Consider the following 111,522-nt stretch of genomic DNA (forward strand, 5'->3'; position numbering starts at 1 on the left):
AGCCGAGGCGGGTGGTCGTGCTACGGCGTTCCGGCAGGCGCACGACGTCGCCCTCGAGTACGCGGCGGCGCTCTCGCACGGCGCTGTGCCGATGGGCCTTCGCACCCGCTTCACACTGGCCGACACCCTCGTGCTCCGCGGGCTTCGGCGGTCGGTCGGCGGGCAGGTGTCGCACGCCGTGAGCATCGCGGGCACCACGACGCTGCCCGAGCGGCTGCGCCTCCTCATGCGGGCGCTCGACGTGCGACCCGTCGAGGGGTTCGGGACGGCCGCGACCGGCGGTCTGGCCACGATCGAGCGGGTCGACGATCCGTTCGAGCGTCAGCCCGGCACGGTCGGCGCTCCACTGCCCGGCATCGAGGTCGACATCGACGACGACGGGCTCGCGGCCTTCCGCGGCCCCGGCATCGCTGCGGGTGCAGGAGCAAGCGAAGACGCCTGGCTGAGCACAGGCCTCCCGGCCTCGATCGTCGACGGGCGCCTCGTGCTGGAGCACCGCGACTTCGACGAGGTCGGGCCCGGCACCGCCAGCGTCCGCGTGCCGGATCACACCGGTGCCGACGCCTCCGCCGACTTCTAGAGCGTGAGGGCGGCTCGCTAGCTCAGCTTGAACCAGTCGGACTCGCGAATTTGACGCATGGCGTCGCGCTTCGTCTCGGGCTCGAGCCCCATCACGTACAGGGTGCCGTCGAGGTGGTCGGTCTCGTGCTGCAGCGCCTGCGCCATGAGGCCCTCGCCGGAGAGCTCGAGCCGGTCGCCGTTCAGGTCGACGCCGACGACGCGCGCGAACGGGTGGCGCCGGCGCGGGAAGAAGAAGCCGGGCACCGACAGGCACCCCTCGTCCACGAGCTCCGCCTCGCCGCCGAGCTCGACGATCTCGGGGTTCAGCACGTAGCCAATCTCGCCGTCGACGTTGTAGCTGAACGCGCGGAGGCCGACGCCGATCTGGCAGGCGGCGACGCCCGCGCGGCCGGGGACGGTGACCGTGTCGATGAGGTCGTCCACGAGGCCCGCGAGCCCGGGGTCGCCGAGCCGGACAGGATCGGACTTCGACCGGAGAACGGGATCTCCGAAGAGGCGGATGGCGCGTTCTGACACTTCTCGTTCTGCTCCTGGTGCTCGTGAGGGCTCACGAAGAGCCTACGAGACGGACGACGCGGGCTCGGACCCGTCGGCTCGACGAGCCCGCGCTACGACACCACGACGAGCAGATCGCCGGCGTCGACCTGTTGCGTCGACGGGATCGCCAGACGCCCGACGGTGCCCGCGACCGGGGTCGTGATCGCCGCCTCCATCTTCATCGCCTCGATCGTCGCCACCGCGTCGCCCGCCGCGACCCGATCTCCGACGGCGACCTTGACCGTCACGACACCCGAGAACGGCGCGGCGATCTCGCCGGGCACGGTGCGGTCGGCCTTCTCGGCGGACTTCTGCGCGACGTCGATCGACCGGTCGCGCACGAACACCGGGCGCAGCTGCCCGTTGATCGTCGTCATGACGGTGCGCACGCCCTTCTCGTCGGCCTCGCCGATCGCCTCGAGCGCGATGTAGAGCGTCACGCCGCGCGCCACAGGCACCGCGTGCTCGACCCCGGGCACGAGCCCGTAGAGGTAGTCGGGTGTCGACACGACCGAGAGGTCGCCGTAGGTGTCGAGCACCTGCTGGTACTGCTGCGTCGGCCCCGCGAAGAGCAGGCGGTTCAGCAGCTCTTGGCGCTCCCGACCCGGCACGGTGAGGCCGTCCTGGTCGGCAGGATCCAGGGGCTCGACGCCGATCTTGACCGTCCGGCCCTCGAGCACCTTCGACCGGAACGGCTCGGGCCAGCCACCCGGCAGGTCGCCCAACTCGCCGGCCATGAAGCCGATGACGCTGTCGGGGATGTCGAATCGGCCGGGATCCTGCTCGAACTCGGCCGGGTCGGCGTCCGTCGCCGCGAGCTGCAGGGCGAGGTCGCCCACCACCTTCGACGACGGGGTGACCTTCGGCGGGCGGCCGAGGATCCGGTTCGCGGCCGCGTACCAGTCCTCCACCTTCTCGAACTGGTCTCCGAGCCCCAGCGCGATGGCCTGCTGGCGGAGATTCGACAGCTGGCCGCCGGGGATCTCGTGCTTGTAGACGCGCCCGGTCGGCCCCGGGAGGCCCGATTCGAACGGCTTGTAGACGCGGCGTACGGCCTCCCAGTACGGCTCGAGGTCGCTCACCGCCTGCAGCGACAGGCCGGTGTCGCGCTCGGTGTGCGCGAGGGCGGCGACGAGGGCCGATGCCGAGGGCTGCGACGTCGTGCCGGCCATCGGGGCGCTGGCGACGTCGACCGCGTCGGCTCCTGCCCGGCTCGCCGCGAGCAGCGTGGCGAGTTGGCCGCCGGCGGTGTCGTGCGTGTGCACGTGCACCGGCAGGTCGAAGCGGTCGCGCAGGGCCGTGACGAGCTTCTCGGCGGCCCCGGCGCGCAGGAGCCCGGCCATGTCCTTGATGCCGATGACGTGCGCGCCCGCCTCGACGATCTGCTCCGCAAGCTTCAGGTAGTAGTCGAGGGTGTAGAGGTCTTCGGCCGGGTCGAGCAGGTCGGCGGTGTAGCAGAGCGCCACCTCGGCGACGGTCGTGCCGGTCGCGAGGACCGCGTCGATGGCCGGGCGCATCTGCGAGACGTCGTTGAGCGCGTCGAAGATGCGGAAGATGTCGACGCCGGTCGCCGCGGCCTCCTGCACGAAGGCCTCGGTCACCTCGGTCGGGTACGGCGTGTAGCCGACGGTGTTGCGACCGCGCAGCAGCATCTGGATCGCCACGTTCGGCATGGCCTCGCGCAGGCTCGCGAGGCGGTGCCACGGGTCTTCGCCGAGGAATCGCAGGGCCACGTCGTAGGTGGCGCCGCCCCAGGCCTCCATGCTGAGCAGCTCGGGCGTCATCCTGCTCACGTAGGGGGCAACGGCGAGCAGGTCTTTCGAGCGCACGCGCGTGGCCAGGAGAGACTGGTGCGCGTCGCGCATCGTGGTCTCGGTGACGGCGAGGGCCGTCTGCGCCCTCAGAGCCTCGGCGAAGCCCTTCGGGCCCAGTTCGAGCAGGCGCTGGCGCGATCCGGGCGCAGGAGCAGCCGACAGGTCGATCGCGGGCAGTTTCGACGCGGGGTCGATCGCGCCCTCCCCCGCCCCGTGAGGCTTGTTCACCGTGACATCGGCGAGCCAGCGGAGGATCTTCGTGCCGCGGTCGCGCGACGCGTGGCTCTCGAAGAGCTGCGGGCGCTCCTCGATGAACGACGTCGAGAGGTCGCCGGCGGCGAACGACGGGTCGTCGAGCACGGCCTGGAGGAACGGGATGTTCGTCGAGACGCCGCGGATGCGGAACTCGGCGAGCCCGCGCTTGGCCCGGGTCACGGCCGCCGGGAAGTCGCGGCCGCGCGCCGTCATCTTCGCCAGCATCGAGTCGAAGTGCGGGCTGATCTGCGCGCCCGGCTCGATGGTGCCGCCGTCGAGGCGGATGCCCGCGCCGCCCGGAGAGCGGTAGGTCGTGATGCGGCCGGTGTCGGGACGGAAGCCGGCGTTCGGGTCCTCCGTGGTGATGCGGCACTGCAGCGCCGCGCCGCGGAGGCGGATCTCGGGCTGCGTGAGGCCCAGTTCGGCGAGGGTCGCGCCCGCGGCGATGCGCATCTGCGAGAGGACGAGGTCGACGTCGGTCACCTCCTCGGTGACCGTGTGCTCGACCTGGATGCGCGGGTTCATCTCGATGAAGACGTGCTCGCCGCGCCGCTCGCCCGCGGTGTCGAGGAGGAACTCGACGGTGCCGGCGTTGACGTAGCCGATCGAGCGGGCGAACGCGATGGCGTCGCGGTACATCGCCTGGCGGGTGGCGTCGTCGAGGTTGGGCGCCGGAGCGATCTCGACGACCTTCTGGTGCCGGCGCTGCACCGAGCAGTCGCGCTCGAACAGGTGCACGGTCTCGCCGGTCGCATCGGCGAGCACCTGCACCTCGATGTGCCGGGGGCGGACCACCGCCTGCTCGATGAACATCGTCGGGTCGCCGAAGGCGCTGTCGGCCTCGCGCATCGCGGCCTCGAGCGCCGGGCGGAGCTCCGCCGCGGTCTCGACGCGACGCATGCCGCGGCCACCGCCGCCTGCGACGGCTTTCGCGAAGACGGGGAAGCCGATCTCCGCGGCTCCTGCGATGAGGGCCTCGATGTCGCGGCTGGCGGGCGTCGAGCGAAGCACCGGCACACCGGCGGCGATCGCCTTCTCTTTCGCGGTGACCTTGTTGCCGGCCATCTCGAGCACGTGCTGCCCGGGGCCGATGAACGTGATGCCGTTGGCGGCCGCGGCCTCGGCGAGCTCGGGGTTCTCGGAGAGGAAGCCGTAGCCGGGGTAGATGGCGTCGGCGCCGGATTCGAGAGCCACCCGGATGATCTCCGACACGTCGAGATAGGCCCGCACGGGGTGCCCCACCTCGCCGATCTGATACGCCTCGTCGGCCTTGAGACGGTGCATCGAATTGCGGTCTTCGTACGGGTACACCGCGACGGTGCGGGCACCCAGCTCGAACGCGGCCCGGAACGCCCGGATCGCGATCTCTCCGCGGTTGGCGACGAGGATCTTGGAGAACACGCGACTGGCCTCTCTCGGCGGAGCACCTCGTGCAGCCGCCTTTAGGTGCTTTAACAGTAGTGAAGGTATCGTCTTCTTCGTGCATGTACTCAGCGTCAGCTCTCTCAAAGGCGGCGTCGGCAAGACGACTGTGACGCTCGGTCTCACGTCGGCTGCCTTCGCCAAAGGCCTCCGCACCCTCGTCGTCGATCTCGACCCGCAGTCCGACGTCTCCACGGGCCTCGACATCTCGGTCGCCGGGCACCTGAACGTCGCCGACGTGCTCGCGTCGCCGAAAGAGAAGACGGTGCGCGCCGCCATCGCCCCGTCGGGCTGGACCAAGGGCCGCACGGGCAAGATCGACGTCATGATCGGCAGCCCGTCGGCGATCAACTTCGACGGCCCGCACCCGTCGATCCGCGACATCTGGAAGCTCGAAGAGGCGCTCGCCACCGTCGAGGCCGACTACGACCTCGTGCTCATCGACTGCGCGCCGTCGCTCAACGCGCTGACCCGCACGGCCTGGGCCGCCTCCGACCGCGTGACCGTCGTCACCGAGCCCGGCCTCTTCTCCGTCGCCGCTGCCGACCGCGCCCTCCGCGCGATCGAGGAGATCCGTCGCGGCCTCTCCCCCCGTCTCCAGCCTCTCGGCATCATCGTGAACCGCGCCCGCGTGCAGTCCCTCGAGCACCAGTTCCGCATCAAAGAGCTCCGCGACATGTTCGGGCCGCTCGTCCTCTCGCCCCAGCTGCCCGAGCGCACGTCGCTGCAGCAGGCGCAGGGCGCGGCGAAGCCGCTGCACGTCTGGCCCGGCGAGTCCGCCCAGGAGATGGCGCGGAACTTCGACCAGCTGCTCGAGCGAATCATGCGCACGGCGAAGATCGGCGACTACGCGGAGCCCGTCGCTCGCTAGCCAACGGGCTGGCTCCGCCGAAGCCTTTCAGCCCTCCGGCGACAAAACGCGACGTCTGCGACGTCCTTGCACGTCGCAGATGTCGCGTTTTGTCGCACTGGCGGAGGCGGGTGGCGCGCAATGCCCCGCCGAACGGTGCTACGAGGCGCGAGAGGAGCGGCGGGCGGCTAGCTCGTCGCGAGGGTCGGCCGCAGGAGTGGCGTCGAGCTCGACGAGGCTCGACTCGACCTCGCGCAGCACCTTGCCCACGGCGATGCCGAAGACGCCCTGACCGCGTGAGACGAGGTCGATGACCTCGTCGTTGGAGGTGCAGAGGTAGACGGAGGCGCCGTCGCTCATGAGCGTCGTCTGGGCGAGGTCGTTCACGCCCGACTCGCGGAGCTGGTTGACGGCCGTGCGGATCTGCTGGAGCGAGATGCCGGTGTCGAGGAGGCGCTTCACGAGTTTCAGCACGAGGATGTCGCGGAAGCCGTAGAGACGCTGCGTGCCGGAGCCCGACGCACCGCGGACGGTGGGCTCGACGAGGCCGGTGCGGGCCCAGTAGTCGAGCTGGCGGTAGCTGATGCCGGCCGCGCGAGCGGCGGCGGTGCCGCGGTAGCCGTGGTCTTCCTCGAGCTCGACCATGCCGTCGGTGAAGAGGACGTCGGCGCCGTACTCGGAGACGGGCGTCGGCACGGCGTCACGTGTCGTCGGGCCGTCGATGCGGGACCCCTCGGGGGTGCCTGAGTCGTTCATCGGAAGCCTTCCACACGGTGTTGCCATGACCACCCGCGCCTCGGCCGGGACGGCTCCATGAGGAGCCTAAGTCTCAAGAAGAGGTTGAGTGTTGTACCGAGGTCAACGGTACCCAACACGGGCGGGCCGACGAGCGACATTCGACTTTCTCGTGCGGCGTGTCGAGACGACGGCCGAACCCTGCCCCGAGTCTAAGCCGTGCGAGCGCCTCGCACGAGAGCGCGGGCGACCTCGTCAGCCGTCGATGCGCCCGAGCGCCGAGCGGATCAGGCCGCCGCGGACCGTCTCGAGGTGCGAGGCGATCTCGCGCGCGAGCTCGGCGGCGCGGGCGCGCCCGGCCGAGTCGCGGCGCCGGACGGCCGGAGCCACGGCGTTCTCGATGAGGCCCAGCTCGCGTTCGGCCGCGGCGCGGAGGGCTCGGAGATGACGCGGTTCGATGCCGGATTTCTTCAGCTCGACGAGGGCCTGCAGCATCCTGTGTGCCTCATCGCCGTAGTGCTCGGCGGCGGGCACGAGGGAGGAGCCGATGGCGTCGTCGAGCAGGGCCGGGGTCGCACCGGTCTCGCTGAGGAGCTCGTCGCGGCTGTACCGCCGACCGCCGGTGAGCATCGACGCCGGCGCGGCGTTGGCCGGCAGGGAGAGCGGACGGCCGGCGTCGAGATCGTCGAGGTGGCCGCGGATCACCTTGAGCGGCAGGTAGTGGTCGCGCTGGAGGCCGAGGATGAAGCGGAGTCGCTCGACGTCGGCGGGCGAGAACTTGCGGTAGCCCGACTCGGTGCGCACCGGCGTGACCAGCTGGCGCTCTTCGAGGAACCGGAGCTTCGAGTTCGACAGGTCGGGGAACTCGGGCTTGAGACGGGCGAGGACCTGCCCGATGGTCAACAGATCGGATGCACCCGGCGCCTGATCGGCCCGGGCGAGAGCGCGCGGCACTACTTGATCGCCAGGTTGGCGAGGTCGACCCGCGATGCGTAGAAGGTGAGGCGGAACTTGCCGACCTGCACCTCGGCGCCGTCCGAGAGGAGGGCCTCGTCGATGCGAACGCCGTCGAAGTAGGTGCCGTTGAGCGAGCCGAGGTCTTTGACGCTGAAGGACGTGCCGTGACGACGGAACTCGGCGTGCTTGCGGCTCACCGTCACGTCGTCGAGGAAGATGCCGGCGTCGGGGTGGCGGCCGGCCACGGTGACGTCGGCATCGAGGAGGAAGCGGGCGCCGATGTTCGGACCACGGCGGACCACGAGGAGGGCGGAGCCGCTGGGCAGCGCGGAGACGGCCTCGCGCTCGTCGTTCGACACACCGCCCTCGAGAGCGGCGAGCTGGGCCTGGAACTCCTCGTTGAAGCTGAGGGTCGTGTCGACCTCGCGGCGCTGGTCTTCCGCGCCGTTCGATGGGGTGGCTGGCTCTGCCATCGTGGACCTCCTGTGGCCCCCAAGCGTAGCGGAATCGTTACGTGCCGGAATCACCGATTTGTGGAAAGTGGGTGTCACAAGCATGTGGCACTCGTCTACCAGCGTTACCGACCGGAATCACCGATTTGCCGAATCCGACTCGTCCCGAAGGAGGAGGTGGTGAGACCCCCGAACCTGTGCGCCTCCTTTGCGGCTGCTTATTGCCGTTCTCACCACGGGCCCTCAGAGTCGTCATAGGGATTTCCATGGGGAGCCGCCTTACATGGTCTCTGTCACCCCACAGCCCCAGGAAGGCGATCATGAACGACAGCAGCAACCTCACCCCCGGTGCCTCGGAGAACGACGACGAGCGCACGACGCAGTCGTCGGCCGAGCAGACCGCCGGCGCTGCGCAGTCCGCGAGCGACGCCGCTCGCGACGAGACCACCGAATACGGCACCGCCGAGATCCGCCAGGCCGCCGACGGCCGCAGCCAGGACGACCAGCCGACCACCGAGCTCCCCTCGGCCCAGCTCCCCTCGACGACCGAGCAGGGCGCAGGAGCAGCGGCGACCACCCCGGCTGACGCCCCCACCGCCCACACGCTCCCCCACCGCACGGGTCCCACGCCCGCGCACTACGTGAACGCGGCCGACGACACCTACCAGGCCTACGACCCGGCCGCCGCCCAGCGCGCCGCGCAGGGCCAGCAGCAGCCGGGCCAGCAGCAGCCGGGGCAGGCCTCGGGCCAGCCGAACTACGGCGCCGCCCAGTACGCGCAGCAGGCGTACGGCTACGGCCAGGAGCGCGACGCGCAGACCGGCTACGGCCAGGGCGCGTACGGCCAGCAGAGCGGCTACGGCCAGGGTGCCTACGGCCAGCAGACCGGCTACGGTCAGCAGGGCGGCTACGGCCAGCCCGGTGCCTACGGCACCGACCAGTACGGCCAGCACAACTACGCGCAGTCGCCCTACGGCTACGGCCAGGTGCCCCCGGCGTTCCAGCAGCCGAAGCGCAAGCCGAAGCGCTGGCAGGTCGTCACCGGCGCGGCGGTCGCGGTCGTCCTCATCGCCGGCGCGGCAGGAACCGGCGCCTACGCCATCGGCCACGCCTCGGGCGAGTCCGCGGCGAACGCCGCCGGCCAGAACCAGACGCTCCAGCTCCCGAACGGGTCGAGCGGCAGCGGCTCCAGCGGCACGTCGCCCTTCGGCGGCTCGGGCACCTCCGGCGGCTTCGGCTCCGGCGGCACCTCGGGCGGCTCGTCCTCCGGCACGGGCACCGTCCCGAGCAGCGCCACCGCGGCCACCTCGACCGAGAAGGCGGGCCTCGTCACGATCGTGTCGACGCTCGACTACGACGAGTCGTCGAAGTCGGCCGGTACGGGCATGATCATGACGTCGAACGGCGAGATCCTGACCAACAACCACGTCATCGAGGGCGCGACCAGCATCACCGTCACGGTGGTGTCGACCGGCCAGAGCTACACCGCGAGCGTCATCGGCACCGACGCGACGCACGACGTCGCGGTGCTGAAGCTCAAGGGCGCCTCCGGCCTCACCCCGGTGAGCTTCGCCGCGAGCGCCAGCGTGAAGGCGGGCGACAGCGTGCACTCGACGGGCAACGCGGAGGGCACGGGCTCGCTCGTCACCGCCAAGGGCACCGTCACGGCGACGAACCAGTCGATCACGGTCCAGTCGGAGTCGGGGTCGGGGACCGAATCGCTCTCGAACCTCATCGAGATCTCGGCCGACGTCGTCTCCGGCGACTCGGGCGGGCCGCTGCGCAACAGCGACGGCAAGGTCATCGGCATCGTGACGGCGGCGTCGTCGGGCACGACGGACGTCACCGGCTACGCGATCCCGATCAAGAGCGTGCTCTCGATCGCCGATGACATCCTCGCCGGCAAGTCGAGCCAGTACATCACCATCGGCCTGCCCGCCTTCCTCGGCGCTCAGATCTCGTCGACGAGCGACGGCACGGGCACCGGCACGACCGGCTCCGGCGTCACCATCGCCGGCACGGTCACCGGCAGCGCCGCTGCCAAGGCCGGCCTGGTCGCGGGCGACACCATCACGGCCGTCGCCGGCACGACCATCACCGACGCCACGTCGCTCACCGACGCGATCCAGTCGCACAAGGTCGGCGACCAGGTGACCATCACCTACACCGACACCGCAGGAGCAAGCCACACCATCACGGTGACGCTCGGCTCGGGCCCCGCGGCCTAGTCGCCTCGCGGCCCGGGTCGCCTGGCGGCCTAGTCCAGCAGTTCGAGCAGCGCCCTCGGGCCGACCACGGTCGCCCCGAGGGCGCTCGCGCGTTCGGCGAGGGCGCGGTCGGCGGTCACCACGACGGTGCGGGCCGACCCGACGATCTCGGCCACGTGCCGGACGATCGCCGAGTCGCCGTCGGTCTCGGCGGGCAGGAGTCGGACGCGGGTGCCGGCCGCCGGCTCCTGCGCCCTCTTGGCCTGCCCCTCGACGACGAGGGTGATGTCGGGCCACCAGGTGTCGATCGAGGCGTCGGTCTCACCGAGCGCGGCGGCGGGGACGCCGTCGGCGGCGAGCCGCACGAGCGAGGCGGTGAGGCGGTCGGTGGCGCCGGCGCGGTCGCGCCACCAGCCGTCGGGTCGTGAGCCCACGACGTTGGCCGAGTCGACGACGAGCTGCAGCGGCGCCGCGAGAAGAGGGCGCAGTCGCGGCCACGACGCCGCGAAGCCGGGGTGGAGGGGCAGCTCGTCGACGCGGTCGACGGGCACCCACTCGAGCGCCTCGCTCTCGCGGTCGGAGATCACCGGCTCGAACGGCGTGATCGCGCGCGCGGCGACGGTCGTGTACGACCAGATGCCGAGGTCGACGACCGATGTGAAGAGGAGGCGCAGGCTGTCGCTCGGCACGGCGGCCTCCTCGGCGCTCTCGCGCAGGGCGCCGTCGACCGCGGACTCGTCGAACTGCCGTGCGCCGCCGGGGATCCCCCAGGTGCCGCCGAAATGGCTCCACTCGACCCGGTGCTGCAGCAGGATCCGAGCGCCGCCGGATCTGCCCTGCCCGTCGGCGCCGCCCCCGCCGACTTGGCCTCCGCCGACTTGGCCTCCGCCGACGCCGCCCCCGTCGGCGCCGCCCCCGTCAACGCAGAGCAGCCCGGCCGCCCCGGCCTTGCCCCAGAACTTCCGGCCGTCGGGCGCGACGACCCAGCCGTCGGCGGGTCCGTGGATGGTCACCTGTCGAGCATGCCACGGGTTGCTGCGGCCCACCGACATGTGTCGTCGGCCGGGTCGTGCCACCCTCTCAGTGGAACAGCGGCACGACGAACAGGGCGTAGGAGTACTGCGCCACGCCGAAGACGCCCAGCCAGAAGGCCCAGAGGGTCCGCCGCCGCCCCCAGGGTCGAAGGCCGTCGGCGGCGAGGGCGATGGCACGGCGCCGTGCCGGGAGGCAGAGAACGAGCGCGACGACCGGGGCGACGTAGAAGCCGCTGATGAACGCACCCACGATGCCGACGGCCAGGGCTGCGATCGCGAACCCGTTCTTCTCGGCCGGGTCGCGGGGTTCGGGTGCGGGTGAGAGTCCGGGGTCGGCCGGGTCGAGGTGGGCGCCGGCCGCCTTGGCGAGGCGGCGCCGCATGCGCGAGGCGCTGAGTGACACGGATGTGACCGGCTTGGAGGCCACCGGCGCAGACGTCACCGGCGCAGAGGTCACCGGCGCAGAGGTCACCGGCGCAGAGGTCACCGGCGCAGAGGTCACCGGCGCAGAGGTCACCGGCGCGGCGGGCCGGGTCTCGGCGTCGTGCGGGTCGTTCACGGCGACCATCGTACCGGCGTCGCCCCGTACTCCCCTGGGGCCGTCGCGGTCCACGCGCAGAGCTTGCTGCGCGGTGAGCGCTTCGCCTCACTGTCGGGAGGAATCTCCTCCTCCCTGGCGTCGCCGCGGCCTCGGTGGTTCGGCGGCTGACCGCGGAGTTCCTCCCCTGAGGCGCGAGTCACGCCGAAGTTCCTCCTGAGCGCGCGATCGGGCGTGAGGTCGACGACGCGGCCGGCGGCAGGGGAGGAACTCGGGACGCTCGATCCTCCCGAGGCGACGGATTCGGGCCGTTTTCCCTCCCGGCGATCCGCAAGCCCCCGCTTCTCCTCCTGAACGGGCGTCGACTCCTCCCGAAGGATGCCCGTGACTCACGGCGATGCCCTCCGGAAGGACCGATCTCCTCCCGAACGGCGCGTGAGCCCCGACGGCGCGTCAGGACGACGCGGTCAGTTCGAGAGCACCGACAGGATGTTGCCCGACGGGTCGAGGAACCACGCGATGTCGGGGCCGCGGTTCTGCGACTTGCCGCGCGCGACGCCCGCGTCGTCGGTCAGCCCCTCGTACCGCTCGAGAACGACGCCGTTCTCGGCGAGCTCCCCGACCGCCGCGTCGATGTCCTCCACTTCGAAGTTGAGGACGGTGAAGGTCGCGGGCACGTGGCCGTCGCCCTTCGGGTACGCGATGACGTGGCCGCCGTGCGGCAGCTCGATGTCGAGAATCCCCATCTCGTTCATCGTGCAGGCGAGCCCGAGCACGCCCTCGTAGAACTCTTTCGCTTCGTCCGCGTCGCGGACGCTGAAGCCCGAGAACGCGTGCCCTGTGGTCAGCATGGGCTCATCCTGCCACCGAACCGGCACGGGTGGGGCGCAGGATCCGAACCATGCCCTGCTATACGAACTTCGCCGTCTGCTGGATCTGCGCGCGAATGGCGAAGACGTCGATCCCGGGAGCCTGCGCGCCGCCCGCGAGGCCGCCCCGCAGCACGTGCGCGAGCACCGACCGGCGCACGACGAACGCCGTGGAGTGCCGCCCGCGGCCGATGGGCGAGACGGCGTCGGCGAGCGCGTCGTCGGGCACGACGATGAGCTGGGCGGTGAACGGCACCCGGCTGATCTTCTGGAACGCGCGCGAGCTGCGAGCGAGGGTGCGGGCGGGCTCCTCGCCGTGCCGGAGCCCGTCGCCCGAGAGCTCGCCCTTGACCAGCTTCACGGGTGCGCCCCAGTCCTCCGAGTTGATGGCGAAGAGGCCCCCGGGGCCGAGCACGATGTGGTCGAGCTCGGGCTCGCGCCCGGCTGCGACGTTGCTCCAGATCGTGAAGGCGATGCCGAGCTCCGAGACGATGCGGGCCGTCGTCTCCTCGGCGACCGCCTTCGCGAGCACGCGGCGGATCTCGGCGGGGGCGCTTCGCACGAGCGCAGGATCATAGAGATCCTCGACATCCGTTCCCCGACCCACCCACTCCCGCATCAGATCCAGGAACTCGACGCGCTCCTGCCCTCCCGGGTGGCCGTAGGCACGGGCGCGCGGCTTCGACTCGGGGCGGGGGCGCGGGGGTCTCGGGGCCCAGGAGCTCGAGCCCGAGGGGGTGTCTCCTGCTCCTGCGCCCCTCGGCACCGCGCGGTACCCGGTGTCGTAGCGGGCGCGGTCTTCGGGGGTGCCGATGAGCTCCCACGCGAGTTGAACCTGCCGGAATCGCTCGGGGGTGCCACCGAGGTCGGGGTGCGTCTCGCGGGCGAGACGGCGGTAGGCGCGACGCAGCTCGTCGGTCGAGGCGGTGGCGCTGACCCCGAGGACCTCGTACGGGGTGGCGGCGGCAGGGCTGTCGGTCATGTGTGCAGTGAGAATACCGGGCGCCCGCTGGAAAGCCGCGGCGCAGATCCGATGAAGTCTCTCGACGTCGATCATCTCGACGACACCTGTTGCATGCAAGTGCATAGACTTAAGTCATGACAAACCCCATCAGAACCGTCATCAGCCCCGGCCGCTACGTGCAGGGCAAGGGCGCCATGAGCCGCCTCGGCGGCTACGTCAAGGAGATCGGGCAGACCGCTCTGATCGTCTCGGACGACTTCGTCTGGGGCGTGGTCGGCGAGCAGGTCTCCGCCGACTTCGCCGACAGCGGCATCGCCTTCACCCGGGTCGGCTTCGGCCGCTTCGCCACTCCCGCCGCCGTCGACTCGCTCGTCGAGGCCATCCGCTCGGGCGGGGTGGACGTGATCGTCGGCCTCGGCGGCGGCAGCGCCATCGACGCGGCGAAGTCGGCGGGCCACCTCGCCGGGATCCGCTGGGTGAGCGTTCCGACCGTCGCGTCGACCGATGCGCCCACCTCTGCCCTCGCCGTGATCTACACGGAGGAGGGCGAGTTCATCGAGTACCGCTTCTTCCCGCACAACCCCGACCTCGTGCTCATCGACACCCAGCTCGTCGCGAACGCGCCGGTCGCCTTCCTCGTCGCCGGCATCGGCGACGCCCTCGCGACCTGGCTCGAGGCACGCGCCACGCAGCGCTCCAACTCGCTCACGATGGCCGGCGGCCTGCCGACGCAGACCGGCACGGCGCTGGCGAAGCTGTCGTGGGACATCATCCACGAGAACGCCCTGTCGGCCCTCGACTCGGTGCGCGACCACCTCGTGACGCCGGCCCTCGAGAACCTCGTCGAGGCGAACACGCTGCTCTCCGGTCTCGGCTTCGAGTCGGGCGGCCTCGCCGCAGCGCACGCCATCCACAACGGTCTCACCGCCGCGCCGCAGACGCACGGCCTCGCCCACGGGCAGAAGGTCAACATCGGCTCGATCGCGCAGCTCGTGCTCGAGGGCGCACCGCGTGAGGAGATCGAGGACTTCGTCGTCTTCACCACGAAGGTCGGCCTGCCGAACACGCTCACCGAGATCGGCCTCACGGTCGACGACGAGGCCGAGCTGAAGGCCGTCGCCGAGGCCGCGTGCCTGCCGAGCGACACGATCCACAACATGCCGTTCGAGGTCACCCCCGAGTCGGTCGTCGACGCTCTCAAGGCGATCGAGCGGCTGTCGCGGTCGATCCGCGCCGAGCACGGGCTGCCGGAGCCGGTGCTGTACCGCGCCGCCCACTGACCCCTCCCGCGACAAAACGCGACACCTGCGACGCTCTCCCGCGTCGCAGGTGTCGCGTTTTGTCGCACGGGCGGGCGGATAGGCTCGGGGCGTGACTGACGACGACCTCACTCCCCCGGCCAAGCGGAACGTCAAGGCCCTCACCGCCTTCCTCGGCGAGATGGAGGCCGGCGACGCCGTCGTCGCCACGTTCACCACCGACCGCTACGGGGTCTTCGCGGTGCGCGGCGAGGTCGTCCAGTCGCAGCTGCTCGGGGCGTTCACGCTCGGCAGCCACCCGCTCGACTCGAACCGCAAGCCGTCGAAGGCGCTGCAGCTGCTGCGGACGTTCCACTCCGCCGAGCGCGAGGAGGCAGCCGCGTCGAGGCCGTCGGATCCTGCGGCCGTCGACGAGTCGGTGGCGCACGGCGCGCTGATCCGGGTGACGTACTCCGAGCCCGCGTACGGCGTGTTCGACGTGGCCGGTGTCGCGGTGCACTCATCGGTCGACGACAGCATCCTGGTCGGGTCGTGGATGGTGTCGACGCACGACCGCATCGCGGAGCGCGTGCTCGCGGTCGAGGTGCTCGCGCCCGTGGGCGGCCACGAGCTGGCCGTGCCCCGCGAGATCACGTCGTGGGGCAACGAGTCCGCCGCCGACGTCTAGCGCTGCGACGCCGTGGTGCGCTGCCGCTTGAGCGCGGCGCGCCGGGCACGACGCGCCTGGAACCAGGCGACGACGGCACGGACCCGGCGCTGCACCCACATGTTGAACCGGTGCGCGGCCGGGAACTCGGTGCCGAGGATCGCGAGGCCCAGGAACACGATCAGCCAGCCAGGCCCGGGCAGCGGGATGTCGATGATGCCGAAGATCACGATCGCGAGGCCGACGACGCCGACGACGATCTTGTAGGCCAGCCGCAGGCGAGGGTAGAGGTTGAGCTTCGCGCGGAAGAGGCGGGCGCGCTTGGCGACCTTCGAGTTGCGAAGACGGTGATGGGAGGCGGCGTGAGGCTGCTCCTGCGCCCCCTGCGCCCTCGGACCCGCCTCACTCGACATGCCCGAATCCTACGCACGCACACCGGGCGCGACCACCGAGCCTCATGCCAAGAACCACCGAACCGGGTGCCAACACGCTGAACGCGTGAGCGCTCACGTCGCCCAGGGTCTAGGCAGGAGACATGGATTACACACACTTGGGACGCACAGGGCTGTCCGTTTCGCGCGCCATCCTCGGCACGATGAACTTCGGGCCGCAGACGACCGAACCCGACAGCTTCGCCATCATGGACAAAGCCCTCGAATCGGGCGTCAACTTCTTCGACACCGCCAATGTCTACGGCCGCACCGTGGGCAAGGGCGCGACCGAGTCGATCATCGGCCGCTGGTTCGCGCAGGGCGGCCAGCGCCGTGAGAAGACGGTGCTCGCCACGAAGCTCTACGGCGACATGAGCGACGACGAGTGGCCGAACGGCGGCAAGCTATCCGCCTACAACATCCGGCACGCGATCGACGCCAGCCTCGAGCGGCTGCAGACCGACCACATCGACCTCATCCAGTTCCACCACGTCGACCGCGACACCCCGTGGGACGAGATCTGGGGCGCCATCGAGGTCGCCGTCGCCCAGGGCAAGGTGGTCTACGCCGGGTCGTCGAACTTCGCCGGCTGGCACATCGCCCAGGCACAGGAGGCCGCCCGCAGCCGCCACTTCCTCGGCCTCGTCAGCGAGCAGTCGATCTACAACCTCATCAAGCGCGAGGTCGAGCTGGAGGTCATCCCGGCCGCGCAGCACTACGGCCTCGGCGTCATCCCGTGGTCGCCACTCAACGGCGGCCTGCTCGGCGGCATCATCGGCAAGGAGAACGAGGGCGTCCGCCGGCTCGAGGGCCGCTCGGCCGAGTACGTCAAGGAGCACCGCGACCAGCTCGAGGCCTACGAGAACCTGGCGCAGGAGCTCGGCCACGCCCCCGGCGAACTCGCCCTCGCGTGGCTCCTGCACCAGCCCGGAGTGACCGGCCCCATCACCGGCCCGCGCACGATGGAGCAGCTCGACTCGGCCGTCCGCGCCGTCGACATCCACCTCGACGACGACGCGCTGGCGAAGCTCGACGCGCTGTTCCCCGGGCACAAGCCGGCGCCGGAGGATTATGCGTGGTGACCGGGGCCTGCTCCTGCACCTCTGTCTGCACCCGAACAACGGGCTCCCCCTGAAGAAAGCGAATCAATGAAGACACGCACCATCGGCGACGTCACCGTCTCGGCGATCGGACTGGGCGGCATGCCCATGTCGATCGAGGGCCGGCCCGACGAGAAGCGATCGATCGCCACGATCCACGCGGCCCTCGAGGCCGGCATCACGTTCATCGACACGGCCGATGCCTATCATCTGGCGGGCAAGCCCGACGACGAGGGGCACAACGAGATCCTCATCGCGAAGGCGCTGCGCGAATGGCACGGCGACACGTCGGACGTGCTCGTCGCGACGAAGGGCGGCCACACGCGCGTGACGTCGAAGCCCGACGGGCCGTGGGGGCAGGACGGCACGCCCGCGCACCTCAAGGAGGCGGCGCGCAAGTCGGCGTCGCGTCTCGGGGTGGAGGCGATCGGGCTCTACCAGTTCCATCGGCCCGACCCCGACGTTCCCTACGCCGACTCGATCGGCGCCATCAAGGAGCTCCTCGACGAGGGCGTGATCCGCATGGCGGGCATCTCGAACGCGAACGTCGACCAGATCCGGCAGGCGAACGAGATCCTCGACGACCGGCTGGTGTCGGTGCAGAACCAGTTCTCGCCGGCGTTCCTGTCGTCGACGCCTGAGCTCGAGTACTGCGACGAGAACAGCATCACGTTCCTGCCGTGGGCGCCGCTCGGGGGCATCACGAACGCGGCCGCTCTCGGCGCGAACCACGCGGTCTTCGCCGAGATCGCGAACGCGCGGCGCCTGTCGCCGCAGGTGGTCTGCCTCGCGTGGGAGCTGCGGAAGTCCGACGTCGTGATCCCGATCCCGGGCGCCTCGCGGCCGCAGTCGATCATGGACTCCGCGACGGCGGCGTCGATCAAGCTGTCGGACGACGAGTTCGCCCGGCTCGAGGCCGCGACGACGGCTCCTGCAGCGTGATCGTGGCGGCGCCTGCCGCGTGATCGTGACGTGAGCGTCTAGCTCAGCGGAGGGGCGGGCAGAGGGTAGCGCCAGCTGGAGCGCTCGCCCTCCGCCCGCCCCTCCGCCCACGTCACCGTGATGGTGCTGTCGGTCGTGGTCGGGCGCACCCGCGCGGTGAAGCTCACGCTCGACCCCGGCGCGATCCACGCCCCGTCGTCGAAGTCGTCGGGGCCCTCGAGGGTCTCCGCGCCGCCCACCCACACGTCGTGCGCGATCGCCGTGCCGGTGTTGGCTAGCCGGTAGTGGTCGCCGCCGTCGTGCGAGAGGCTCCAGGCCGCTCGCCCCACGGCCGTCGGCGCCTCGAACGCGTGCGCGGTCGACCCCTCGGGCGCAGGAGCCAGCACCCGCCCGGCGACACCCGCGCCACCGGCCGCCGCCGCTCGTCCCTCCCGCGCCTCACGTGCCATCGCCTGGACGCCGTCGGCGATGCGGGTCAGCTCGTCGATCGTCAGCGCCGAGGCGGCGGCGGCGCGCTGGGCCGCCGCCTGAGCCTCGCGGTTCGACTCCGCGGCCGCGGCGGCGGCCGCCTCAGCCTGCTGCTTCTGCGCGACCTGGCCCTTCCACGAGAAGTAGAACGACACCGCCAGGCCGGCGAGCGCGATGACCGTCGCGATGGCCTCGATGATGTTGGCGACGTTCTCGGCGGTGTCGGCGCTCGCGGCGTTCATGCGCTGATCCTGCCAGTCGCCTCCGTCACTCGGCCACCCCTCGCACGCGCCGCCCGGCCGCGCCCGTCTCGCCGCCACCGAGTACACGAGTGGCCCGATCTGTACGCAGGTGCTCGGAAATCCGTACGGATCGGGCCACTCGGCTCACTCGGGCGAAGCGACTAGACCTCGCGGCGGGGCGGCATCTGCGTCTTCGACGGGTCGGTCTCGGCCAGACCATCGAAGATCGCCTCGATGCGGCTCATGACCTCGGGCTCCAGCGTGATGCCGCTGGCCTCGGCGTTCGAGGTGACCTGCTCGGGGCGGCTGGCGCCGATGATCGCCGAGGCGACGTTGTCGTTCTGCAGCACCCACGCCAGCGAGAGCTGCGCCTGGGTGAGGCCGAGGTCGCTCGCGATCGGCTCGAGCTGGGCGACGGCGTCGAGGACGTCGTCCTTCAGCCAGCGGGCGATCATGCCCGCGCCGCCCTTGGCGTCGGTGGCGCGCGAGCCCTCGGGCAGCTCCTGCCCCTTCTTGTACTTGCCCGTGAGGACGCCCTGGGCGACCGGCGACCACACGATCTGCGAAATGCCGAGCTCACGCGAGGCCGGCACCACCTCGGACTCGATGACACGCCAGAGGAGGGAGTACTCGGGCTGGTTCGAGACGAGCTGGATCTTCAGCTCTTTCGCGAGGGCCGCCGCGTCGCGCAGCTGCTGGGCGTTCCACTCGCTCACGCCGATGTAGAGCACCTTGCCCTGGCGCACCAGGTCGGCGAAGGTCTGCATCGTCTCCTCGAGGGGAGTCTCGACGTCGTAGCGGTGGGCCTGGTAGAGGTCGACGTAATCGGTCTGGAGGCGCTTGAGCGAGCCGTTGATCGACTCGGTGATGTGCTTGCGGCTGAGGCCGGTGTCGTTGTGGCCCTTCGGGCCGGTCGGGCCGTAGACCTTCGTGAAGATCTCGAGCGACTCGCGGCGCTCGCCCTTCAGGGCCTCGCCGAGGACGACCTCGGCCTGCGTGTTGGCGTAGACGTCGGCGGTGTCGAACGTCGAGATGCCGACGTCGAGGGCCGCCCGCACGCACTGCGTCGCGGTGTCGTTCTCGACCTGGCTGCCGTGGGTGAGCCAGTTGCCGAAGGTGAGCTCCGAGACCTTGAGGCCGGAGTCGCCGAGATACCTGAACTGCATGGGGAGTTCTCCTTGTCGTGGCCGGCTGCGGTGCCGGGCCACGGGCGACGGTACTCCGCCAGTGAGCGCTCACACTTTCGGGAGTTCGATTCAGAAGCGGCGGTTCTGGGTGCCGTCAGCCGCCGAGACCGGCGACCAGGTTCACGAGGGTCGCGAGGATCACCGTGCCGAACAGGTACGACAGCAGGCAGTGGCGCGTCACGAGCCGCCGGATCTCCCGCGACGTGATCGTCGTGTCGCTCACCTGGTACGTCATGCCGAGGTCGAAGGCGAGGTACGCGAAGTCGTGGTAGTCGGGCGCCTCCTTCTGGTTGAAGTCGATGCCGCCCTCCTCCCCCGCGAAGTACAGCACCGCGTACCGCAGCATGTACAGGGTGTGGATCAGGAACCACGACAGCGCCACGCTCGCCACGGCCAGCGACGCGAGCACGACGGCGTGCGCCCCCGAGGCCTTGGCGGCCTCGACGACCGTGTAGCCGACGATGCCCAGGCTGGCGAGGGCGGCCAGCGTGAGCATGACCTCCATGGTCGAGTGCGCAGGATCCTCGGCGAGAGCATGCGAGCGAGTGTCGTCCCCGTCGAACCGATACACCACCGACCACACCCACACGAGGTAGATGAGGCAGGCGGCGATCCAGCCGATCACGAGCGCGGTGCCCTGGAGGCCGAGGGCGAATGCCGCTGCTCCTGCGACCACGCCGCCGACGAGCATCGCGACCAGGCGCAGCCGGCTCGCGGTGCGGCGGGCGTCGGCCTTCATGAGGGTCATGGTCCGATCGTCGTGCGCGTCGAGCCGCTCGGCCTGCCGACACGCCCACAGCGCCCGCTACAGGCGGAACGTGGCCCTGGGGATCGCGTCGACGAGGTCGCGCGCCACGCGCAGGGCGTCGTCCTCGGAGATCTGGTGCGTCGCGACGAGCGAGGCGAGGTACCCGGCGTCGACGCGGCGCGACATGTCGTGCCGCGCGGGGATCGAGCAGAACGCGCGCGTGTCGTCGATGAAGCCCGACGTCTTCGTGAAGCCGACCGAGTCGGTCACGGCCTCCCGGTAGCGCCGGATCGCCGACGGGGTGTCGATGAACCACCACGGCGCCCCCGCGTAGACCGACGGGTAGAAGCCCGCGAGCGGTGCGATCTCGCGCGAGAAGAGCGTCTCGTCGACGGTGAAGAGGACGAGCCGAAACCGAGGTTGCGTGCCGAACGCCTCGAGCATCGGGCGCAGCGGCTCGGTGTACGTCGACGACACCAGCGGCAGGTCGTGACCGGTGTCGGGCCCGAAGCGCTCGAAGGTGGGCCGGTGGTGATTCCGCAGCACGCCGGGGTGCAGCTGCATGACGAGCCCGTCGTCGGCGGCCATCGCGGCGCTCTGGAACAGCATCGTGTGCCGGTAGGCGACGGCCTCCGCGGGCGAGATGGACGCAGGATCGCGGAGCGCCCGCACGTGGATCGCCTCGGCGGCCGCCGCGTCGAGCGGCTCCGACCCCGCGTCGGGCACCCCGGTGTCGGTCGCGGTGGCCCCGTGACGCAGGAAGTGCTCCCGCCGTGCCCGCAGCGCGTCGAGGAGACCGGCGTGCGTCGACGTGTCGACGCCGGCGACCTCGCCGAGACGCGCCACGGCCTCCGCCCAGCCCGCCGACGACGGGTCGAAGTAGCGGTCGGCCCGGAAGGTCGGCACGACGCGCCCGGTGAACGACGGGTCGTCGCGCAGAGCGGCGTGCGCGGAGAGGTCGCTCACCGGGTCGTCGGTGGTGGCGAGCACCTCGATCCGGAACCGGTCGAAGAGCGCTCGCGGGCGCATCTCCGGCCGGGCGAGAGCGGCGGCCAGGGCGTCGTACTGCTCGTCGGCGTTCTCGGCGGACGGCTGCTCGGTGAGTCCGAAGACGTCGTGCAGCTCGGTCTCGAACCAGTAGCGCACCGGCGTGCCGAGGAACGTGTGCCAGTGCGAGGCCAGCGTGCGCCAGATTTCACGGCCCGAGGAGGGCTCCGCTGCTCCTGCGCCCGGAGTCGGCCTCACCCCGAGCGACTCGAGCGGGACCCCCACCGCGTGCAGCAGGCGCAGCACGTAGTGGTCGGGCGTGACGAGCAGGGCCGCAGGATCAGCGAAGGCCTCGTCGGCGACCAGCAGCCCCGCGTCGACATGCCCGTGCGGCGACAGGATCGGCGCGTCGGCGACCTCGGCGTACAGCTCGCGCGCGATGCGGAGCTCGGCGGGGTCGGCGGGCAGGAGCCGGTCGGGGTGGGGTGCGAGGGACGTCATCGTCGGACCTTTCGGGGTGGGCGGTCTACGGCAGGTGCGCCATCGGGCGGCGCACCTGGGGTTCACGGGGTTCAGCGGGCGGGCGCGGGGCCGGTGGTGGAGCGCACGGTCAGGGTGGTCGGCAGGAGCACGGAACGCCTCTCGGCCGAGGGTTCGTCACCGGACCCCGCGCCGCCGGCGGCGGCCGCGCCTGCGGCGGCGTCGGACGCGATCTTCGCCAGCAGCATCGACACGGCGACCTGGCCCGCACGTTGGATGGGAGCGTGGAGCGTGGTGAGCGGCGGGTTGCAGAAGTCGGCGCCGAAGATGTCGTCGCAGCCGACGATGCTGAGGCGCCCGGGGACGTCGACGCCGCGCTCGCGCAGGCGCTGCAGCATGCCGATGGCGATGAGGTCGTTGAAGACGATGCAGCCGGTGGCGCCCGAGTTGAGGGCCGCGTCGGCCGCCACGACGCCGGCGGCCGTCGTCGGCGAGAACGGCCCGATGCGCCGGGGCACGATGCCGAAGCGCTCGGCGGCGCGCTCGAGCGCCTTCCAGCGGCGTTCGTTCGACCACGAGGTCGGCGGCCCGGAGACGTAGACGATGTCGCGGTGGCCGAGCGAGGCGAGGTGCTCCAGCGCCTGGCCGATGCCGCCGGGGGTGTCGATGAGGACGTTCGGCACGCCCTCTGGGCGCCGGTTGATGGCGACGAGCGGGATCCTGCGCGCGAAGGTGGCGAGGTCGGCGTCGGGCAGGCGCGACGCGGTGATGATGGCGCCGTCGGCGCTGGTGAGGAGCCCTCCGAGCGCGGCGGCCTCGAGCTCGCCGGACTCTTCCGTGTCGACGAGCAGCTGCGTGTAGCCGGCGGCCTTCAGCTGCATCTGCGTGCCGCGGATGATGTCGAAGTAGAACGGGTTCGTGATGTCGGAGACGAGGACCGCGATCGCCCTGGCCCGGGTCTGCGCCGCCGCTTTCGACCCTCGCGCCGGCACGTAGCCGATCTCGGCGGCGGCCTGCACGATGCGGGCGCGCGTCGCCGCATTGACGCGCTCGGGCGTCGCGAGGGCACGGGAGACGGTGGAGGGCGCGAGCCCGAGGCTGCGAGCGACATCGGTGATGGTCGCCGGCTTGCGTCTCGCGCCTTCGCGAACGGGGGTGGTCATGGGCCGACCGTAGCAATGTTGGCAAATTAGTGGCAAAGGTTTGTCGCTAATTTGCCACGCTTCTAGGGTCGAAGCACCCGTTTCAAGGAGGAAACAGATGAGAGCTCGCACCCTGGCGACCACGGTCGCCCTGGCCGCGGCCGTGAGTCTGGCGCTCGGGGGCTGCGCCGTCTCGAAGGGGGCCACGGTCCGCGCCGACGGCACCATCGACGGCACCGGCCAGACACTCAACGTGCTGGTGGGAATCGACACGGTCTACCCGAAGCAGCAGAAGCAGTGGCAGGCCGAGATGGCCAAGGAGTTCAAGAAGACCACCGGCGCGACACTCAAGTACGACACGTACGCGTCGGCGAACGACGAGCTCACCCGCATCCAGACCTCGGTCGTCTCGGGCCAGGGCCCCGACGTGTACAGCATCGGCACGACCTTCACGCCGACGGCCTACTCGCTCGGCGCCTTCGTGAAGCTCACCGCGAAGGACTGGAACTCGATCGGTGGCCGCGCGAAGTTCGAGCAGGCCAGCCTCGGCATCTCCGGTCCGAGCCAGAAGGAGCAGATCGGCATCCCGGTCGCCTCTCGTCCATTCGTCATGGCCTACAACAAAGAGCTGCTGGCGAAGGCCGGCATCTCGAAGCCGGCGACCACGTGGGACCAGTTCGCGGCTCAGGCGAAGAAGCTGACCGGCCACGGCGTCTACGGCATCGCGACCGACTACGCCGACGGCTTCGACCCGTACAAGTTCACCTGGGCGATGAGCCTCCAGTCGGGCAACCCGGTCGTGTCGAAGGCCGGGAAGGCCACGATCGACGACGCGACGATGGTGAAGGCGTATCAGACCTACTTCGGCTGGCTCACGAAAGACCACTCCGTCGACCCGGCCGCCGTCGGCTGGAACGGCGCCCAGGCCCTCGCCGCGTTCGCCGACGGCAAGGCGGCGTACCTCCCGATGACCACGGCGGCGTCGGCGCCCTCGCTCAACCAGTCGAAGGTGAAGGGCAAGTACGCCTACGCCGTGATGCCGACGGTGCCTCCAGGAGCAAGCACGCTCCCGTCCCAGGGTCGGGCCGCCGCCAGCATCCTCTCCGGCGACAACGTCGTGGTCGCCAACTACTCGAAGAATCAGGCCCTGGCGTTCGCCTACGTGAAGCAGGTCACCGCCGAGCAGGAGCAGCTCGACTTCTACAAGACCTTCGGCCAGCTGCCGACGAACGCTGCCGCCGCGGCCCAGCTCGAGAAGAGCGACCCGACGCTGAAGCCCGTCGTGCGGGCCGGCAAGCAGTCGATCGCCACGCCGTTCACCGGCGCGTGGAGCGACATCCAGCTCGCGCTCGTGAACATCAACACGCAGCTGATCCCGTCCCTCAAGAAGGGCAGCGTGTCGACCTCGCAGCTGAAGTCCCAGCTGAAGACGGCGCAGCAGGCTGCCGACTCCTCCCTCGCGCAGCAGCAGCAGTAGCCGCGCGACCGTCCGATCACCACAGGCAGACTCCCCACCCAGAGAGGCGACGACGATGACGACATCGCTCCACCCCACCACCTCGGCACCACCGCGAGCCGGGCGCCCCGCCGACGGCGCACCTCGCGGCCGGCGGCTGAGTGAACGCGGCAGGCCGCTGTGGATGCTCCTCCCCGGCGGCATCCTCATGGCCGTCGTCATCGGCGTGCCGCTGATCATCGGCGTCGTGCTGTCGCTGCTCGACCTCAACGCCTACACGCTGCGGCAGTGGGTCTCGGCCCCGTTCGTCGGGCTCGAGAACTACGTCGAGGCCCTGGCGCAGTCGGGCCTCGTCCGCTCGATCGGCATCAGCGTCAGCTTCGCGCTCATCGTGACCGCGATCACCCTGCCCATCGGCGTCATCGCGGCCATCGCGACGCAGAACGCGTTCCGAGGCCGGGCCGTCGTCCGCTCCCTCTTCCTGATCCCGTACGTGCTGCCCCAGTTCGTGACCGCGACGGTGTGGCGCACGATCCTGCAGCCCGACGGCATCGCCAACCACCTGCTCGGCGGGCTCGGCATCGACGGCGGGCTCTGGCTGAACGGTCCGAAGGCGTACTGGGCGCTGGTCGGCGTCGCGATCTGGATGTCGTGGCCGTTCATCTACCTGCTCACCCTCGCCGGCCTGCAGGCGGTCGAGACCGAGGTGCACGAGGCTGCCGCTCTCGACGGCGCCCTGTGGTGGGCGAAGCTGCGCTACGTGATCCTGCCCTACCTCAAGGGGCCGATCTCGCTGGCGATCATCATCGGGATCCTGCACGCCATCAACGACTTCACCCTGCCGTTCGTGCTGTTCGGCGTGCCGACGCCCGACAACGTGCAGGTGCTGCCGGTGCTCACCTACATCGAGAGCTTCCAGAGCTTCCGCTTCGGGCTCTCGGCCGCGATGGCGATCGTGTCGCTCGTGATCGTCGCCATCCCCCTGTTCGTCTACCTCCGCGCCGTCCGGCTCGACTCGGGCACCGACGCCGCGGAGTCCGTGAAGGAGGTCCAGGCATGACCGCGACCCAGGCCATCCGGGTGCGCGAGCACCCCGCACCCCGCCGCGCGCGCCGACGCGATCGCAGCGCCGAGATCACGCGGCTCCTGCCGAGGCCCCTGCTCGTGATCGTGATCGCCGTGCTGCTCGTCGTCACGCTGATCCCGGTCGTCTACATCCTGCTCTCCAGCGTCAACTCCGACGTGGGCGTGGCCCGCGGCGAGTTCCTGCCATCGTCGTTCACGCTGGCGCACTACTCCGAGATCTGGACCACCGTCGCGCTCGGCCGCGGCCTCGTCAACAGCGTCGTGGTCGCAGGATCCGTCGCGATCGTCTGCGCCTTCGTCGCCGTCGCGACCGCCTACGTGCTCGTCCGATACGAGTTCCGCGGCCGGCTCACCTTCCTGCGCGCCCTGCTCGCGCTGCAGTCGATCCCGGGAACGCTGCTCCTGCTGCCGGTGTTCGTCATGTTCTCGAGCATCGCCTCGGCGACGGGCGTTCAGATCGTCGGGACGCGGTGGGGCCTGTTCATCACGTACCTCACGTTCGCCCTGCCGTTCTCGACCTGGGTGATGGTGACGTACCTCCGCGGCCTCCCGAAGGAGCTCGAGGAGGCCGCGCGGATCGACGGTGCGTCGTCGTGGCGGATCCTCACCCGGATCGTGCTGCCGCTGTCATGGCCCGGAGTCGTGGTGTCGGGGATCTTCGCGTTCCTCCTCGGCTGGAACGACGTGCTCTTCGCCTCGATCATGACCACACCCGACTCCCGCACCGCCGCCGTGGCACTGCAGGTGTTCGGCGCAGCCCAGGAGGGAGGCGCACTGCCCGTCTACGGGCAGATGATGGCGGCCGCGCTCGTGTGCGCCGTGCCCGTCGTCGTCCTCTATCTCGTCTTCCAGCGCTACCTCGTCGGTGGCCTCACAGCAGGAGGGGTCAAATGACCACAACCCAGTCCACACGCACTCTCACCTGGACCCTCTCGGGCTTCGGCGACGAGATCGACCACGACCCCGAGGTCCAGACGGCCGTGCTGTCGTCGCTCGGCGCCCGCCACATCGAGGTCCGCGGGGCCTGGGGCACCAACATCGTCGACCTCGACGAGACTCAGCTGCGAGCGCTGGGGGCCGTGTTCGAGCGACGCGGATTCTCGGTGTCGGCGATCGCCTCGCCCATCGGCAAGGTGCCGGTCGCGGATCCTGCGGCCGACGAGGTCGCCAGACTCGAACGGGCGGTGCGGGCGGCCCACACTCTCGGCTCGGAGTACATCCGCGTGTTCTCGTTCTACCCGGCTGCCGGCCAGGACGCCGACGAGATCCGCGAGCCGGTCATGGAGCGCATGCGCCTGCTCGCCGACGTCGCCGAGCGCGAGGGCGTGACGCTCCTGCACGAGAACGAGAAGGAGATCTTCGGCGACATCCCGCGGCGCGTCCTCGACATCGTCACCACGGTCGACTCCCCCGCCCTCCGCCTCGCCTGGGACAACGCGAACTTCGTCCAGTGCGGCGTCAAGCCGTTCACCGAGGCGTGGCCGCTGCTGCACGAGTACGTCGACTACCTCCAGGTGAAGGACGCCCTGTTCGCCACCGGCGAGGTCGTCCCCGCCGGGCTCGGCGACGGAGAGCTGCTCGAGACCGTCACAGCGCTGCGCGACCGCGGCTACAACGGCTTCGCCTCGCTCGAGCCCCACCTCGCCGACACGAACTCCCTCGGCGGATTCTCGGGCCCCGCCGAGTTCGGCCGGGCCGCCCGCGCCTTCCGCACCCTCACCGATCAGATCGGAGTCATCACCGCATGAGCACCCCCACCCTCCACGTCGCCGTCGTCGGCTGCGGCGTCATCGGCCGCCACCACGCCCGCGTCATCACCGCCCACGAGGGCCTCACCGTGACGGCCGCCGTCGACGCCGTCCTTCCCGCCGCGACAGCCCTCGCCGACGAGGCGCAGGCCGCAGGAGTCGCGCGGCCCGCCGTCGCCGCCACCCTCGAGGCCGCTCTCGACGAGGCCGAGGTCGACCTCGTCGTCATCTGCTCGCCGTCGGGCCTCCACGTCCAGCTCGCCGAGACGGCCCTGGCCGCCGGCCGCCACGTCGTCATCGAGAAGCCCCTCGACGTGAGCGTCGCCCGCGCCCGCCAGATCGCAGGCCTCGCCCGCGACGCCGCGACGCGCGGCCTCGTCGTCTCCGTGATCAGCCAGCACCGCTTCGATCCGGCGAACGCGCTCGTCGCGCGGGCCGCCCACGACGGCACCTTCGGCCGCGTCACCTCCGGCGTCGCGTCGATCGGCTGGTGGCGGAGCCAGGACTACTACGACTCGGGCGAGTGGCGCGGCACCTGGGCGCTCGACGGCGGCGGCGCCGTCATGAACCAGGGCGTCCACACGGTCGACCTGCTCGTCTGGATGCTCGGCCGACCGGTCGAGATCACCGCCCAGACCGGGCTCGTCGCCCACGAGCGCGTCGAGGTCGAGGACGTCGCCGTCGCCACGATCCGCTTCGAGTCGGGCGCACTTGCCGTCGTCCACGCCACGACAGCCGCCTACCCCGGCGACCTCACCCGGATCCAGGTGCACGGCGACCGCGGCACCGGCGTCGTCACCGACGACCGGCTCGAGTACTTCCACGCGGCACCCCGCGACGTCGAGATGGGCATCCAGGGCTCGCTCGACAAGGCCAACCAGGCGGCAGGGCTCCTGCCCGACGACCAGATGGTCGGCGGTCCGGCCGAGGCCGACCACTTCCTGCGCGGTCACTCGCGCCAGTACGACGACATCGTCGCCGCGATCCGCGAGGGTCGAGCCCCCGGTGTGACCGTCGACGACGCCCTGCTGTCGCTCGCCACGGTGAAGTCGATCTACGTCGCGGCGACGCTCGGGCGCCCCGTGCGCGTCGACGACGTCCTCACCGGTGTGCTCGACGACCAGGCCGTCACGGTGGGAGCCCACGCATGAGGTTCTCCGTCTTCACCGCGTCGACCCCCGAGTGGACGCCCGCCGAGGTCGTCGCGAACCTCAAAGAGCAGGGCTGGGACGGCGTCGAGTGGCGTGTCGTCGACCAGCCGGCCGCGGCCCCGTCGTCCGACGGCACCGCCGCGGTCGGGTTCTGGGCGGGCAATCGTGCCACGTGGCCGCTGACGGGGCTCGAGGAGAGCGTTCCCGAGATCCTGCGCCTCACACGCGAAGCGGGCCTTGGGATGTCGGGCATCGGCGGCTACGCGCAGGCCTCCGACCACGAGAACGTCGAGCGGATGCTCGCGGCGACGGCGGCGCTCGGAGCCGGCCAGGTGCGGGTCACGATGCCGCGCACCGACACTGGCGAGGACTACCCGTCGGTGTTCGCACGCACGCGTGCCGACCTGGAGTGGGTGGTCTCGCGCGCCGCCGAGCACGGCGTCAAGGCGCTCGTCGAGCTGCACCACGAGACCATCACCCCGTCGGCGTCGGCCGCGAGGCGGCTGCTCGAGGGGCTCGACCCGGCGCACGTCGGGGCGATCCACGACCTCGGCAATCTGGTCAACGAGGGCTTCGAGAACCACCGCGCCGCCTTCGAGCTGCTCGGCGACTACCTCGCCCACGTGCACGTCAAGAACGCCCGCTGGGTGACTGACGGCTCGCGTCGTGACGACGGGTCACTCGTGTGGCGGCACGAGTGGGCCACTCTGCGAGACGGCCAGGCCGACGTCGGGCGGTACCTCACCGACCTGCGCGAGCACGGGTACGACGGATGGGTGACCCTCGAGGACTTCTCGACCGACCTCCCGCTCGCCGACCGCACGCGCGACAACCTCGCCTGGCTGCACTCGCTCGTGGGTGCGAATGCCTGACGTCTCTCCCCTGACCGCGGCCGCGCTCTCGGCTCCGGCTCGTGCCGTGCGCGAGCAGCGGCGACCGGGCGTCGTGCACCTCGGGCTCGGCGCCTTCCACCGGTCGCACCAGGCCTGGTACACGCAGCGTGCGGGCGGATCGGCCGGGTCGGTCGCGGCCGCCGGGTCGACCGGTGCGGCCGGGTCGCAGGAGCCGACGGGCGAGCGCCCCTGGGGCATCGTCGCCTTCACCGGCCGTCGCCCCGACGCCGCGGCGACCCTCGCCGAGCAGGACTGCGTCTACACCCTCGTGACCCGCAGCGCCGACGGCGACGAGGCGTCGCTCGTCGACGCGATCGTCGCCGCGCACGACGGCGGAGACTCCGAGGTGTGGCGCGCGGCCGTCGCCTCCCCCGAGACCGCCGTCATCACCCTCACGGTCACCGAGGCCGCCTATCGCCACGTCGACGGCGGCGCCGACCTCGCCGCGCCCGACGTGATGGCCGACATCGACGCCCTCCGCCGTGGCGAGTCGGCCTCGACGGTGCCGGGTCGGCTCGTCGACGGCCTGCGCGCACGGCGGGGCGCCGACGCCGGGACCTTGGCCGTCGTCTCCTGCGACAACCTCACCGGCAACGGCGACATCGCGCGTGACGTGGTGCTCTCGGTCGCGAACGCCGTCGACTCCGACCTCGCCGCGTGGATCCGGGCGAACGCATCGTTCGTCTCGTCGATGGTCGACCGCATCACGCCCGCGACGACCGAGGCCGACCGCGCGGACGCCACTCGCCTCACGGGCTTCGACGACCGGGCCGTCGTCGTCGCCGAGCCGTTCGCGGAGTGGGTCCTCTCCACACGCGTCGCCGCCGACGGGCCGACCGATGCCTTCCCCGCGGGCCGTCCGGCCTGGGAGTCCGCCGGCGCCGTCTTCGTCGACGACCTCGAACCGTACGAGCACCGGAAGCTGTGGCTCCTCAACGCCGGCCACTCGCTCCTCGCCTACCTCGGCCCGCTCCTCGGGCACGAGACGATCGACGAGGCGATGTCCGACCCGCGGTGCACCGAACCGCTCGAGCAGCTGTGGGACGAAGCCGCCGAAGTGCTGCCGCTCCCCGCCGACGAGATCGACGACGCGAGGGCGGCCCTCCGCGAGCGCTTCCGCAACCCCCGCATCCGGCACCGGCTGCGGCAGATCGCCGCCGACGGCTCGGTAAAGCTTCCCGTCCGCGTCGTCGCGCCTCTCCGCGAGCGCCTCGCCCGAGGGCTCCCCGTCGGCCCAGGCGCCGCGACGGCCCTGGCCGCCTGGCACCTTCACGTGAGTCGGCAGGCGGACCTCGTCTCCGATCGAGGGGCCGCCGGGCTCGGAGCCGAGAGCAGCGTCTCCGACGTGCTCGAGCTGCTCGCGCCGGACCTCGCCACGAGGCCGGAGCCGGTCGCTGCGGTCGAGGCCGCGGAAGACCGGATCCTGCGCCTTCTCGACACCCCCGACAGACACCGTTCACCCCAGCAGCAAGGAGCACCCGCATGATCATCGACAGGGCCGAGGTCGTCGTCACCAGCCCCGACCGCAACTTCGTCACGCTGAGGCTCACGACCGACGACGGTCTCGTGGGACTCGGCGACGCCACCCTGAACGGGCGCGAGCTCGCCGTGGTGGCGTACCTGCGCGAGCACGTGGTGCCGCTGCTGATCGGGCGGGATGCGCACCGGATCGAGGACACCTGGCAGTTCCTCTACCGCTCGGCCTACTGGCGGCGCGGCCCGGTGACGATGGCCGCCATCGCGGCCGTCGACGTCGCCCTCTGGGACATCAAGGCGAAGGCGGCGAACATGCCGCTCTACCAGCTGCTCGGCGGGGCGTCGCGGACGGGCCTGCTCACCTACGGGCACGCGTCGGGCAAGTCGCTCGACGAGCTGTTCGACTCCGTGCGATCGCACCAGGAGCAGGGGTACAAGGCCATCAGGATCCAGACCGGCGTGCCCGGCCTGAAGTCGATCTACGGCATCGCGTCGAACGCCACCTTCGAGGCCAACAAGGGCGTGCGCTACGACCACGAGCCCGCCCAGCGCGGCTCGCTGCCCAACGAGGAGGACTGGGACACCCGCTCGTACCTCCGCCACGTGCCGACGGTGTTCGAGGCGGTGCGGAACGAGTTCGGCCCCGAGATCCCGCTGCTGCACGACGGGCACCACCGGATGACGCCGATCCAGGCCGCGTCGCTCGGCAAGTCGCTCGAGCCCTACGACCTCTTCTGGCTGGAGGACGTCACGCCCGCCGAGAACCCGGAGGCGCTGCGGCTCGTGCGCCAGCACACCACGACGCCGCTCGCGATCGGCGAGATCTTCAACACGGTGTGGGACTACCAGCAGATCATCCGCGAGCAGCTCATCGACTACGTCCGGTCGGCGGTGACCCACACCGGCGGCATCACGCACCTGCGCCGGGTGATGGACTACGCGGCGCAGTACCAGATCAAGTCGGGATTCCACGGGCCGACCGACATCTCGCCGGTGGGCATGGCGGCCGCGATGCACCTCGGGCTCGCGATCCACAACTTCGGGATCCAGGAGTACATGAAGCACGGCGCGCGCACCGACGAGGTGTTCCAACAGTCGTTCACGTTCGAGGACGGCATGCTGCACCCGGGATCGCAGCCCGGGCTCGGCGTGACCCTCGACGTCGACGAGGCCGGCAAGTACCCGTACGAGCAGGCGTACCTCCCGTACAACCGGCTGGCCGACGGGACCGTGCACGACTGGTAGGCGCCCGGCCTGCCCTTCACGTAGTCGCGAGATCGCACTCGTTGTCGCCTGGATAGCCTCCTTGCGACAACGAGTGCGATCTCACATCCGGTCGAGCCTGAGCGCGGACCTCAGACGACCGAGGAACTCGCGCGAGTGTGGGCCGAGATCGTCGTCGGTCACGCGAAGGGTTCGCCACCCGGCCGCCGCGAATCGCTCACGACGCCGGATGTCGCGGCGCCACTGGTCGCGATCCGTTCGGTGATGGTCGCCCTCGTACTCGATGCCCAATCGGACCGACGGGTAGCCGAGGTCGGGGCGCCCGATCTTGACGCCCCGGGAGTCGTACACGGGCCGATTGCAGGAAGGCTCCGGCAGTCCGTCACGAATGATGAGCAGCCTGAGCTCGGTCTCTTTCGCGGATTCGACGTTCTCGCGGACGAGCGCGAGCGCCTCGCGCAGGCGGACAGCATGCCGGCCTCCGGCATGTCTCGCCACCGCGGCGACGAGAAGGTCCCGGCCACCGCCGCTTTCGGGGCCCGCGACCGCGTCGCCGAGCGCGACGAGCTGATCAAGCGAGAGGATCCCCGCGCATTCGACGAAGACGTCGGCGGACTCACTCACGCGCAGACCGTCGACCTCGATCGAGGCCGGCGAGACCGATCGGTGCCCGGCCACGCCTCGCCGCCGCATCACGGCGCCCGTCCCGGTGGTCGTCACGTGGATCAGCCCCGATCGGAGCCTCCACGGCAGCGGCAGCTTCAGGAGAGCGGCCGCCGTTGCATGGCTGAAGCGCTGTGCAGGCGCGAGCGCGGGCCACAGCGACTGCGGTGTGAGTCCCGTCCCGACCGGGGCGCGCAGGCCGACACCAGGAGCCTCGAGATCGGCTCGACGCAGGCGTTCCCGGCCGACAGAGGGGACGGCGTCGGCCACTCGAAACGGCGCGCCGTCGAGCAACGGAGGCAGAGGTCGCGGACGCATGCCGACAGGGTGCCGGAGGTGTCGGCTCCTGCTCAGAATCTGTCCACAGGTGCTTGGCCGAGATCGCATTCGTCGTCGCTTCGGACGACGGGAGGCGACAAGTCGTGCGATCTCGCGCAGCCGGTGAACCTCGCGTCGAGCGGAGCCGTGTAGAAGGGAGACGAGACTTCGACAGGAGAGACATGAGCACCCCGTACGACATCATCGGCGACGTCCCCGCCTTCACCCTCACCTCGACCGACGTGGCCGACGGCCAGACCCTGCCGACGCCGCAGGTCTCGGGCATCTTCGGCGCCGGCGGCGACGACGTGAGCCCGCAGCTGGCGTGGGAGGGCTTCCCGCCCGAGACGAGGAGCTTCGCGATCACGATGTACGACCCCGACGCGCCGACCGGCTCGGGGTTCTGGCACTGGGCCGTGGCGAACGTGCCGGCGACCACGACGTCGCTCGCCTCGGGTGCAGGCGATGCCGCAGGATCCGGGCTCCCTTCCGGCGCCGTCCAGCTGAAGAACGACGGCGGGCTCGCGCACTTCCTCGGGGCTGCTCCCCCGCAGGGCCACGGCCCGCACCGCTACTTCATCGCCGTGCACGCTCTCGACGTCGAGTCGCTCGACTTCTCGGGCGACGAGACGCCAGCGTTCCTCGGCTTCAATATGTTCGGCCACACGCTGGCCCGCGCCGTGATCACGCCCATCTACGAGGTGTGGTAGCTCGCCTCGGCGGAGCGACCTCATAGGGGATTACGGGTTGCCCAGGATCCAGGGGTTCCGGCGCTGAGAGGCCACCCGGCCGCCTAGCCTCGATACCGGACACGCGACAAGGCGAGAGGCGGCACGTGGTCACCCTGATCTTCCTGGGGCTCGTGGGCGGGCTCATCACCGGCATCAGCCCGTGCATCCTGCCGGTGCTGCCCGTCATCTTCCTGTCGGGCGGCGCTCAGAGCGCGCGGTCGAGCGCCGCGCAGACCGTCGGCGGCCATCCTGCGACCCCGGCCAGGGGAACGGGCAGCCGTCCGTTCCTCGTGGTGCTCGGCCTCGCGATCTCGTTCAGCGTCTTCACGCTGCTGGGCAGCATCGTGCTGTCGGCGCTGCCCGTGCCGCAGGACATCATCCGCTGGGTCGGCCTGGCCTGCCTGGTGCTGATCGGCATCGGCATGATCGTGCCGCGGTTCCAGCACCTGCTCGAGAAGCCGTTCTCGCGGATCCCGCAGCGGCAGGTCGGCACCGACCGCGGCGGGTTCCTCCTCGGCCTCGTGCTCGGCACCGTCTACGTGCCGTGCGCCGGCCCCGTGCTCGCCGCCATCACCGTCGCGGGCGCGACCGGCAAGATCGGCGCCGGCACGGTCGTGCTCACCATCGCGTTCGCCGTCGGCACCGCCGCGCCCCTGCTCTTCTTCGCGCTCGCCGGCCGAGGCGTCGCCGAGCGCGTGCGGGCATTCCGCACGAAGCAGCGGGGCATCCGCGTCGTCGCGGGCGTCGTGGTGCTCGGCCTCGCCGTCGCACTCGCCTTCAACGCGACCGACGCGATCCAGCGGGCGATCCCCGACTACACGGCCGCGCTCAATCACGACCTCGAGAGCGCAGGGTCGACGAGCGCCCTGGGCTCCGCCGCGGGAGGAGGAGGGACGGCCTCGCAGAGTCTCGCATCCTGCGAAGAAGAGGCCTCGTTCACCGTCGCGACCTCGCTGCGCGCCTGCGGGCCCGCGCCGAAGCTCACCGGCATCAGCCAGTGGTTCAACACGAAAGACGACCAGCCCGTCACACTCAAGTCGCTCGAGGGCAAGGTCGTGCTCGTCGACTTCTGGGCGTACTCGTGCATCAACTGCCAGCGCGCGATCGCGCACGTCGAGCAGTGGTACAAGACGTACTCGTCGTCGGGGCTCGTCGTGATCGGCGTGCACACGCCCGAGTACGCGTTCGAGCACGTGGCCTCGAACGTGAAGGCAGGAGCCGCACGACTCGGCATCACCTACCCGGTCGCCCTCGACAACGACTACGCCACCTGGAACGCCTACGGCAACAACTCGTGGCCCGCCGACTACCTCGTCGACGCGAAGGGCGACATCCGCAACGTCTCGATCGGCGAGGGCGACTACTCGGGGCTCGAGTCGATGATCCGCACCCTGCTGAAGTCCGCATCGCCGGGAGTCACGCTGCCCGGCCAGACGCACGTCGCCGACACGACGCCGACCGACCAGAACCAGACGCCCGAGACGTACCTCGGCACGCAGCGCGCCACCGCCGACGCGTCGTCGCCCGCGCTCGTCGCCGGCACACGCACCTACGCGCCGCAGACGAAGATCCCCGCGAACAAGTTCGTGCTCTCCGGGTCGTGGACGGGTGCCGCCGAAGACCTCACCAGCGGCAAGTACGCCACGATCTCGCTCGGCTACACGGCGAGCAAGGTCTACCTCGACATCGGCGGCACCGGCACGATCACGGCGACCGTCGGCGGGAAGTCGACCGCCATGAGGGTGTCGGGCGCCCCGAACATCTACACCGTCGTGAACTCGTCGAGCGTGCACACGGGCGCGGTGTCGATCGCGGTGTCGCCGGGGCTGCGCGCCTACTCGTTCACCTTCGGGTAGGCGCCGCCGCCCGTCCCGAAGGCTCCAGGCGCCACAGCGACAAAACGCGACACCTGCGACGCTCCGGCGTGTCGCAGGTGTCGCGTTTTGTCGCGCGAGGAGGTACGGGAGGGCGGGCTACAGCATCTCGAGGGGGGTGTGGCGCGCGGGAGGCGGGAAGGCGGCGTCGAGTGCCGCGAGCTCCTGCGGCGTGAACGACACCTCGAGAGCCGCCGCGTTCTGCTCGACGTGAGCCACACTCGACGCCTTCACCGCCACGAGCCCGTCGGGGATCGCCTGGAGCACCCAGGCGAGGGCGAGCTGCGCCGGAGTGACGCCCTTGGCCTCGGCGATCTCGTCGAGCGTGGTGTCGTCGAGCAGCTCTCCGTGGTCGACCGGCGAGTACGCCATGAGCGGCATTCCGGCCTCACGCAGCCGGGGCAGCAGATCGAACTCGGGGCCACGGCGGGCGAGGTTGTAGAGCACCTGGTTCAGCTGGGCGTGCGAGCCGCCCGCCACCCGGGCCAGCTCGGCGAGGTCGTCGACGTCGAAGTTCGACACGCCCCACCCGCCGATGTCGCCTGCTTCGGCGAGCTCCTCGAATCCTGCGACCGTCTCGGCCAGCGGGAAACGGCCGCGCCAGTGCAGCAGGTACACGTCGATGCGATCGGTGCCGAGCCGCTCGAGACTGCGGCGGCAGGCGTCGACCACGCCGCGCCTCGACGCGTTGCTCGGCAGCACCTTGCTCACGAGCACGACCTCGTCGCGGCGCCCCGCGATCGCCTCGCCGATGAGGGTCTCGGCGGCTCCGTCGCCGTACATCTCGGCCGTGTCGACGAGGGTCAGGCCGAGGTCGAGTCCGCGGCGCAGGGCGGCCAGCTCGGTGTCGTGGCGCGCAGGATCCTCCCCGAGCAGCCAGGTGCCGAGCCCCAGGCGCTGCGACGTGGTGCCGTTCGGCAGCGTGACGAGGTGTGCGGGCGCGCTCATGGGCCGATCGTAGGGCGGCGGGCGGCGACGGGCGTGTCGACCTGCCGCAGGCGGAAATACGCACATCTGCCGATACCCGCGCTCGGGCGCCGGCGGGAGAGTGCTCGTGACCGCCGACCGGCGGCGCCTTTCTGGGAGGAAGACTCATGACCATCACGACCGACACCGTGCCCATCATCCTGAGCGAGCTGACCGAGTCGGAGCGCGACCAGGCGCTCCGCGACGCCGTCCGCGTCACGGACTTCGTCAACTCGATCGATCTGCCGCGGTTCTCGCCGCTCGCCACCGACCTGCCGGCGTCGCTCGCCGCGACCCCGATCGACGTGCAGCGAGCCGGCGAGGCGCTGAGGCAGGCCGCCGAGGTGCACACCTTCCTGCGCCGGCTCGTGGTGCAGCTCGACCGGCGGCTCTAGCCCTTGCACTGCCCGCGCCCGGCCCGAGCGACAAAACGCGACACCTGCGACGCACCGAGACGTCGCAGGTGTCGCGTTTTGCCGCAGGGGCGGAGGGCAGGGGCAGGGGTAGGGCGCAGGATCAGCGCGACGCCGCCCGGCGAATCGCGAGCGCGCCCAGCACGAGCGGCACCTGCAGCGGGAGGCGGACGAGCGCCACGGCCTTCGCCGTGCGGGACTTCCGCGGGCTCCTGAGGTACTGCGCCGCCATCGTCACGTTGGCGGGGAACACGGCGACGAACAGCAGCGCGGCGAGCCCTCCGCCCGCGCGCCGGGTCGCCGGAAGCGCCAGAGCCGCCGCGGTGGTGAGTTCGGCCGCGCCCGAGAGCAGGGTCCAGGTGCGCGCCTCGCCGGGGAGCGCGTCGGGCACGATCGGGTCGAACGTCTGCGGGCGCGCGAAGTGGACGGTGCCGGAGGTCGCGAGGAGGGCGGTCAGGGCGATGAGGAGCGCGCGGGCGCGACGGCGGGAGGGCATCGCTCGATCCTGCGCCCCTCGCCTGTGCGTGCCGCCCGAGCCGAACGCGCGCACGCGACAAAACGCGACACCTGCGACGCACTGACACGTCGCAGGTGTCGCGTTTTGTCGCAGGAAAGCCGCCCGCGACCTACTCGGCGCGCAGCACCCCACGCGACAGGATCGCCGACGTGAGCGCCTCGACCGGCTCGCGCGCCGCCCCCGGGTTCGCCACGAGCACGTAGTCGACGTCGCCGAGGTCGGGCAGCGAGAACCGCTGCGACACCTTCACCAGGTCGGCGGGGATCAGCGAGTACGGGAAGACCGCGAGCCCGATCCCCGCGCGCACCGCCGCGAGGATCCCGTTCACGTCGCGCGTGTTGCAGGTGATCCGCCAGGTGCGCCCGGCACCCTCGAGCGCGTCGATCGCCATCTGCCGTGACAGCGACGGCGCCTGGTACGTGATGAGCGGCACCGGGGCGGTCGGGTCGAGCTGCAGCCGCTCCTGCGCCATCCACACCATGGGGTCGCCTGCGACGCGCGTGCCGTCCTCGTACTCGCCCGCGTTCTGCTTCACGAAGATGAGGTCGAGCTGCCCCGAGGCGAGCCGGCGGCGCAGAGGCATCGACTGGTTCACCGTCAGCTCGAGGTTGATCTCGGGGTAGAGCTGCCGGAAATGGCGCAGGATCCGCGGAAGCTGCGTGATCGCGAGGTCGTCGGCCGCCCCGAACCTCAGCCGGCCGCGCATCGCCGACCCCGAGAAGTAGCTCTCCGCACTCGCGTGCGCCGCGAGGATCGTCCGGGCGAACCCGGCCATCGCGTCGCCGTTGTCGGTGAGCGCGACCTCGCGGGTGTCGCGCGCGACGAGCATGCGGCCGGCCGCCTTCTCGAGCTTCGAGACGTGCTGCGAGACCGTCGGCTGGCTGATTCCGAGGCGCATCGCCGCCTGCGTGAAGCTGTGCGTCTCGGCGACGACGAGGAACGTGCGCAGGAGCGCGGGATCGTACACGGGGCCTCCCTGGTGCCGACGACGGGGGTCATCATTACGCGACGTAATGACCTTGATTATGTCCATGCGGGATCGAAATGACAACGTGCGCCGTACCGTTGAGTTCGACTTCTTTCCGCCTCCGACCCAGGAAGCCCCGCGTGACCACGTCGACGCCGACAACCGCAACGATCCCCGTCATCTACCCCGACTCCCAGGAGTACCCCGCCACCGAGCCGATCTCGGTCGTCGCCGAGCGTCCGCCGTGGCGCCACACCTTCATCGCGCTGAGCGTGCCGAACTTCCGCATCTGGACGAGCGGCAACCTCGTCGCGATGACCGCGACGTGGATGCAGAAGATCGCCCAGGACTGGCTGGTGCTCGAGCTCACCGGCTCCGCCACGAAGGTCGGCATCACCGTCGCCCTGCAGTTCGCGCCGATGCTCATGTTCGGGCTCTTCGGCGGTGTCATCGTCGACCGCTTCTCGAAGCGCACCCTGATGATGATCACGCAGTCGTGCTTCGCGCTGCTGTCGCTCGGCCTGGCCGTGCTGACGCTCACCGGCGACGTGACCGCCTACATGGTCTGGGGCATCGCGTTCCTCACCGGCCTCGTCACCGTGATCGACAACCCGGCCCGCCAGGTGATCGTCACCGAGCTCGTCGGCCAGAAGAACCTCCGCAACGCCATCAGCATCAACTCGTCGGTGTTCCAGCTCGGCGGCATGATCGGCCCGGCGATCGCCGGCGCGCTGCTGCTCGCCGTCGGGGCCGGCTGGGCTTTCCTCGTCAACGGCCTCGCCTGCGCCCTCGTCGTCTTCATGCTGACCCGCCTGCGCACCTCGCAGATGACCAGGCAGGCGCCGTCGCCCCGCGAGCCGGGCCAGCTGCGCGCCGGGCTCCGCTACGCGTGGGCGAAGCCGACGATCATCTGGCCGGTGTTCCTCATCGCGGTGTTCGCCGTGTTCGGGCTCACGATGCCCGTGATCCTGGCGTCCTACGCCGACACCGTGTTCAAGGTCGGCGCCGGCGGCTACGGCCTGTTCAACTCGATGATCGCCGTCGGCGCGCTCACCGGCGCCCTGCTGTCGACCCGTCGCGCGAACATCCGGCTGCGGACCGTCGTCATCGGTGTCGGCCTCACCGGCGTCCTCCAGGCGTTCGCGTCGTTCATGCCCTCCGTGGCGCCGTTCGCCACCGTGCTCATCGCGGTCGGCATGTCGTCGCTGCTCATGCAGACGGCGTCGAACTCGCTCGTGCAGATGTCGTCGAACATCGCCGTCCGCGGTCGCGTCATGTCGCTCTACGTGCTGGTCCTCCTCGGCGGCCAGGCCGTCGGCGGGCCGCTCATGGGCTGGCTCGTGTCGACCTTCGGGGTCCACTTCGGCATGCTCGTCTCGGGCGGCATGCCGGCGCTGGCCGCCGCGTTCGCCGGCGTGATGCTGGCGCGGCGCGGGCACCTCACCGTGCACCTGCGGATGCGGCACCACGTCCCGCTCCCCACGATCGAGCATCGACTGGTCTAGCCCGGGCCCCTCGGCTTCGGCCCCGCCCCGCCCGCTTCCGCGACACAACGCGACACCTGCGACGCTCCGGCACGTCGCAGGTGTCGCGTTGTGTCGCGGGACGGGGCGGGAGCGGCGGCGGAGAATGGGCGCGTGATCCTCCGCGTGCAGGCCCTCCGCTCCCCCGGGCGGCGTGTGCTCGCGGCGGCTGTCGTGTGTGCCCTCCTCGGCGCGGGCGGGGGCTGCGCGGCCCAGGGTCCGGGCACAGGCGAGGGTGGGGCCTCGGGCGGTGGGGCGGGCGCGGGATCCCCGGCTCCTGCGCCCTCACTCACGTCGTACCCGGCCGGTCTGCCGAGCGCCGAGACGGGTGCCGCCGCACGAGCGCAGCTCGCCGCCCTGCCCGTGAAGCCCCTCGCGCCCCGCGCCGGCTACGACCGCAAGCGCGACTTCGGCGAGGCGTGGGCCGACGTCGATCGCAACGGGTGCGACACGCGCAACGACATCCTCGCCCGCGACCTCGTCGACGTCGTGCGCGCCCGCAACTGCAAGGTCGAGTCGGGCGTGCTCAGCTCGCCGTTCTCGGGCACGACGATCCGGTTCACCAAGGGCGATCTCACCTCGCCCGACGTGCAGATCGACCACGTGGTCGCCCTGGCCGACGCCTGGCGGACCGGCGCGCAGGCGCTCTCGAAGCGGCAGCGGCTGCTGCTCGCCAACGATCCGGTCGAGCTGCTCGCGGTCGACGCGGCGTCGAACGACGACAAGGGCTCGCAGGATGCAGCGCACTGGCTGCCGAGAAACGTCGCGTTCCGCTGCACCTACGCGACCCTGCAGGTCGAGGTGAAGGCGAAGTACCGCCTCTGGGTCACCACCGCCGAGGGTGCGGCGCTGCGGCGCGTGCTCGCGGGGTGCCCGTAGGGACCCGGAGGGGTTAGAGCCGCGCGGCGCGACGCCCGCCGAACGACAGCGACACGTCGAGGCGCACGCTCACGCCGCCCGGCAGCACGGCCGTCCCGACGAAGCGCAGCCGGTCGCCCGCGTGGTGCGTGAGACGCCCGTCGGCGTCGACGCGTGCACCGGCCCGGAACTGCACCCCGGGGTCGGCGTCCTCCAGGGGCGCAGGATCAGACGCGCCGTCGGTGTCGTCGTCGCCCGGCTCGGCGAGCTCCTGCGCCCAGAGCTCGTCGCGGAGCTCAGCGTCGACCGTCGCCCCGAACATCTCGCCGTCGAACCGGAGCGGCACCCGTGTGACGACGAGGAGCGCCGGCGCCGCGGTCTCGCCGAACGGCGTCGCGGCGCGGATCGCGGCGTCGGCGACTCCGCCCGCGTCGACGGTCGCGTGCGAGCGCCGGCGGTCGACGCCGAGGTCGGTGCCGTCGACGAGAAAGCGGTCCTCCACGGGCACCACGCTAGCGAGCGCCTGGCGACCGCCCGGACACGCGTGCGCCTAGCGGACGATGCCGAAGCCGCCCGTCCAGTCGATCTTCGAGCCCGCCGCGAGGGTGAGCTGCAGGAAGCCGATGGCCTCGAGCTCGTGGGCGCGCTTGAGGGCGCCGGCGTCGATGGCGTTGACGCCGCCGGCGGTGATGGCCGCGGCGAGGGCCTCCTTCGCGCCCGTGTCGTCGCCCGCGATGAGCACGGTCGTCGGGGTCGTCGAGCCGACCGTCTTCGTCGCGAGCGTCGCGGCGAACGTGGTGTTGAAGGCCTTGAGCACGTGCGACTGCGGGAGGGCCTCGGCGAGGCTCGCCGCCGCGGACGAGCCGGCGGGCACGACGAGGGAGTCGAAGGTCGAGAAGTCGAGCGGGTTCGTGATGTCGACGACGGTCTTGCCGGCGAGCTGGTCGGCGTAGTTCGCGACGATGTCGGCGAGCGCCGGGTACGGCACGGCGAGGATCACGATGTCGCCCGTGACGGTGGCGTTCGCGTCGGCCGAGCCGATGTCCTCGACGGTGGCGCCGCCGTGCTCGAGGACGCCCGCGATGGCGGTGCCCATGTTTCCGGTGCCGAAGATGGTGACGCTGGTCATGTCTGCTCCTGACGTGAGAATTAGTTGTATCTACAACATACGCCGATTTAGTTGTAGCGACAACTATGTGAAAGAATCGACGCATGGCGAACGACGGCACGGGCGGCAGCGCAGGAGAAGTCCGAGGTGCAGGGGTGAGCGCGGGCGAGCCGCGGTGGCTGAGCGACGCCGAGAGAGCGGTCTGGATTCGGTTCGCGGCGGTGCTCGAGCTCCTGCCGCCCGCCCTCGACCAGCAGCTCGAGCGCGACGAGGGCCTCAGTCACTTCGAGTACTTCGTGCTCGCCATGCTGTCGGAGGCCCGCGAGCGCACCCTGCGCATGACCAGTCTCGCCACCCGGACGAACGCCACGCTCCCCCGGCTGTCGCGCGTCGTCCAGCGGCTCGAAGCGCAGGGGCTCGTGCGGCGCTCTCCGTGCGCTGAAGACCGTCGGGCGACGAACGCGACCCTGACCGACGCCGGATGGGCGAAGGTCGTGCACGCCGCACCGGGCCATGTCGAGAACGTGCGGGCGTCGGTGCTCGACGCGCTGAGCCCCGCGCAGGTCGCTGCGCTGGGCGAGATCAGCGCGCTCCTGCTCGGCCGGCTCGACCCCGACGGGCGGATGTTCGCGTCGCAGCCGGGCGAGGACGCCTAGCCGACCGTTCGTGCCGCAGCCCGGAGAGGCCGCCTGAGCAACCCGCCCCGGGAATGCCCCGCCGCCGGTGTAGTTGGATCGAGGCATGAAGGCCATCGTCTACTCCCGCACCGGTTCCCCCGACGTCCTCGAGCTCGTCGATCGCGAGCCGCAGGAGCCAGCGCCCGGCGAGGTCCGCGTGCGCATCGTCGTCTCCGGCGTGAACCCCACCGACTGGAAGTCGCGCACCAACGGCCCCCTCGCCTTCGCCGAGGTCACCCCGAACCAGGACGGCTCAGGCGTCGTCGATGCCGTGGGCGACGGCGTGACCGACTTCGCCGTGGGCGACCGCGTCTGGACCTTCATGTCGGCGCGCGACCGCCCGACCGGAACGGCGCAGGAGCTGACGAACCTCCCCGCCGACCGCGTCGTGAAGCTGCCCGTCGGCGCGAGCTTCGACGTCGGGGCGAGCATGGGCGTCCCCGCGCTGACGGCTCACCGCGCGCTCACGGTGCTCGAGGACGGCCCCACACGGCTCGGCCCGGGCGCGCTCGAGGGCCGCTACGTGCTCGTCGCGGGCGGCGCCGGAGCCGTCGGCCACGCCGCGATCCAGCTGGCGCGCTGGTCGGGAGCGACCGTCATCACCACCGTCTCGAGCGACGACAAGGCAGCGCTCGCCCGCGCCGCCGGTGCCCATCACGTCGTCAACTACCGCACCGAGGACACCGCGGCGGTCGTCCGGGCGATCGCTCCGAACGGCGTCGACATCGTCGTCGAGGTGTCGATCGTGCAGAACGCCGAGCTCGACGCGGCTGTCGTCGCCGACCGGGCGGTCGTGTCGATGTACGCCGACGACGCCGGCGCGACGGCCTCGCTGGCGGTCCGTCCGAATATGTCGACGAACACGCGATACCAGTTCGTGCTGCTGTACACGATCGGTGCCGCGGCCCTCCGCCGCGGCGTCGAGGACGTCACCGAGGCCCTCATCGCCGGTGTGCTGCCCGTCGGGGCCGACGCCGGGCTGCCGCTCGTGCGATTCCCCCTCGCCGAGACGGCCGCGGCGCACCAGGCCGTGCAGGACTCCGTCGTCGGCAAGGTACTCATCGACGTGTCGCAGCCGTAGCCGCCCTCTGGACCTCCCGAAAACGACTCTGCACACGTGATTTCGCGCGTGCAGAGTCGTTTCTGGGAGGGCTAGACTTGTCCTGACATTCTTACAACGTCGGGAGGCTCCATGCGCATCGCCATCGTCGGCTACGGCTCGGGCGGAAGGTACTTCCACGCCCCGTTCATCGAGGCGGCCGACGGGGTCGAGCTCGTCGCCGTCGTGGCGCGCTCGGCCGAGAAGCAGGCGCTGGTGGCGCAGGATCTGGGGGTCCCCACCTACGACAGCCTCACGTCCCTCCTCGCCGCCGGCCTCCTCCGCCCCGGCATCGACGCCGTGACGATCACGACGCCCCCGCACACCCGCCGCGACCTCGTCCTCGAGGCGATCGCCGCCGGGCTCCACGTCGTGGCCGACAAGCCGTTCGCGCCCACCGCCGCCGACGGGCAGGAGCTCGTCGACGCCGCCGCAGCCGCCGGCGTCACACTCAGCGTCTTCCACAACCGCCGCTTCGACGCCGACATCCGCACGCTGGCGGGGGTCGTCGCCGGCGGCCGCCTGGGTGAGCTGTGGCGCGTGCACTCGCGGTTCGACCTCGACGAGCCCGATGCGCTGGAGGCGGGCGAGTCGGGCGGGCTCCTGCGCGACCTGGGCAGTCACCTCGTCGACCAGATGCTCTGGCTGCTCGGAGACGTGGAGTCGGTGTCGGCTGCCCTCGACTGGGTCGACCTTCCCGAGGGGCGGACCGACGCCGGATTCGTCATCGCCCTGCGGCACGCGAGCGGGGTCGTGTCGTACGTCGAGTCGTCGAAGATCAACCACATCGCCTCGCGGACCCTCCGGGCGTACGGGGCCGAGGGCAGCTACGTCGCCGACGGCACCGACGTGCAAGCGCGGGCGATCCTCGCCGGCGAGCGGCCCGCCGACGACCGCGCCGGGTGGGGCTACGAGGACGAGTCGCGGTGGGGCACGCTGGCGACGGCCGCAGGAGCCGAGGCGGTCCCGAGCGCACAGGGCGCCGCCTTCGAGTTCTACGAGCAGTTCGCTCGCGCCGTCGCCGGCCGGGGCGAAGCGCCCTCCCCGGGCCCCGAGGGAGTGCGTGCACTCGCTGTGCTCGACGCCGCCCGGGCGAGCGCCGCCTCCGGCGCCTGGACGCCCGTGGCCCGCCCCTAGCCCTGCGCCCTCCCCGCACGCCTCCCCCGAACCTCCGCCGAGCGGCAGTCTCCGCCGAGCGGCAGAAAACTGCTGATGCGCGGCGCCGGCATCAACAGATTCCTGCCACTCGCGGAGGTCAGGACTACTGCCCTGAGACGGACGACACCACCTTCGTGGTCAGCGTGGAGTAGTCCACGACCGTCCCGGCGGCGATCACGCCGTCGTCGGTCGTCGAGACCGTCCTCTCGCCGATGACGGTGCCGGTGGACGGGTCGACGATCAGATCCTGACGCTCCTGGTTGTGCGCGTTGTCCAAGCCGATCGCGACACCGCTGACTCCGTCGAGATTCGCCTCCGTGCCGATCACGCTGACGCCGTCGAGCAGAGTGAGTGCCCGGAAGGCGGTTGATCGAAGGTCAGCCGGCATCTCACCCGACGTGAGCATGTCCGTGATCTCGAAGAAGTCGTAGTTGGCCTCGGGCTGATTGCCCGGGGACCACTTCCGGTTGATGAGGTCGAGGAGCGCCTGCGGGTCGCGGGGGTACGAGGCGAAGTCATAGGGGTCGTACGACAGGTAGCCCGTGATGTGTCCTCCGACCGCCGAGGCGGAGTTCGACTCGCCGTCGGACGCGAGCTGCGCCCAGAGCGCCGCGGTCGGCGTGCCGTAGGGCAACGGAGTGGCGTCGGCTTTCACGCGGCGGATCTGCAGGGTCCACGTGCCGCGTTCACGATCCTGTGGGATGAAGACGGTCGTGAGCTGGGCGTCCTGCGCGACGTCGCCGCCGCCCGTCGTCGTCTGTCCGAGACCGACCGAGATCTCCCGCGTGGCGATCTCGAGGTACTGACCGGGTCCGACGACCGGGTCGGACGTGTGAATGGTGTTCTGCGCGGCCGCGGTCAGGATCGTCGCGGCCTGCGCCGTGGCGCCGGAGTGGGCGGTGCCGCCGAATCCCGTGACGCCGGCGACGACGAGCGCGCCCGCCACGGCGAAGGCACCCGCCGTCAGCAGGATGTGGCGGCGACGCGGACGGAAACGCGACTCGCGCTCGATCGTCCCGAACACGGCCGAGCGGACGGGGGCGAGAGCTTCTTCGAGGGCGGCGCCGGTCGGGGGTGCGTAGTTCATGGTCATGTCGATGTCTCCTAGCAGTCTGCGGCGCGAGCGGCGCGGAGCCGATCGCGGGTTCGTTGAATCCGTTTGCGGGCCGAGGCCGGCGTGAGGTCGAGGAAAGCGGCGGCCTCCTCGTAGCTGCGGCCCTCGATGAGGCAGAGCTGACACAGTCGCCGATCGAGGTCGGGCAGGGCCGCGATCTCGGCGACGACCCACTTCACCTGCTCCTGCGCCTCGTCGTGATCGCGCCGCCGGTACGAGGCCGGGCCGTTGTGCGGTTCCTCGACCAGCTCGTGGGCCTCCGAGCGGAGCCGTGCCCGGTTCAGGTTGAGCGAGGCGTTGCGGCACGTCGTGAGAAGCCACGGGAGGGCCGATTCCGCGACCACGCGGATGTCCGACCGTCGGCGCCAGGCCACCAGGAACGTCTCCTGCACGAGGTCGTCGACGTCACTCCGGTTCGCGGCGAGGCCCCAGGCATAGCGGAGCACCGCCGACGAGTGCCGGTCGAACAGCACCCGGAACGCGTCGCGCGCTCGCCGACCGCCACCGTGTGACGCCATCTCGACGAGCTCGCCGTCTCTCGTCCGCTCCCCTGGCGGATCGTGTCTCTTCATGTGTGACCTCCACATGAAGGTGTCGTCGGGCACCGCGATTGTGACACGCCCTCGCGAATCGGCGGCGTTCGACGTGCGGACTACTGTCGAAGGGGGCCCAGCGCCCCGCGACACACCAAGGAGCCCGCGTGACCGACGTCACCCTCACACACCCGGCCGAGGGCGTCGTCCTCGCCACGCTCGACCGCCCCGAGCGACTCAACGCCATCACGGGGCATATGTTCGACGACTTCGAGCAGCTGGCGCACGACCTCAACCGCGGCGCCGACCACGTGAAGGGCGCGCGCGTCCTCATCCTGACCGGGGCCGGTCGCGGCTTCTGCTCGGGCTACGACCTCGATCTCGCGGGCGACCTCACGAGCCTCACCGCCACCGAGATGCTGAACCTGCAGGAGCGCGCCGCCGATGCCCTCAAGGCGATCCACGACATCCGCATCCCGGTCATCGCCGCCGTGAACGGCGCCGCCGCGGGCGGAGGCCTCTCCCTCGCTCTGGCGGCCGACATCCGCCTGGCCTCGGAGCACGCCAGCTTCGTCGCGTCGTTCTCGAAGATCGGGCTGTCGGCGGGCGACCTCGGGGCGTCGTGGCTCCTGCCGCGGCTCGTCGGCCCGGCGCACGCCGCCGACATCGCCCTCACCGGCCGCACCGTCCGCGCCGACGAGGCCGCCCGGCTGCGCCTGGTCAACCGGGTCGTGCCTGCCGACGCGCTGATCGACGAGGCGATCGCGCTCGCCCAGGCGATCGCCCGGAACTCCCCCGCCGGCGTCCGCCTCTCGAAGCGCGCTCTCCAGGCGAACCTCGAGGTGCCCTCGTACGCCGCCGCCCTCGAGCTCGAGAACCGCGGCCAGACCCTCCTCACCCGCACCGCCGACATGGCCGAGGCTCTCGCCGCCTTCCTCGAGAAGCGCCCGGCGACCTTCACGAACGAATGACGACCAGCAGGCCGCAGGAGCAGGGCCCCGTCACCCGCCTGGGCGACCTCACCCTCGAACGCCTCTCGGGCGACGCCGACGGCATCACGATCCTCACGATCGACCGCCCCGATCGCATGAACGCCGTCACGTCGCGCCTCTTCGCCGACCTGGGCGAGGCCGCCCGCACGGTGCGCCGCGACGGCACCCGGGCGCTCATCATCACCGGAGCGGGCGACCGCGCGTTCTCGGCCGGCTACGACCTCGCCGAGATCCCCGGGCTGCTCGACACGACCGTCCAGGAGTTCCTCGACATCGAGGACGTCGCCTCCGGAGCTGTGAGCGCCCTCCACTCGCTGCCGTTCCCAGTCATCGCGGCCGTGAACGGAGCGGCCGCGGGCGGCGGCCTCTCGCTCGCCCTCGCCGCCGATCTGCGGATCGTCGCGTCGCACGCATCGTTCTCCGCAGCCTTCGTGCGCGTCGGCTTCTCGGTCGGCGAACTCGGCACCTCGTGGATGCTCTCGCGCGTCGTCGGCCCCGGTCTCGCAGCCGAGCTCGCGTACACCGGGCGGCCGGTGTCGGCGGCCGAGGCCTCCGAGATCGGGCTGGCCGACCGGGTGGTCGAGGGCGGGACGCTGCGCGAGGAGGCGATCGCTCTGGCGCGCGCCGTCTCGGATCCTGCGACCGACCGGATCGGGAAGCGCGCGCTCGTCGCGGCGTCCGAGACGGCGTCGCTCGACGTGTCGCTGCGCGCACGGCTGGCCGAGCGCCCGTGAGCGGACCGGACCAGCCCGGAGCGCCGACCGGCGACCTGCCCGAGAGCGACGCGCCGACCGGGCTCACGCGCGTCGACCCCCGCCACGATCTGCGCCATCGGCCGGCTCCGGGCGGCAGGATGCGCGACAGCCTCTTCTGGCAGACGGTCCTGCCCGACGCCGGCCTCGCCCTGCAGGTGTACCTCTTCGTCACCGGCACCGGCGCCGCCGGATACAACATCGCCGTCTGGGGGCGCGACGGCGTCGTCGCCCTCGAGCGCGACGGCGGCCGGGTGCCCGAGGCGATGGACTTCGACGACTTCGAGGTCTCTGCCCTGCGCATCCGCAACGACGGCGCCCTCCGAACCTCGACGGTGACCGTGCGCGGCTCATCGCTGTCGCTCGACCTGAGCTTCGAGGCGCTGCACGACGCCTTCACCTTCCGCGACAACCCCGACGGCCTCCCGGCCTGGTTCGCCGACGACCGCATCGAGCAGACCGGGCGCGTCACCGGCACCCTCACCGTCGGCGACAGGGCGCAGGAGCTCGGCCCCCTCGGCCACCGCGACCACTCCTGGGGCCTGAGAGACTGGCGCGCCCCCCAGCACTGGAAGTGGTTCGTGGCGTACACGGCGGACGGCGCCCGCGCGGTCAACGGCTGGATCTGGCAGGCCCGCGGCGAGTGGGGCTTCGCCGGCTACGTGTTCCGTGACGGCGCGCTGGTGCCCGTCGCCCGGATCGAGCAGCGGACTACCTACACCGACGCGATGGAGCAGCAGCGCCTCGTCGCCACGCTCCACGACGTCGTGGGCGGCCGAACCGCGCTCGAGCTCGACGCGTTCGGGATCCTGCCGCTGCCCGACGAGCGCAGCGGCACGATGATCCTCGAGGGCGCGGCGACGGGCACGATCGACGGGGTGGCCGCCGTCGGCCAATTCGAGACCGAGTGGCCCGCCGACTACTTCGCGCATCTCGCGGCCGGGGCGGCGTCGTGAGCGATGCTCCCGCCGGCTACGCGCCGAGCGCGGCGGAGGTCGAGCGGCTGGAAGCCTTCCTCGCCGAGCGCGACCTCGCCGGGCCGAGCATCACGCTGACGCCGATCGGCGACGGGCATGCCAACCTGACCTACCTCGCCACGTCATCCGGTGGCTCGGACGACACCCGGCGCGTCGTCGTGCGGCGGCCCCCGCCTCCGCCCCTGCCGCCGGGAGCGAACGACGTGCTGCGCGAGGCCGGGGTCATGGCCGCGGTCGGTGCCGCGGGCGGCGTGCCTGTGCCGGCCGTGCTGGCCACGGCAGAGGCCGGCGAGGTGTTCGACGTGCCGTTCTTCCTGATGAGCTTCGTCGAGGGGCCGGTCGTGACGTCCTCGGCTCCTGCGGACCTGACCGTCGACGATCGCCGCGAGCTGTCGTTCGCCCTCGCCGACACCCTTGCCGCCCTGCACTCGATCGACTGGCGCGAGACCGGGCTGCACGGGCGGCCCGAGGGCTCGAACCAGCGCCAGCGCTCGCGCCTCGCGCGGCTCGTCGCGACGCCGGCAGGAGAGCCGCCACCCGAGTTCGCCGACGTCGAGGCGTGGCTGACGTCGAACGCGCCCGTCGAGTCGGGTGCGGCGATCGTGCACGGCGACTTCAGGATCGGCAACCTCCTGCTCGATCCCGCGTTCCCCCGCATCGCCGCCGTGCTCGACTGGGAGCTCGCCACCGTCGCCGACCCCCTCGTCGACCTCGGCTACCTGCTGGCGTCGTGGGCGCCGCCCGGGGCGGCGAGCCTGACTCCCATCCAGGAGCTCGGGTCGGCCACGTCGTCACCCGGCTTCGCGTCGCCGTCGACCCTCGCCGAGCACTACTTCGCCGCCCGCGGCCTGCCGGAGGTCGACGTGTCCTGGTACGTCGCCCTGGCGAACTGGAAGCTCGCCGTGCTCTACGAGTACAGCCGGCGGCGCTTCGACGCGGGCGTCGGCGACCCGTACTACGCGGGCCCCGAGAAGGTGTCGGCGCTCCTGCGCGCTGCCCGTCGCGCCGCCGGTCTCGCGTAGGGGCTCCCGCCCCGCCGCCCCGTGCGCTCCGTATCGCACACGTTTTCGGCCATACCGCCAGCGAAACTCCGCTGGCACCCTGGCCGAAAACTTTTGCGACCTCGACTCGCGCGGTCGTGGTTGCAGCTACGGGCCCGGGAGCGTGTTCAGCATGTCGCCGAAACGGCCCGTCGCCTCGACTTCGATACTCTGCTCGACCGGGTCGAACCCGCCGATGCCCTCGATCATGCCGTCGGCCCAGTAGTACAGGCCGGTGCTGATCGGGCCGCCGGGCGGAGGAGACGTCGGATCCCTCAGCACGTTGACCGTGATGGTCATGAGCGTGTTGATCGCCCCCAGAACCGCCGTCGATGTCGGCACGGTGTAGAAGACCAGCTGACGGTGCGGCACGGTGAACACGACCCCGTGCGGCGCCGGGCCGATGACCGTCTCGATCAGGTGCTGCATGTCGGCGGTCTTCGACGCGATGAACAGCGACCCGCCGTCGATGACGAAGACGCCGTCCGCGACGTGATCGTGCACGTCGATCGGCTCGCCGTCGGTGTTCGCCTGCCCGTAGCGGTACAGCTCGTCGACCGGTAGCCCGAGCTGCTCGACGTCGCTCGCGCCGAGCGTGCTGACGGTGTCGGGGTAGTCCATGCAGAGCGCGAGCACCAGGCCGGGCGCGAGCGGCCTGGCGTACGAGAGGTCGATCGGCAGATCGCCGAGATCAGCGGGCAGGATGCGCGTGCGCACCTGAGCGCGTACGGCTCCGACGTCCATCGCCGAGACTTTCGGGTTGTCGCGAGCCGACACCATCGAGCCCATATGGCGTGCCACGATCTCGCCCCACGCCTTCCGCGGCTCTCCGACGCACTTGGCCACGAGATTGTAGACGGGATACTGACTGCCGTCGGCGAGGAGCGTGCGACTGCCCGCCTCGCCCTCGATGGTCGCCTCGACGCCCCGCTCGGCGAAGACCCGCCGGGCGAGGGCTGCGACCTCGACCTCGATGTCGGCCGGCACCTGCGGCTTCCGTCGTCCGAACAGCGCCATGCGCTCCCCCGTTCCCCTGCTGCGGCCACTGTAGCGGGCTACCCCGTGCAGGAGACAACGTCTTTCGGGCACGAGCAGGTGGCCGCGGCGCTGTGCTGTCGCCCGAGAACCGTTGCGACGCCCGCGACGACGAGGGGCTACCCCTCCTGCTGCGCGGCCTTCGTCGCCGCGGCGGCGGCGAGACCCCGCTCGCGGATCGCAGCCCAGTCGGCAGGCCGCAGCGCCGTGAGCCCGGCGAACGTCGCCGGGCCGGCGAGCCGCTGCCCGCCGTCCATCGCGATCGTCTCGCCGGTGAGGTAGTCGCAGGCGCCCGAGAGGAGGAACACGGCGAGGTTCGCCACCTCCTGCAGGGTGCCGTGGCGGCCGGCGGGGATGCCGCGCGGGTCGGTGGCGCCGATGACGTCAGGAGCAGACGAGTCTTCGCGTGCTCCTGCGCCCGGGTCGAGGACGTCCCACGCGAACTCGGTCGGGATCGGCCCCGGGGCGATCGCGTTGAGGCGGATGCCGTAGCGCGCCCACTCGACGGCGAGCGACATCGTCATCGCGTTGACCGCCGCCTTCGCCATCGCCGAGGGCACGACGAAGGCCGACCCGGTGTCGACCCAGGTGGTCAGCAGCGACACGACGGAGCCCGGAGAGCCCGCCGCGATCCACTGCTTGCCGAGCGCATGGGTGACGTGGAACGAGCCGTCCATCACGGTCGACGCGACGGCGCGGTAGGCGCGGGCCGAGAGGGACTCGGTCGGGGCGATGAAGTTCGCGGCGGCGCTGTTCACCAGGCCGGTCAGTGGCGCGTCATCGAAAGCCCGTTCCGCTGCCTCGTCGACGGCGTCCGCGTCGCGGACGTCGACGACGTCGAATCCGGCCGCGTCGCCCAGCGACGACGCCGCGGCCGCGAGCACGCCGGGCCGCCGACCCCAGAGCAGCACCGACGCGCCCTGCGCCACGAGAGCGCTCGCGATCGCGAGCCCGAGGCCCGATCCGCCGCCGGTGACGAGGACCCGGGAACCGTCGAGAAGATGAGGGGTGAACACGTCTTGACGCGGAGATGACGACACGCTGGTAATTTAACACTCAGTGAAGATGTGCCGGGCGCTCCGCCCGATCACCCCGTTCCGAGGCGCCCCGACCTTCTCCCATTCCCGCAACTCCAGGAGCAGAGGAGAACCGTGACGCAGTCGACGGCCACCGAGACAGCAACCATCGAGCCGTTCGGCCCCTACACGGCAGACGACATCGCCGCGTTCTACGACTCCGGCGACTGGCAGGATCGCGTGCTCTATCAGCTCGTCGCCGAGAAAGCGGCCGAGCGCGGCGACCAGGTGTTCGTGACCGACGGCGACGTCAGCCTCACCTACGCCGAGATGTACGAGCGGGGCATCCGTCTGGCGGCCGGCCTCCAGCGGCTCGGGGTCGGCCACGGCGACCGTGTCGCGGTGCAGCTGCCGAACTGGGCCGAGTTCACCGAGATCGTCATCGCGCTGTCGCGTCTCGGTGCGATCCTGCTGCCGATCATGCCGATCTTCCGTCACGACGAGGTCGGATTCTCGCTCGCCGACTCGGGCGCGAAGGTGCTGATCGGGCCCGACCTCTGGCACCGCTTCAGCCACCGCGAGCTCTACCTCGACCTGCTCGCCCAGATCCCCACCCTCGAGCACGTCGTGATCGTCCGCCCTGAGGCCGGCAGCGATCTCGGCGCCGCGCACTCGCTCGACGATCTGGGCGCAGGATCCGGCAGCCCTGCCGACGCGATGCCGCTCGGCGAACTCGACGCCTCCCTCGGCGACGGCGTGGGGCCGAACGAGGGCTTCGTCATCGTCTACACCTCGGGCACGACGTCACGGCCGAAGGGCTGCTACCACACGTTCAACACCTACTACGCGGGCTCGAAGGCCCTCGTCGACCGGCTCCACGTGACGGAGGACGACGTCTTCTTCAACCCGTCGCCGGTCAGCCACACGACGGGCCTCGTCACGGGATTCCTGGTGCCGCTGCTGGTCGGCGGGGCGACGCACTTCATGGCCACGTGGGATCCTGCGACCGGGATGGACCGGATCCGCGACCACGGCTGCACCATGACCGTGACGTCGACGACGTTCCTGGCGACCGTGATGCAGGCGTACCGACCGGGCGAGCACGACATGAGCTCGATGAAGTACTGGATCTGCGCCGGGTCTCCGATCCCCGGCTCGATCGTGCAGGGCGCGCGGACCATGTTCGGCGGTCTCAGCGTGCTGAGCCTCTACGGACGCTCCGAGAACCTCACCACCGCTCTCTGCGCGCCGGAGGACGCCCCCGAGAAGTCGGTCATGAGCGACGGCCGAGCGCTCCCCGGCGCCGAGATCAAGGTCGTCGACCCCACGTCGGGCCTCGAGCTGCCGCGCGGCGAGGAGGGCGACGTCACCTACCGCGGGCCGTCGCACATGGTGTCGTACTTCCACAACGACATCGCCACGGCCGAGCTCTACACGCCCGACCGGTTCTCACGCTCGGGCGACCTCGGCTACATGGATGCTGACGGCTTCGTGCGGATCACCGGCCGCACGAAGGACATCATCATCCGCGGCGGCATCAACATCGGCTCGCGGGAGGTCGAAGACCTGCTCATCACCCACGAGTCCGTGCGCGACGTCGCCGTGGTCGCCATGCCCGACCCGAGGCTCGGCGAGCGCGCGTGCGCCTTCATCGTGGTCGAGCCCGGGCACGAGCCGCTGTCGCTGGCGTCGATGCAGGAGTTCCTCCGCACCAAGAAGATCGCCGTGCAGAAGATGCCCGAGCGGATCGAGGCGATCGACGGCCTGCCGATGACACCGACCGGCAAGGTGCAGAAGCAGCTTCTGCGCGAGCGGATCGCCGCCACGATCGCCGACGAGCGCGCTAAGGCCTGACCTCGACGACGACCTTGCCGAGGGTCGAGCGCTCCTCGAGGGCGGTGAGGGCGGCGACCGTGTCGGCCATCGGGTAGCGGTGGCCGACGAACGGGTGGATCCTGCCCTCGTCGAGAAGCGCCTGCACGCTGTCGCGCACGAGCCGCAGGGTGCCGGGGTACTCGGCGTCCATCGTGTCCATCGAGATGCCCGTGATCTTCAGGTTGCGCAGGAGCAGGCGATTCACCCTCACCTCTGGGATCTCCCCGCCGACGAACCCGATCACCACGAGAGTCCCACCGATCCTCAGCGATCGCAGCGAGTCGGTGAATCGGTCGCCGCCCACCGGATCGAGGACGACGTCGACCCCGTGGCCGTCGGTGAGGTCGCGGACCTCGGCGAGCCAGTTCGCGTCGCTCCGCACCACGGCCCAGGCGCCGGCGCGCTTCGCGACCTCGGCCTTCTCGTCGCTGGAGACGACCGCGATCGCCTTCGCGCCGAACGCCGCGGCGAGGTCGAGGGCCGCGGTGCCCACTCCCCCGGCGGCGCCCTGGACGAGCACGGTCTGGCCGGGCCTCACCTCGGCCCGGTGGTACGCGAACCAGGCCGTCGAGTAGTTCAGGTAGAGGGCGGCGCCGTCCGCGAACGGCATGGCGTCGGGCAGCTTCGCGGTGTATTCGGGCGCGACGAGGCACTTCTCGGCGACGCCGCCCCAGAAGACGATGGCGCCCACGCGGTCGCCGACGGCGAAGTCGTGTGACTCCGATTCGGTGACGACGCCCGCGACCTCGCTACCCACGACGTAGGGCGTCGATGTGCCGTACTGGTACCGGCCTCGCGCCTGGAGATTGTCGATCACGCTGAGGCCGGCGGCGTGGACGTCGACCAGGACCCTCTGGCCGCGGGCTCTCTCGTGTGCTCCTGCGGGCTCGGGGAAGTCGGTGAGCCGGGCTGCCTCGGGGCCCTCCAGGCTCTCGATGACGACGGCTTTCACGCCTCCACGATAGCGGTGGCCTTCGCCCTGCCCCCGTGCGACAAAACGCGACACCTGCGACGCGCCGGGACGTCGCAGGTGTCGCGTTTTGTCGCGGGAAGGGGCACTAGTCCGCGAGGAGCGGCATCACCTCGGCGCCGAACCGGTCGAGCGACGCGGTCCAGTCGTCGAACTGCAGCATCACGCCGGCGTAGAGGCCGGAGTCGCGCACCGCGCGCAGCTTCGCCGCGATCGTCGCGGGCGACCCGCACCACATCTCGCCGGGCGAGAGGGCCGCGACCTCGGTCATCATGCGGGCCGCGGTTCCGCCGGTCGTGTCTCCCGCTGCTCCTGCCGCCGCTGCCGCCGTGTTTCGGCTGCCCGCCGCCTTGCGCCCGGCGAGCGCGCCCTGGTCGGAGTGCGCGTTGTAGTGGTCGACGAGGCGCTGCGCCTGCTCATCGGTGTCGCCGAGGATGACCATGACGAGCAGGTACGCCGTCGTCTCGCTCTGGCCTGACGCGCGGTAGGTGGCGAGGTCGCGGGCGGAGTCGTCGGCCGCCAGGCCCGTCATGAAGTCGACGTCGACGTTGGCCGCTGCGAACGCCACCCCCGACTTCGACGACGCCGCGCCCACGATCACGGGCATCGTCTCGGGCCTCGGGCTGCAGATGGCGTCGTCGAGGGCGAAGTACGCGCCTCGGAAGTCGCTTCGGCCGGTCCCCCACAGTTCGCGCAGGATCCGCACATACTCGCTCGCGTACTCGTAGCGATAGCCGAAGTAGTCGTCGCCCGGCCACACCCCCATCTGCTCGTACTCCTTGGGGTTCCACCCCGTGACGAGGTTGATGCCGAAGCGGCCGGGGGCGACCGCGTCGAGCGTGGCGCCCATCCTGGCCACCAGAGCCGGGTTGAGGCTCGGCATGCCGGCCGTCGCGAAGATGCGGATGGTGCTGGTGCGGGCGAGGAGAGCGCCGGTCAGCGTGAAAGCCTCGTAGGCGCTTTCCCAGTAGTCGGTGTCGCCCTCCGGGCCGCGGAACTTTGCCATGCACAGCGCCGACGCGAACCCGAGCGCCTCCGCGCGCTGGGTCACGTCGAGGATCGCGTCGAACGACAGGTCGAAGTGCGGCGCCGACGACGAGGCGATGTAGCCGGCCGTGGCGGTCGGGAGGAAGATGCCGAGGTCCATCCGCTCATCCTGTCGGCCGCACGTGTCGGCCCTGTGACGGTGCCATTACGCCCGATTTCGCGCCCCGGGCTGGTCGTCCGCGGCGGTCGACGCGCGCGTCTTCGTCAGGTGCACCAGCTCGACCCCCGGGCGAAGAACCTCGCGAGCAGAAGCGACGTAGCCCCGACGCTCGTAGAGACGCAGGTTGGCCTCGCTGAGGTGCCCGGTGAACAGCCGGAACTCGTCCGCGTGGCTCTCGCTCTCGGCGGCGTCGAGGAGTGCGGTGCCGAGGCCCCGCCCCTGCATGTCGGGCGCGACGATCAGGCGGCCGATGTGCGCGACGGAGCCGTCCAGGGTCCAGCGCACCGAGCCGACCAGGCGCCCGTCGATCCGCACGCCGAGGACGGAGCCGGCCAGGTCGTCTCGGATCTCGTCCAGCGTCTGGACGAGGGCCGGCAGAGAGGGATCACCGTAGAGCTGCGCCTCGCTGACGTACGCGGCGCGCTGCAGGGTGAGGAGCTCGCCGGCGTCCGCGTCGCCGAGGCGGATCACGCTGTAGGGGTCGGGCATGTTGTCCTCCGTCTGGTCGCGTCCGTGTCTCCAGAGTGGCAGTTCGCCTAGTCTCTGGCCATGCAGAAGGTCGCCGGAGTCGTCGTGTCGTGGAGTGCCGACGAGGGCGGGGGTGCCCTGCGCTCGGAGTCGGCTGCGTCAGACGTGGTCGCGCATTTCTCGGCTCGATGACGACGCGCGTCACAATCGCGCACCCCGGTGCGAAGCGATCTAATGTGGCTCTCCGCGGCGGGATAGCTCAGTCGGTAGAGCACACGACTCATAATCGTGCGGTCGCGGGTTCAAGTCCCGCTCCCGCTACGCATGACCCCACGCTGTCCGGATGCCGTCGCGGGGTTACCAGGTGTCGATGCAGGCAAGGACCATGCACCAGGATGGAGGCATGGCCGATTCCGAGACCCTGCCCGAGTTCACCCCCGACGAGGTCCGCGCGCAGCTGGCCGAGCTGCAGTTCGAGTCGTTCGACGATAACGCCGCGTACGCGCTGGGGTCGCTCGCGGCAGAGCTCGTGCGCGAGCGCGAACTCGCCCTCGCCGTGCAGATCGTGATCGGCGACCACATCGTCTACAAGTCGGCGCAGAACGGCGTCGACGCCGGCACGACCGAGTGGCTCCGCAAGAAGTCGAACGTGGCGAAGCGCGACGCCGTCCCGTCGCTGCTGGCGCGCCTCGTCGACGAGGAGGCCGGCCGAGAACTGCTCGTCGACGACGAGTTCGCCGTCTCGGGAGGGTCGTTTCCGATCGTCGTCGACGGCTCGGTCGTGGGCACGATCACGGCATCCGGCCTCAAAGACGTCGTCGACCACGACCTCGTCGTCACGGCCATCCGCAGCTACCTCGCGAACTAGCCGCGAGCGAACTAGCCCCGCACGACCGCAGCGCGACATTTCGCGACACCCGCGACGCCGCAGCACGTCGCGAGTGTCGCGAAATGTCGCAGCAGGCCCTACGAGCGGACGCTCGCAGCCTCCTCGATCGCGGCCACACGTCGCTGCACCTCGGCGATGCGCGTCACGTCGAACTTGTCCGACCGGTCGAACGAGTAGATGCCGTTCTGCTCCTGGAACACGTCGGTGAGCTGCGTGTAGCAGTACCCGAACATGAACGGGTTGCCGAGCAGAGCGGTGATCAGCCCTTCGAACCGCTCGTACCACTCGTCGAGGCTGCGCACCCGCTCGCCGTAGCCCCACGACGTCGTCCCCGACTGCTCGGGCGCGTCCGCGGCAGCAGCGGCCTCCTCGTTCCACCAGATGCCGCCGAACTCGCTGCAGAAGTACGGCTGCCCGTTGTACGGCAGGCTCCACTGACGCAGGTCGGGCCGCAGCACGTCGCCGTCGTCCTCGGTGTTGACGTAGGCGACCCTGGCCGCAGGATCCAGCAGATCCATCGTCGCTTTGAACGACGAGGGCACCTGGTCGTAGTCGTGCGAGTCGTACACGTCCGTCTCGAAGACGCGGTGGTCGTACCCGGAAGCGTCGAGCACCGGGCGCGTCGTGTCCATCGCCTTCGTCGCGAGGAACATCGCCCGCGTCACGTCGTCGAGCACCGTGATGCGGTCCGACAGGTGCTGCCGCGTCTCGTTGAGCGGGCACCAGCCGATGATCGCCGGGTGCGAGTAGTCGCGCTCGAGCGCCTCCAGCCACTCGGCCACGTACGACGCGTTCGGCTGCTGGCGGTCGTCCGACGGGCCGGTGGTCTTGCAGCCCCAGTCGCCGAACTCGCCCCAGACCAGGTAGCCGAGGCGATCCGCGTGGTACAAGAACCGCTCTTCGAACACCTTCTGGTGCAGCCGCGCCCCGTTGAACCCGGCCCGCATCGACAGCTCGATGTCGCGCACCAGGTCGGCGTCGCTCGGGGCCGTGAGAAGGCCCTCGGCGTACAGTCCCTGGTCCAGCACCAGCCGTTGGAAGACGGTCTCGCCGTTGAGCAGGATCCGAGGGCCGACGATCCCCACGCTCCTCAGCCCCGCATAGCTCGTCGCCCCGTCGACCAGCGCCTCGTCGTCGCCGATGAGCTCGACGCGCACGTCGTAGAGGTACGGGTCGCCGGGCGACCAGGGCCGAACCCGGGCGTCCGGGATCTCGACGACCACGCGCGGGGTCAGGGTGAGGTCGGCCCGCGCCTCCTGCGTCTCGATCACGCCGTCGTCGTCGCTGACGGTGACGCGGACCCGGCCGCCGCGCAGCCCCGTCGAGTGGCCCGAACCGACCGGCACCTCGACGGTCAGCGTCGCCGACTCGAGGTCGGGCGTGATGCGCGGGCGGCCGAGAGCGATCTCGGGCACCGGCTCGAGCCACACGGTCTGCCAGATGCCGGTGGTGCGGGTGTAGTCGGCGTCGTGGTTGGCGTACTCGGTCGACTGCTTGCCGCGGGCCTGCGGTGCGCTCTTGTCGTCGCGCGCGCGGACGACGATGTCGATCGTCTCGCCGGCGCGGACGCCGGCCCGCGCGGTGAGGTCGAACGTGAAGCTGGTGAAGCCGCCGCGGTGGCGCCCGACCTCCCGCGGGGTGGTGTCGCCGGCTCCTGCGGAAACGACCCAGACGGTCGTGTCGTGGTCGACCGCGCCGAAGTGCAGGAGGATCCTGCTGCCCTTGCTCCAGGCCTCCGGCACCGTCACCTGACGGCGATACCAGACTGCCTCGTGGAAGTCGACGTCGCCGATGCCGCTCAGCTCGGACTCGGGGGCGAAGGGCACCAGGATGCGGTCGTCGAGCGTGGCCTTCTCGAGCAGACCCCGCTCGAGACCGGAGTCGCCCGGGTCGAACTCGAACCCCCACGACCCGTTGAGGTTCAGCCAGTCGTCGCGGCGGAACTGGGGGCGGGGGTACTCGGCGCGGGGCTGGGCGCTGGGGTCGGCGGTCATGACGTCGTCCTTGAGGTCGTGGCGGGTGGTGGTGGGGTGTCGTCTGGGATGGTGCATCAACGCTACAACGTTGTAACCGCCCCGTGCCACCCCTGTGCCGCCGTTTTGCCGCACTGTGCCGCCCGCCTCCGCCGCCCCGCGCTGCCCAGCCCCTCGCCCGCCCGAATTCGCGACCGTTCGCGACCAGGCGGCCCGGCCGTGCGGTAACGGGTGTGACGCGAGCCCGGAATCGGTCGCGAATTGCGGAGGGGCAGGCGGACGTGCGGCGCGGGCAGGGGGCGAGCGACCCTCAGGAGGCAGGCACGTACAGCGTCAGCGTGTCGACGACGAGCGCCGGCTTCTCGAGCCCGTCGATCGACACCGTGATCGTGTAGCCGAGCCGCACGCCCGCGGCCGACTGCGACACCGACGTGATGACCCCGGTGGCCCGCACCCGCGAGTCGACCGGCACCGGCTGCACGAACCGCAGCCGGTCGGCGCCGTAGTTGATCGCCGCAGCGACGCCGTCGACCTGCAGGATCTCCTGCGTCATCACGGGCAGCAGCGACAGCGTGAGGTAGCCGTGCGCGATCGTGCCCTCGAACGGGCCGGCGGCCGCGCGCACCGGGTCGGTGTGAATCCACTGCTGGTCGCCGGTCGCGTCGGCGAACGCCTGGATGCGCGCCTGGTCGATCGTGATCCACGACGACGGCCCGAACGAGGTGCCGACGGACTCCGACAGCGCAGCGGGTGACGAGAACTGAACCATCAGTCGAGTGGCCCTCCGGCGACGTAGAGAACCTGCCCCGAGACGAACGAGGCGCCCTCCGAGCAGAAGAACGACGCGGCGGCCGCGATGTCGGCGGGCTGTCCGATCCTGCGCACCGGAATGGTCTTGACCGCCTCGGTGGCGAACGCCTCGAACGAGACCCTGAGTCGCTCGGCGGTCGCATGCGTCATGGCCGTCTCGATGAGCCCCGGAGCGATCGCGTTCGCGGTCACGCCGAACGGCCCGAGCTCGATCGCGAGCGTCTTGGTGAACCCCTGCATGCCGGCCTTCGCGGCGGAGTAGTTGCTCTGACCCCGGTTGCCGAGGGCACTCGACGAGGAGAGATTCACGATCCTGCCCCATTTCGCCTCGACCATGTGCTTCTGCACCTCGCGTGACATCAGGAACGCCCCGCGCAGGTGCACGCCCATGACGGTGTCCCAGTCGTCGACGCTCATCTTGAAGAGCAGGTTGTCGCGCAGCACGCCGGCGTTGTTGACGAGCACGGTGGGAGCGCCGAGCTCGGCTTCGACCGACGCCACCGCCGCGGCGACGCTCTGCTCGTCGGCGACGTCGACCGCGAGGCCAATCGCAGTGCCGCCGTCGTCGGTGATCGCCTGGGCGGTCTCACGAGCGTCGTCGACGTTGAGGTCGAGCAGCGCCACCTTCATGCCGTCGGCGGCGAGCCTCCGGCCGATGCCGGCGCCGATGCCGCGGCCTCCGCCGGTGACGATCGCCACTCGCTGGGGTGTGTCGGTCATGGTCTTCCCTTCCTTCCGAGAGTCGTGCAGAGCAGGGGCGCAGGATGCCAGACCCGCACGCCAGCACTGCGCCGCACGCCGGCACAGCGCCTCACGACAGCCGCTCGATCACCATCGCCATGCCCTGCCCGCCCCCGACGCACATCGTCTCGAGGCCGAACGTGGCGTCGCGGGTCTGCAAGCCGTTGAGGAGCGTTCCGGTGATCCTGGCCCCGGTCATGCCGAATGGATGCCCGACGGCGATCGCACCGCCGAACACGTTGAGCTTGTCGTACGACACCCCGAGCGACCGGGCGGACGGCACCACCTGGGCGGCGAACGCCTCGTTGATCTCGACGAGGTCGATGTCGTCGATCGTGAGCCCCGCACGCGAAAGAGCCAGACGCGACGCCTCGACGGGCCCGAGGCCCATGATCTCGGGGCTGAGGCCGGTGACGCCGGTCGAGACGACGCGGGCGAGAGGCGTGAGTCCGAGCGACGAGGCGAGCGCCCCGCTCACCACGACCACGGCCGCGGCGCCGTCGTTGAGCGGGCAGGCGTTGCCGGCGGTCACCGTGCCGTCGGGGCGGAAGACCGGCTGCAGCGTGGAGAGCGTCTCGACCGTGACGCCCGCTCGGGGCCCGTCGTCGGCGCTCACGACCGTGCCGTCCGGCAGGGTCAGGGGCGTGATCTCGCGCTCCCAGAAGCCGTCGGCGATGGCCTGCTCGGCGCGGTTCTGCGACAGGGCCGCGAATTCGTCCTGCGCAGCGCGCGAGACGTCCATCAGCTGGGCGACGTTCTCGGCGGTCTGCCCCATGGCGATGTAGGCGTCGGGCAGGAGTCCGACCTCGCGGGGGTCCTGCCAGTGCGAGGCTCCGGCGACGGTGCGCGCGGCGGTCCGGGCGACGGCCGACGAGAACAGCGGGTTCTCGAGGTCGACGCCGGGGATGTAGTCCGACGAGCCGAGAGCCGCCCGCGACACCGACTCGACTCCGGCCGAGACGAAGGCCGAGCCCTCGCCCGCCTTGATCGCGTGGAACGCCATCCGCGTCGTCTGCAGGCTCGACGAGCAGTACCGGTTGACGGTGGTGCCGGGCAGGCGGTCGTAGCCCAGCGCGACAGCGACGATGCGCGCCATGTTCATCCCCTGCTCGCCTCCGGGCATGCCGCAGCCGAGCATGAGGTCGTCGAGGGTCGCAGGATCCAGCTCGGGCACCTTGACGAGCACGTCCCGCACCGCGTTCGTGGCGAGGTCGTCCGCCCGCATCTCGCGTAGCGAGCCCTTATGCGCCCGCCCGATCGGCGTCCGCGAGACGGCGACGATGACGGCGTCGTCGGGCGCGACGGGGCGCCCGGCGACGGTGCCGCCGGGCACCGTCGCTGCGCCCGGCCCGCCCGCAGCGGACCCGCTCACGAGACGAACGCGCTCTTGCCGGTGATGGCGCGCCCGACGATGAGCGAGTTCATCTCGCGCGTGCCCTCGAACGAGTAGATCGCCTCGGCGTCGGCGAAGCGGCGCGCGACGCCGTAGTCGAGCACGATGCCGTTGCCGCCCATGACCTCGCGGCACCAGCCGACGGTCTCGCGCATGCGGGAGGTCGCGAACGACTTCGCCATCGACGCGTGGGCGTCGGTCTGGCGGCCCTGGTCGAGGAGGTCGGAGGTCTGCATGCACAGCGCGATCGACGCCGAGATGTTGGCGAGGCAGCGCGACAGGAGGTCCTGCACCAGCTGGAACGACGACAGCGTCTTGCCGAACTGCTCGCGCTCCTTCACGTAGGCGACGGCGGCCTCGTAGGCGCCGATCGAGTTGCCGATCGCCTGCCAGGCGACGTCCGCGCGCGTGAGCAGCAGCACCTGCGCGGTCTCGCGGAACGAGTTGACCTTCTGCAGGCGGCGCTCCTCGGGCACCTTGACGTCGGTGAGGGTGATGTCGGCGTTCTGGACGATCCGCAGGCTCTGCTTCTTCTCGATCTTGGTCGCGGTGAATCCGGGGGTATCGCTCGTGACGAGGAAGCCCTTCACCTGACCGTCGTCGGTGTCGCGGGCCCAGATGACGACGACGTCGGCGAAGGTGGCGTTGCCGATCCAGCGCTTGGCGCCGTTGAGGGTCCAGGTGTCGCCGGTGCGCGTCGCCGTGGTGCGGAGGCCGCCGGCGCTGTCGGATCCTGACAGCGGCTCGGTGAGCCCGAACGCGCCGATCAGCTCGCCGGACCCGAGCTTCGGAAGCCATTCGGCGCGCTGCTCGGCCGAGCCGCCGACGCCGATCGACCCCATGCACAAGCCGCTGGTGACGCCGATGAACGTCGAGACGGATGCGTCGACACGGCCCGACTCGAGGGCCGCCCAGCCGCGGAACTTCGCAGAGTTCTCGAACTGCCGCGACTCCTCCCAGATGGGGCCGTAGGCGCCGAGCTCGGCGAGCGGCTTCACGACCTGGAAGGGGAACTCCGCGCGCTCCCAGTAGTCGTCGACGATGGGGGCGACCTCGCGCTCGAGGTAGTCGCGCAGCTCGTGGATGCTCTCGTTCTCACGCTGGGTCAGGGCATCCTGCGCGAAGTAGAAGTCGCTCGACAGGTAGTCGGTCGAAGGCGTGGTGATGGTCATGTCATGAACTCCGTCGGTCGTGATGAGAACATCCTGCATCATTTTCGAGAATGTTGCGCAGACTCACCGGGAACGCCTAGCGTGAGCGTCATGTCGATGCAGACCGCCGCCGCGCCCACCGCGTGGGCACCCGTGGCGGCCCTGCGCGTGCCGTCCGATCTCGGGCGCCGGCTCGACGAGGGCCGCCACACCGACACCGTGCGCGCCTTCGTCCTCGCCCGCCGCACCTTCCTCGCCGGCGAGCGCGTCGACATGAACGTGCTGGCCTCCACGCTCGGCGTCGACCGCACGTCGCTGTTCCGCTGGCTCGGCAATCGCGAGGCGCTCATGAGCGAGGTGCTGTGGTCTCTGGCCGAACCGACCCTGACCAGGATCGAGAGGTCGACCACCGACACCGGCGCGGCCCGCATCACCCGTGTTCTCGCGGAGTTCGTGGCGACGCTCATCGAGGCGAGGTACTTCCAGGACTTCCTGAAGCGCGAGCCCACCCGTGCGCTGTCGATCCTGACCCGGAAGGACAGCCAGGTGCAGCGCCGCTATCTCGCCGCCGTCGAGGCGATGCTCGAGGCCGAGGTCGAGGCGGGCAGGATGCGGTTCTCCCTCACCGTGCACGACCTCGCCTACCTGCTCGTTCGCATCTCCGAGTCGTTCACCTACGCCGATCTCATCACCGGCGAGCAGCCGAGCGCCACACGCGCCCGGGCCGCCTTCGAGTACGTGCTGCGCGAGCCCTGACCTCCTCACGCAGCGACCACCCCCACGAAAGGAACTGGACGATGACGTTCACCCCCGCAGATCTCGACGGCACGCAGGCGCTGCTCGACGGGCCCGGCCTCGGCACCCTGTCGATCGCCGCGATCCTGGCCGAGAGCGCGAAGCGCCACCACGACCGCACGGCCCTGCACTTCATGGGCCAGCAGATCTCGTACGGGCAGCTGTGGGACGAGACGCGCGCCTATGCCGGAGCCCTCCGCGCCCGCGGCGTCGGTCGGGGCGACCGGGTCGCGCTCATGATCCCGAACGTGCCGGACTTCTGCCGCGCCTACTACGCCGTGCTCTCGCTCGGGGCCATCGTCGTGCCGATCCACCTGCTGTTCAAGGCGGAGGAGATCGAGTACGTCCTCAAAGACTCCGGCGCACGGCTCGCCATCGTGGCGGCGCCGCAGCTCGCCGAGGCGATCCCGGCGGCGGGCCGGGCGGGCGTGCCGATCCTGTCGGTTCTCCTCCCCCTCGGCGCCGAGACGCCGGTGCCGATCTCCCGGCTCGAGGTCGAGGCGCAGGCGGCGACGCCGATCGAGTTCTACGAGTCGGTGAACCCGCTCGCAGCCGGCACGATCCTCTACACCTCCGGCACGACCGGCCACCCGAAGGGCGCCGTGGGGTCGCACCTGGCGATGGTCGAGCAGGTGCACGCGTCGATCATCGACTGCGCCGACATGTCGCGCGACGACGTCGTCTTCGGCGGACTGCCGTTCTTCCACGCGTTCGGCCAGACGGCCGTCATGAACACCTGCTTCCGGGCCGGCGCCGCGATCGTGCTGCTGCCGAAGTTCGACCCGGTCGAGGCGCTGCAGCTCATGGTGGCGACGAACACGACGATCTTCGCGGCGGTGCCGACGATGTTCATCGCGCTCCTCGGGGCCGCTTCGGCCGCAGGATTCGCCAGCCCCCGCCCGAAGCTCCGCTACTGCGTCTCCGGCGGCTCTGCGCTCCCGGTCGCCGTGCTGGAGCGCTTCCAGGAGATGTTCGGCGCCGTCGTGCAGGAGGGCTACGGCCTCACAGAGACCAGCCCGGTGGCCACGGTGAACGATCTCGACGACCCGCGCCCGGGCACGATCGGCAAGCCGATCTGGGGCGTCGACGTGGAGATCGCGAGGGCGTTCGTCGAGGGCGAGTCGGATCCTGACGACTCGGCCGACCCCGACCACGTCGAGTTCGTGCCCGCCGGCGAGCTCGGGGAGATCGTGATCCGCGGCCACAACCTCATGAAGGGGTACCTCAACAACCCCGCCGCGACGGAGGCCGCGATGGTCGACGGCTGGTTCCACACCGGCGACCTCGGCACGAAGAGCGACGACGGCGTGGTCACGATCGTCGACCGCAAGAAGGACATGATCGTGCGGAACGGCTACAACGTGTACCCGTCCGAGGTCGAGGACTGCATCATGCGGCACCCGTCGGTCGCGAACGTCGCCGTGTTCGGCGTGCCCGACGAGACGCACGGCCAGGAGGTTCACGCCGCCGTCATCGCGCGGCCCGGCGCCACCGTCGACTGCGACGAGATCGTCGCGTTCGTTCGCGAGCATCTTGCCGCGTACAAGTTCCCGCGCGTCGTGCACGTGATGGAGGCGTTCCCGATCGGCGCGAGCGGCAAGGTGCTCAAGCGCGAGCTGGTCCAGGAGTTCAGCGCGTAGCTGCCCCCGCCCGCCGCCGAGGCGGCGCGGCGCTCTGCACCCCTGACCGGACGTTTTCGAACCGCGAAAGTGTCCGGTCAGGGGTGCAGACGGCCGCCGGAGGGCAGGCCGGCTGACTTCAGAATTTCGCGCAGGATCGGCGGAGTGCGCGCGTCGGAGTACTTCCACCGCACGAGGTTCCGCACCTCGGGGCGCGCGAGGAGGTCGTCCGAACGCTGCTTCTCGCGCAGCAGGACCTCCTCGAGGCTGAGCCGCCCCCGCATCGCCGGGTCGAGGTACTTCTGTCGGCCGTCGAACTCGCCGATCAGGCCGAACTCCTCCCACCAGAAGTCCACGTGATACGAGCCACCGCGCGGATTCGGGAACGGCTTCTGCTGGACGGGCGCGGGGAACTCGAGTTCATGAATGACGGCTCGGGCCAGCGACTCGCCGGCCGAGCCGGCCCGGTCTCGCGCGAAATCGAGGGCGCGCCGCGCCTCGGGCGCACCGCGGGCACCGCTCCTGGCCGCGAGAGCTGCCGAGAGCTCTTCTCGCGTGGCGAGCCCCGAGGCGAGCGTCCCCTCGAACACGATCACTGCTCCGACGAAGCCGTCGGCGAGAGCGACGTCGACGGCTGTTCTGGCCGGCGGGGTGCAGACGATGCCGCGGTAGAGCGTCGCCTCGGGCGCCGACCGGCAGCCGTGCCGGACGAGAGTCGCCGATTCGCGCCCGGCTCGCCGCGCCGGGTCGTACACGTGCACCGCACCCGTCGGCGGGTCGAGTGTCGGGAGGTTCCACAGTGCTGCCGCCGAGGCGTGGCTGACGACGAGGCCGCGATCGGCTCCGCCGCGGTGCGCTCGGAGCATCGCGTGCACCTCCAGGACGTGGCGCGCCCGCGGCTTCATCGCGGCCCAGTCGTCGGCGGACACGAAGGCGCCGTTCCGGACTCGGTGAAGGCGACCGCTTGCCACCCAGCGACGGAGGTGACGGTCGTCGAGGTGGAGTGAGGTCAGATCGGACGAGAGGATCAGCGACGAGGTCATCCTGCACCCTGCCTCGACTCACGGAGGTGTCGGGGTGGCTCCCGGCGAACTGTGGACGCCGAGGTGCCGTCGGCCTTCTGTGGAGAAGAGGCACGCGGCCGCCGGGGCGGGGCACGGGTAGGGTGAGCGCGTGACGGCGGGGAGAGGCTCCGGGGCGAGGAGCAACGCGGCGAGCGAGCGGCGCGCCGAGCTCCTGCGCCTGACCCGCGAGAGCGGGCGTCTCGACGCGGCCGACGCGGCAAGGCTGGTTGGGGTGTCTCCCGAGACGCTGCGCCGCGACCTGCGCGCGCTCGAGGAGGCCGGGCTGATCCGCCGCAGCTACGGGGCCGCCGTGCCCGTGGAGTCGGGCGCGTACGAGACCGGGCTGGCCTACCGCGAGACGAACCACGCCGCCGAGAAGGCCCGCATCGCCGACGCCGCGGCGAGGCACCTCGGCGAGGCGCAGACGATCTTCCTCGACGAGGGGTACCAGACGCAGCTCGTGGCCGAGCGGCTTCCCGGCGATCGGCCTCTCACGATCCTGACCAGCTCGCTGCCGGTCGCCGCCCGACTCTCGGAGCGCCCCAACGTGCAGCTGCTGCTGCTCGGCGGTCGCGTGCGCGGCAACACCCTCGGCACCGTCGACCACTGGGCGGCCGACATGCTGCGGCAGTTCGTCGTCGACCTCGCCTTCGTGGGGGCAAACGGCGTCTCGGAGACCGACGGCCTCACCACCCCCGACCCGGCGGTGGCGATGGTGAAGTCGGCGGCTGTCGCGACCAGCAAGCGCAGGATCTTCGTGGGCGCCTCCCACAAGTTCGGCACCTCGACCTTCGTCCGGTTCGCGGCCCTTACCGACTTCGACGTGATGATCACCGGCACGGAGCTCTCGGCGAGCGCCGCCGGGCGGTTCGCTGCGGCGGGCGCGCGGCTCGAGCGAGTCTGACTCCGAGCCAGAGCGAGCCCGAACCGGGCAGGAAACGGTCACGGTCCGCGGCCGATCGGTCTTGGCCCGGCTCGGTGACGCTGACACGCTGGTAGCGACACCGACGTCGACCGAAAGGCAGCCATGGCATCCCCGGCAGAGCAGACCACCGTTCCCGGCCCCTCGTACGACCGCTCGACCCTCACCACGGGCATCGTGCACTTCGGGCTCGGGAACTTCCACCGGGCGCACCAGGCGATGTTCCTCGACCGGCTGATGAGCGAGGGCGAGGCGCACGAATGGGCGATCTGCGGCGTCGGCGTCATGCCCGTCGACGAGCGGATGCGCGATGCGCTCACCTCGCAGAACTTCCTGTACACGCTCGTACTGAAGCACCCCGACGGCTCGCTCGAGCCGCGGGTGATCGGGTCGATCCACGAGTACCTCTACGCGCCCGACGACCCCGAGAAGGTGCTTCAGAAGCTCGCCGACCCGGCCACGAAGATCGTCGAGCTGACCGTCACCGAGGGCGGCTACAACATCGACCGGGCGACGGGCGAGTTCGACCTGTCGTCGCCGGCGATCGTGGCCGACCTCGCGACGGACGCGGTGCCGGCGACCGTGTTCGGGCTCGTCGTCGAGGGCCTCCGTCGTCGTCGCGTCGCCGGGATCCCACCGTTCACCGTCATGTCGTGCGACAACATCCAGGGCAACGGCGACACCGCTCGCGCCACCTTCACCGCCTACGCACGGGCGAAGCACGGCGAGCTCGCCGACTGGATCGAGTCGCAGGTCAGCTTCCCGAACTCGATGGTCGACCGCATCACGCCGGTCACCACCGACGCCGACCGTGCCCTCGTCGCCGAGCAGTACGGCATCGACGACGCCTGGCCGGTCATGGCGGAGCCCTTCGTGCAGTGGGTGCTCGAAGACGACTTCACCCTCGGTCGGCCTCCGTACGAGAAGGTCGGCGTGCAGGTCGTCGACGACGTCGAGCCGTACGAGCTCATGAAGCTGCGCCTGCTCAACGCCAGCCACCAGACCCTCGCGTACTTCGGCTACCTGTCGGGCCACCGCTACGCACACGAGGCCGCGACCGATCCGCTCATGGTCGAGATCGTGAAGCGGTACATGGACGAGGAGGCGACGCCCACGCTCGCCCCGGTGCCCGGCATCGACCTCGACGCGTACAAGGCCGAACTGCTCGTGCGCTTCGCGAACCCGGCGATCCGCGACACCCTCGCCCGGCTCGCCCAGGACGCCAGCGACAGGATCCCGAAGTGGCTCGTGCCCGTGATCCGCTGGAACCTCGCGCACGACGGGCGAGTGGGCCTCAGTGCCGCCGTGGTGGCGTCGTGGGCCCGCTACGCCGAGGGGGTCGACGAGGACGGCGCGCCGATCGAGGTGTCGGACAACCTCGCCTCGACGCTCGTGCCGATCGCGCGGACCTACGAGGAAGACCATGCGGGCTTCGTGCGGAACGAGCAGGTCTTCGGCGACCTCGCTCAGCACGACGGCTTCTTGAGGCCGTACCTCGAGACGCTAGCCACCCTGCACGGCGACGGAGCCCAGGCCGCGCTGCGGGAGGCGCTGGCGCGCTAGGCGTCAGCGCCGCAAGTCAGCGCCCCACGACAGGGCCCAACGTCAGCGCCGAACGTCAGCCACGGGCCGTCAGCCGCAGTACGACCCGATCTTCGTGATGTCGGCCTTGATCGTCGGCACGAGCTTGGCCACCTTCGCGGCCCCGGTGATCGGGTGCTGCACGGCGTCCTTCGTGTCGGCGATCAGGGTCTGCAGGTCGGCCTCGGCCTTCGCCGCCAGCGCCTGCGCGCCCGGCTCGGAGACCTTGGCGACCGACGCCTGGAACGAGGCGGACACGCTCTGCAGGGCGGTGACCGCGGCCTGCGGGTCGCTGGAGTACTTGTCGTAGGCCGACTGCAGGTTGGTCGACAGGCTCTGCAGCGAGGAGCCGAGGATCTGGCACGCCGCGGCCTTCGTCTGGCCCGAGGAGGCCGTCGGGGATCCTGCGCCCTGGGTCGCCTGAGCGGTCGACGTGGACGCCGCGTCGGGGCCGATGGCCGTGCAGCCGGCGGCGACGGCGATCAGCGAGGCGGCGAGGATCGCGGCGGGAAGGAGTCGGGTCGGTCTCGCGAGGCGCATGGCAGACACTGTAGGCGACAGGCCCTGCGTCACCTGGGCAGCACCCGCGAGAACGCGGAATAGGCTCGGAGCATGACCGACGCCCCCACCCCGTCTCCCCGTCGCGCAGTCGTTCTCGGAGGAGGTGGCATCGCCGGCATCGCCTGGCACCTCGGAGTGCTCTCCGAGCTCCTCGACCAAGGCATCGACCTCGGCGCCGCCGACCTCGTCGTCGGGACCAGCGCGGGCAGCGTCGCCGGCAGCATCCTGCGCTTCGGCCAGGTGCCGCTCGTCTACGCGATGCAGGCGGCGGCACCCGGCTCTGTCCCGGCCGAGGACGCCGCCCCGGGCGGCCCCGATATGGCGACGTTCAGCGAGCGGGTGCAGCAGGCTGTGGCCGGGTTCACCGACGCGCAGGATGCACGGGCTCGCCTCGGCCGCGCGGCGATCGACTACTCGCAGGGTGCCGAGTCGCCGCTCCTGGGGCAGCTCGCCGCCCAGTTCCCGGCCGCGTTCGGCTGGCCCGCGGCGCCTCTCGGCGTCACCGTCGTCGACGCCACCACGGGCGAGTTCCGCGTGCTCGACGCCTCGTCGGGCGTCGAGCTGCCGCGCGCGGTCGCGGCCAGCTGCTCGGTGCCCCTGGTGTTCCCGCCGGTCGAGATCGACGGGGTGCCCTACGTCGACGGCGGTGTCCGCTCCGCCACCAACGCCGACGTGGCCTCCGGCTACGACTCGGTGCTCGTGCTCGCCTGCGGCCCGGAAGACCCGGCGAACCCGCTCGGCCCGCAGCTCGACGCCGCCGTCGCGACCCTTCGCGGCGAGGGCTCCGAGGTCCATGTCATCGTGGCTGACGACGAGAGCATCGCGGCGTTCGGTGCGAACTCGCTCTCCGACGAGTCGCGCGTGCCGTCGGCACTCGCCGGCCGCCGCCAGGGCGGCGCGGTCGCGGCGGCCGTGCGGGAGTTCTGGGGCTGAGCGACGTGGGCGGCGGGGGCGGCGATCTTAGCGTCGGGGGCGATGGCCGCACTGGCGGTGCCAGCGGTGCCAGCGGTGCCAGCGGTGCCAGCGATGCGGCCTCGGCCGAGGGGCGGTTGCGCGAGCTCCTGCTCGCCACGGCCGCGTCGCTCGAGGCGTCGGGAGCACCCGATGAGGCCCTCGGGGTGCGGCGTGCCGGTCGGGGTGTCGGGCCGTTCCGGTCGGCGGAGTCGATGGTCCCGGTCGGCCGCGCGTGGCGTCTCGGAGTGCTGCTCCTCGGTCGGGACGGCTCGCTCGCCGCGACCGGGTCGATCACGCGCGCCGTGACGCCCACCCGCGCGCAAAACCTCTCGGGCCAGGTCGAGCGTCGCCGGGCCGACCGGCTCGCGGCGAGCCGCGGCTCGTTCGAGGAGGGCGAGGTCGTGAACTTCGGCTACTCGGCCGTCGCGGTCGACGCGGCGTCGCTCGAGGCGGGCGCGGGCGTCGTGTCGGTCGCTGCCGACGGCACGCTGCTGGTGCGCTGGGGCACGACCGACGCCGAGCGTCGCCCCCTGGCCGACTACCTCCGCGACCGTGCCGCCCTCCTCCTCGAGACCCCCTAGCCCCACTCCCTACCGGCCGCCTCCGCCCGGCCGCCACGAACGCCCCACCCGATCGCACCGCCCCGCCGCGCCGGGCCCGACCGCCCCGCCCTCGAACGACCCTTCCACCGCGAAGCCCGGCTCGGCCGGGCCGGGGATGCGGCCGCCCCCTAAGCGCCGCACCGGAAGGTGTTCTCCCGGCGTTGTACAGGTTCGCCTGAATTCAGGCGAACCTGAAATTGGGGCTCAGGTTGACGGTGAGGCCAGCTTCAGGAATTCCTGAATTCAGGCGAACCTGTAACTGATGTTGGCGAACATCCCCTCCTCGCGACGCAGTGCGCGACAGCGACAGCGACAGCGACAGCGACAGGCTGGTCAGGACGGCTTGCGGGCACGCGACGGCTGCACGCGCGGCGGCTCCCCCGGCATCTTCGGGAAGTCGGGCGGGAAGGGCAGCTCGCCGAGGCCTGCCTCGAGATCCTGCCGCCAGCGCGCCAGCAGCGGCTCGATCGGCGCGGCCGCTGAGGCGTCAGCGTGGAGGGTGTCCCAGGGGTCGCCCGTCGAGGACAAGCGTGACGGCACAGTGAGCAGGGTCCAGGCCGCAGGATCCGCCGACGGCAGCTCGTCCCAGGTCATAGGCGTCGACACCGTCGCCCCGGCGAGCGCCCGCGGCGAGTACGCCCCGGCCATCGTGCGATCCCGGTTGGCCTGGTTGTAGTCGACGAAGATGCGCTTCCCCCGCTCCTCCTTCCACCAGTTCGTGGTGACCTCGTCGGGCATGCGCCGCTCGAGCTCGCGGGCCGCGGCGATCACGGCATGTCGCACGTCGAGGAACTCGTGCGACGGCTCGATGGGCGCGAAGACGTGCAGCCCCCGGTTGCCGGAGGTCTTCACGAACGACGTCAGCCCGAAGTCGGCGAGCACGTCGCGGAGGGCGAGCGCGGCGGACACCGCGTCGGCGAAGGTCGTGCCCGGCTGCGGGTCGAGGTCGATGCGCAGCTCGTCGGGCAGGTCCGGTTCCTCCGCCCGCGAGGCCCACGGGTGGAACACGACGGTGTTCATCTGCACACCCCAGACGACGCCCGCGGGCTCGTCGAGGACGAGCTGCGGGTGCACTCGGCCGCTCGGATACGTGACGTCGACCGCGCGCACGTACTCCGGCGCGCCCCGCGGCGGGTTCTTCGAGAAGAACTGCTCGCCGTCGACGCCCTCCGGGAACCGCTGCAGCGACACCGGCCGGTCGCCGTTCGCGCGGACGAACGCCTCGCCGACCGTCACGAGGTAGTTCGCCAGGTCGAGCTTCGTGAGCCCGAGGTCGGGCCACAGCACGCGCGAAGGCGACGAGATGCGCACCTCCCGGTCGCCCGAGGGCCCGGAGACAGTCAGCACCACCGCGTCGCTCGCCATACGGCCGAGGCTATCCCCGCGCGCACGGCCGCGCGCGCGGCCGCTCACCCCGCGCGAAGAGCAGACTCGGCGCATGAGCCCGATCCCGAGCGCCGAGCACCCCGTCTCGCCGATGCTGGCGAAGGCCGTCGACCGCGTCCCCGACCAGGACAGCGTCGACGGCGGCCTCCTCTACGAGCCGAAGTGGGACGGCTTCCGCGGCCTGATCTACGTCGACGACGGCCGCGTCGAGATCGGCAGCCGCACCTCGAAGATGCTAACGCGCTACTTCCCCGAGCTCGTGGAGGCCATCGTGCGATCGACGAGTGGATCCTGCGCCCTCGACGGCGAGATCGTGCTGCGTCGCGGGGCCGCAGGATCCGAGAGACTCGACTGGGAGGCCCTCTCGGCCCGCATCCACCCGGCGGCCTCCCGCATCGAGAAGCTCAGCGTCGAGACGCCCGTGTCGTTCGTCGCGTTCGACCTCCTGGCCTGCGGCGACATCGACCTCACCGGCGCGCCCTTCTCGGAGCGCCGCGCCGCCCTCGAGGAGCTCGCCGCCGGCTTCTCCGCGCCCGTCCACCTCGGCCGGGTGACCCGCGACGCCGACGAGGCGAGGCGCTGGCTCGTCGAGTTCGAGGGCGCCGGGCTCGACGGCGTCGTGGCGAAACCTCTGGCGGCACCGTACGAACCGGGCAAGCGCCGCCTCCTGAAGATCAAGCACCACCGCACCGCCGACGTCGTGGCCCTCGGCTACCGCGTTCACACGTCGGGCTCGGGCGTCGGCTCGCTGCTCGTCGGGCTCTACGACGACGCCGGCGAGCTGCGGAACGTCGGCGGCGTGAGCGCCTTCTCGACGGCGATGCGCCAGCAGCTCGTCGACGAACTGGAGCCGCTCGTCACCCGCGACGAGGCGGGCGAGGCCGAGACGGGCGAGACCGAGCGGAGCCGGTTCTCGTCGGGCAGAGACGTCTCGTTCGTGCGGCTGCGGCCCGAGCGGGTGCTCGAGGTGCGCTACGACCAGATGGAGGGCGACCGGTTCCGGCACACCGTCCAGTTCGAGCGCTGGCGGCCCGACTGCGAGGCGGCGTCGTGCACCTACGAGCAGCTGGAGATCCCGGCCGCCTACGACCTCGACCGGGTGCTGCAGTAGCCCCGCGCGGCAGGTGTCAGGCCTTCGGCGCGACCTTCCGCAGGCCGTCGAGTACCTGCTGCCAGTTCGACGACGAGTGCTCCGTGGCCTCCACGGAGTCGTTGCCGGTCTGCTCGACCGAGACGCGGCAGCCGCCGTCGATCGGCTGCACCCGGTAGGTCACGCGCTGCCAGTTCTCGGGGACGTTTTCCTTGCCGCTCATCGGGCTGAAGAAGCTCGTGACCAGCAGGAGCGGCTCGGTCTTGTCGAGCACCTTGCCGCGGTCTTCGTAGGGCTTGCCCTCCCACTCGCCGGAGTAGGTGATGTCGCTTCCGACCTCCCAGTCGGTGGTCACCTTCGTGCCGAAGAAGTACTCGGCCACGAGGTCCGGGTCGGTGAGAGCGCGCCAGCACTGGTCGGGGTCGGCGTCGACGACGACGGTGGCGCGGGCGGTGAGGTCTTCTGGGTCGGACATGGCGCCCATCCTGCTCTTCCGCCGGAGCGGATGCACCGATATATTACGAGCATGACCGAGTTCTCGACCATCGAACGCCGCACCGTGATCGACGCCCCGGCGTCCGCGATCCTGCCCCATATCGACGACTTCACGAAGTGGGTGGCCTGGTCGCCGTGGGAGGGGTCGGACGACGACCTGAAGCGCACCTACGGCGGCACGCAGGGTTCGGTCGGGGCGACCTACGCCTGGGACGGCAATCGCAAGGCCGGCGCCGGCACCATGGAGGTGACGGCAAGGTCGTCGACGGGCGTCGACATCGCGCTCGCGTTCACACGGCCCTGGAAGTCGCAGAGCACCGCGCTCTTCCGCCTCGACGAGCAGGGCGGCGCCACGACCGTCACCTGGACCATGCGGTCGCCGAAGAACTTCCAGTCGCGCGTCATGGGCATCTTCATGAACATGGACAAGCTCGTCGGGGGCGACTTCGAGAAGGGCCTCGCGAAGCTCAAGGGCGTCGTCGAGGCCTGACGCCGACCGTCCGGCCATTCGTCCCCGGGCGGCGCGGCCCACGGCGGCGTAGACAGGTCTCATGGGTTTGGGGACGACACTTCTTCGCATCACCGTCGGCGGTCTCTTCGTGGGCCACGGCCTGCAGAAGCTCACCGGGGCCTTCGACGGGCCGGGTCTCGCGGGCGTCGAGGGCATGATGAAATCGCTCGACATGCACCCGGCCCGGCGCAACGCGCTGTTGGCCAGCGCCACCGAGACCTTCGGCGGTGCCGCCCTGGTGCTCGGCGCCGGCACGCCGCTGGCGGCCGCCGGCCTGATCGGCTCGATGTCGACGGCCATCCGCAAGGTCCACGGCCCCAAGGGCGTCTGGAACTCGGGCGGCGGCTACGAGTACAACGCCGTGCTCATCGCGGCCCTCGCGGCTCTCGCCGCCGGCCCCGGCAAGGCGTCGTTCGACGCCATCACGGGCCACAAGAAGTGGGGTGTGGGCGGCACGCTCTTCGCCCTCGGCGTCGGCTTCGCCTCCTCGGCCGCAGTCATCGAGTACGGCCGACGGAGCGCACCACTCGAGTCGGCCTGAACTCGTCCTCGCGGACGACCGATCTCGTCCTGAGGCACGAGAGCCTGTCGGCGGCCTCGCCTAGGCTCGACGGGTGCCCTCAGGAAAGCGACGCTCCCCCGCGCGCCGACGCCGCCCCTCCGCGGCCCGTCGGCGGTCGCGTCGTGCTGCTCCCGGCGTCGCCTCCCGCCTGACCGGCTTCGGCATCGCGATCGGCGCCGGCGCGGTCGTGACGCTGCTCGTCGCGCTCGTGGTCGCTGTCGCGGGCTCCGGCATCGGCCACGGCCTGGGGGCTCTGGCCGCAGGATCCGGCACCTCGTCGTCCTCCGAGACGTCGATCGCCGTCTCCTGCCCCGCCGCGAAACCCGTGCAGATCGGCACCGTGCTGGTGCCTGCGGGCCCGGTGGACGGCTACTGCCAGGACCGCCTCATCAACGCCGCGCACATCATCAACGCCGCCCGCGCGCAGGGCATCGGCACACGCACCCAGGAGGTCGGCGTGATGACCGCCATGGGCGAGTCGAGCCTGGTCAACATCGACCACGGCGACGTCGCAGGGCCTGACAGCCGAGGGCTGTTCCAGCAGCGCGACAACGGCGCCTGGGGCAGCTACTCCGACCGGATGACCCCGTACATCGCCGCCACCCACTTCTTCGACAAGCTGATCCGGGTGCCGGGCTGGCAGACCATGCAGCCGTCGCTCCTGGCGCACACCGTGCAGGTGAACTCCGACCCGAACCACTACGCGTCGTACTGGCCCGCGGCCGTCGCCGTCGTCCAGGCGCTCACCGGGCAGTCAGTGGCGAGCTGACGCACGCGGCGGTCGTCTCGCGCCGACCGTCTCGCGCCGGCTAGACCTGCGACTCGGGCGACCCCGCGATGTTCACGAGCCACTTGACGCCGAACCGGTCGACGAGCTGCCCGAACGAGTCGCCCCAGGGCGCCTTCTCGAGCGGCGTCAGGATCGTCGCGCCGTCGCTCAGGGCCTGCCAGTACCCCGTGAGCGCAGCCTCGTCGTCGCCGCCGAGCATGACCGAGACGTTGTCGCCGAAGGTGACCTCCATCGTCTCGGGGACGTCGGAGCCCATGAGGACGAAGCCCGCGTCGCTGATGAGGCGCGAGTGCATGATGTTGTCGACCTGGTCGGGCCACTGGGTGATGCCGAAAGACCCGAACGTGGTGATGTCGAGCTCGCCGCCGAGCACCGACTGGTAGAAGGTCATCGCGTCGCGGGCCTGCCCACGGAAGTTGATGTAGGGCGCGAGCACGGTGCTCATGATGGTCTCCGTCCGGCGCTGCGGTCAGCGCTCCTGGGCGCGATAGTAGCCGAAGCCGACGACACCGAGGGCGAGGGCCGTGACGATCTTCACGACCGTGATCACGACGAGCGAGTCGGTGCTGCCGATCACGACGGCGGAGGCGATCGCGCACGCCAGGGCGCCGAACAGGCTCCAGCGGCTGAACCCGTGGGCGACGCCGGCGCGCACCACCGTGACGCCCGCCACGAGGCCCGCCAGGACGCTGATGACGATCAGGGCGGTCGAGACGGCCACGAGGTCGTAGTTGATCGCGGAGGTGCGGAAGACGTAGGTGTAGCCGATGTACGCGACCAGCGACAGGAACCAGCACCCCGAGAACGCGTACACCGCGAGATGCCCGAGCGGCGAGTCACCGACGAGCCCGTGGGGCGCCCAGCGCCAGCCGCCCGAGGCCAGCAGGGGCCCGGCGGAGGCCAGCACGACGGCGGCGGCCACGAAGAGCGTCATGAAGCCGGCGAACAGGACGGGCGACGTGCCGGGCCCGAGCACGAAGTACTCGGCGGCGGTGGCCAGGGCGAGCAGGAGCCCGCCGATCGCCATCCGGCCACCGCCCCGGCGTTGCCACGGGCGCTCTGGAAGAGGTTCGGTATCCCGTCGTCCCCCCACGAGAGTGATCCGTTCGTCGGTGTCGGTCATCGTCGGGCATTCTGGCAGTGACGGGCGCGGTCCGCGACTGGGACGATCCGTCTACGGACGGCACGCGCACACGGGCGCGCTCCGGGGGCGCGAGCACGCGCGCGACGAGGCGCTCGACGAGACCGTCCGGCTCGGGTCAGCCGAAGACGGGAGACGGGCTCGGCGCGGGCGCCGGAATCTTGATGGGCGGCGCGAAGGCCTTCTTGACGCCCTTCCAGATCTTCTTCATGCGGCCGTTGAACCAGTCATCGTCGTCCTTGTGGTTCTTGATCTCGGTCCAGCTGAGGTAGACCGCGAACAGCAGGCTGATGACGGAGAACGGCTGGCCGATGACGAGGCCGATCACGCCCTGGACGGCGAAGCCGATGTTGACGGTCCAGCTCAGGATCCGGCGCTGCGTCAGCAGGACGTACCTCTGCCGGGACCCCTTCACGGCCTGCCGCGCCCGCACGCTGATCACCGTCTCGGCCAGGATCAAGCCGAACAGGCACATCGAGACCACGTAGCTGAGGGCGTCCATCTCTCCTCGAAACCGCCGCCGCGTTCGCACGGCGCACTCCATTGTCGCGCGTCTGCGCGCCCAGCGGCAGACCCGCGCCTGTGAGTGGCCCATGCAACCCCTCGTTGACCCCCGAGCGTCACCGGTGTTACCGTGGCCGCGAATCAACTAAACCGGTTCAGTTCACACCGTTCACACGAGGGAGTGTCGACACATGGGTGAGTCATCGTTCTTCCGCCGCATCTCCGAGCAGCCGGTCTCGCGGCGGACTCTTCTCGCCGGCAGCCTCGGAGCCGCGGCCGCCGCCGGCCTCGCGGCGTGCTCGTCGGCCGGCGGATCGTCGTCCGCAGGGTCGAACATCAAGTTCTGGGACATGGTCTGGGGCACCGGTAACACCTACACAGCGAAGGCCAAGTCCATCGCGGGGTCGTACACACCGACCGGCAAGAACCGGGGCATCACGTACCAGTCGGTGCCGTGGGCCAACTGGTACCAGACCTTTACGTCGGCGGCAGCCTCGAAGACGACTCCCGCGGTCTCGACCGGGGCCGCCTTCCTGCCGTTCGCGTTCCTCGAGAGCGGCGCCGTGGCTCCTGCCGACGACCTGGTCTCGAAGCTCGACAAAGCCGGGAAGAACGACTTCCTGCCGGGCCTGCTCGACGCGATGAAGACGTCGAAGGGCTACGCCGCGGTGCCGTGGTCGCTCGACCTCCGCGTGCTCTGGTACCGCGAGTCGATCCTCGAGAAGGCGGGCGCCGACGTGCCCACCGACTGGGACTCCTTCATCGCGGCCGGTACGAAGCTCAAGAAGATCGGCGTGACGGGCCTCGGCATGGCCGGATCGTCGACCACGACCGACGCGCAGCACACCGTTGCCGCGCTGCTCATCAACAACGGCGGAGGCCTGTTCGCCGAGGACGAGTCGGTCGACTGCGTGACCGAGCGCAACATCGAGACGCTCGACTTCCTGAACGAGTGCGTCAAGAAGGGCATCATCTACGCCGGGGCGGCCGCCTACACGTCGACCAACCTCGCGACCAGCTGGACCAACGGCTCCGTGGGCATGGGGTTCAACCAGACCGGACTCGACAAGACGTTCCCGAAGGCGCAGCAGACCGACGTCAAGGTCGCCTCGCCCCTCACCGGGCCGCACGGCGACAAGGGCACGGTCTACTACATCAACCCGCTCATGATGTTCACCACGACCCCGTCGCAGTCGTCGTCGGAGGCGTTCGTCGAGTGGTACCTCGACCACATCCACGAGTTCTGGCAGGCCGGCGTCGAGACCGACCTGCCGGTGAAGAAGAGCATCACCGACCTGGCCGTGATCAAGGGCGACCCGAACCTGGTCAAGAGCGTCAACGAGTGGCAGCCGCTCGGCAAGACGATCGGCGCCAAGGCGCCAGCGGCGTTCGCCTCGCTCAACACCGTCGACGGCGGGTCGGCGAGCGCGACGTTCGTGCAGCAGATCATCCAGGGCCAGCAGTCGTCGAAGCAGATCCTCGAGACGCTGCAGACCTCGCTCGAGGCCGCGATCAAGAAGGGCTAGTCGACGTCACTCTCGTCTTCGGCGGCTGCGGCACGCGACCGGAACGCGACCATGTTCATCCGGTTGCCGCACCGCACGCTGCAGAACCTCTTCGACCCGTTGCGAGACAGGTCGCACAGGAGCCCGGCGCAGTCGTCGGCCGCGCACACGCGCAGGCGCCACCACTCGTCCGCCCGGATCACGTCGACCATCCCGAGCGCCACCTCGACCCGGATGCGCTCGTCGAGCGGGGCGTCCTGGCTCGTCGCGTGGAGGTGCCAGTCGAGCATGTCGTGGCGGACGAGCTGCGGCAGCGCCTGCGCGTCGCGGAGCATCGCGTTCACCGCGGTGACGGCCCGGTCGCGCGACATCGACCACACCTCGCGCAGGAGGTCGCGGGTCTCGCGGACGGCCCGCAGCTCGGCCTCGTCGCCGTCGATCCGGCCGCTGTAGACGAGGAGGAGGGGCGCCAGCTGCTCGACGGTCTCGATCTCGTCGAGGCCCGATCGGCTGGCACTCCCGGCCGTGTTGCCGAGGTCGACGGCGAAGGTCAACGCGTCGATCGTGTCAGGGGCAAAATGCAATTTGACTCCTTACTTTCCGCGACTCTATCGTCAGAGAAAAGCTCAGTTCAAGCGTTCTCCAGGAGTCGTCATGAAGCGTTCCGGCACCGGCACCGGCCTCGTCATCGCGGTGGTCGCCGCCGCGACGTTCGGCTCGTCCGGGTCCCTCGTGAAGCCGATGCTCGACGCCGGCTGGACTCCTGCGGCCGCGGTGACCGCCCGGGCGCTCGTGGGCGGCGTGCTCCTGCTGCCGGTGGCGCTGGTGCAGCTGCGCGGGCGCTACGGCGTCCTGCTGGCGAACTGGCGCAGAATCCTGGTCATGGCCCTGATCGGTGTGGCCGGCTGCCAGCTCGCCTACTTCGCGGCCATCGAGCGCCTGCCCGTCGGCACGGCGATCCTGCTGGAGTACATGGCGCCGCTGCTGCTCGTCGGCGTCGCCTGGGCGCGGAGCCGCCGCGTGCCGCAGACCGTGGTGCTCGTCGGCAGCGGCGTGGCCCTGGTCGGCCTCGTGCTGGTCGTGGCACCGAGCGCCGGCTCGGCCGGGCTCGACGGCCTGGGGCTCGTCTTCGGCGTGCTGGCGATGATCGGCTGCGCGATCTACTACGTGGTCGCGGCGGCGCCATCGGGCGACCTGCCGCCGGTGGCCCTGGCCGCCGCGGGGCTGGTGATCGGGGGCGTCGTGCTCGGGATCGCCGGTGTCGCCCGGATCCTGCCGTTCGCGATGTCTGTGCACGACGTGGCGATGTTCGGGGGCGAGCGCCCGTGGTGGCTGCCGGTGCTGCTTGTCGGCGTCGTGTCGACCGCGATCGCCTACACGGCGAACATCACGGCGAGCGAGCTGCTCGGGAGCCGTCTCGCCTCATTCGCCGGACTGCTCGAGGTGGTCGCGGCGACTCTCTACGCCTGGATCCTGCTCGGCCAGGACCTCACCTGGGTGAAACTGGCCGGCGGAGTGCTGATCCTCGCCGGCATCGCGTTCGTGCGGAGCGAGCGCCCCGGGCGCTCGGCGCCGACGGCCGAGCCGGTCGTGACCGGCCCGATCGACCTCGTCCGCACGTAGCGAGCGGCGGCAGCGTCAGACGGCGAGCGCCCGCGTCACGAACGCGACCATCGCGTGCACGAGCGCGCGCCGCGAGTCGAGCCGGCGGTACTCGTGGCCCTCGCCCGCGAGCTCGAGGTAGTCGACGTCGGCGCCGCGGGCCCGCAGTGCGGCCACGACCTGGTGCGCCTCGCCGATCGGCACGTTCGTGTCGAGCTCGCCGTGCACGACGAGCAGCGGCGCTGTGATGTCGTCGACCGCGCGCATCGGCGACAGGTCGGCGAGCAGCTCGGCGTCGTCGTCCGGATCGCCGTACTTCGTCACCGCGGCGGCCGCGATCCACGGCTCGGTGTCGCGGTAGAACGTGGCGAAGTCGCTCATGCCGCAGACGTCGACGCCGCAGGCGAAGACCGAGGGCGCGAACGCGAGAGACGCCAGCGTGGCGTACCCGCCGTACGACCTCCCCTCGACCCCGATGCGCGCAGGATCCGCGAGCCCCTCGCCCGCCAGATACTCCGCCGCGCTCACCACGTCGCCGAGCGCCTCCCACCTCTTCTCGCGATCGTCGGCGTGCACGAACGCGCCGCCGAACCCGGACGAGCCGCGGATGTTCGGCGCGAAGACGGTGATGCCGGCGGCCGCGAGGGACTGGTGCTGGGGCGAGAAGGCGGGGCGCTCCTGCGACTCGGGGCCGCCGTGGAGGTGGATCAGGGCGGGGCCGGGTCGGTTGGTCGCAGCTGCCGATCCTGCGCCCCGGTACAGCCACCCCGTGATCTCGAGGCCGTCGGCCGCGACGAAGCGCTCGAGGGTCGGCTCGACGAGCCCCTCGGGCAGCTCGGGGCCGGCGGTCACCCTCGACCAGGCGTGCGTCACGGTGTCGAGACGCCAGAGTGTGCGGGGCGCGGTCGGCCCTTCGACGGCGAGGATCACGCTGCGGCCGTCGCGGGAGAGCACAGGATCGGTGACCACGGCGCCCGGAAGCCCCTCGACCGGCGTCCGGGTGCCGGAGGCCGTGTCGAGCAGTTCGAGGGCGCTGCGCCCGGCGACGTTCCAGACGAGCAGCAGCACGCGGCCGGCGTCGTCGGCGTCGAGGAACTCCAGCTCGCCCGACGGGTGCGAGGCGAGCACGGTCGAGGTGCCGCGCCACCGGTGCGGCCCGATCGGCATGGCGACCAGCTGTCGCCTGGGCAGGCCGGCCTCGGTCGAGAGGTAGGCGATGAGCGGGCTCGACTCGCTCTCGGGTGCGGGCCGGATGAACGCGGTGTCGGCCGATCCTGCCCACGGGTCGGTGAGGAGCGGGTGGTCGTCGTCGGTGAGGCGGTCGACGACCACGACGAACTCGCGGCCGCGCTGGCCGTCGCGCAGCACGACCAGGCGCTCCTCGACCGAGAGGTCGAGGATGTGGATCAGCTCGCCGACCGCGAGGTCGTCGCGCGCACCCGTCTCGGGGTCGACGAGGTACGCCCGGGCCGGCTGCTCGGGCTCGACGGACGGCAGCGTCACGACGACGCGGTGGCCGGAGCGCGACCACGGGCCGAGCTCGGCGTGCTGGTCGCGGGAGCCCGCGATCCGCTGGGCGTCGGATCCGTCGGGGCGCACGACCCAGACCTGCTGCCGGACTCCCCCGTCGGTCGCGAGCGAGACGGCGAGCCAGGCGCTGTCGGCCGACCACGAGACGGCGACGGCCGGGTCGTCGCCGACGTCGATCGGGGTCGGGTCGGGCAGCGGGCCGTCGCCGGTCACGACCTCCTGCACGAAGACCTGCGGAGTGCCGAAGCGGTCGCTGATGAACGCGACGCGCCGCGCGTTGCGGGTCATGGTGGGGCCCCAGGATCCCCACGCCTCGACCAGGCGATCGGCCAGCGCTGTGGTCGGGGAGTCAGTGATCGGGGTGTCGGCTGCGGTCGTCATGCGATCCCCTGCTCCTGCAGCCACATCTCGATCAGGCCGAGCTGCCAGAGGACGTTCGAGCCGAGCGTGGTGCGGTTCGTGTTCGGGTCGGCGAGGAGCGACTCGACGGCGGCCGGGTGGAACAGGCCGCGGTCGATCGCGACCGGGTCGAGGAGCGCGGCCTTCACCCGGGCGAGGAATGGCCCCTCGAGCTGCCGGATCGCCGGGACGGGGAAGTAGCCCTTCGTGCGGTCGATGACGGCGTCGGGCACGATGCCGCGGGCGGCGCGCTTGAGGACGCCCTTGCCGCCGTCCTGCAGCTTGAGCTCGGGCGGGATCCGGCCGGCGAGCTCGACGAACTCGTGGTCGAGGAAGGGCACGCGGGCCTCGAGGCCCCAGGCCATGGTCATGTTGTCGACGCGCTTGACCGGGTCGTCGACGAGCATCACGGTGGTGTCCATGCGCAGGGCCGCGTCGACGCTGGTCTCCGCCCCCGGCCGGGCGAACTGCTCGTCGACGAGGAGCGACGGCGTGTCGACGTCGGGCATCCACTCGGGGCGCAGCAGTCTCGCCAGCTCGCGCCAGCGGCGGTCGAAGAACACCGACGCGTACGCCTCGCCCGCGCGCGCCCGGGGGATGCCGGCGAGCGGCGGGTACCAGTCGTAGCCGCCGAGCACCTCGTCGGCGCCCTGGCCCGACTGGACGACGCTGATGGTCTTCGAGACCTCTTCGCTGAGGAGGTAGAAGGCGACGCAGTCGTGGCTCACCATCGGCTCGCTCATGGCCCGGATCGCTCCGTCGATCCCGGGCAGCAGGCGATCCTGCGGGATCGGGATCCGGTGGTGGTCGGTGCCGAACTCGCGCGCGACGATCGACGAGTACTCGAACTCGTCGCCCGACTCGCCGCCGGCCGAGTCGAAGCCGATGCTGTAGGTCGCCAGATCCCTCTGCCCGGCCTCGGCGAGGAGCGCCACCACGAGGCTCGAGTCGATGCCGCCCGAGAGCAGCACGCCGACCGGCACGTCAGAGACCATGCGGCGCTCGACCGCGGTGCGGAGCTGAGCGATCAGCGCCTCCTCCCAGTCGCGCGACGACCAGTCGGCGCGGTCGGGATCGCGGGTGAACGACGGCTCCCAATAGACGTGGTCGCGCGACTCGCCGTCCGGCTCGATCACTCGAACCGTGGCGGGCGGCAGCTTCTGCACCCCGGTGAGGATCGTGCGCGGCGCCGGCACCACCGAGTGGAACGTCATGTAGCTCGCGAGCGCCTCGACATCGATCGAGGTGTCCACGCCGCCCGCCGCGACGAGAGCCGGCAGGGTCGACGCGAAACGCACCCGGTCGCGCGTGTGGTCGACGTAGAGCGGCTTGATGCCCAGGCGGTCTCGGGCGAGGACGAGTCGGCCGCTCCTGTGCTCCCAGATCGCGATGGCGAACATGCCGAGCAGCCGCTCGACGAAGGCCGTGCCCCACTCGGCGTAGGCCTTGAGCACGACCTCGGTGTCGGAGGTCGAGAAGAACCGGTACCCCTTGGCCCGCAGCTCGTCGCGAAGCGCCTCGTAGTTGTAGACCATGCCGTTGTAGGCGATCGAGAGCCCCAGCTCGGCGTCGACCATCGGCTGCGAGCCCGACGTCGACAGATCGATGATCGCGAGCCTGCGATGGGCCAGCGAGACCGGCCCCCGAGCCCAGAGCCCGTCGCCGTCAGGGCCGCGATGAGCCTGGCACGCCGACATCCGAGCGGTGGCCGCAGGATCGGGTAGCCGCCCGTCGAAACGCAGCTCACCCGCGAGCCCGCACACCGGCTACTCCCCCGCCCCGATGATCCAGGTGTCCTTCGCGCCGCCGCCCTGCGACGAGTTCACCACCATGCTGGCCTCGGGCGCCACGCGCGTGAGGGCGAAGTCGGCCAGCCGGCTCTCGCCCGGAGCCGCGCCGGTCAGGTAGACGAACGCCCGGAGGTCGACGTGGCGCGGCTCGAGGCCGTGCTCGGTGAGGGTCGGGTGCAGCGAGAGCGTCACGACCTCCTGCGCCACCCAGCGGTCGGGCTCGTCGGCGATCGCGGCGCGACGCTCGGCCACCGTCGCGGCGTTCGCGCTCGGGCCGATGAGCACGCCGTGGCCGCCCTGCCCGTCGACCGGCTTCGTGACGAGCTCGCCGACGCGGTCGAGCACGCTCAGCCGCTCGGCCTCGTCGCGCAGCCGATACGTCGGGACCGACTCGAGCAGCGGCTTCTCGCCGAGGTAGTACTCGATCATCTCGGGCACCGCCACGTACATCGCCTTGTCGTCGGCGAGCCCGTTGCCGGGAGCATTAGCGAGGAACACGTCGCCGGTCGCTGCGACGTCCATGATCCGGGCGCCCAGGTCGCCGTCGTCCGCCCTCGCGAGGTCGAGCAGCTCGCCGTCCAGCCGCAGGTAGAGCGCGTCGATCACACGCCCCGTCGAGCGCTCGACGACGCGGTGCTCCTGCACGTCGAGGTCGTCCGCCGTCACGAGCACGAGGCCGGCTCCCTCGGCGAGCGAGCGGTGCTCGAACCACGCCGAGCTCTCGGGGCCCGACGACAGCAGCGCCGCGGTCCCCTCCCCGCCCGCGCGCGCCAGCAGGGTGTCACGTAGCAGGGCCAGCACGGTCGCAGGATCCAGAAGCCCCTCGGGCCGGGGTACGTCCGGCACCACCTCGTCCATCAGCCTCCGCACCGCCACGGCGAACGCCGCTCCGCTGGGCGACCGCACGTTGTCCTCCAGCACGCGCCAGCCCCCGAACTCGTTGCGGATGAGGTCGAAGCCCTGGATCGGAGCCCGCACCGTGCCCGGTGGCAGCAGAGCGGCCTCGGCCCGCCAGCCCATGGCGTCGACGACGTCGTCTTCGCGCAGGATGCCGTCCGTCACGATCCTGCGCTCGCCGTAGGCGTCCTGCAGGAAGAGCTCGATCGCCCGGGCCCGCTGCGTCAGCCCCTTCTCGAGCTGCTTCCACTCGTGGCGCGTGACGATGCGGGGCACGAGGTCGACGTCGAAGCCGCGGATCTCGTCGCCGACGACGAAGCTGAGGCCGGTCTCCCGCGACCACGTGTCGCGCCGGTGCCCCCGGCTCATCGACTCGGTGGGGCTCAGCGCGTGGAAGAACGGCGCGATGTCGACGTAGCTCGGCCGCGGGTGCAGGCCAGGCCCGATCGCCTCGTCGCCGGCACGGAAGCGGTATCCGGTGAGGGTGGGGAGGCTCGTCGAGTCGCCGCCCGACGGGCCCCGGGTCTCGCGGACGACCAGGTCGACGACGTCGTCGAGCTCGCCGCGCTCGGCGTAGGCGGCGCGCTGCCGATCGGCGGAGTTGCCGCGGGCGAGGGTCTGCTCGACGAGGAACGAGACGTCCTGCCAGTCGCCCAGCTCTTCGAGCTGCGGCCGCAGCCGCGAGACGAGCTGGCGGACGGCCTGCGGTGCGGGCAGCCGGGTGGGGTGCGCCTCGAGGTCGAGGAGCTCGCCGGAGAGGCCGGCGCGGGCCGCCTGCCACATCGCGGCGCGATGCAGCGGAGCGGCGCGGGTCTCGACGATGCGCTCGGACTCGATCTCCTGCTCGGCCGCGCGCACCGCGGCCCGGAACAGGCCGGCGATGAGCACGGCGTCGTCGACCAGAGGGCAGGCGTCGCAGGTGCGCAGCTCGAGCGTGGGCGCGTGGGAGGACGGCCGGACGTCGAAGTAGGCCATCTTCGCGTCGGCGATGACGCCCGTCGCGATCATGTCCTGGAGCATGCGGTCGTACTCGGCCGCGTTCTGCAGGGGCCCGGTCGCGCCCGCGCTCGGCCAGCGCTGCCAGATGATCGAGCGGATGCTCGCATAGCCGGTGTCCTGCCCGTTCCAGTACGGGCTCGACGCGCTGAGGGCCAGGAGAACCGGCAGGACGGGCGCCACCCGCCCCGCGATCCTCACGGCGAGGTCGCGGTCGCTCACCCCGACGTGCACCTGCAGCCCGCAGATGAGCTGCTCGTCGACGAGCATGCGGTACTGCTCCTGCATGCGGCCGTAGCGCCCCGTCGTCGTGAGCTCGAAGTCGGCGAACTCGCTCCGGGGGGCGGTGCCCGCCGCGGCGATCGCGAGCCGCTCGGCACCGGTGACCTCGACCAGGTCGCTGCGCAGGCTCAGGATCTCGCGGCGGAGGTCGGTGAGAGTCGACACGACCGGGAGGTTCGTCTCGATGGTCGTGCGCTGGAGCTCGGCGCCGTAGCGGTCGCGGGGCAGGCGGGAGAGCAGCTGCGGGGCCTTCGCCGAGAGACGCTTGGTCTCGAGGTCGATCAGGTGCAGCTCTTCTTCGGCGCCCAGGGTCAGCTCGGCCGTCATTCCCCGACCCTATGCGCATCGGGCGATCGGGGGTCAGACTCGGCGATTCCCTGTGCGAAACCACAGGTGTCGTCTGACCCCCGACATGCCTCAGGAGGCGGCGAGCAGCTCGAGCGTGTCGATCACGCGGTTCGAGAAGCCCCACTCGTTGTCGTACCAGGCGACCACCTTCACGTGGCGGCCGTCGACGCGGGTGAGGGCGGAGTCGAAGATCGACGACGCCGGGTTGCCGGTGATGTCCGACGAGACGAGCGCGTCGTCCGAGTACTCGAGGATTCCCTTGAGCGCTCCGTCGGCGGCGTTCTTGTACGCCGCGAGGACCTCGTCGAGCGTGACGTCCTTCGAGACCGTGGTGTTCAGCTCGACGATCGAGCCGACCGGCACGGGAACGCGGATCGAGTCGCCCGACAGCTTGCCGTTCAGGTTCGGCAGCACGAGGCCGATCGCCTTCGCGGCGCCGGTCGACGTCGGCACGATGTTCACGGCGGCCGCACGGGCGCGACGCGGGTCGCGGTGCGGGGCGTCCTGCAGGTTCTGCTCCTGCGTGTAGGCGTGCACCGTCGTCATGAAGCCGTGCTCGATGCCGGCCAGGTCGTCGAGCACGGAGGCCAGCGGAGCCAGGGCGTTCGTGGTGCAGGAGGCGTTCGAGACGATCGTGTGGACGGCCGGGTCGTACGCCGCCGTGTTGACTCCGTAGGCGAGCGTCACGTCGGCTCCGTCCGCGGGGGCGCTCACCAGCACGCGCTTCGCTCCCGCGTCCAGGTGCGCGCGAGCGGCTTCGGCCGACGTGAATCGGCCGGTCGACTCGAGGACGATGTCGACGCCGAGCTCTTTCCAGGGGAGGTCGCGGGGGTCGCGCTCGGCGAGCACCCGGATCCTGCGGCCGTCGACCACGAGGGTGTCGCCGTCGACCTCGACGGGGCGGCCGAGGCGCCCGGCGGTGGTGTCGAAGGCGAGCAGGCGGGCCAGGTCGCGGGGCTGGGTGAGGTCGTTGACGGCGACGATCTCGAGCGTGGTCGCGGCGGAGTTCGCGCCGGTGCCCTCTCGCTCGAGGAGGGCGCGGAGGGCGTTGCGGCCGATGCGGCCGAAGCCGTTGATCGCGATGCGGGTCATGGGGATTCACCTTTCTGGAGCCGCGGTCGTTGCGGCACGCGAACCAGGTTCGCGCCGCGCGCCGTCGCTCGACAGGGGCGCGCACGACACCCTTCGCAAGTTTCTCGCCACGCTTCTCCCGCCCGTTCCTCCTGCGACAAAACGCGACACCTGCGACGTGCCGGAGCGTCGCAGGTGTCGCGTTTTGTCGCGTGGACGGCTTATTCACCTCCGGTGAAGGTGCGGCGGTAGTCACGAGGCGTCGTGCCCAGGATCCGCTGGAAATGCTGCCGCAGATTCGCCCCCGTGCCCAGCCCCACCTCGGCCGCGATCTGCTCGACGCCGAGCTCCGACAGCTCGAGCAGCTCGCGCGCCGCATCGACCCGAGCCCGCAGCAGCCACTGCATCGGCGTGTACCCGGTGTCATCGACGAACCGCCGCGAGAACGTGCGCGGCGACGACGCCGAATGGTGGGCCATCGCCTCGAGCGTGAGCGGCTCGCCGAGGTGCCGCAGCGCCCACTCGCGCGTCGCGGCGAAGCGCTCGCCGCGCGGCTCGGACACGCTCCGGGGCACGTACTGCGCCTGTCCGCCCGAGCGGTACGGCGCCGCGACGAGGCGTCTGGCCGTGTGATTCGACGACGCGATGCCCAGATCCGATCGCAGGATGTGCAGGCACAGGTCGATCCCGGAGGCCGCCCCCGCACTCGTGAGCACGTCGCCCTCGTCGACGAAGAGCACGTTCTCGTCGACGCGGATCGCCGGGTACTGCTCGGCGAGGGCCCGCGTGTAGTGCCAGTGCGTCGTGGCGCGCTTGCCGTCGAGCAGGCCCGTCGCGGCGAGCGCGAACGCGCCGGTCGAGATCGCTGCGAGCCTGGCCCCGCGCTCGTGCGCACCGCGCAGCGCGTCGACGACCGGGGCGGGCGGCGCCTCCCGGTCGGGGAACCGGTAGCCGGGCACGAAGACGATGTCGGCCCAGTCGAGGGTCTCGAGCCCGTTCGCGACGCCGAACGACAGCCCGTCGCCGCCCGTGATCAGGCCGGGCTCGGGGCCGCAGACCCGCACCTCGTAGGGCATGCTGCGCCGCGTCGAGAAGACCTGGGCGGGGATCCCGACGTCGAGCGGCTTCGCCCCCTCGAGGACGAGAACGGCGACGCGACCCAGGCGCTCTGACATGCCGCGAGCCTAACAATGTTGCTTAAATCACCCAGGCACTGGTACCTTCTCTACTCGTGCAGTATTTCAATACTATCAAGAGCTCATCGGGCCGTCCGCGACGTCGCGCGGCCTTCGCCACACTCGCCGCCACGGCTTCTCTCGCTTCGGCTCTGGTCGTGCCCGCGGCCGCGAGCGCCTCGGCTCCTGCGACCCGCTCGCTCGACGCCGCGACCGTCGCCGAGGCGCACGCGTTCTTCGACCGCTACGGCGTCTCGACCGCGACGGCCGATCGCCTCCTCGGCGAGTACGAGCACGGCGGCACCTGGCTCGCGCTCACCGGCAGCGCACGCCCGGTGAGCACGAGGTCGCAGGATGACGGCGACGCCCTCGCCACCGTGAGCACCTACGCCGACGGCTCCATCGCCGTGCAGCGCGACGAGAAGGCCGTCGACGTCTCCGATCCCCGCCTCCGCGGTGTCTCGGGCTGCTCGAAGAGCGGCACCGCGTACTCGAACTGCAAGGCCGAGATGTGGTTCGGTCTCGTCGCGATGAGCTTCCGGGTCAGCTACAACCTGCAGTCGGGCAACAACCGGGTCACGAGCGTCTACGGCGCCACCTGGTCGATCGGCGGGTCGTGCAGCACGAAGCAGCAGTACTTCGGCCGCCCGAACAGCAAGGTCGCGCGCCTCGACGTGCTCGCTCAGATGTGCGTGATCCCGCACTCCGAGATCATGTGGCTGCAGTTCTCGGTCGGCGGCAACAAGACCAGTCTGACGATGGGCTGAACGTGGGCCTGCTGCTCTGGAACGTGCTGGTCGGCGCCCAGGTCGCCGTCGTCGCGGGAGTCGTCGTCGCGCTCGTGCTGTTCGTGCGCTGGGGCCGACGACGCTCCCGCTGACGATGTGGCCGGTCAGCCGGCGAGCGCCGCCTCCAGCTGCGCGTAGAACGCCGCCGGGTCGCCGGCGAGCGACGCCTTCACCATGGCGCTCCAGTCGTCGACGACGACCTCGATCGCGTCGTGCTCGAGACCGGCGAGCGAGGCTCGCGGCACGTCGCGAGGGTCGATCATCGGCCCCTCGTAGCCGTCCATGATGTCGGTGTCGGCGGCTCCGAGGTGCACGCCCTGCACCAGCGTGCCCTGGGCGGCCAGCTCGAGGCGGACCCCGTTGGTGAGGTTCCACTCGGCCGCCTTGGCCGCGGCGTACGCCCCGGCGCCCGGGTACGAGAACCACGAGAGGGCCGACAGGACGTTCACGATCGCCCCGCCGCCGTTGCCCGCGAGCACCGGCGCGAACGCCCGGATGACGCCGAGGTTGCCCCAGAAGTGCGTGTCCATCTCGCGCCGGATCTCGGCGAGCTCGCCGGTGACGAGGGCGGCGCCGGTCGAGATGCCGGCATTGTTGACCAGGAGCGTCACATCCTGCGCCGTGGCAGCCGCCGCCGTGACCGACTCGTCGTCGGTCAGGTCGAGCCGCAGCGGCACGACGCGCTCGTCGGTGAAGTCGAGCGTCTCGGGGCGGCGGGCGGTCGCGTAGACCTTCCGTGCGCCGCGCTCGAGGAGCTCCTCGACGAAGGTGCGGCCGATGCCGCGGTTGGCGCCGGTGACGAGGGCGGTCTGCTGGGTGATGTCCATGGTGTTCCTTCTCTGACGTGTCTCTCACGCCCGGTCGCCTGGCCGGGCGTGAGCTACGCTAAGACCTGACGTTGACGTCAAGGGCAAGTCCCTGGCGAAAAGAGTTCCGAGACGACAACGGGTCTCGACGACAACGGCTCTCGACGACACCGACGAAGGGCGCGGGATGCGAATCGGAGAAGTGGCCGCGAAGTCCGGCGTGAGCACCCGGGCGCTCCGCTACTACGAAGAGCAGGGCCTCCTCGGCTCGACGCGCACCACCGGCGGCCAGCGCGACTACGCGCCCTCGGCGGTCGAGCGCGTCCGGCTGATCCAGCAGTTCTTCGCGGCGGGCCTGCCGAGCCGCACGATCCTGCGGATCCTCCCCTGCGTCGAGACCGGGCACGCCTCCCCCGAGGTCTTCGACCTCCTCGGCGCCGAGCGCGCGCGGATCACGGCCACGATGGCCGAGCTCGAGGCCGCCCGCGACTCGCTCGACCGCATGATCGACATCGCCGCGCATCCGACGGCCGAGCACTGCCCGGCGCTCCGCACCGGCGAGGACGCCGTCGACCTGGCGGCGTCCGGCGCCGGCGCGACGTCGCTCGCCGCGTCGTCGCTCGCGGCCACGGCCTAGGGCGCGAGGAGTCCCCGACCGTCGGGCACCGTGAAGGCGAGCTTCGGCAGCCACTGGTCGGGTGCGGCCCAGCCGGGCCCCGTGGGCAGCTGCCGGAGGAGCTTCCGCACTGATCCTGCGGCCGCCGGCTGGGGCAGCACGCGTCGCGGCGCCATCGTCGCCAGAGCCCCGAACCACCAGTGCCGCCAGGTCGGCTCGAGCGACTCGGGCTCGAGCACCACGTAGTAGTCGGGCATCACGCGCTCGCCCGCCGCGAAGGCCGACACGGCCTGCGCCACCTCGACGTCGAGCGCGCCACCGGTCGAGCGATCGTCGAAGAACTCGACCCAGGCGTGGGCGACGTGACCGAGCGGATCGGAGTCGTGCACGACGTACGGCCCCTGCGAGGCGCTGATGCGGCGAGCGCCGTCGGCGTCGGGCTCGCCGAGCTGGAGGGCATCGACGCCGCGGAGGGCGCTCAGCCCCTCGATGACGTCTGCGGACGCGTCGCCGACCACGGCGACGACTGTTGCGTGCGAAGCGGCCATGCACGATCGTACGTCCGCTGGCGGCCGGACTCGAGAGGCAGGGCAATCCGTTTTGCGCCCGGTGCCGAACTCCTGGTCACACGCACCCAGGATCAGGAACTGGAGCCCCCCATGACGACGCTCACCGCCGCCGACGCCCTCGGGACCACGACCGCGCCGCGCCCCGAGCACGCGACGCGGTCGCCGTTCCGGGCGGTGTCGGCTCCGTTCGAAGCCCCCTCGACAATGGCGGCGAGCCTCGAGACCACCGTCCAGCGCACGCGCCGCCTCGCCGTGGCCGCCGACCGCCGCAGGCACCGCGTCACCGTCGTGTCGTCGGGCATCGCGGTCGGGCTGGGCAGCGTGGGCACGCTGGCGTTCGCGATCCTGCTCGTCGCCGGTCACTGATCGTCACAGGTCACTGACTCTTTGCATCCCAGAAACGACTGTCATGACGTCGCACGACGCCGGGACAGTCGTTTTTGGTATGCGGCGAATCTTGCCGGAACGGCAACGGGGCTGGCGCCAACGACGCACGCCCGGGCACCATGAGCGCATGCACGAGCACCAGCACCCGCACAATGGGCCCTCGGCGGCGCACCTCGACGCCGCGCCCGACCAGGCCTACTGGGACGACCGCTATTCGTCGGCCGACCGCCTCTGGAGCGGACGCGCCAACCCCCAGCTGATCGCCGAGGCCGAGCACCTCACGCCGGGCCGAGCCCTCGACGTCGGTTCGGGCGAGGGCGGCGACGCCCTGTGGCTCGCCTCCCGAGGCTGGCAGGTGACCGCGATCGATCTCTCCGAGGTGGCTCTCGCGCGAGCCGAGGCGTGGGTGCGCGCCCAGCCGGCTCACGACCCGCAGCCGGCCGACGACACGCAGCCGGACCACGATCAGGGCGCAGGATCGGCGACACCCTCCCCAGCCGACCGCATCTCCTGGCAGCACCGCGACATCCTCTCGTGGGCTCCGGACGCCGCGGCTTTCGACCTCGTCTCGTCGCAGTACTCGCACTTCCCCTCGGCCGACATGGCCGCCGTCGTGACGAAGCTCGCGGCGGCCGTAGCACCGGGCGGCACGCTGCTCGTCGTCGGGCACGAGAAGACCGAGCATCACGCCATCGGGCCGGTCTTCTTCTTCGAGGCGCGGGAGCTCGGCGGACTTCTCGATCGTGCCGCCTTCGACGTCTCCGCCGAGCTGCGGAAGCATCCGCACCGCGATGGGGCCGACGAGGTGCTCGTGGCCCGTCGGCGCCCGTAGCCGTCGTCGCGACCGCCCCCGGGTGTCGGCGGCGGATGAGAGGCTAGGGGCATGCCCGAGGCCATCCCCCTCGTCGACGCCACCGACATCATCCGGCTGGTCGGCGCCGCGACGTTCGAGCGGGCCCGCGAGTACGTCCGCGAGAACCGCGTCGTCGACACGTCGTACGACGCCGACAAGCGCCTCGCGATCGGCCACGTCCTCGGCAGCGACGTCCAGCCCTACGAGGCGACCGCTCGGCTCACCCAGACGCACGGCCAGTACAGCCGCCCGGTGCTCACCACGTGCACCTGCCCGATCCGCACCGACTGCAAGCACGTCGCGGCGATGCTGCTCTTCGCGAACCAGGCGCACGCGCAGGCCCTGCTGGGGGCGCCGTCGAGCCTCACCGAGGGCGGCGGTGACGAGGGCGACGGCGACGGCGACGAGACGGTCGCCGAGCCCGCGAGCCAGGGCGCACGGTCACCGAGGCCGACCGCCCGAAGCACCACGGCGGCTCCTGCGGCCTCATGGCGGCAGCAGCTCGACGTCCTCTCGTCGCCGGCCCCGCTCCCGTCCGCCCGCCTCACCCCGATGGGCCTGCAGTTCGAGCTGCGCGAACGCACTCGCGAGCGCAGCGGCCGCTGGGGCGCCCCGACCGGCCGACCGGCGACGGAGGCGACGACCCGCCGCGCCGAGACCGCCGCGCAGGGCGCCGACGACGAGCACTCGTCGCCGTACCGCCTCGGCGTGCGCCCCGTCACGCAGTCGGCGACCGGCAACTGGGTGCGCGGCTCGCTCACCTGGACGTCGCTGCCCTACTCGCTCAACCGTCTCGGCGCGAGCCCCGAGCAGCACCGCTGGTTCGGGCAGTTCCAGGCGCTGCACCGCTCGGCCCGCGACGTGTACCTGCCCGGGAGCGAGGCGGACTGGCTCTTCCTCGACGACTTCGGCAGCCCGCTCCTGTGGCCTCTGCTGGACGAGGGCCGACGCCTCGGCATCGCGCTCGTCACCGGCAAGCGGGAGGTCGACGTGACCGTGGCGCAGGAGGCAGGTGTCACGATCGCGGTCTCGCCCGGTTCCGCGGGCGGGCTGCGCCTCGACGTGGAGGGGGTCGTGGGCGGGGTGTCGCATCCTGCGTTCCACACCGGTCTCGTCGGCGAGCACGGGCTCTACGCGTGGAGCTTCACCCCCGGGCTGCAGGTGGCGCTCGGGCCGGCCTCGCTCGGCGACGAGGCCCGGCGGCTGCTCGGTTCGCCGTCGATCGACGTGCCGGAGGGCGAGCGCGACGAGTTCTTCCGGGAGTGGTTCCCCCGGCTGGCCGGGGCCGTGCCGGTGGTGAGCCGCGATTCGTCGGTCGAGCTGCCCGAGATCCTGCCGCCGGTGCTGCGCCTCACCGCCACGTTCGGCGAGGGCGACGTGTTGACGCTGGCGTGGTCATGGGACGACAACGGCACCTCGAAGCCCCTCGGCGCATTCCCCGTGCCCGACGACGTCGAGGTCGTGAACGCCACGCTCAAGGGGCTCGGCGCGGCCGAGTTCGCCGCCGAGGTGCTGCCGCTGCTCGAAGCGCGCAACGACATCCGCGTGGAGATCGTGGGGGCGCGGCCGGAGTACCGCGAGCTCACCGAGACGCCGCACCTCACCGTGACGACGGTCGAGACCGACAAGCGCGACTGGTTCGACCTCGGCGTGATGGTGACGGTCGAGGGTCGCACGATTCCGTTCACGCCGCTGTTCACCGCCCTGTCTCGGCGACAGGACAAGATGCTGCTCGTCGACAAGACCTACCTGTCGCTCAAGCAGCCCGTCTTCGACGAGCTGCGTCGCCTCATCTCCGAGGCCGAAGAGCTCGACGAGTGGGAGACCGGCGAGCTCCACATCAACCGCTACCAGGCGTCGCTCTGGGCCGAGCTCGAAGAGCTGGCCGATCACACCGAGCAGGATTCCCGGTGGCGAGCGACCGTGGGCGCCCTCGCCGACGTCGACGGCGTGCCTCCGGTGCCCGTGCCGGCGTCGGTCTCCGCGACGCTTCGCCCGTACCAGGCCGAGGGATTCTCGTGGCTGGCCTTCCTCTACGAGCACGAGCTCGGCGGAGTCCTCGCTGACGACATGGGTCTCGGCAAGACGCTCCAGACGCTGGCGCTGGTCGCGCATTCACGCTCCACGACGTCGCTGCCGTTCCTCGTCGTCGCGCCCACCAGCGTCGTCGGCAACTGGGTCTCCGAGGCCGCCCGCTTCACGCCGGGCCTGCGCGTCCACGAGGTCACGGCGACCGCGGCCAAGAGCCGGCTCGACCTCGCCGTGCTCGTCGCTTCCGGGGTCGATGTCGTGGTGACGTCGTACGCCCTGTTCCGGCTCGACTTCGCCCGCTACGCCTCGGTCGAGTGGGCGGGCCTCGTGCTCGACGAAGCGCAGATGATCAAGAACCGCACCTCGAAGGCCCACCGTGCCGCCGTCGAGCTCAAGGCGCCGTTCAAGCTCGCCATCACCGGCACGCCGATGGAGAACGACCTCTTCGATCTCTGGTCGCTCTTCCACGTCACCGCTCCCGGGTTGCTCATGACCGGCCTGCGGTTCATGGAGGAGTACGCGAAGCCCGTCTCGCTCGGCGACCGACCCGACCTGCTCGCGCGGCTGCGGCGACGCATCCGGCCCCTCATGCTCCGGCGCACCAAAGAGCTCGTCGCGCCCGACCTGCCCGAGAAGCAGGAGCAGACGATCATGGTCGATCTCGCACCCAAGCACCGCAAGCTCTACGACCTCTTCCTCCAGCGCGAGCGCCAGAAGCTGCTGGGGCTCGTCGACGACCTCGACCGCAACCGCTTCATCGTCTTCCGCTCCCTCACGCTCCTGCGCATGCTGGCCCTCGACGCGACCCTCGTCGACGGCGAGGCGTACGAGGGCATGCCGTCGTCGAAGCTCGACGTCCTGATCGACGAGCTGCAGGATGTGATCGCCGGCAGCCACAGAGCCCTCGTCTTCAGCCAGTTCACCTCGTACCTCTCGGTCGTGGCTTCGCGGCTGTCGGCCGAGGGCATCGACTACGAGTACCTCGACGGGTCGACGCTCAAGCGGTCGGACGTCGTCGCGAGGTTCCGCGACGGCACGGCTCCGGTCTTCCTCATCAGCCTCAAGGCGGGCGGGTTCGGCCTCAACCTCACGGAGGCCGACTACGTCTTCCTGCTCGACCCGTGGTGGAACCCGGCGACGGAGGCACAGGCCGTCGACCGCACCCACCGCATCGGGCAGACCTCGAACGTCATGGTCTACCGGATGATCGCCCGAGGCACCATCGAAGAGAAGGTCATGGAGCTCAAGGAGGCGAAGGCGAAGCTCTTCGACGCGGTCATGCACGACAACGACGCCGCGTTCGGCGCCGCTCTCACCGCCGACGACATCCGCGGGCTGCTCGGGCCGTAGGGCTCGCCGGAGTTTTCCACAGCGTGCGGCCACGGCCCAGCGAGTGTCGGCGGATCCTGCGACCATGGGGGCGATGACCGACACCCTCACCTCCGAGTCCCTTGCCGCCGAGGCCACCGACCTGCTGCGCGCCCTGACGGGCCGCCCCGACGCCACCTTCCACGAGGGGCAGCTCGAGGCCATCGCGGCGCTCGTCGCGGATCGGCGGCGCGCGCTCGTCGTGCAGCGCACCGGGTGGGGGAAGTCGGCCGTCTACTTCATCGCGACGCTGCTCTTGCGTCGCCGGGGCGGCGGTCCGACACTCCTGGTGTCGCCGCTGCTCGCGCTCATGCGCGACCAGGTGGCCGCCGCTGCCCGCGCCGGAGTGCGGGCCGTCGCGGTCAACTCCGCCAACGCGCACGAGTGGGGCGACGTGCAGCAGGCGCTCGCCCGCGACGAGGTCGACGTGCTGCTCGTCAGCCCCGAGCGCCTCAACAACCCGCGGTTCCGCGACGAGCAGCTGCCTCTGCTCCTGGCGCGCCTCGGCCTCCTGGTCGTCGACGAGGCGCACTGCATCTCCGACTGGGGCCACGACTTCCGGCCCGACTACCGGCGACTCGCCGAGCTGATCCGCTCGCTGCCCGCCGACCTGCCGGTGCTCGCGACGACGGCCACGGCCAACGCTCGCGTCGTCCGCGACGTCGAAGAGCAGCTGGGCGCCGGAGCAGAGGTGCTCACCATCCGCGGCTCCCTCGCCCGTGCCTCGCTGCGGCTCGGGGTCCTCCGACTGCCGACCAGCCGCGACCGCCTCGCGTGGCTCACCGCCCACCTGGGCGATCTGCCGGGCTCCGGCATCGTCTACGCGCTCACGATCTCGGCCGCCGACGACACCGCCCGCCTCCTCCGCGACGCCGGCTACGACGTCGCCTCCTACACCGGCCGCACCGACCCCGACGAGCGCGAGCGGCTCGAGCAGGCGCTCAAGAACAACGAGCTCAAGGCCCTCGTCGCGACCAGCGCCCTCGGCATGGGCTTCGACAAGCCCGACCTCGGCTTCGTCGTCCACCTCGGCGCCCCGTCGTCGCCGGTCGCGTACTACCAGCAGATCGGTCGCGCCGGGCGCGCCACCGACAACGCCGACGTCCTGCTGCTCCCGGGCACCGAAGACTCCGAGATCTGGCAGTACTTCGCGACCGCGTCGATGCCGACCGAGGCGAAGGCGTCGGCGATCCTCGGGGCGCTCGGTGCCGGCGGGGGCCGGGCCGACGCGTCATCGGGCCAGCCTCTGTCGACGCCGGCCCTCGAGTCGATGGTCGACGTCAAGCGGTCGCCGCTCGAGCTCATGCTCAAGGTGCTCGACGTCGACGGCGCCGTGAAGCGCGTCCAGGGCGGCTGGGTCGCGACGGGCGCCCCGTGGCAGTACGACGCCGACCGCTACGAGCGCATCGCGGCGGCTCGCCGACACGAGCAGGAGTCGATGCTCGCGTACGAGGGAGCCACCACGTGCCGCATGCAGATCCTGCAGCGCGATCTCGACGACCCCGCCGCCGCGCCGTGCGGTCGATGTGACGTCTGCGCCGGCGTGTGGTTCCCGACCGATGTGCCCTCCTCTGCGGTTGAGTCGTCCGGTGCGGCCCTCGACCGCGTCGGTGTCGAGATCGAGCCCCGCGCCCAGTGGCCCACCGGCGCCGACCGCGTCGGCGTTCCGCTCTCGGGTCGCATCGCCGCCGGCGAGCGCTGCGAGCCCGGCCGGGCCCTCGCACGACTCACCGACCTCGGCTGGGGCGGCGCCCTCCGGCCGCTCTTCGCCCCCGGTGCACCGGATGCCCCGATCACGCGCGCGCTCGTCGACGGCTGTATCCGCGTGCTGGCCGAGTGGCCGTGGGCATCTCGCCCGACCGGGATCGTGGTCATGCCGTCGCGCACCCGCCCGCAGCTCGTGTCGTCGCTCGCGCAGGCGCTCGGCTCCGTGGGGCGCCTGCCCGTGCTCGGCGCGCTCGACGGCCCGGGCGAAGTGCCGGGCGACCGCTCGACCAACAGCGTGTACCGCCTCGCCGAGCTCCACGGGGCCCTGACCGTCGGCCCGTCGCTCGCGGCAGCGCTCGACTCGCACGACGGTCCGGTGCTGCTCGTCGACGACCTCGCCGACTCGCGGTGGTCGCTCACGGTCGCCGGCCGCGAGCTCCGTCGTGCCGGGGCGAGCGCCGTCCTTCCGTTCGCCCTCGCCCTCGTCGGGTAGCCGACTCGAGGATCTCGCGTCGCATGCCGGTGCGTCGTCGCGGGCTCGGATGCGTGGCTTCGCGCGCTCAGCCCGCGTCGCGCACGCGCCGCAGGAGTCGCGGCCGGCCCGCGTCGCGCACGCGCGGGAGGAGAAATGTCCTCCCCGCGCCTGATCGTGCCGTCGACGAGCCGGACCCGGGACGGCTTCGGCGACGAAGTGCACGCTCGGGAGGAGAACCTGCGTCGCGGAGGATTCGCCCTCAGACACCCCTTCTCTTCAGGAGGAGTTCTCGCTCGGCGATCCTCCCGATCCTGCGAAATCGGTCGTCCTTCCTCCCGGGAGGCACGCGAGAGGGCTTTCTTCCTCCCGGAGCGCACAAAGTTCCTCCCGAGGCGAGGCGGGGCGACGGGGGCGGCGCGGGCGGAGGAATCCTCACCACGGGCGGCATTCGCCGATCCTGCGACCCGCGTCAGACGCCGGCCCCGAGACCGACTAGCGTTCTCTGCATGACTGCCGACACGAACGACACGCCAGAGGCAGCCACCGCTGACCCCACCGAGACCGACGCCACCGCGACGGTCACCGCCGCCGCGACCCCCGACGACGGCCCCGCCCCTCTCACCTTCGCCGACCTCGGCCTCAGCGAGCCCGTGCTCAAGGCCATCAAGGACATCGGCTACGAGACGCCCTCGGCGATCCAGGCCGCGACGATCCCGACGCTGCTCGAGGGGCGCGACGTCGTCGGCCTCGCGCAGACCGGTACGGGCAAGACTGCCGCGTTCGCGCTCCCGATCCTGAGCCGCCTCGACGTCAGCGCGAAGGCCCCTCAGGCGCTCGTCCTCTCCCCCACGCGCGAGCTCGCGCTGCAGGTCTGCGAGGCGTTCGAGCAGTACGCGTCGCACCTCCGCGGCGTCCACGTGCTGCCGGTCTACGGCGGGCAGGCGTACGGCGTGCAGCTGAGCGCGCTGCGCCGCGGCGTCCACGTCGTCGTCGGCACGCCCGGCCGCATCATGGACCACCTCGCCAAGGGCACCCTCGACCTCTCCGAGCTCAAGTACCTCGTGCTCGACGAGGCCGACGAGATGCTCAAGATGGGCTTCGCCGAAGACGTCGAGACGATCCTCGCCGACACGCCCGACGACAAGCAGGTCGCGCTGTTCTCGGCGACGATGCCCGCGCAGATCCGCCGCATCTCGAAGCAGTACCTCGACGACGCCGAAGAGATCACCGTCAAGCAGAAGACGACCACCTCGGCGAACACGACGCAGCGCTACCTGATGGTGTCGTACCCGCAGAAGGTCGACGCCCTCACGCGCATTCTCGAGGTCGAGAACTTCGAGGGCATGATCATCTTCGTCCGCACCAAGAGCGAGACCGAGACCCTCGCCGAGAAGCTCCGCGCCCGCGGCTACTCCGCCGCCGCGATCTCGGGCGACGTGGCGCAGGCCCAGCGCGAGCGGACCGTCAACCAGCTGAAGTCGGGCAAGCTCGACATCCTCGTCGCCACCGACGTCGCCGCCCGCGGTCTCGACGTCGACCGCATCAGCCACGTGGTCAACTACGACATCCCGATCGACACCGAGTCGTACGTGCACCGCATCGGTCGCACGGGGCGTGCAGGCCGGTCAGGAGCAGCGATCAGCTTCGTCACCCCCCGCGAGCGCCGCCTGCTGGGTGCGATCGAGAAGGCCACGCGCCAGCCGCTCACCGAGATGCAGCTGCCGACCGTCGACGACGTCAACGTGACCCGTCTCGCCCGCTTCGACGACGCCATCACGGCCGCCCTCTCGCAGCCCGAGCGCATCTCGGCGTTCCGCGACATCGTGGGGCACTACGTGGCGCACCACGACGTGCCCGAGGGCGACGTGGCCGCGGCCCTGGCGGTCGTCGCGCAGGGTGACACGCCGCTCCTGCTCGACCCGGAGCCCGAACGCCCGGCCCGCCGCCAGCGCGACGACCGCGCGCGCGACTCCGACACCGGCGGCTCGGGCTCGGGATCGCGCTTCTCGGGCGACAACTCCGAGGGTCGGCCCGAGCGCCGTCCGCGCGGCTCCGTGCCGATGACCGCGTACCGCATCGAGGTCGGCCGCCGTCAGCGCGTCGAGCCCCGGCAGATCGTCGGCGCTCTCGCCAACGAGGGCGGGCTCAACCGCGACGACTTCGGCGCCATCCAGATCCGGCCCGACTTCTCGATCGTCGAGCTCGCGGCCGACATCTCGCCTGACGTGATCGAACGACTGGTCGACACCAGGATCGGCGGAAAGCTCATCGAGATCCGCGCCGACCGCGGGCCCCGTGGCGGCCGCCGAGACGGCGACTCCCGCCCGCCGCGCGCCGGGCGCTTCGACCGCGACGACCGGCCTGCCCGCGGCGGGCGCTTCGAGCGCGACGATCGGCCGCCGCGCGACGATCGGCCGGCCCGCAAGCCCCGGCACTAGGGCTTTCGGCGGCTCCTACGCCTGCCCGCCCGCGCCCTCGTCGTTTCCCGGCGCGACAAAACGCGACACCTGCGACGTGCCAACACGTCGCAGGTGTCGCGTTGTGTCGCGCGGGGCTCCGCCGAAAAGCATTCCCTCCCGAAAACGACTCTGAGCACTCGAAATCACGTGCGCAGAGTCGTTTTCGGGAGGAGCAGCAGCTCAGACCGCGAGCCGCCCGCCGTCGACCGGCAGCACCGCACCGTGCACGTGACGTGCGGCGCTCGACGCGAGGAACACCACGCCGTCCGCGACCTCGGAGGCCAGCCCGACGCGCCCGGCCGGCGTCGTCGCCGCGAGCTGGTCGAGCCCGTCGCCCATGACCTCCGTGCCCTCGGTGCGCGTCGGCCCGGGGCTCACCGCGTTCACGCGCACGCCCGAGGGCCCGAACTCGGCCGCCCACGACTTCGTCAGCAGCTGCAGCGCCGCCTTCGACGAGCCGTAGAGCCCCATGCCCGACGCACCGAACGAGGCGACCATCGTCGTGACGTTGACGACGGCTCCGGCGCCCCGCGACGCCATCGCCGGAGCGAGGAGCGCGACGAGGCGGAACGGCGCCCGCACATTCGTGGCCATCACGGCGTCGAAGGTGGCGTCGTCGACGTCCGCCGTCGGACCGAACGGGAAGACGCCCGCATTGTTGACCAACACGTCGACGTGGCCGTCGCCGAGACGCGTCGCCTCGGCGGCCAGGTGCGAGACGCTGGCGGGGTCGGCCAGATCGGCCACGGCGAAGTCGGCCGTGCCTCCGGCGGCGCGGATGGTCTCGACGACGGCCTCGCCGCGCTGCGAGTCTCGCCCGCTGACGATGACGTGGGCGCCGCTCGCGCCGAGCTGGAGGGCCACCTCACGGCCGATGCCGCTGGTGCTGCCGGTGACGAGGGCGGTCTGCCCCGAGAAGTCGTACGTGCTCATGATCCTGTCGCCAATCGTGTAATGGAGTGATTGCTCCAATCGTGGCAACTTGAAAATGGAATGTCCACTCCAAAAGACGTAGACTTCCGACATGACCTCGACACCGGCCTCCGTCTCCGGCCGCCCCCTCACGGCGAAGGGCCTCGCGACTCGCGCGCGGATCGTCGCGAGCGCCTCCGACCTGATGCTCAAGCTGGGCGTCGACCGCACCACGATCGACGACATCCAGCGGGCGGCGACGGTGACGACGTCGCAGCTCTACCACTACTTCGTCGACAAGAACGACCTGATCATGGCCGTGATCGACTATCAGACCGATGCCGTGCTCGATGTCCACCGCACGGCCCTCGAGAGCGTCGACGACTTCGACGGGCTCGTCGCCTGGCGCGACACGATCGTCGAGGTGCTCACGCGCCAGCACTGCGTCGGCGGCTGCCCGCTCGGCAGCCTCGCCAGCGACCTCGCCGAGGTGAACCCGCGGGCACGGGCGGCTCTCGAGCGGTCGTTCGGGGCGTGGGAGTCGCTGCTGCGCCAGGGCCTGGCCACGATGCACGCGCGCGGGATCCTGCCGCCCGATGTCGACCTCGACCGAGCCGCGCTGGCGTTGCTCGCGGCCGTCCAGGGCGGCCTGCTGCTCAGCCAGACGCGCCGCGACACCGTGGCGCTCGAGAGCGCCATCGACTTCGCGATCGACTCGCTGAGGCTGCGCGCGGCGGCCTGATCAGGCGCGCACGATCAGCCGCCCAGGGTCAGGCCGAGATCGCAGGATCCGAGACGCTCTCGGGCGTGAGCCGCCCGCGAATCCCCTCGAACTCGGCGAGCGCCTCGTCGGCGGAGAGCCGCCCGGCTTCGAGTGCGGTGGCCGTGTTCAGCAGATCGAGGTGCAGCTGGGCCCGCGTCGTCACGGGGAGGTGCGTGGCCCGATCGAGGGCGATGTCGGCGGAGAGACGTGCGGTGAGGAGCTCGCGGCTCCAGAGGGTGGTGAGCATGGTGCCTTCGTGGTTCTGTGGCGGCGTCGTTGTCGCCACTGACAGGGTAGCGCTCTCGTGCCCAAGCGACGGGATCGTCGCGGCCGTTCACAGCGAGTCGTCGGAGTCGTACCCCGGGTCTCCCTGGACAGCGTCGGCCTGCCGGACGAGGCTGGTCGCATGAGCACTCCGGCCCGCCACGGGCACCTCGAGATCGACGCGGCGACAGGGCTCGGAGTCGTCGTCGTGGAGATGACGAGTCCGGCGCCACGCGAAACCGTCTGGGCCGCCGTCAGCACGCGTGACGGGCTCGCCGCCTGGGCCGGCGAGGTCGAGGGCGAGCTGCGTTCGGGCGGGGCGTACACGGCGCACCTGTTTCCGAGCGGGTGGGAGGGCGCCGGGCGCGTCCTCGAGTGCGAGCCGGGCCGTCGGTGGCGGGTCGAGGGGGCGGAGGAGGGCCAGCCCGCCCACGTGAACGAGCTGACCCTGGCTCCTGCGGCCGGAGGCGACCTCACCGTGATCACGCTGACGGAGCGGGGGGTGCCGCGCGAGATGCTGCACTTCTACGGCGTCGGCGTGCAGCTGCACCTCGAGAACCTCGTCGCGCACCTCGGCGGTCGTCCGCTCGTCGACCCCGAAGCCTTCTGGGCGGGGCTGCTGCCCGAGTACGAGCGCCTGGCGGCCGAGCTGCCCTGACCATCGCCGTCGAAAGCTCGACTACGCGGCGCGGCGCTCGCCGCCCAGCGTGCGCCCGTGCATCCGGGCGCGCTCCTCGGCCGCCGACCGCAGCTGGTCCGCCATGTCGGTGAACTGGTCCATCGCGGGATTCACGCCGACGAGCGTGAACTCGCGCGACACGACCTCGAGGTCGAGCTTCCAGACGTCCTCGAGGATGCGGCGCATCCAGGCGGTGGCGTGGTCCCAGCCCTCGCGCGGGGTGCCGGCGGCGTAGTTGCCGCCCTGCACGGTCACGAGCACGGCGGGCTTGCCGGCCGTCGCGGGCTCGACGGCGGGCGACATGCGCGGGTCGGTGATCACGAGGTCGACCCAGGTCTTGAAGTGCTGCGACACCCCGAAGTTGTAGAGCGGCACCGCGAAGAGAAGCGCGTCGGCCTCCACGAGCTCGTCGGTGTAGACGCGTGCCAGGTCGACGGCGGCGCGCTGGGCGGGAGTCCGCGCGTCCTCCGGCGTCATCGAGGCGCCGACCGCATCGGCCCAGGAGCCGGCGGGAGTCGGCTCGACACCGATGTGGCGCCGCACGACCTCGTCCCCCGGCACCGTCCGGCTCCATTCGGCTTCGACGATGTCGGCGAGCTCGCGGCTGGCCGAGCCCTCGACTCGGATGCTGGCGTCGAGACGGAACAGTGACATGGATCTTCTCCTCAGAAGCATGGTTACTTCGGGTAATCATTTTGGTTACCTTCAGTAACGGTGTACCGTGCTGAAGTCGGTCACTTCAAGCGAGCCCCTGTTACCCGAGAGTGACCATCGCGAGAGGACGACCATGGCGAGCACTGCGACCGAGCGCGAGCATCTCGAGGCGCACGACCGGATCATGCGGTCGCTGCCCACGATGAGCAAGATGTGCACCTCGCACGACCCCGGCCTGTTCCGATCGCTGCTCGGGCGCATCGGCGACAAGTGGACCCTGCTCGTCATCGGCATTCTCGGCGAGAAGCCGCACCGCTTCACCGAGCTGGCCGACATCATCCCCGGCATCTCCCGACGCATGCTCACCGTCACCCTGCGCGGCCTCGAGCGCGACGGCCTCGTCGAGCGGACCGTCTACGCCGAGGTTCCGCCGCGCGTCGTGTACGACCTCAGCGATCTCGGCCGGTCGCTGCAGGAGGTCGTGATCACCCTCGGCGACTGGGTCCGCGAGCACCAGGAGGTCATCTCCGAGCACCGCGCACGCTTCGACGAGCGCACCGGCGCCGCGCCCGACGCCTGAGTCGCACGAGCTCGCCCGGCCCCGACGCCTGAGCCGCACGAACCTGCCGGGCCATGCGCCTGAGCCTCACAAGCTCGCCCGGCCGCTATCCGGCCGGCAGCGACGTGTCGAGGGTCCTCAGCAGGTAGTCGAGCTGCTCGCGGGTCATCGCCCCGGGGTGCCGGATCACGACCTTCCCCGACGGCCCCAGGATCACCGTGAACGGCAGACCCGTCACCTGGAAGGCTCCCGCGACGGCACCGGACGTGTCGGCCCCGAGCGGATAGGTGACCCGGTGCGACTCCGCGAACGCCCTTCCGGCCTTGGCCGGATCGGACACGTCGACACCGTAGAACGCGACGCTCGACCCCAGCGCCCGGTGTTCCGCCTCCAGTGCCGGCAACTCGCGGACGCAGGCCGCGCACGAGCTCGACCAGAAGTTCAGCACTGTGTACCTGCCGCGGTCGGCCGACGTCGACACGCGGCCTGTTCCGGTGAGGGAGGACAGCGTCACGGGCGACGGCGTCGCTCCGATCTCGGTGCCGCCGGAGGTCGTGGCGGGCACGCCGGCTCCTGCGACCGCCTCCTGCTGCGAGGCGGGCAGGAGGTCGTCCGCCGCCTGAGCGAGACCGTGCCCGAAGGCCGACGTGTCGGCCGATTCGGTGCCGAACTGCCCGATGGCCCTCTCGACGCCCGACGGTGAGATGAAGAACAGCTCGGCACCGTGCGTGACGGTCTTCGTCGAGGCGTCGAGGTCGATGGGCACGCCGTAGGCCTTCGCCAGGGCGGACAGCGCCGCGGGTGAGCCGGTGCCGAAGTGCCAGTTGGAAGCGGAGCCGAGCCCGTGCTGGTCCGTCCATTGCGCCACGTCCGCGCTGGAGGGGTAGTACGGGTTGGTGTTGATCGACACCCAGGCGATCTTCGACGACGCCTGGCCGAGATCGTTGTTCGCGACGCGCACATCCTGCGCGAGCAGCGTGCAGAGGTCCGTGCACTCGTCGTCGTTGAAGCTGAGCACGACCGCCTCGCCCCGGTACGACGAGAGCGACATCGGCCTGCCGTGCTGGTCCGTGAGGGTGAACGCGGGGGCCTTCTCGTGGACGTGCGTGAGGGCGTCGTACTCGAGGAGCCTCGCGGTGCGCTGATCGAGGTGGGGCGCGACGTCGTCGGCCGACGCCGCGACCGACAGCACCTGGCCCATCACGAGCACGACGACAAGTGCCGCCGCGACGACGGAGCCGGCGATCGTCCAGATCAGCCAGCGTTCCGGGCCGCGGCGGATCCGAGTGGGAGTGACGTCAGACATCGGCGGTGGAGATTCCTTCCTGCGGTTCGGAGTGGATCGCTGCGCGAGCACCGGCCTCGAGGCGGGCCGCCTCGCGCGATGCCGCGATCGCGACGACCGCGAATCCGACGAGCACCAGCCCGCCGCAGACGAAGCCGACGGTCAGCGAGTGGGCCGCCAACCAGGCGCTCACGGCGGACTGCGCGTCGAGGGCCGTGGTGATGACGGGCCCGGCGGTCCGCCCGACCGCGTCGCTCGCCCAGTAGAGGGCGAGGTAGAGACCCGCGGCGATGAGGATCGCCGACGAGACCGCGGGCATGATCCGCAGCACCGGCCCGAGGCGCCGCAGTCGTTCGGCGCCCACGAGCGACGCGACGACGCCGGCGCCGGTGACGAAGACCCCCATGCCGAGCGCATAGGCGAGGAACGCAGCGATGCCGACGACCGCGTCGCTCGAGGCGACGGGATCGAGCACACCGGCGACGAACAGCGGCAGCGAGCAGTTGAGCGACCCGACGGCGTAGGCGACGCCGAAGCCCGTCATCGCGAGGCCGCCGCGCCCCGCCCGCAATCCCGGCGCCGGCAGGGCGAGGTGCACGCCCCGCCCCGTCAGCCCCAGCACGCCCAGCGCCACGCAGGCCACGCCGACCGCGACCATCAGCCACGGCGTGGCCGACGCAGCGACACCGGCCCCGGCCTCGAGCAGCAGGCCCGCGACGACGAACACCGCGAGGAACCCCAGGGTGAGGCAGGAGCCCGCGATCACCCCGCGCGACATCCGCCCGGCCGCTCCCCGCCCCTCCGGCGCCGACACGAACAGCGAGAGGTACGCCGGCAGCAGGGGGAACCCGCAGGGATTCACCGCCGCGACGAGACCGAGGGTGAACGCGTAGCCGATCACGGTCGCGGCTCCCTCGGAACGGGCGGCGGATCGGTGCGCGAGAGCCGGGCCAGGTAGGCGTTGTAGTCGGCGAGGTCGCGGTCGCCGGTGAGAGCGGCGCGGCGATCGGCGCGGCGGGTGTGGCGCGCATCCTGCGCCTGCCACCCGGCGAACAGGACCCCGAGCACGATGAGAGTCGGGATCTCGGTGAAGCCCCAGGCGATGCCGCCGCCGGTCTGCTGGTCGTGCAGCGGGTCGATGCCCCAGCCGGGCACGCCGTGACGGTAGAAGCCGACGATCAGCGTCGTCGACATCATCACGACGACGCCGAAGAACGCGTGGAACGGCACCGTGACGGCCAGCTCGATGATCCGCAGGACCGGCCGGGAGACCGGCAGAGCCGCCCGGCCGCGCGAGGGCGACGGGTCGACGCCGACGACGCCCCAGAAGTAGAGCATCCCGACGGCGAGGAAGTGCACGAGCATGAGGTTGTGGCCCCACATGGTCCGCATGAGGTCGTCGAAGAGCGGGGTGAAGTAGAGCCCGTAGAGGCTGCCCAGGAAGAGCGCCAGGGTCACCGCGGGGTGCGTGACGACGGCGACGGCACGGCTGTGGAGCACGGCGAGCAGCAGCCGGCGGGCCGAGCGGCGCCCTCGCGGTCGGGCGGGAAGAGCTCGCAGCAGGAGGGTCACCGGAGCGCCCAGGGTCAGCAGGATCGGCGACAGCATGTTCACCACCATGTGCTGCAGCATGTGCACGCTGAACAGCTCCATGCCGTAGCCGTCGAACCCCGTCGCCGTCATGACGAGCACGGTGACGACCCCCGCCGTCCACAGCAGCGTCCGCCCGAGCGGCCAGCGGTCGCCCCGACGGCGCAACGCCGCGACGCCGACGAGATAGCCGACGAGCAGCGCGAGGGCGAAGGCGGGCAGGATCGGCACCGGCTGCAGGTGCAGAGCGAAGAGCCTCGCGACCGTGGGCCTTGTCTGCGGCATCCACATGTCGCCCGACATCCCGGTCGCGCTCGCCCCCATCGCCGTGGCCGCCGCCTGCGCCGTCACAGCCCGAGCGTGAGCAGGTCGTCGACGGTCGGCTCGCCGGCGGCCCGGTTGAAGGCGTCGAACGCGCGCGCGACCAGAGCCTGGTCGTCGGCGGGCAGCGCGTCGAGGACCGTGCGGATCTCCCGGCGGCGGCGCTCGGTGACCGAGTCCACCAGACGGCGGCCGTCCTCGGTGAGGTCGAGCAGGATCTCGCGGCGGTTGTCTTCGCGCAGGCTGCGCTCGACCCAGCCGCCCGCGACCATGCGGTCGACCGAGCGGCTGAACGTCGACGGGAGGGCCCCGATGCGCTCGGCGAGCGAGCCGAGGCGGGTCGGGCCGTCGTTCGACAGCAGGACGAGCACCCGGAACTGCGGCAGCGTCACGACCTCGAGTGCGCTCGCGACCGAGCGGGCGACGATGCCGAGCAGGGCGCGCGAGGCGGTGAGGGTCGCATCGGTCGGCGACGGGGCGTTCGAGTCAGCGTTCACAGGGGCCTCTCGGAGAACTGCTACGATTCATTTGCATTCATGCAACTGTTGCAAGAATACACACTTCTGTTCGAATCCCGACCCACGACCGGAGTCCCGTTGCCCGTTGCGACCCGCACCCGCCAGAGCCTGCTCGACCGCCTCGAGGGGTGGGAGGCCGGCGAGCACGCTCGCACGATCCTGCAGCTCACCGTCCCCGCCGTCGTCATCGGCGCCGGAGCAGGCCTCGCCGCCGTGGCGTTCCGCTGGCTGATCCAGACGGCGACCCGGATCTTCACGGGCACGGGCGACTACTCCGCCACCACCGGCCACCCGGCCCATCCGTGGCTGCCCTGGCTCGGAGGCGCGTTCGTGATCCTGACGCCCGTCGTCGGCGGCCTGATCTACGGCCCGCTCGTGCAGCGCTTCGCCCCCGAGGCGAAGGGGCACGGTGTTCCCGAGGTCATGCTGGCCGTGGCGAAGAACGGGGGTCGGATCCGGCCGCAGGTCGCGATCGTCAAGGCCATCGCGTCGGCGGTGACCATCGGCTCCGGCGGCTCGGTCGGCCGCGAGGGCCCCATCATCCAGATCGGCTCGGCTCTCGGCTCGACGCTCGCCCGACTCCTGCGCCTACCGACGCACCGCGTCACGACCCTCGTCGCCTGCGGCGCGGCCGGCGCGATCGCGGCGACGTTCAACGCTCCCCTGGCGGGGATCTTCTTCGCACTCGAGCTGATCCTGCGCGATTTTGCCGCCGAGTCGTTCGGCGTCGTCGTCGTCTCGGCGATCACCGCGTCGGTCGTGGGCCGGGCCTTCCTGGGCTCGGAGCCGTTCCTCACCCTGCCGCAGTTCTCGGTGGCCCACACCTCCGAGTACGCCCTCTTCGCCCTGCTCGGCCTCGTCGCCGGCGCCGTCGGCATGGGCTTCACGAAGGCGCTCTACGCGATCGAAGACCTCTGCGATTTCCTCTGGCGAGGCCCCGAGTGGCTGCGGCCGGTCGTCGGCGGCGTCTTCCTCGGCGGACTGCTCTTCGCGCTGCCTCAGATGTACGGCGTGGGGTACCCGGTGCTCGACCGTGCGGTGGCGGGGAGGTATGCGGTGGCGTTCCTTCTGATCCTGCTGGTCGGCAAGGTCGTCGCCACGAGTCTGACACTCGGCATCGGCGGGTCGGGCGGGGTGTTCGCGCCGTCGCTCTTCATCGGCGCGATGCTGGGTGCGGCGTTCGGACAGGTCGCCGGCATGCTCGACCCGGCGCTGCACGGCCAGGCAGGCGCCTTCGCGATCGTCGGCATGGGCGCCGTGCTCGTCGGCACGACTCGAGCGCCGATCACGGCCGGTGTGATGCTCTTCGAGCTGACGGGCGACTACGCCATCGTGCTTCCGCTCCTTCTCGCGATCGTCGTCGCCGCGGCCGTGTCGCGCCTCCTCGGCGCCGACACGATCTACACGCTCAAGCTGCGGCGGCGCGGCATCGACATCGGGGCGCCGGCGGTGATCTGACCGGGCGACCGTGCGCCCCGGTGGGCGCACGGGCCGTGTGCCGGGTCTACGCTGAAACGAGCTCCGCTGAAACGTATCAACGACGATCCCCGAGGTGCTTCCATGAGACTGGCCGACGTTCACCGCGCGCTCACCGCCCCCAGCGACGAGGCGAAGCCGCAGATGCGCTGGTGGTGGTTCGGCCCCGACATCTCGGCGGTCGACGTCGACCGGCAGCTCGCGGCGATGCAGGCGGCGGGCATCGGCGGCGTCGAGGTCGCGTTCGTCTACCCGCTGCGCCCGGGCAGCCCCGACTGGCTCTCCGACGAGGTGCTCGCCGTGCTGCGCCACGCGGCCGAGCGCGCCCGCGAGATCGGCCTCCGCTTCCACGTGACGCTCGGCAGCGGATGGTCGTTCGGGGGCACCCACGTCACGCCCGACAATGCGGCGAGGCAACTCGTCTGGGAGAGGCGCGCGGTGCCGCCGGGCTCTCGGATCCTGCGCCCCGTGCACCCCGAGAGCGACGAGCACCTCGTGGCGGCGGCGATCTACGACGGCGACCTCGCCGACCCCGTGCGGGGTGCTGCGGCGTTGGTCATCGCCGCCGACCAGTCCGTCG

Annotated in this window: 108 protein-coding genes and 1 tRNA gene (2 of these 109 only partly in view); 54 read left to right on the plus strand and 55 right to left on the minus strand. The window is 71.2% G+C overall.

Going from position 1 to position 111,522, the window contains the following annotated elements:
* A protein-coding gene (locus C8E83_RS07105; RefSeq protein WP_170159865.1) for an AMP-binding protein crosses the window boundary here: on the plus strand, positions 1-580 show its 3' end. 827 nt of this gene lie to the left of the window's left edge; the window shows 580 of its 1,407 coding nt (coding positions 828-1,407); its start codon lies beyond the left edge, outside the window; it ends in the stop codon at positions 578-580.
* A 17-nt stretch (positions 581-597) separates the two neighbouring features.
* Here the strand turns inward: C8E83_RS07105 and C8E83_RS07110 are convergent, their stop codons facing one another.
* Positions 598-1,098 (minus strand): peptide deformylase, encoded by a 501-nt coding sequence (locus tag C8E83_RS07110; protein WP_121369079.1) that lies wholly within the window; start codon positions 1,096-1,098, stop codon positions 598-600.
* 92 nt (positions 1,099-1,190) lie between these two features.
* Positions 1,191-4,589 (minus strand): pyruvate carboxylase, encoded by a 3,399-nt coding sequence (locus tag C8E83_RS07115; RefSeq protein ID WP_121369080.1) that lies wholly within the window; start codon positions 4,587-4,589, stop codon positions 1,191-1,193.
* 79 nt (positions 4,590-4,668) lie between these two features.
* Between C8E83_RS07115 and C8E83_RS07120 the strand changes: the two genes are divergently transcribed.
* Positions 4,669-5,481, plus strand: coding sequence for a ParA family protein (locus tag C8E83_RS07120; protein ID WP_121369081.1), 813 nt, complete (start codon positions 4,669-4,671; stop codon positions 5,479-5,481).
* A 138-nt stretch (positions 5,482-5,619) separates the two neighbouring features.
* On the opposite strand, the gene C8E83_RS07125 is transcribed toward C8E83_RS07120, so the two are convergent.
* The 3 genes from C8E83_RS07125 to C8E83_RS07135 form a co-directional block, all read right to left on the minus strand.
* Positions 5,620-6,105 carry a MerR family transcriptional regulator gene (locus C8E83_RS07125; protein ID WP_245981910.1) on the minus strand — a complete coding sequence of 162 codons (486 nt, stop codon included), beginning with the start codon at positions 6,103-6,105 and terminating at the stop codon, positions 5,620-5,622.
* Positions 6,106-6,450: 345 nt separating this feature from the next.
* Complete coding sequence (gene ftsR / locus C8E83_RS07130) at positions 6,451-7,149, minus strand: transcriptional regulator FtsR (RefSeq protein WP_121369083.1); 699 nt, start codon at positions 7,147-7,149, stop codon at positions 6,451-6,453.
* Positions 7,149-7,625, minus strand: a complete 477-nt coding sequence (locus C8E83_RS07135; RefSeq protein WP_121369084.1) for an FHA domain-containing protein — start codon at positions 7,623-7,625, stop codon at positions 7,149-7,151. The genes ftsR and C8E83_RS07135 overlap by 1 nt, the downstream gene beginning before the upstream one ends.
* A gap of 299 nt (positions 7,626-7,924) precedes the next feature.
* Between C8E83_RS07135 and C8E83_RS20005 the strand changes: the two genes are divergently transcribed.
* On the plus strand, positions 7,925-9,832 hold the full coding sequence (locus C8E83_RS20005) for a S1C family serine protease (protein WP_121369085.1): 1,908 nt from the start codon (positions 7,925-7,927) through the stop codon (positions 9,830-9,832).
* A 29-nt stretch (positions 9,833-9,861) separates the two neighbouring features.
* Here the strand turns inward: C8E83_RS20005 and C8E83_RS07145 are convergent, their stop codons facing one another.
* The 4 genes from C8E83_RS07145 to C8E83_RS07160 form a co-directional block, all read right to left on the minus strand.
* A complete protein-coding gene (locus tag C8E83_RS07145; RefSeq protein ID WP_245981463.1) occupies positions 9,862-10,824 on the minus strand; it encodes an NUDIX domain-containing protein in 963 nt (320 codons plus the stop codon).
* A gap of 67 nt (positions 10,825-10,891) precedes the next feature.
* The gene (locus tag C8E83_RS07150) at positions 10,892-11,404 is read right to left on the minus strand and encodes a hypothetical protein (RefSeq protein WP_147430107.1); all 513 of its coding nucleotides are present in this window, start codon (positions 11,402-11,404) and stop codon (positions 10,892-10,894) included.
* A gap of 446 nt (positions 11,405-11,850) precedes the next feature.
* Positions 11,851-12,234 carry a VOC family protein gene (locus C8E83_RS07155; RefSeq protein WP_121369088.1) on the minus strand — a complete coding sequence of 128 codons (384 nt, stop codon included), beginning with the start codon at positions 12,232-12,234 and terminating at the stop codon, positions 11,851-11,853.
* A 58-nt stretch (positions 12,235-12,292) separates the two neighbouring features.
* The gene (locus C8E83_RS07160) at positions 12,293-13,234 is read right to left on the minus strand and encodes a J domain-containing protein (RefSeq protein ID WP_121369089.1); all 942 of its coding nucleotides are present in this window, start codon (positions 13,232-13,234) and stop codon (positions 12,293-12,295) included.
* A gap of 116 nt (positions 13,235-13,350) precedes the next feature.
* Here C8E83_RS07160 and C8E83_RS07165 point away from each other — a divergent pair, with 116 nt between their 5' ends.
* Both C8E83_RS07165 and C8E83_RS07170 read left to right on the plus strand, forming a co-directional pair.
* The gene (locus tag C8E83_RS07165) at positions 13,351-14,496 is read left to right on the plus strand and encodes a glycerol dehydrogenase (protein WP_121369090.1); all 1,146 of its coding nucleotides are present in this window, start codon (positions 13,351-13,353) and stop codon (positions 14,494-14,496) included.
* A gap of 91 nt (positions 14,497-14,587) precedes the next feature.
* A complete protein-coding gene (locus C8E83_RS07170) occupies positions 14,588-15,142 on the plus strand; it encodes a hypothetical protein (protein WP_121369091.1) in 555 nt (184 codons plus the stop codon).
* Here C8E83_RS07170 and C8E83_RS07175 read toward each other — a convergent pair.
* On the minus strand, positions 15,139-15,534 hold the full coding sequence (locus tag C8E83_RS07175; RefSeq protein WP_121369092.1) for a TIGR02611 family protein: 396 nt from the start codon (positions 15,532-15,534) through the stop codon (positions 15,139-15,141). The genes C8E83_RS07170 and C8E83_RS07175 overlap by 4 nt on opposite strands.
* Before the next feature lie 122 nt (positions 15,535-15,656).
* Between C8E83_RS07175 and C8E83_RS07180 the strand changes: the two genes are divergently transcribed.
* Together C8E83_RS07180 and C8E83_RS07185 are read left to right on the plus strand one after the other, a co-directional pair.
* Positions 15,657-16,634, plus strand: a complete 978-nt coding sequence (locus C8E83_RS07180) for an aldo/keto reductase (RefSeq protein ID WP_121369093.1) — start codon at positions 15,657-15,659, stop codon at positions 16,632-16,634.
* Between the two features lie 66 nt (positions 16,635-16,700).
* Positions 16,701-17,594, plus strand: coding sequence for an aldo/keto reductase (locus tag C8E83_RS07185; protein WP_121369094.1), 894 nt, complete (start codon positions 16,701-16,703; stop codon positions 17,592-17,594).
* Positions 17,595-17,632: 38 nt separating this feature from the next.
* Here C8E83_RS07185 and C8E83_RS07190 read toward each other — a convergent pair whose 3' ends face one another.
* The 5 genes from C8E83_RS07190 to C8E83_RS07210 all read right to left on the minus strand — a co-directional run bounded on the left by C8E83_RS07190 (position 17,633) and on the right by C8E83_RS07210 (position 22,869).
* A complete protein-coding gene (locus tag C8E83_RS07190; RefSeq protein ID WP_121369095.1) occupies positions 17,633-18,304 on the minus strand; it encodes a hypothetical protein in 672 nt (223 codons plus the stop codon).
* Positions 18,305-18,465: 161 nt separating this feature from the next.
* The gene (locus tag C8E83_RS07195; RefSeq protein WP_121369096.1) at positions 18,466-19,470 is read right to left on the minus strand and encodes an aldo/keto reductase family protein; all 1,005 of its coding nucleotides are present in this window, start codon (positions 19,468-19,470) and stop codon (positions 18,466-18,468) included.
* A 115-nt stretch (positions 19,471-19,585) separates the two neighbouring features.
* On the minus strand, positions 19,586-20,239 hold the full coding sequence (locus C8E83_RS07200; RefSeq protein WP_245981465.1) for a DUF1345 domain-containing protein: 654 nt from the start codon (positions 20,237-20,239) through the stop codon (positions 19,586-19,588).
* Positions 20,240-20,296: 57 nt separating this feature from the next.
* Complete coding sequence (gene uxaC, locus C8E83_RS07205) at positions 20,297-21,727, minus strand: glucuronate isomerase (RefSeq protein ID WP_121369097.1); 1,431 nt, start codon at positions 21,725-21,727, stop codon at positions 20,297-20,299.
* 71 nt (positions 21,728-21,798) lie between these two features.
* On the minus strand, positions 21,799-22,869 hold the full coding sequence (locus C8E83_RS07210) for a LacI family DNA-binding transcriptional regulator (RefSeq protein WP_121369098.1): 1,071 nt from the start codon (positions 22,867-22,869) through the stop codon (positions 21,799-21,801).
* A 97-nt stretch (positions 22,870-22,966) separates the two neighbouring features.
* Between C8E83_RS07210 and C8E83_RS07215 the strand changes: the two genes are divergently transcribed.
* Genes C8E83_RS07215 through manD form a run of 8 tightly spaced genes read left to right on the plus strand, consistent with a single transcriptional unit; the run spans position 22,967 to position 31,903 of the window.
* Positions 22,967-24,325: an ABC transporter substrate-binding protein gene (locus C8E83_RS07215; protein ID WP_121369099.1), complete on the plus strand. Its 1,359-nt coding sequence runs from the start codon at positions 22,967-22,969 to the stop codon at positions 24,323-24,325.
* A 55-nt stretch (positions 24,326-24,380) separates the two neighbouring features.
* Positions 24,381-25,364, plus strand: a complete 984-nt coding sequence (locus tag C8E83_RS07220; protein ID WP_121369100.1) for a carbohydrate ABC transporter permease — start codon at positions 24,381-24,383, stop codon at positions 25,362-25,364.
* A complete protein-coding gene (locus C8E83_RS07225) occupies positions 25,361-26,284 on the plus strand; it encodes a carbohydrate ABC transporter permease (RefSeq protein WP_121369101.1) in 924 nt (307 codons plus the stop codon). The genes C8E83_RS07220 and C8E83_RS07225 overlap by 4 nt, the downstream gene beginning before the upstream one ends.
* Positions 26,281-27,138 (plus strand): sugar phosphate isomerase/epimerase family protein, encoded by an 858-nt coding sequence (locus C8E83_RS07230; RefSeq protein ID WP_121369102.1) that lies wholly within the window; start codon positions 26,281-26,283, stop codon positions 27,136-27,138. The genes C8E83_RS07225 and C8E83_RS07230 overlap by 4 nt, the downstream gene beginning before the upstream one ends.
* Positions 27,135-28,289 carry a Gfo/Idh/MocA family protein gene (locus C8E83_RS07235; protein WP_121369103.1) on the plus strand — a complete coding sequence of 385 codons (1,155 nt, stop codon included), beginning with the start codon at positions 27,135-27,137 and terminating at the stop codon, positions 28,287-28,289. The genes C8E83_RS07230 and C8E83_RS07235 overlap by 4 nt, the downstream gene beginning before the upstream one ends.
* Positions 28,286-29,161 carry a sugar phosphate isomerase/epimerase family protein gene (locus C8E83_RS07240; RefSeq protein ID WP_121369104.1) on the plus strand — a complete coding sequence of 292 codons (876 nt, stop codon included), beginning with the start codon at positions 28,286-28,288 and terminating at the stop codon, positions 29,159-29,161. The genes C8E83_RS07235 and C8E83_RS07240 overlap by 4 nt, the downstream gene beginning before the upstream one ends.
* On the plus strand, positions 29,154-30,668 hold the full coding sequence (locus C8E83_RS07245; RefSeq protein WP_121369105.1) for a mannitol dehydrogenase family protein: 1,515 nt from the start codon (positions 29,154-29,156) through the stop codon (positions 30,666-30,668). Before C8E83_RS07240 ends, C8E83_RS07245 begins: the two co-directional genes overlap by 8 nt.
* Positions 30,665-31,903: a D-mannonate dehydratase ManD gene (gene manD, locus C8E83_RS07250; RefSeq protein ID WP_121369106.1), complete on the plus strand. Its 1,239-nt coding sequence runs from the start codon at positions 30,665-30,667 to the stop codon at positions 31,901-31,903. Before C8E83_RS07245 ends, manD begins: the two co-directional genes overlap by 4 nt.
* 81 nt (positions 31,904-31,984) lie before the next feature.
* Here manD and C8E83_RS07255 read toward each other — a convergent pair whose 3' ends face one another.
* Complete coding sequence (locus C8E83_RS07255) at positions 31,985-32,863, minus strand: hypothetical protein (protein WP_147430108.1); 879 nt, start codon at positions 32,861-32,863, stop codon at positions 31,985-31,987.
* A 182-nt stretch (positions 32,864-33,045) separates the two neighbouring features.
* Between C8E83_RS07255 and C8E83_RS07260 the strand changes: the two genes are divergently transcribed.
* Both C8E83_RS07260 and C8E83_RS07265 read left to right on the plus strand, forming a co-directional pair.
* Complete coding sequence (locus tag C8E83_RS07260) at positions 33,046-33,573, plus strand: YbhB/YbcL family Raf kinase inhibitor-like protein (RefSeq protein WP_121369108.1); 528 nt, start codon at positions 33,046-33,048, stop codon at positions 33,571-33,573.
* 125 nt (positions 33,574-33,698) lie between these two features.
* Complete coding sequence (locus C8E83_RS07265; protein ID WP_121369109.1) at positions 33,699-35,450, plus strand: cytochrome c biogenesis protein DipZ; 1,752 nt, start codon at positions 33,699-33,701, stop codon at positions 35,448-35,450.
* A 117-nt stretch (positions 35,451-35,567) separates the two neighbouring features.
* On the opposite strand, the gene C8E83_RS07270 is transcribed toward C8E83_RS07265, so the two are convergent.
* Positions 35,568-36,416 carry an aldo/keto reductase gene (locus C8E83_RS07270; RefSeq protein ID WP_121369110.1) on the minus strand — a complete coding sequence of 283 codons (849 nt, stop codon included), beginning with the start codon at positions 36,414-36,416 and terminating at the stop codon, positions 35,568-35,570.
* A 146-nt stretch (positions 36,417-36,562) separates the two neighbouring features.
* Here C8E83_RS07270 and C8E83_RS07275 point away from each other — a divergent pair, with 146 nt between their 5' ends.
* The gene (locus tag C8E83_RS07275) at positions 36,563-36,829 is read left to right on the plus strand and encodes a hypothetical protein (RefSeq protein WP_121369111.1); all 267 of its coding nucleotides are present in this window, start codon (positions 36,563-36,565) and stop codon (positions 36,827-36,829) included.
* 121 nt (positions 36,830-36,950) lie between these two features.
* Here C8E83_RS07275 and C8E83_RS07280 read toward each other — a convergent pair whose 3' ends face one another.
* Both C8E83_RS07280 and C8E83_RS07285 read right to left on the minus strand, forming a co-directional pair.
* A complete protein-coding gene (locus C8E83_RS07280; RefSeq protein WP_121369112.1) occupies positions 36,951-37,343 on the minus strand; it encodes a DoxX family protein in 393 nt (130 codons plus the stop codon).
* Positions 37,344-37,473: 130 nt separating this feature from the next.
* On the minus strand, positions 37,474-38,331 hold the full coding sequence (locus C8E83_RS07285) for a LysR substrate-binding domain-containing protein (RefSeq protein WP_121369113.1): 858 nt from the start codon (positions 38,329-38,331) through the stop codon (positions 37,474-37,476).
* A 140-nt stretch (positions 38,332-38,471) separates the two neighbouring features.
* Here C8E83_RS07285 and C8E83_RS07290 point away from each other — a divergent pair, with 140 nt between their 5' ends.
* Together C8E83_RS07290 and C8E83_RS07295 are read left to right on the plus strand one after the other, a co-directional pair.
* Positions 38,472-39,836 (plus strand): MFS transporter, encoded by a 1,365-nt coding sequence (locus C8E83_RS07290; RefSeq protein ID WP_245981468.1) that lies wholly within the window; start codon positions 38,472-38,474, stop codon positions 39,834-39,836.
* Between the two features lie 132 nt (positions 39,837-39,968).
* Positions 39,969-40,733 carry an HNH endonuclease family protein gene (locus C8E83_RS07295; RefSeq protein ID WP_245981470.1) on the plus strand — a complete coding sequence of 255 codons (765 nt, stop codon included), beginning with the start codon at positions 39,969-39,971 and terminating at the stop codon, positions 40,731-40,733.
* A 13-nt stretch (positions 40,734-40,746) separates the two neighbouring features.
* On the opposite strand, the gene C8E83_RS07300 is transcribed toward C8E83_RS07295, so the two are convergent.
* Entirely contained in the window at positions 40,747-41,214 is a 468-nt protein-coding gene (locus tag C8E83_RS07300; RefSeq protein WP_121369115.1) for a hypothetical protein, read from the minus strand.
* 48 nt (positions 41,215-41,262) lie between these two features.
* Complete coding sequence (locus C8E83_RS07305; protein WP_121369116.1) at positions 41,263-41,841, minus strand: NADPH-dependent F420 reductase; 579 nt, start codon at positions 41,839-41,841, stop codon at positions 41,263-41,265.
* An 83-nt stretch (positions 41,842-41,924) separates the two neighbouring features.
* Here C8E83_RS07305 and C8E83_RS07310 point away from each other — a divergent pair, with 83 nt between their 5' ends.
* The 3 genes from C8E83_RS07310 to C8E83_RS07320 all read left to right on the plus strand — a co-directional run bounded on the left by C8E83_RS07310 (position 41,925) and on the right by C8E83_RS07320 (position 44,733).
* The gene (locus C8E83_RS07310; protein ID WP_121369117.1) at positions 41,925-42,476 is read left to right on the plus strand and encodes a MarR family winged helix-turn-helix transcriptional regulator; all 552 of its coding nucleotides are present in this window, start codon (positions 41,925-41,927) and stop codon (positions 42,474-42,476) included.
* 85 nt (positions 42,477-42,561) lie between these two features.
* Positions 42,562-43,578 (plus strand): NADPH:quinone reductase, encoded by a 1,017-nt coding sequence (locus tag C8E83_RS07315; RefSeq protein ID WP_121369118.1) that lies wholly within the window; start codon positions 42,562-42,564, stop codon positions 43,576-43,578.
* Between the two features lie 111 nt (positions 43,579-43,689).
* Positions 43,690-44,733, plus strand: a complete 1,044-nt coding sequence (locus tag C8E83_RS07320; protein ID WP_121369119.1) for a Gfo/Idh/MocA family protein — start codon at positions 43,690-43,692, stop codon at positions 44,731-44,733.
* Positions 44,734-44,857: 124 nt separating this feature from the next.
* On the opposite strand, the gene C8E83_RS07325 is transcribed toward C8E83_RS07320, so the two are convergent.
* Both C8E83_RS07325 and C8E83_RS07330 read right to left on the minus strand, forming a co-directional pair.
* Positions 44,858-45,847 carry a CU044_5270 family protein gene (locus tag C8E83_RS07325; RefSeq protein ID WP_121369120.1) on the minus strand — a complete coding sequence of 330 codons (990 nt, stop codon included), beginning with the start codon at positions 45,845-45,847 and terminating at the stop codon, positions 44,858-44,860.
* Between the two features lie 11 nt (positions 45,848-45,858).
* Positions 45,859-46,440 carry an RNA polymerase sigma factor gene (locus tag C8E83_RS07330; RefSeq protein WP_170159866.1) on the minus strand — a complete coding sequence of 194 codons (582 nt, stop codon included), beginning with the start codon at positions 46,438-46,440 and terminating at the stop codon, positions 45,859-45,861.
* A gap of 128 nt (positions 46,441-46,568) precedes the next feature.
* Between C8E83_RS07330 and C8E83_RS07335 the strand changes: the two genes are divergently transcribed.
* From C8E83_RS07335 to C8E83_RS07350, 4 genes are read left to right on the plus strand one after another with little or no spacing between them, the layout of a single operon-like run.
* Positions 46,569-47,372 (plus strand): enoyl-CoA hydratase/isomerase family protein, encoded by an 804-nt coding sequence (locus C8E83_RS07335; RefSeq protein ID WP_121369122.1) that lies wholly within the window; start codon positions 46,569-46,571, stop codon positions 47,370-47,372.
* The gene (locus C8E83_RS07340) at positions 47,369-48,127 is read left to right on the plus strand and encodes an enoyl-CoA hydratase/isomerase family protein (protein WP_121369123.1); all 759 of its coding nucleotides are present in this window, start codon (positions 47,369-47,371) and stop codon (positions 48,125-48,127) included. Before C8E83_RS07335 ends, C8E83_RS07340 begins: the two co-directional genes overlap by 4 nt.
* Entirely contained in the window at positions 48,124-49,101 is a 978-nt protein-coding gene (locus tag C8E83_RS07345) for a DUF7064 domain-containing protein (protein WP_121369124.1), read from the plus strand. Before C8E83_RS07340 ends, C8E83_RS07345 begins: the two co-directional genes overlap by 4 nt.
* A complete protein-coding gene (locus C8E83_RS07350; RefSeq protein ID WP_121369125.1) occupies positions 49,098-50,144 on the plus strand; it encodes a phosphotransferase family protein in 1,047 nt (348 codons plus the stop codon). The genes C8E83_RS07345 and C8E83_RS07350 overlap by 4 nt, the downstream gene beginning before the upstream one ends.
* A gap of 126 nt (positions 50,145-50,270) precedes the next feature.
* Here the strand turns inward: C8E83_RS07350 and C8E83_RS07355 are convergent, their stop codons facing one another.
* The gene (locus C8E83_RS07355) at positions 50,271-51,179 is read right to left on the minus strand and encodes a hypothetical protein (protein ID WP_121369126.1); all 909 of its coding nucleotides are present in this window, start codon (positions 51,177-51,179) and stop codon (positions 50,271-50,273) included.
* Between the two features lie 137 nt (positions 51,180-51,316).
* Entirely contained in the window at positions 51,317-52,237 is a 921-nt protein-coding gene (locus tag C8E83_RS07360) for an SDR family oxidoreductase (protein WP_211331674.1), read from the minus strand.
* A gap of 111 nt (positions 52,238-52,348) precedes the next feature.
* Here C8E83_RS07360 and C8E83_RS07365 point away from each other — a divergent pair, with 111 nt between their 5' ends.
* A complete protein-coding gene (locus C8E83_RS07365; RefSeq protein ID WP_121369128.1) occupies positions 52,349-54,067 on the plus strand; it encodes an AMP-binding protein in 1,719 nt (572 codons plus the stop codon).
* On the opposite strand, the gene C8E83_RS07370 is transcribed toward C8E83_RS07365, so the two are convergent.
* From C8E83_RS07370 to C8E83_RS07380, 3 genes are all read right to left on the minus strand, one after another.
* The gene (locus C8E83_RS07370; protein ID WP_121369129.1) at positions 54,057-55,040 is read right to left on the minus strand and encodes an NADPH:quinone oxidoreductase family protein; all 984 of its coding nucleotides are present in this window, start codon (positions 55,038-55,040) and stop codon (positions 54,057-54,059) included. The genes C8E83_RS07365 and C8E83_RS07370 overlap by 11 nt on opposite strands.
* Before the next feature lie 106 nt (positions 55,041-55,146).
* Complete coding sequence (locus C8E83_RS07375) at positions 55,147-56,205, minus strand: LLM class flavin-dependent oxidoreductase (RefSeq protein ID WP_121369130.1); 1,059 nt, start codon at positions 56,203-56,205, stop codon at positions 55,147-55,149.
* A 45-nt stretch (positions 56,206-56,250) separates the two neighbouring features.
* Positions 56,251-56,754, minus strand: coding sequence for a GNAT family N-acetyltransferase (locus C8E83_RS07380; RefSeq protein WP_121369131.1), 504 nt, complete (start codon positions 56,752-56,754; stop codon positions 56,251-56,253).
* A 227-nt stretch (positions 56,755-56,981) separates the two neighbouring features.
* Here C8E83_RS07380 and C8E83_RS07385 point away from each other — a divergent pair.
* Positions 56,982-57,054: transfer RNA gene (locus C8E83_RS07385), tRNA-Met, on the plus strand.
* Between the two features lie 82 nt (positions 57,055-57,136).
* Positions 57,137-57,601 carry a heme-binding protein gene (locus C8E83_RS07390; protein WP_170159867.1) on the plus strand — a complete coding sequence of 155 codons (465 nt, stop codon included), beginning with the start codon at positions 57,137-57,139 and terminating at the stop codon, positions 57,599-57,601.
* 98 nt (positions 57,602-57,699) lie between these two features.
* Here the strand turns inward: C8E83_RS07390 and C8E83_RS07395 are convergent, their stop codons facing one another.
* The 5 genes from C8E83_RS07395 to C8E83_RS07415 all read right to left on the minus strand — a co-directional run bounded on the left by C8E83_RS07395 (position 57,700) and on the right by C8E83_RS07415 (position 63,711).
* Positions 57,700-59,616 (minus strand): glycoside hydrolase family 2 protein, encoded by a 1,917-nt coding sequence (locus C8E83_RS07395; protein WP_121369133.1) that lies wholly within the window; start codon positions 59,614-59,616, stop codon positions 57,700-57,702.
* Positions 59,617-59,905: 289 nt separating this feature from the next.
* Positions 59,906-60,364, minus strand: a complete 459-nt coding sequence (locus C8E83_RS07400; protein ID WP_121369134.1) for a MaoC family dehydratase — start codon at positions 60,362-60,364, stop codon at positions 59,906-59,908.
* The gene (fabG, locus tag C8E83_RS07405) at positions 60,364-61,125 is read right to left on the minus strand and encodes a 3-oxoacyl-ACP reductase FabG (RefSeq protein WP_121369135.1); all 762 of its coding nucleotides are present in this window, start codon (positions 61,123-61,125) and stop codon (positions 60,364-60,366) included. Before fabG ends, C8E83_RS07400 begins: the two co-directional genes overlap by 1 nt.
* Positions 61,126-61,216: 91 nt before the next feature.
* The gene (locus C8E83_RS07410) at positions 61,217-62,479 is read right to left on the minus strand and encodes an acetyl-CoA C-acetyltransferase (protein WP_121371791.1); all 1,263 of its coding nucleotides are present in this window, start codon (positions 62,477-62,479) and stop codon (positions 61,217-61,219) included.
* A 35-nt stretch (positions 62,480-62,514) separates the two neighbouring features.
* Positions 62,515-63,711, minus strand: a complete 1,197-nt coding sequence (locus C8E83_RS07415; RefSeq protein WP_121371792.1) for an acyl-CoA dehydrogenase family protein — start codon at positions 63,709-63,711, stop codon at positions 62,515-62,517.
* Positions 63,712-63,801: 90 nt separating this feature from the next.
* On the opposite strand from C8E83_RS07415, the gene C8E83_RS07420 reads away from it, so the two are divergent.
* On the plus strand, positions 63,802-64,446 hold the full coding sequence (locus C8E83_RS07420) for a QsdR family transcriptional regulator (RefSeq protein WP_245981472.1): 645 nt from the start codon (positions 63,802-63,804) through the stop codon (positions 64,444-64,446).
* Between the two features lie 41 nt (positions 64,447-64,487).
* Positions 64,488-66,125, plus strand: coding sequence for a long-chain-fatty-acid--CoA ligase (locus C8E83_RS07425; protein WP_121369136.1), 1,638 nt, complete (start codon positions 64,488-64,490; stop codon positions 66,123-66,125).
* 77 nt (positions 66,126-66,202) lie between these two features.
* Here C8E83_RS07425 and C8E83_RS07430 read toward each other — a convergent pair whose 3' ends face one another.
* Positions 66,203-67,147 carry a hypothetical protein gene (locus C8E83_RS07430; RefSeq protein ID WP_121369137.1) on the minus strand — a complete coding sequence of 315 codons (945 nt, stop codon included), beginning with the start codon at positions 67,145-67,147 and terminating at the stop codon, positions 66,203-66,205.
* Positions 67,148-67,277: 130 nt separating this feature from the next.
* On the opposite strand from C8E83_RS07430, the gene C8E83_RS07435 reads away from it, so the two are divergent.
* Entirely contained in the window at positions 67,278-68,072 is a 795-nt protein-coding gene (locus C8E83_RS07435) for a DeoR/GlpR family DNA-binding transcription regulator (protein ID WP_121369138.1), read from the plus strand.
* 123 nt (positions 68,073-68,195) lie between these two features.
* Positions 68,196-69,653 carry a mannitol dehydrogenase family protein gene (locus C8E83_RS07440; protein WP_121369139.1) on the plus strand — a complete coding sequence of 486 codons (1,458 nt, stop codon included), beginning with the start codon at positions 68,196-68,198 and terminating at the stop codon, positions 69,651-69,653.
* Between the two features lie 69 nt (positions 69,654-69,722).
* Here the strand turns inward: C8E83_RS07440 and C8E83_RS19420 are convergent, their stop codons facing one another.
* Entirely contained in the window at positions 69,723-70,211 is a 489-nt protein-coding gene (locus C8E83_RS19420; protein WP_170159868.1) for a hypothetical protein, read from the minus strand.
* A gap of 72 nt (positions 70,212-70,283) precedes the next feature.
* Here C8E83_RS19420 and C8E83_RS07450 point away from each other — a divergent pair, with 72 nt between their 5' ends.
* Together C8E83_RS07450 and C8E83_RS07455 are read left to right on the plus strand one after the other, a co-directional pair.
* The gene (locus tag C8E83_RS07450; RefSeq protein ID WP_121369140.1) at positions 70,284-71,165 is read left to right on the plus strand and encodes a patatin-like phospholipase family protein; all 882 of its coding nucleotides are present in this window, start codon (positions 70,284-70,286) and stop codon (positions 71,163-71,165) included.
* A gap of 5 nt (positions 71,166-71,170) precedes the next feature.
* Positions 71,171-71,767 (plus strand): hypothetical protein, encoded by a 597-nt coding sequence (locus tag C8E83_RS07455; RefSeq protein WP_245981478.1) that lies wholly within the window; start codon positions 71,171-71,173, stop codon positions 71,765-71,767.
* Positions 71,768-72,121: 354 nt separating this feature from the next.
* Here C8E83_RS07455 and ligD read toward each other — a convergent pair whose 3' ends face one another.
* Positions 72,122-73,153, minus strand: coding sequence for a non-homologous end-joining DNA ligase (gene ligD / locus C8E83_RS07460; RefSeq protein ID WP_121369142.1), 1,032 nt, complete (start codon positions 73,151-73,153; stop codon positions 72,122-72,124).
* Positions 73,154-73,226: 73 nt separating this feature from the next.
* Here ligD and C8E83_RS07465 point away from each other — a divergent pair, with 73 nt between their 5' ends.
* A complete protein-coding gene (locus tag C8E83_RS07465) occupies positions 73,227-74,285 on the plus strand; it encodes an ATP-dependent DNA ligase (protein WP_121369143.1) in 1,059 nt (352 codons plus the stop codon).
* 16 nt (positions 74,286-74,301) lie between these two features.
* Here the strand turns inward: C8E83_RS07465 and C8E83_RS07470 are convergent, their stop codons facing one another.
* Positions 74,302-74,739 carry an SRPBCC family protein gene (locus C8E83_RS07470; protein ID WP_121371794.1) on the minus strand — a complete coding sequence of 146 codons (438 nt, stop codon included), beginning with the start codon at positions 74,737-74,739 and terminating at the stop codon, positions 74,302-74,304.
* A gap of 51 nt (positions 74,740-74,790) precedes the next feature.
* Between C8E83_RS07470 and C8E83_RS07475 the strand changes: the two genes are divergently transcribed.
* The 3 genes from C8E83_RS07475 to C8E83_RS07485 all read left to right on the plus strand — a co-directional run bounded on the left by C8E83_RS07475 (position 74,791) and on the right by C8E83_RS07485 (position 76,601).
* Positions 74,791-75,249: an SRPBCC family protein gene (locus C8E83_RS07475; RefSeq protein WP_121369144.1), complete on the plus strand. Its 459-nt coding sequence runs from the start codon at positions 74,791-74,793 to the stop codon at positions 75,247-75,249.
* Between the two features lie 61 nt (positions 75,250-75,310).
* Positions 75,311-75,811 carry a DoxX family protein gene (locus C8E83_RS07480; protein ID WP_121369145.1) on the plus strand — a complete coding sequence of 167 codons (501 nt, stop codon included), beginning with the start codon at positions 75,311-75,313 and terminating at the stop codon, positions 75,809-75,811.
* Positions 75,812-75,884: 73 nt separating this feature from the next.
* The gene (locus C8E83_RS07485; RefSeq protein ID WP_121369146.1) at positions 75,885-76,601 is read left to right on the plus strand and encodes a hypothetical protein; all 717 of its coding nucleotides are present in this window, start codon (positions 75,885-75,887) and stop codon (positions 76,599-76,601) included.
* 40 nt (positions 76,602-76,641) lie between these two features.
* On the opposite strand, the gene C8E83_RS07490 is transcribed toward C8E83_RS07485, so the two are convergent.
* From C8E83_RS07490 to C8E83_RS07500, 3 genes are all read right to left on the minus strand, one after another.
* Complete coding sequence (locus C8E83_RS07490) at positions 76,642-77,067, minus strand: VOC family protein (protein ID WP_121369147.1); 426 nt, start codon at positions 77,065-77,067, stop codon at positions 76,642-76,644.
* Positions 77,068-77,091: 24 nt separating this feature from the next.
* On the minus strand, positions 77,092-77,745 hold the full coding sequence (locus C8E83_RS07495) for a hypothetical protein (RefSeq protein WP_147430109.1): 654 nt from the start codon (positions 77,743-77,745) through the stop codon (positions 77,092-77,094).
* Between the two features lie 136 nt (positions 77,746-77,881).
* Positions 77,882-78,265, minus strand: a complete 384-nt coding sequence (locus C8E83_RS07500) for a hypothetical protein (protein ID WP_121369149.1) — start codon at positions 78,263-78,265, stop codon at positions 77,882-77,884.
* 193 nt (positions 78,266-78,458) lie between these two features.
* On the opposite strand from C8E83_RS07500, the gene C8E83_RS07505 reads away from it, so the two are divergent.
* Complete coding sequence (locus C8E83_RS07505) at positions 78,459-79,793, plus strand: ABC transporter substrate-binding protein (RefSeq protein ID WP_121369150.1); 1,335 nt, start codon at positions 78,459-78,461, stop codon at positions 79,791-79,793.
* Here C8E83_RS07505 and C8E83_RS07510 read toward each other — a convergent pair.
* Positions 79,790-80,326, minus strand: coding sequence for a CGNR zinc finger domain-containing protein (locus C8E83_RS07510; RefSeq protein ID WP_245981479.1), 537 nt, complete (start codon positions 80,324-80,326; stop codon positions 79,790-79,792). The two genes, C8E83_RS07505 and C8E83_RS07510, sit on opposite strands and share 4 nt — an antisense overlap.
* 100 nt (positions 80,327-80,426) lie before the next feature.
* Here C8E83_RS07510 and C8E83_RS07515 point away from each other — a divergent pair, with 100 nt between their 5' ends.
* Complete coding sequence (locus tag C8E83_RS07515; RefSeq protein ID WP_121369152.1) at positions 80,427-81,395, plus strand: EamA family transporter; 969 nt, start codon at positions 80,427-80,429, stop codon at positions 81,393-81,395.
* A gap of 15 nt (positions 81,396-81,410) precedes the next feature.
* On the opposite strand, the gene C8E83_RS07520 is transcribed toward C8E83_RS07515, so the two are convergent.
* The 5 genes from C8E83_RS07520 to C8E83_RS07540 form a co-directional block, all read right to left on the minus strand.
* On the minus strand, positions 81,411-83,285 hold the full coding sequence (locus C8E83_RS07520; protein ID WP_121369153.1) for a S9 family peptidase: 1,875 nt from the start codon (positions 83,283-83,285) through the stop codon (positions 81,411-81,413).
* Positions 83,282-85,066, minus strand: a complete 1,785-nt coding sequence (locus C8E83_RS07525; protein ID WP_121369154.1) for an N-acetylglutaminylglutamine amidotransferase — start codon at positions 85,064-85,066, stop codon at positions 83,282-83,284. Before C8E83_RS07525 ends, C8E83_RS07520 begins: the two co-directional genes overlap by 4 nt.
* Positions 85,067-85,069: 3 nt before the next feature.
* A complete protein-coding gene (locus C8E83_RS07530; protein ID WP_121369155.1) occupies positions 85,070-87,595 on the minus strand; it encodes a carboxylate--amine ligase/circularly permuted type 2 ATP-grasp protein in 2,526 nt (841 codons plus the stop codon).
* A gap of 90 nt (positions 87,596-87,685) precedes the next feature.
* Complete coding sequence (gap, locus tag C8E83_RS07535; RefSeq protein WP_121369156.1) at positions 87,686-88,708, minus strand: type I glyceraldehyde-3-phosphate dehydrogenase; 1,023 nt, start codon at positions 88,706-88,708, stop codon at positions 87,686-87,688.
* Positions 88,709-88,908: 200 nt separating this feature from the next.
* Positions 88,909-89,862, minus strand: a complete 954-nt coding sequence (locus C8E83_RS07540) for a GlxA family transcriptional regulator (RefSeq protein ID WP_121369157.1) — start codon at positions 89,860-89,862, stop codon at positions 88,909-88,911.
* Positions 89,863-90,020: 158 nt separating this feature from the next.
* Between C8E83_RS07540 and C8E83_RS07545 the strand changes: the two genes are divergently transcribed.
* A complete protein-coding gene (locus tag C8E83_RS07545) occupies positions 90,021-90,629 on the plus strand; it encodes a hypothetical protein (protein ID WP_121369158.1) in 609 nt (202 codons plus the stop codon).
* A 125-nt stretch (positions 90,630-90,754) separates the two neighbouring features.
* Here the strand turns inward: C8E83_RS07545 and C8E83_RS07550 are convergent, their stop codons facing one another.
* Entirely contained in the window at positions 90,755-91,477 is a 723-nt protein-coding gene (locus tag C8E83_RS07550; protein WP_121369159.1) for an SDR family oxidoreductase, read from the minus strand.
* Positions 91,478-91,643: 166 nt separating this feature from the next.
* Here C8E83_RS07550 and C8E83_RS07555 point away from each other — a divergent pair, with 166 nt between their 5' ends.
* Positions 91,644-92,093, plus strand: a complete 450-nt coding sequence (locus C8E83_RS07555; RefSeq protein ID WP_121369160.1) for a MerR family transcriptional regulator — start codon at positions 91,644-91,646, stop codon at positions 92,091-92,093.
* Here C8E83_RS07555 and C8E83_RS07560 read toward each other — a convergent pair.
* On the minus strand, positions 92,090-92,620 hold the full coding sequence (locus tag C8E83_RS07560; RefSeq protein ID WP_121369161.1) for a hypothetical protein: 531 nt from the start codon (positions 92,618-92,620) through the stop codon (positions 92,090-92,092). The two genes, C8E83_RS07555 and C8E83_RS07560, sit on opposite strands and share 4 nt — an antisense overlap.
* 111 nt (positions 92,621-92,731) lie before the next feature.
* Between C8E83_RS07560 and C8E83_RS07565 the strand changes: the two genes are divergently transcribed.
* From C8E83_RS07565 to C8E83_RS07585, 5 genes are all read left to right on the plus strand, one after another.
* Positions 92,732-93,007: a hypothetical protein gene (locus tag C8E83_RS07565; RefSeq protein WP_121369162.1), complete on the plus strand. Its 276-nt coding sequence runs from the start codon at positions 92,732-92,734 to the stop codon at positions 93,005-93,007.
* A gap of 148 nt (positions 93,008-93,155) precedes the next feature.
* Positions 93,156-93,860, plus strand: a complete 705-nt coding sequence (locus C8E83_RS07570) for a class I SAM-dependent methyltransferase (RefSeq protein ID WP_170159869.1) — start codon at positions 93,156-93,158, stop codon at positions 93,858-93,860.
* Between the two features lie 51 nt (positions 93,861-93,911).
* A complete protein-coding gene (locus tag C8E83_RS07575) occupies positions 93,912-97,262 on the plus strand; it encodes a DEAD/DEAH box helicase (RefSeq protein ID WP_121369164.1) in 3,351 nt (1,116 codons plus the stop codon).
* Between the two features lie 73 nt (positions 97,263-97,335).
* Complete coding sequence (locus C8E83_RS07580) at positions 97,336-99,480, plus strand: RecQ family ATP-dependent DNA helicase (RefSeq protein ID WP_121369165.1); 2,145 nt, start codon at positions 97,336-97,338, stop codon at positions 99,478-99,480.
* Between the two features lie 488 nt (positions 99,481-99,968).
* The gene (locus C8E83_RS07585; RefSeq protein WP_121369166.1) at positions 99,969-101,900 is read left to right on the plus strand and encodes a DEAD/DEAH box helicase; all 1,932 of its coding nucleotides are present in this window, start codon (positions 99,969-99,971) and stop codon (positions 101,898-101,900) included.
* Positions 101,901-102,101: 201 nt separating this feature from the next.
* Here C8E83_RS07585 and C8E83_RS07590 read toward each other — a convergent pair whose 3' ends face one another.
* Positions 102,102-102,854 carry an SDR family NAD(P)-dependent oxidoreductase gene (locus tag C8E83_RS07590; protein ID WP_121369167.1) on the minus strand — a complete coding sequence of 251 codons (753 nt, stop codon included), beginning with the start codon at positions 102,852-102,854 and terminating at the stop codon, positions 102,102-102,104.
* Positions 102,855-102,945: 91 nt separating this feature from the next.
* On the opposite strand from C8E83_RS07590, the gene C8E83_RS07595 reads away from it, so the two are divergent.
* Positions 102,946-103,575, plus strand: a complete 630-nt coding sequence (locus C8E83_RS07595; protein WP_121369168.1) for a TetR/AcrR family transcriptional regulator — start codon at positions 102,946-102,948, stop codon at positions 103,573-103,575.
* 28 nt (positions 103,576-103,603) lie between these two features.
* Here C8E83_RS07595 and C8E83_RS07600 read toward each other — a convergent pair whose 3' ends face one another.
* Positions 103,604-103,843 (minus strand): hypothetical protein, encoded by a 240-nt coding sequence (locus C8E83_RS07600; RefSeq protein ID WP_121369169.1) that lies wholly within the window; start codon positions 103,841-103,843, stop codon positions 103,604-103,606.
* Between the two features lie 159 nt (positions 103,844-104,002).
* Here C8E83_RS07600 and C8E83_RS07605 point away from each other — a divergent pair, with 159 nt between their 5' ends.
* Positions 104,003-104,518: an SRPBCC domain-containing protein gene (locus C8E83_RS07605; protein ID WP_121369170.1), complete on the plus strand. Its 516-nt coding sequence runs from the start codon at positions 104,003-104,005 to the stop codon at positions 104,516-104,518.
* Between the two features lie 21 nt (positions 104,519-104,539).
* On the opposite strand, the gene C8E83_RS07610 is transcribed toward C8E83_RS07605, so the two are convergent.
* Positions 104,540-105,193 carry an FMN-dependent NADH-azoreductase gene (locus C8E83_RS07610; protein ID WP_121369171.1) on the minus strand — a complete coding sequence of 218 codons (654 nt, stop codon included), beginning with the start codon at positions 105,191-105,193 and terminating at the stop codon, positions 104,540-104,542.
* A 133-nt stretch (positions 105,194-105,326) separates the two neighbouring features.
* Between C8E83_RS07610 and C8E83_RS07615 the strand changes: the two genes are divergently transcribed.
* Complete coding sequence (locus tag C8E83_RS07615) at positions 105,327-105,773, plus strand: winged helix-turn-helix transcriptional regulator (RefSeq protein ID WP_245981482.1); 447 nt, start codon at positions 105,327-105,329, stop codon at positions 105,771-105,773.
* A gap of 85 nt (positions 105,774-105,858) precedes the next feature.
* Here C8E83_RS07615 and C8E83_RS07620 read toward each other — a convergent pair whose 3' ends face one another.
* From C8E83_RS07620 to C8E83_RS07635, 4 genes are read right to left on the minus strand one after another with little or no spacing between them, the layout of a single operon-like run.
* Positions 105,859-107,058 (minus strand): redoxin domain-containing protein, encoded by a 1,200-nt coding sequence (locus C8E83_RS07620; RefSeq protein ID WP_121369172.1) that lies wholly within the window; start codon positions 107,056-107,058, stop codon positions 105,859-105,861.
* Positions 107,051-107,938 (minus strand): cytochrome c biogenesis CcdA family protein, encoded by an 888-nt coding sequence (locus tag C8E83_RS07625; RefSeq protein ID WP_170159870.1) that lies wholly within the window; start codon positions 107,936-107,938, stop codon positions 107,051-107,053. Before C8E83_RS07625 ends, C8E83_RS07620 begins: the two co-directional genes overlap by 8 nt.
* On the minus strand, positions 107,935-108,978 hold the full coding sequence (locus C8E83_RS07630; RefSeq protein WP_211331675.1) for a cytochrome c oxidase assembly protein: 1,044 nt from the start codon (positions 108,976-108,978) through the stop codon (positions 107,935-107,937). Before C8E83_RS07630 ends, C8E83_RS07625 begins: the two co-directional genes overlap by 4 nt.
* Positions 108,975-109,445, minus strand: coding sequence for a MarR family winged helix-turn-helix transcriptional regulator (locus C8E83_RS07635; RefSeq protein WP_121369174.1), 471 nt, complete (start codon positions 109,443-109,445; stop codon positions 108,975-108,977). The genes C8E83_RS07630 and C8E83_RS07635 overlap by 4 nt, the downstream gene beginning before the upstream one ends.
* A gap of 99 nt (positions 109,446-109,544) precedes the next feature.
* Between C8E83_RS07635 and C8E83_RS07640 the strand changes: the two genes are divergently transcribed.
* On the plus strand, positions 109,545-110,924 hold the full coding sequence (locus tag C8E83_RS07640; RefSeq protein ID WP_245981484.1) for a chloride channel protein: 1,380 nt from the start codon (positions 109,545-109,547) through the stop codon (positions 110,922-110,924).
* Positions 110,925-111,026: 102 nt separating this feature from the next.
* Positions 111,027-111,522 carry the 5' portion of a glycosyl hydrolase gene (locus C8E83_RS07645; RefSeq protein WP_121369176.1) on the plus strand. 2,177 nt of this gene lie beyond the right edge of the window, so the window shows 496 of its 2,673 coding nt (coding positions 1-496); it begins with the start codon at positions 111,027-111,029; its stop codon lies off the right edge, out of view.

Source organism: Frondihabitans australicus, from assembly GCF_003634555.1.
Classification (GTDB): domain Bacteria; phylum Actinomycetota; class Actinomycetes; order Actinomycetales; family Microbacteriaceae; genus Frondihabitans; species Frondihabitans australicus.

What these genes read in the sequence shown, in the direction of transcription:
- C8E83_RS20005 (WP_121369085.1), top strand. Translation starts at nt 7,925, where the DNA reads ATGAACGACAGCAGCAACCTCACCCCCGGTGCCTCGGAGAACGACGAC.
- C8E83_RS07180 (WP_121369093.1), top strand. Translation starts at nt 15,657, where the DNA reads ATGGATTACACACACTTGGGACGCACAGGGCTGTCCGTTTCGCGCGCC.
- C8E83_RS07175 (WP_121369092.1), bottom strand. Translation starts at nt 15,534, where the DNA reads ATGTCGAGTGAGGCGGGTCCGAGGGCGCAGGGGGCGCAGGAGCAGCCT.
- C8E83_RS07550 (WP_121369159.1), bottom strand. Translation starts at nt 91,477, where the DNA reads ATGGACATCACCCAGCAGACCGCCCTCGTCACCGGCGCCAACCGCGGC.
- C8E83_RS07245 (WP_121369105.1), top strand. Translation starts at nt 29,154, where the DNA reads ATGCCTGACGTCTCTCCCCTGACCGCGGCCGCGCTCTCGGCTCCGGCT.
- C8E83_RS07415 (WP_121371792.1), bottom strand. Translation starts at nt 63,711, where the DNA reads ATGACCATCACCACGCCTTCGACCGACTACCTGTCGAGCGACTTCTAC.
- manD (WP_121369106.1), top strand. Translation starts at nt 30,665, where the DNA reads ATGATCATCGACAGGGCCGAGGTCGTCGTCACCAGCCCCGACCGCAAC.
- C8E83_RS07235 (WP_121369103.1), top strand. Translation starts at nt 27,135, where the DNA reads ATGAGCACCCCCACCCTCCACGTCGCCGTCGTCGGCTGCGGCGTCATC.
- C8E83_RS07165 (WP_121369090.1), top strand. Translation starts at nt 13,351, where the DNA reads ATGACAAACCCCATCAGAACCGTCATCAGCCCCGGCCGCTACGTGCAG.
- gap (WP_121369156.1), bottom strand. Translation starts at nt 88,708, where the DNA reads ATGACCCGCATCGCGATCAACGGCTTCGGCCGCATCGGCCGCAACGCC.
- C8E83_RS07215 (WP_121369099.1), top strand. Translation starts at nt 22,967, where the DNA reads ATGAGAGCTCGCACCCTGGCGACCACGGTCGCCCTGGCCGCGGCCGTG.
- C8E83_RS07430 (WP_121369137.1), bottom strand. Translation starts at nt 67,147, where the DNA reads ATGACCTCGTCGCTGATCCTCTCGTCCGATCTGACCTCACTCCACCTC.
- C8E83_RS07480 (WP_121369145.1), top strand. Translation starts at nt 75,311, where the DNA reads ATGGGTTTGGGGACGACACTTCTTCGCATCACCGTCGGCGGTCTCTTC.
- C8E83_RS07520 (WP_121369153.1), bottom strand. Translation starts at nt 83,285, where the DNA reads ATGACGACCGCAGCCGACACCCCGATCACTGACTCCCCGACCACAGCG.
- C8E83_RS07305 (WP_121369116.1), bottom strand. Translation starts at nt 41,841, where the DNA reads ATGACCAGCGTCACCATCTTCGGCACCGGAAACATGGGCACCGCCATC.
- C8E83_RS19420 (WP_170159868.1), bottom strand. Translation starts at nt 70,211, where the DNA reads ATGCGCCTCGCGAGACCGACCCGACTCCTTCCCGCCGCGATCCTCGCC.
- C8E83_RS07590 (WP_121369167.1), bottom strand. Translation starts at nt 102,854, where the DNA reads ATGAGCACGTACGACTTCTCGGGGCAGACCGCCCTCGTCACCGGCAGC.
- C8E83_RS07615 (WP_245981482.1), top strand. Translation starts at nt 105,327, where the DNA reads ATGGCGAGCACTGCGACCGAGCGCGAGCATCTCGAGGCGCACGACCGG.
- C8E83_RS07380 (WP_121369131.1), bottom strand. Translation starts at nt 56,754, where the DNA reads ATGCCCGACCCCTACAGCGTGATCCGCCTCGGCGACGCGGACGCCGGC.
- C8E83_RS07320 (WP_121369119.1), top strand. Translation starts at nt 43,690, where the DNA reads ATGCGCATCGCCATCGTCGGCTACGGCTCGGGCGGAAGGTACTTCCAC.
- C8E83_RS07260 (WP_121369108.1), top strand. Translation starts at nt 33,046, where the DNA reads ATGAGCACCCCGTACGACATCATCGGCGACGTCCCCGCCTTCACCCTC.
- C8E83_RS07330 (WP_170159866.1), bottom strand. Translation starts at nt 46,440, where the DNA reads ATGAAGAGACACGATCCGCCAGGGGAGCGGACGAGAGACGGCGAGCTC.
- C8E83_RS07570 (WP_170159869.1), top strand. Translation starts at nt 93,156, where the DNA reads ATGCACGAGCACCAGCACCCGCACAATGGGCCCTCGGCGGCGCACCTC.
- ligD (WP_121369142.1), bottom strand. Translation starts at nt 73,153, where the DNA reads ATGGCGAGCGACGCGGTGGTGCTGACTGTCTCCGGGCCCTCGGGCGAC.
- C8E83_RS07555 (WP_121369160.1), top strand. Translation starts at nt 91,644, where the DNA reads ATGCGAATCGGAGAAGTGGCCGCGAAGTCCGGCGTGAGCACCCGGGCG.
- C8E83_RS07580 (WP_121369165.1), top strand. Translation starts at nt 97,336, where the DNA reads ATGACCGACACCCTCACCTCCGAGTCCCTTGCCGCCGAGGCCACCGAC.
- C8E83_RS07470 (WP_121371794.1), bottom strand. Translation starts at nt 74,739, where the DNA reads ATGTCCGACCCAGAAGACCTCACCGCCCGCGCCACCGTCGTCGTCGAC.
- C8E83_RS07275 (WP_121369111.1), top strand. Translation starts at nt 36,563, where the DNA reads ATGACCATCACGACCGACACCGTGCCCATCATCCTGAGCGAGCTGACC.
- C8E83_RS07230 (WP_121369102.1), top strand. Translation starts at nt 26,281, where the DNA reads ATGACCACAACCCAGTCCACACGCACTCTCACCTGGACCCTCTCGGGC.
- C8E83_RS07500 (WP_121369149.1), bottom strand. Translation starts at nt 78,265, where the DNA reads ATGGACGCCCTCAGCTACGTGGTCTCGATGTGCCTGTTCGGCTTGATC.
- C8E83_RS07475 (WP_121369144.1), top strand. Translation starts at nt 74,791, where the DNA reads ATGACCGAGTTCTCGACCATCGAACGCCGCACCGTGATCGACGCCCCG.
- C8E83_RS07390 (WP_170159867.1), top strand. Translation starts at nt 57,137, where the DNA reads ATGGCCGATTCCGAGACCCTGCCCGAGTTCACCCCCGACGAGGTCCGC.
- C8E83_RS07600 (WP_121369169.1), bottom strand. Translation starts at nt 103,843, where the DNA reads ATGCTCACCACCCTCTGGAGCCGCGAGCTCCTCACCGCACGTCTCTCC.
- uxaC (WP_121369097.1), bottom strand. Translation starts at nt 21,727, where the DNA reads ATGACGTCCCTCGCACCCCACCCCGACCGGCTCCTGCCCGCCGACCCC.
- C8E83_RS07425 (WP_121369136.1), top strand. Translation starts at nt 64,488, where the DNA reads ATGACGTTCACCCCCGCAGATCTCGACGGCACGCAGGCGCTGCTCGAC.
- C8E83_RS07160 (WP_121369089.1), bottom strand. Translation starts at nt 13,234, where the DNA reads ATGACCGACAGCCCTGCCGCCGCCACCCCGTACGAGGTCCTCGGGGTC.
- C8E83_RS07495 (WP_147430109.1), bottom strand. Translation starts at nt 77,745, where the DNA reads ATGACCGACACCGACGAACGGATCACTCTCGTGGGGGGACGACGGGAT.
- C8E83_RS07530 (WP_121369155.1), bottom strand. Translation starts at nt 87,595, where the DNA reads ATGACGGCCGAGCTGACCCTGGGCGCCGAAGAAGAGCTGCACCTGATC.
- fabG (WP_121369135.1), bottom strand. Translation starts at nt 61,125, where the DNA reads ATGACCGACACACCCCAGCGAGTGGCGATCGTCACCGGCGGAGGCCGC.
- C8E83_RS07125 (WP_245981910.1), bottom strand. Translation starts at nt 6,105, where the DNA reads ATGGTCGAGCTCGAGGAAGACCACGGCTACCGCGGCACCGCCGCCGCT.
- C8E83_RS07595 (WP_121369168.1), top strand. Translation starts at nt 102,946, where the DNA reads ATGACCTCGACACCGGCCTCCGTCTCCGGCCGCCCCCTCACGGCGAAG.
- C8E83_RS07255 (WP_147430108.1), bottom strand. Translation starts at nt 32,863, where the DNA reads ATGCGTCCGCGACCTCTGCCTCCGTTGCTCGACGGCGCGCCGTTTCGA.
- C8E83_RS07420 (WP_245981472.1), top strand. Translation starts at nt 63,802, where the DNA reads ATGTCGATGCAGACCGCCGCCGCGCCCACCGCGTGGGCACCCGTGGCG.
- C8E83_RS07565 (WP_121369162.1), top strand. Translation starts at nt 92,732, where the DNA reads ATGACGACGCTCACCGCCGCCGACGCCCTCGGGACCACGACCGCGCCG.
- C8E83_RS07585 (WP_121369166.1), top strand. Translation starts at nt 99,969, where the DNA reads ATGACTGCCGACACGAACGACACGCCAGAGGCAGCCACCGCTGACCCC.
- C8E83_RS07400 (WP_121369134.1), bottom strand. Translation starts at nt 60,364, where the DNA reads ATGGTTCAGTTCTCGTCACCCGCTGCGCTGTCGGAGTCCGTCGGCACC.
- C8E83_RS07195 (WP_121369096.1), bottom strand. Translation starts at nt 19,470, where the DNA reads ATGCAGTTCAGGTATCTCGGCGACTCCGGCCTCAAGGTCTCGGAGCTC.
- C8E83_RS07310 (WP_121369117.1), top strand. Translation starts at nt 41,925, where the DNA reads ATGGCGAACGACGGCACGGGCGGCAGCGCAGGAGAAGTCCGAGGTGCA.
- C8E83_RS07325 (WP_121369120.1), bottom strand. Translation starts at nt 45,847, where the DNA reads ATGACCATGAACTACGCACCCCCGACCGGCGCCGCCCTCGAAGAAGCT.
- C8E83_RS07605 (WP_121369170.1), top strand. Translation starts at nt 104,003, where the DNA reads ATGAGCACTCCGGCCCGCCACGGGCACCTCGAGATCGACGCGGCGACA.
- C8E83_RS07200 (WP_245981465.1), bottom strand. Translation starts at nt 20,239, where the DNA reads ATGACCCTCATGAAGGCCGACGCCCGCCGCACCGCGAGCCGGCTGCGC.
- C8E83_RS07505 (WP_121369150.1), top strand. Translation starts at nt 78,459, where the DNA reads ATGGGTGAGTCATCGTTCTTCCGCCGCATCTCCGAGCAGCCGGTCTCG.
- C8E83_RS07185 (WP_121369094.1), top strand. Translation starts at nt 16,701, where the DNA reads ATGAAGACACGCACCATCGGCGACGTCACCGTCTCGGCGATCGGACTG.
- C8E83_RS07340 (WP_121369123.1), top strand. Translation starts at nt 47,369, where the DNA reads ATGACGACCAGCAGGCCGCAGGAGCAGGGCCCCGTCACCCGCCTGGGC.
- C8E83_RS07355 (WP_121369126.1), bottom strand. Translation starts at nt 51,179, where the DNA reads ATGGCGCTGTTCGGACGACGGAAGCCGCAGGTGCCGGCCGACATCGAG.
- C8E83_RS07465 (WP_121369143.1), top strand. Translation starts at nt 73,227, where the DNA reads ATGAGCCCGATCCCGAGCGCCGAGCACCCCGTCTCGCCGATGCTGGCG.
- C8E83_RS07440 (WP_121369139.1), top strand. Translation starts at nt 68,196, where the DNA reads ATGGCATCCCCGGCAGAGCAGACCACCGTTCCCGGCCCCTCGTACGAC.
- C8E83_RS07395 (WP_121369133.1), bottom strand. Translation starts at nt 59,616, where the DNA reads ATGACCGCCGACCCCAGCGCCCAGCCCCGCGCCGAGTACCCCCGCCCC.
- C8E83_RS07220 (WP_121369100.1), top strand. Translation starts at nt 24,381, where the DNA reads ATGACGACATCGCTCCACCCCACCACCTCGGCACCACCGCGAGCCGGG.
- C8E83_RS07490 (WP_121369147.1), bottom strand. Translation starts at nt 77,067, where the DNA reads ATGAGCACCGTGCTCGCGCCCTACATCAACTTCCGTGGGCAGGCCCGC.
- C8E83_RS07575 (WP_121369164.1), top strand. Translation starts at nt 93,912, where the DNA reads ATGCCCGAGGCCATCCCCCTCGTCGACGCCACCGACATCATCCGGCTG.
- C8E83_RS07515 (WP_121369152.1), top strand. Translation starts at nt 80,427, where the DNA reads ATGAAGCGTTCCGGCACCGGCACCGGCCTCGTCATCGCGGTGGTCGCC.
- C8E83_RS07315 (WP_121369118.1), top strand. Translation starts at nt 42,562, where the DNA reads ATGAAGGCCATCGTCTACTCCCGCACCGGTTCCCCCGACGTCCTCGAG.
- C8E83_RS07280 (WP_121369112.1), bottom strand. Translation starts at nt 37,343, where the DNA reads ATGCCCTCCCGCCGTCGCGCCCGCGCGCTCCTCATCGCCCTGACCGCC.
- C8E83_RS07450 (WP_121369140.1), top strand. Translation starts at nt 70,284, where the DNA reads ATGACCGACGCCCCCACCCCGTCTCCCCGTCGCGCAGTCGTTCTCGGA.
- C8E83_RS07240 (WP_121369104.1), top strand. Translation starts at nt 28,286, where the DNA reads ATGAGGTTCTCCGTCTTCACCGCGTCGACCCCCGAGTGGACGCCCGCC.
- C8E83_RS07610 (WP_121369171.1), bottom strand. Translation starts at nt 105,193, where the DNA reads ATGTCACTGTTCCGTCTCGACGCCAGCATCCGAGTCGAGGGCTCGGCC.
- C8E83_RS07135 (WP_121369084.1), bottom strand. Translation starts at nt 7,625, where the DNA reads ATGGCAGAGCCAGCCACCCCATCGAACGGCGCGGAAGACCAGCGCCGC.
- C8E83_RS07210 (WP_121369098.1), bottom strand. Translation starts at nt 22,869, where the DNA reads ATGACCACCCCCGTTCGCGAAGGCGCGAGACGCAAGCCGGCGACCATC.
- C8E83_RS07540 (WP_121369157.1), bottom strand. Translation starts at nt 89,862, where the DNA reads ATGTCAGAGCGCCTGGGTCGCGTCGCCGTTCTCGTCCTCGAGGGGGCG.
- C8E83_RS07225 (WP_121369101.1), top strand. Translation starts at nt 25,361, where the DNA reads ATGACCGCGACCCAGGCCATCCGGGTGCGCGAGCACCCCGCACCCCGC.
- C8E83_RS07560 (WP_121369161.1), bottom strand. Translation starts at nt 92,620, where the DNA reads ATGGCCGCTTCGCACGCAACAGTCGTCGCCGTGGTCGGCGACGCGTCC.
- C8E83_RS07375 (WP_121369130.1), bottom strand. Translation starts at nt 56,205, where the DNA reads ATGGACCTCGGCATCTTCCTCCCGACCGCCACGGCCGGCTACATCGCC.
- C8E83_RS07190 (WP_121369095.1), bottom strand. Translation starts at nt 18,304, where the DNA reads ATGAACGCCGCGAGCGCCGACACCGCCGAGAACGTCGCCAACATCATC.
- C8E83_RS07620 (WP_121369172.1), bottom strand. Translation starts at nt 107,058, where the DNA reads ATGTCTGACGTCACTCCCACTCGGATCCGCCGCGGCCCGGAACGCTGG.
- C8E83_RS07270 (WP_121369110.1), bottom strand. Translation starts at nt 36,416, where the DNA reads ATGAGCGCGCCCGCACACCTCGTCACGCTGCCGAACGGCACCACGTCG.
- C8E83_RS07155 (WP_121369088.1), bottom strand. Translation starts at nt 12,234, where the DNA reads ATGCTGACCACAGGGCACGCGTTCTCGGGCTTCAGCGTCCGCGACGCG.